This window comes from Flavobacterium sp. IC2-16, assembly GCF_055521455.1.
In genome coordinates this window covers 1,822,501-1,937,843 of sequence record NZ_CM145480.1, presented here as the reverse complement: position 1 = coordinate 1,937,843, position 115,343 = coordinate 1,822,501, and the positions used below count along the sequence as shown (strand labels likewise).

Annotated in this window: 122 protein-coding genes and 1 tRNA gene (2 of these 123 only partly in view); 39 read left to right on the top strand and 84 right to left on the bottom strand. The window is 34.6% G+C overall.

The window, feature by feature from the left end; translation table 11 throughout:
• The 38 genes from ACZ1JT_RS08805 to rpsL form a co-directional block, all read right to left on the bottom strand.
• Positions 1 to 349, bottom strand: the 5' portion of a protein-coding gene (locus ACZ1JT_RS08805) for a YiiX/YebB-like N1pC/P60 family cysteine hydrolase (protein ID WP_465093457.1). Its footprint begins 248 nt before the window's first position; only the first 349 of its 597 coding nucleotides appear in the window; the start codon lies at positions 347 to 349; its stop codon lies off the left edge, out of view.
• Positions 346 to 942 (bottom strand): hypothetical protein, encoded by a 597-nt coding sequence (locus ACZ1JT_RS08800; protein WP_465093456.1) that lies wholly within the window; start codon positions 940 to 942, stop codon positions 346 to 348. The genes ACZ1JT_RS08805 and ACZ1JT_RS08800 overlap by 4 nt, the downstream gene beginning before the upstream one ends.
• Before the next feature lie 11 nt (positions 943 to 953).
• The gene (locus tag ACZ1JT_RS08795; RefSeq protein ID WP_465093455.1) at positions 954 to 1,610 is read right to left on the bottom strand and encodes a hypothetical protein; all 657 of its coding nucleotides are present in this window, start codon (positions 1,608 to 1,610) and stop codon (positions 954 to 956) included.
• Positions 1,611 to 1,756: 146 nt separating this feature from the next.
• On the bottom strand, positions 1,757 to 3,040 hold the full coding sequence (locus tag ACZ1JT_RS08790; RefSeq protein WP_465093454.1) for a citrate synthase: 1,284 nt from the start codon (positions 3,038 to 3,040) through the stop codon (positions 1,757 to 1,759).
• 220 nt (positions 3,041 to 3,260) lie between these two features.
• Complete coding sequence (gene eno, locus ACZ1JT_RS08785) at positions 3,261 to 4,553, bottom strand: phosphopyruvate hydratase (RefSeq protein WP_465093453.1); 1,293 nt, start codon at positions 4,551 to 4,553, stop codon at positions 3,261 to 3,263.
• A gap of 32 nt (positions 4,554 to 4,585) precedes the next feature.
• On the bottom strand, positions 4,586 to 5,695 hold the full coding sequence (gene carA, locus ACZ1JT_RS08780; RefSeq protein WP_465093452.1) for a glutamine-hydrolyzing carbamoyl-phosphate synthase small subunit: 1,110 nt from the start codon (positions 5,693 to 5,695) through the stop codon (positions 4,586 to 4,588).
• A 242-nt stretch (positions 5,696 to 5,937) separates the two neighbouring features.
• Positions 5,938 to 6,441: a 50S ribosomal protein L17 gene (gene rplQ, locus ACZ1JT_RS08775; RefSeq protein WP_465093451.1), complete on the bottom strand. Its 504-nt coding sequence runs from the start codon at positions 6,439 to 6,441 to the stop codon at positions 5,938 to 5,940.
• A gap of 62 nt (positions 6,442 to 6,503) precedes the next feature.
• On the bottom strand, positions 6,504 to 7,496 hold the full coding sequence (locus ACZ1JT_RS08770) for a DNA-directed RNA polymerase subunit alpha (protein WP_465093450.1): 993 nt from the start codon (positions 7,494 to 7,496) through the stop codon (positions 6,504 to 6,506).
• Between the two features lie 25 nt (positions 7,497 to 7,521).
• Positions 7,522 to 8,127 (bottom strand): 30S ribosomal protein S4, encoded by a 606-nt coding sequence (gene rpsD, locus ACZ1JT_RS08765; RefSeq protein ID WP_465093449.1) that lies wholly within the window; start codon positions 8,125 to 8,127, stop codon positions 7,522 to 7,524.
• An 86-nt stretch (positions 8,128 to 8,213) separates the two neighbouring features.
• Entirely contained in the window at positions 8,214 to 8,597 is a 384-nt protein-coding gene (gene rpsK, locus ACZ1JT_RS08760; protein WP_023574076.1) for a 30S ribosomal protein S11, read from the bottom strand.
• 11 nt (positions 8,598 to 8,608) lie between these two features.
• Positions 8,609 to 8,983 (bottom strand): 30S ribosomal protein S13, encoded by a 375-nt coding sequence (gene rpsM, locus ACZ1JT_RS08755; RefSeq protein WP_465093448.1) that lies wholly within the window; start codon positions 8,981 to 8,983, stop codon positions 8,609 to 8,611.
• A gap of 2 nt (positions 8,984 to 8,985) precedes the next feature.
• Entirely contained in the window at positions 8,986 to 9,102 is a 117-nt protein-coding gene (ykgO, locus tag ACZ1JT_RS08750) for a type B 50S ribosomal protein L36 (RefSeq protein ID WP_002987490.1), read from the bottom strand.
• Between the two features lie 10 nt (positions 9,103 to 9,112).
• A complete protein-coding gene (gene infA / locus ACZ1JT_RS08745; protein ID WP_007136545.1) occupies positions 9,113 to 9,328 on the bottom strand; it encodes a translation initiation factor IF-1 in 216 nt (71 codons plus the stop codon).
• Between the two features lie 5 nt (positions 9,329 to 9,333).
• Entirely contained in the window at positions 9,334 to 10,680 is a 1,347-nt protein-coding gene (secY, locus tag ACZ1JT_RS08740; RefSeq protein WP_465093447.1) for a preprotein translocase subunit SecY, read from the bottom strand.
• Positions 10,681 to 10,693: 13 nt separating this feature from the next.
• On the bottom strand, positions 10,694 to 11,146 hold the full coding sequence (gene rplO / locus ACZ1JT_RS08735; RefSeq protein ID WP_465093446.1) for a 50S ribosomal protein L15: 453 nt from the start codon (positions 11,144 to 11,146) through the stop codon (positions 10,694 to 10,696).
• Between the two features lie 14 nt (positions 11,147 to 11,160).
• Positions 11,161 to 11,343, bottom strand: coding sequence for a 50S ribosomal protein L30 (rpmD, locus tag ACZ1JT_RS08730; protein WP_465093445.1), 183 nt, complete (start codon positions 11,341 to 11,343; stop codon positions 11,161 to 11,163).
• Between the two features lie 12 nt (positions 11,344 to 11,355).
• On the bottom strand, positions 11,356 to 11,880 hold the full coding sequence (rpsE, locus tag ACZ1JT_RS08725) for a 30S ribosomal protein S5 (RefSeq protein WP_465093444.1): 525 nt from the start codon (positions 11,878 to 11,880) through the stop codon (positions 11,356 to 11,358).
• Between the two features lie 5 nt (positions 11,881 to 11,885).
• Positions 11,886 to 12,233, bottom strand: a complete 348-nt coding sequence (gene rplR, locus ACZ1JT_RS08720) for a 50S ribosomal protein L18 (protein WP_465093443.1) — start codon at positions 12,231 to 12,233, stop codon at positions 11,886 to 11,888.
• An 11-nt stretch (positions 12,234 to 12,244) separates the two neighbouring features.
• On the bottom strand, positions 12,245 to 12,787 hold the full coding sequence (gene rplF, locus ACZ1JT_RS08715) for a 50S ribosomal protein L6 (protein WP_465093442.1): 543 nt from the start codon (positions 12,785 to 12,787) through the stop codon (positions 12,245 to 12,247).
• 18 nt (positions 12,788 to 12,805) lie between these two features.
• A complete protein-coding gene (gene rpsH / locus ACZ1JT_RS08710; RefSeq protein WP_465093441.1) occupies positions 12,806 to 13,204 on the bottom strand; it encodes a 30S ribosomal protein S8 in 399 nt (132 codons plus the stop codon).
• 143 nt (positions 13,205 to 13,347) lie between these two features.
• Positions 13,348 to 13,617, bottom strand: a complete 270-nt coding sequence (gene rpsN / locus ACZ1JT_RS08705; RefSeq protein ID WP_023574067.1) for a 30S ribosomal protein S14 — start codon at positions 13,615 to 13,617, stop codon at positions 13,348 to 13,350.
• Between the two features lie 3 nt (positions 13,618 to 13,620).
• Positions 13,621 to 14,172, bottom strand: a complete 552-nt coding sequence (rplE, locus tag ACZ1JT_RS08700; protein ID WP_465093440.1) for a 50S ribosomal protein L5 — start codon at positions 14,170 to 14,172, stop codon at positions 13,621 to 13,623.
• Positions 14,173 to 14,174: 2 nt separating this feature from the next.
• Positions 14,175 to 14,489, bottom strand: coding sequence for a 50S ribosomal protein L24 (rplX, locus tag ACZ1JT_RS08695; RefSeq protein WP_465093439.1), 315 nt, complete (start codon positions 14,487 to 14,489; stop codon positions 14,175 to 14,177).
• Positions 14,490 to 14,501: 12 nt separating this feature from the next.
• Entirely contained in the window at positions 14,502 to 14,870 is a 369-nt protein-coding gene (rplN, locus tag ACZ1JT_RS08690; RefSeq protein ID WP_014166275.1) for a 50S ribosomal protein L14, read from the bottom strand.
• 2 nt (positions 14,871 to 14,872) lie between these two features.
• Positions 14,873 to 15,130, bottom strand: a complete 258-nt coding sequence (gene rpsQ, locus ACZ1JT_RS08685; protein ID WP_023570336.1) for a 30S ribosomal protein S17 — start codon at positions 15,128 to 15,130, stop codon at positions 14,873 to 14,875.
• 17 nt (positions 15,131 to 15,147) lie between these two features.
• Entirely contained in the window at positions 15,148 to 15,339 is a 192-nt protein-coding gene (gene rpmC, locus ACZ1JT_RS08680; protein WP_237790052.1) for a 50S ribosomal protein L29, read from the bottom strand.
• A 12-nt stretch (positions 15,340 to 15,351) separates the two neighbouring features.
• On the bottom strand, positions 15,352 to 15,771 hold the full coding sequence (gene rplP, locus ACZ1JT_RS08675; RefSeq protein WP_026981383.1) for a 50S ribosomal protein L16: 420 nt from the start codon (positions 15,769 to 15,771) through the stop codon (positions 15,352 to 15,354).
• A gap of 18 nt (positions 15,772 to 15,789) precedes the next feature.
• The gene (rpsC, locus tag ACZ1JT_RS08670; RefSeq protein WP_465093438.1) at positions 15,790 to 16,524 is read right to left on the bottom strand and encodes a 30S ribosomal protein S3; all 735 of its coding nucleotides are present in this window, start codon (positions 16,522 to 16,524) and stop codon (positions 15,790 to 15,792) included.
• Positions 16,525 to 16,532: 8 nt separating this feature from the next.
• The gene (gene rplV / locus ACZ1JT_RS08665) at positions 16,533 to 16,943 is read right to left on the bottom strand and encodes a 50S ribosomal protein L22 (protein WP_313803653.1); all 411 of its coding nucleotides are present in this window, start codon (positions 16,941 to 16,943) and stop codon (positions 16,533 to 16,535) included.
• A 9-nt stretch (positions 16,944 to 16,952) separates the two neighbouring features.
• Positions 16,953 to 17,231 (bottom strand): 30S ribosomal protein S19, encoded by a 279-nt coding sequence (gene rpsS / locus ACZ1JT_RS08660; protein ID WP_014085019.1) that lies wholly within the window; start codon positions 17,229 to 17,231, stop codon positions 16,953 to 16,955.
• A 10-nt stretch (positions 17,232 to 17,241) separates the two neighbouring features.
• Positions 17,242 to 18,066 (bottom strand): 50S ribosomal protein L2, encoded by an 825-nt coding sequence (rplB, locus tag ACZ1JT_RS08655; RefSeq protein WP_465093437.1) that lies wholly within the window; start codon positions 18,064 to 18,066, stop codon positions 17,242 to 17,244.
• A gap of 6 nt (positions 18,067 to 18,072) precedes the next feature.
• Positions 18,073 to 18,363 (bottom strand): 50S ribosomal protein L23, encoded by a 291-nt coding sequence (gene rplW / locus ACZ1JT_RS08650; protein ID WP_465093436.1) that lies wholly within the window; start codon positions 18,361 to 18,363, stop codon positions 18,073 to 18,075.
• Positions 18,364 to 18,370: 7 nt separating this feature from the next.
• Positions 18,371 to 19,000, bottom strand: a complete 630-nt coding sequence (gene rplD / locus ACZ1JT_RS08645; RefSeq protein ID WP_465093435.1) for a 50S ribosomal protein L4 — start codon at positions 18,998 to 19,000, stop codon at positions 18,371 to 18,373.
• Positions 19,000 to 19,617, bottom strand: coding sequence for a 50S ribosomal protein L3 (gene rplC, locus ACZ1JT_RS08640; protein ID WP_465093434.1), 618 nt, complete (start codon positions 19,615 to 19,617; stop codon positions 19,000 to 19,002). The genes rplD and rplC overlap by 1 nt, the downstream gene beginning before the upstream one ends.
• A gap of 113 nt (positions 19,618 to 19,730) precedes the next feature.
• Complete coding sequence (rpsJ, locus tag ACZ1JT_RS08635; protein WP_023579610.1) at positions 19,731 to 20,036, bottom strand: 30S ribosomal protein S10; 306 nt, start codon at positions 20,034 to 20,036, stop codon at positions 19,731 to 19,733.
• 11 nt (positions 20,037 to 20,047) lie between these two features.
• Positions 20,048 to 22,192 (bottom strand): elongation factor G, encoded by a 2,145-nt coding sequence (gene fusA / locus ACZ1JT_RS08630; RefSeq protein WP_465093433.1) that lies wholly within the window; start codon positions 22,190 to 22,192, stop codon positions 20,048 to 20,050.
• Positions 22,193 to 22,202: 10 nt separating this feature from the next.
• Complete coding sequence (gene rpsG, locus ACZ1JT_RS08625) at positions 22,203 to 22,679, bottom strand: 30S ribosomal protein S7 (RefSeq protein ID WP_465093432.1); 477 nt, start codon at positions 22,677 to 22,679, stop codon at positions 22,203 to 22,205.
• 23 nt (positions 22,680 to 22,702) lie between these two features.
• The gene (gene rpsL, locus ACZ1JT_RS08620) at positions 22,703 to 23,086 is read right to left on the bottom strand and encodes a 30S ribosomal protein S12 (RefSeq protein ID WP_026981392.1); all 384 of its coding nucleotides are present in this window, start codon (positions 23,084 to 23,086) and stop codon (positions 22,703 to 22,705) included.
• Positions 23,087 to 23,267: 181 nt separating this feature from the next.
• On the opposite strand from rpsL, the gene ACZ1JT_RS08615 reads away from it, so the two are divergent.
• A complete protein-coding gene (locus ACZ1JT_RS08615; RefSeq protein WP_465093431.1) occupies positions 23,268 to 24,932 on the top strand; it encodes a BamA/TamA family outer membrane protein in 1,665 nt (554 codons plus the stop codon).
• Positions 24,933 to 25,046: 114 nt separating this feature from the next.
• Complete coding sequence (gene rlmB, locus ACZ1JT_RS08610; protein WP_465093430.1) at positions 25,047 to 25,781, top strand: 23S rRNA (guanosine(2251)-2'-O)-methyltransferase RlmB; 735 nt, start codon at positions 25,047 to 25,049, stop codon at positions 25,779 to 25,781.
• Between the two features lie 126 nt (positions 25,782 to 25,907).
• On the opposite strand, the gene ACZ1JT_RS08605 is transcribed toward rlmB, so the two are convergent.
• Entirely contained in the window at positions 25,908 to 26,720 is an 813-nt protein-coding gene (locus ACZ1JT_RS08605; RefSeq protein ID WP_465093429.1) for a rhomboid family intramembrane serine protease, read from the bottom strand.
• Between the two features lie 96 nt (positions 26,721 to 26,816).
• Between ACZ1JT_RS08605 and ACZ1JT_RS08600 the strand changes: the two genes are divergently transcribed.
• From ACZ1JT_RS08600 to ACZ1JT_RS08590, 3 genes are all read left to right on the top strand, one after another.
• Positions 26,817 to 27,380 (top strand): Crp/Fnr family transcriptional regulator, encoded by a 564-nt coding sequence (locus ACZ1JT_RS08600; RefSeq protein WP_465093428.1) that lies wholly within the window; start codon positions 26,817 to 26,819, stop codon positions 27,378 to 27,380.
• Positions 27,381 to 27,464: 84 nt separating this feature from the next.
• Complete coding sequence (gene yiaA / locus ACZ1JT_RS08595) at positions 27,465 to 27,932, top strand: inner membrane protein YiaA (protein ID WP_465093427.1); 468 nt, start codon at positions 27,465 to 27,467, stop codon at positions 27,930 to 27,932.
• A gap of 88 nt (positions 27,933 to 28,020) precedes the next feature.
• A complete protein-coding gene (locus tag ACZ1JT_RS08590) occupies positions 28,021 to 29,298 on the top strand; it encodes a replication-associated recombination protein A (protein WP_465093426.1) in 1,278 nt (425 codons plus the stop codon).
• 21 nt (positions 29,299 to 29,319) lie between these two features.
• Here ACZ1JT_RS08590 and ACZ1JT_RS08585 read toward each other — a convergent pair whose 3' ends face one another.
• The 6 genes from ACZ1JT_RS08585 to radC form a co-directional block, all read right to left on the bottom strand.
• Positions 29,320 to 30,024 (bottom strand): hypothetical protein, encoded by a 705-nt coding sequence (locus ACZ1JT_RS08585; RefSeq protein ID WP_465093425.1) that lies wholly within the window; start codon positions 30,022 to 30,024, stop codon positions 29,320 to 29,322.
• Positions 30,024 to 30,713, bottom strand: a complete 690-nt coding sequence (locus ACZ1JT_RS08580; protein WP_465093424.1) for a YjjG family noncanonical pyrimidine nucleotidase — start codon at positions 30,711 to 30,713, stop codon at positions 30,024 to 30,026. The genes ACZ1JT_RS08585 and ACZ1JT_RS08580 overlap by 1 nt, the downstream gene beginning before the upstream one ends.
• A gap of 19 nt (positions 30,714 to 30,732) precedes the next feature.
• Positions 30,733 to 31,275, bottom strand: a complete 543-nt coding sequence (locus ACZ1JT_RS08575; RefSeq protein WP_465093423.1) for a hypothetical protein — start codon at positions 31,273 to 31,275, stop codon at positions 30,733 to 30,735.
• Positions 31,268 to 32,524 carry an ABC transporter permease gene (locus tag ACZ1JT_RS08570; protein WP_465093422.1) on the bottom strand — a complete coding sequence of 419 codons (1,257 nt, stop codon included), beginning with the start codon at positions 32,522 to 32,524 and terminating at the stop codon, positions 31,268 to 31,270. Before ACZ1JT_RS08570 ends, ACZ1JT_RS08575 begins: the two co-directional genes overlap by 8 nt.
• The gene (locus tag ACZ1JT_RS08565; protein WP_465093421.1) at positions 32,521 to 33,150 is read right to left on the bottom strand and encodes an ABC transporter ATP-binding protein; all 630 of its coding nucleotides are present in this window, start codon (positions 33,148 to 33,150) and stop codon (positions 32,521 to 32,523) included. The genes ACZ1JT_RS08570 and ACZ1JT_RS08565 overlap by 4 nt, the downstream gene beginning before the upstream one ends.
• Positions 33,151 to 33,224: 74 nt before the next feature.
• A complete protein-coding gene (gene radC / locus ACZ1JT_RS08560; protein ID WP_465093420.1) occupies positions 33,225 to 33,917 on the bottom strand; it encodes a RadC family protein in 693 nt (230 codons plus the stop codon).
• Positions 33,918 to 33,966: 49 nt separating this feature from the next.
• Between radC and ACZ1JT_RS08555 the strand changes: the two genes are divergently transcribed.
• On the top strand, positions 33,967 to 34,554 hold the full coding sequence (locus ACZ1JT_RS08555; RefSeq protein WP_465093419.1) for a DUF1287 domain-containing protein: 588 nt from the start codon (positions 33,967 to 33,969) through the stop codon (positions 34,552 to 34,554).
• On the opposite strand, the gene ACZ1JT_RS08550 is transcribed toward ACZ1JT_RS08555, so the two are convergent.
• The 8 genes from ACZ1JT_RS08550 to ACZ1JT_RS08515 form a co-directional block, all read right to left on the bottom strand.
• Positions 34,547 to 35,902 (bottom strand): UDP-N-acetylmuramate--L-alanine ligase, encoded by a 1,356-nt coding sequence (locus ACZ1JT_RS08550; RefSeq protein ID WP_465093418.1) that lies wholly within the window; start codon positions 35,900 to 35,902, stop codon positions 34,547 to 34,549. The two genes, ACZ1JT_RS08555 and ACZ1JT_RS08550, sit on opposite strands and share 8 nt — an antisense overlap.
• 18 nt (positions 35,903 to 35,920) lie before the next feature.
• Positions 35,921 to 36,604 carry a tetratricopeptide repeat protein gene (locus ACZ1JT_RS08545; protein WP_465093417.1) on the bottom strand — a complete coding sequence of 228 codons (684 nt, stop codon included), beginning with the start codon at positions 36,602 to 36,604 and terminating at the stop codon, positions 35,921 to 35,923.
• Positions 36,605 to 36,785: 181 nt separating this feature from the next.
• Complete coding sequence (locus ACZ1JT_RS08540; protein ID WP_465093416.1) at positions 36,786 to 38,936, bottom strand: S46 family peptidase; 2,151 nt, start codon at positions 38,934 to 38,936, stop codon at positions 36,786 to 36,788.
• A gap of 157 nt (positions 38,937 to 39,093) precedes the next feature.
• Positions 39,094 to 40,362 carry a zinc-dependent metalloprotease gene (locus tag ACZ1JT_RS08535; protein ID WP_465093415.1) on the bottom strand — a complete coding sequence of 423 codons (1,269 nt, stop codon included), beginning with the start codon at positions 40,360 to 40,362 and terminating at the stop codon, positions 39,094 to 39,096.
• A 102-nt stretch (positions 40,363 to 40,464) separates the two neighbouring features.
• Entirely contained in the window at positions 40,465 to 41,475 is a 1,011-nt protein-coding gene (gene obgE, locus ACZ1JT_RS08530) for a GTPase ObgE (protein ID WP_465093414.1), read from the bottom strand.
• A 138-nt stretch (positions 41,476 to 41,613) separates the two neighbouring features.
• Complete coding sequence (locus ACZ1JT_RS08525) at positions 41,614 to 42,849, bottom strand: hemolysin family protein (RefSeq protein ID WP_465093413.1); 1,236 nt, start codon at positions 42,847 to 42,849, stop codon at positions 41,614 to 41,616.
• A 66-nt stretch (positions 42,850 to 42,915) separates the two neighbouring features.
• Complete coding sequence (locus ACZ1JT_RS08520) at positions 42,916 to 43,488, bottom strand: adenylate kinase (protein ID WP_465093412.1); 573 nt, start codon at positions 43,486 to 43,488, stop codon at positions 42,916 to 42,918.
• A 34-nt stretch (positions 43,489 to 43,522) separates the two neighbouring features.
• Entirely contained in the window at positions 43,523 to 44,053 is a 531-nt protein-coding gene (locus ACZ1JT_RS08515; RefSeq protein ID WP_465093411.1) for a phosphoribosyltransferase, read from the bottom strand.
• Between the two features lie 118 nt (positions 44,054 to 44,171).
• Between ACZ1JT_RS08515 and ACZ1JT_RS08510 the strand changes: the two genes are divergently transcribed.
• From ACZ1JT_RS08510 to ACZ1JT_RS08455, 12 genes are all read left to right on the top strand, one after another.
• Positions 44,172 to 44,726 (top strand): hypothetical protein, encoded by a 555-nt coding sequence (locus tag ACZ1JT_RS08510; protein WP_465093410.1) that lies wholly within the window; start codon positions 44,172 to 44,174, stop codon positions 44,724 to 44,726.
• Position 44,727: 1 nt separating this feature from the next.
• Positions 44,728 to 45,843 (top strand): hypothetical protein, encoded by a 1,116-nt coding sequence (locus ACZ1JT_RS08505; RefSeq protein WP_465093409.1) that lies wholly within the window; start codon positions 44,728 to 44,730, stop codon positions 45,841 to 45,843.
• A gap of 96 nt (positions 45,844 to 45,939) precedes the next feature.
• Complete coding sequence (locus ACZ1JT_RS08500; protein ID WP_465093408.1) at positions 45,940 to 47,091, top strand: 5-(carboxyamino)imidazole ribonucleotide synthase; 1,152 nt, start codon at positions 45,940 to 45,942, stop codon at positions 47,089 to 47,091.
• Positions 47,092 to 47,176: 85 nt separating this feature from the next.
• Positions 47,177 to 47,662, top strand: coding sequence for a 5-(carboxyamino)imidazole ribonucleotide mutase (gene purE, locus ACZ1JT_RS08495; protein WP_465093407.1), 486 nt, complete (start codon positions 47,177 to 47,179; stop codon positions 47,660 to 47,662).
• A gap of 176 nt (positions 47,663 to 47,838) precedes the next feature.
• Complete coding sequence (locus ACZ1JT_RS08490; protein WP_465093406.1) at positions 47,839 to 49,866, top strand: M3 family metallopeptidase; 2,028 nt, start codon at positions 47,839 to 47,841, stop codon at positions 49,864 to 49,866.
• A gap of 198 nt (positions 49,867 to 50,064) precedes the next feature.
• Complete coding sequence (locus tag ACZ1JT_RS08485) at positions 50,065 to 50,568, top strand: GbsR/MarR family transcriptional regulator (protein ID WP_465093405.1); 504 nt, start codon at positions 50,065 to 50,067, stop codon at positions 50,566 to 50,568.
• A gap of 64 nt (positions 50,569 to 50,632) precedes the next feature.
• Positions 50,633 to 50,965 carry a hypothetical protein gene (locus ACZ1JT_RS08480; RefSeq protein WP_465093404.1) on the top strand — a complete coding sequence of 111 codons (333 nt, stop codon included), beginning with the start codon at positions 50,633 to 50,635 and terminating at the stop codon, positions 50,963 to 50,965.
• 4 nt (positions 50,966 to 50,969) lie between these two features.
• On the top strand, positions 50,970 to 51,683 hold the full coding sequence (locus tag ACZ1JT_RS08475) for a YqjF family protein (RefSeq protein ID WP_465093403.1): 714 nt from the start codon (positions 50,970 to 50,972) through the stop codon (positions 51,681 to 51,683).
• Entirely contained in the window at positions 51,680 to 52,030 is a 351-nt protein-coding gene (locus ACZ1JT_RS08470; RefSeq protein ID WP_465093402.1) for a hypothetical protein, read from the top strand. Before ACZ1JT_RS08475 ends, ACZ1JT_RS08470 begins: the two co-directional genes overlap by 4 nt.
• Before the next feature lie 11 nt (positions 52,031 to 52,041).
• Complete coding sequence (locus tag ACZ1JT_RS08465; RefSeq protein WP_465093401.1) at positions 52,042 to 52,428, top strand: hypothetical protein; 387 nt, start codon at positions 52,042 to 52,044, stop codon at positions 52,426 to 52,428.
• 63 nt (positions 52,429 to 52,491) lie between these two features.
• A complete protein-coding gene (locus ACZ1JT_RS08460; RefSeq protein ID WP_465093400.1) occupies positions 52,492 to 52,878 on the top strand; it encodes a hypothetical protein in 387 nt (128 codons plus the stop codon).
• Between the two features lie 22 nt (positions 52,879 to 52,900).
• On the top strand, positions 52,901 to 53,356 hold the full coding sequence (locus ACZ1JT_RS08455) for an SRPBCC family protein (RefSeq protein ID WP_465093399.1): 456 nt from the start codon (positions 52,901 to 52,903) through the stop codon (positions 53,354 to 53,356).
• On the opposite strand, the gene ACZ1JT_RS08450 is transcribed toward ACZ1JT_RS08455, so the two are convergent.
• On the bottom strand, positions 53,336 to 54,169 hold the full coding sequence (locus ACZ1JT_RS08450) for a UbiA prenyltransferase family protein (RefSeq protein WP_465093398.1): 834 nt from the start codon (positions 54,167 to 54,169) through the stop codon (positions 53,336 to 53,338). The genes ACZ1JT_RS08455 and ACZ1JT_RS08450 overlap by 21 nt on opposite strands.
• A 163-nt stretch (positions 54,170 to 54,332) precedes the next feature.
• Between ACZ1JT_RS08450 and gcvP the strand changes: the two genes are divergently transcribed.
• The 3 genes from gcvP to ACZ1JT_RS08435 all read left to right on the top strand — a co-directional run bounded on the left by gcvP (position 54,333) and on the right by ACZ1JT_RS08435 (position 59,638).
• Positions 54,333 to 57,182, top strand: coding sequence for an aminomethyl-transferring glycine dehydrogenase (gene gcvP / locus ACZ1JT_RS08445; protein ID WP_465093397.1), 2,850 nt, complete (start codon positions 54,333 to 54,335; stop codon positions 57,180 to 57,182).
• A 269-nt stretch (positions 57,183 to 57,451) separates the two neighbouring features.
• Complete coding sequence (locus tag ACZ1JT_RS08440; RefSeq protein WP_465093396.1) at positions 57,452 to 58,510, top strand: 3-oxoacyl-ACP synthase III family protein; 1,059 nt, start codon at positions 57,452 to 57,454, stop codon at positions 58,508 to 58,510.
• Positions 58,511 to 58,792: 282 nt separating this feature from the next.
• Positions 58,793 to 59,638 carry a hypothetical protein gene (locus ACZ1JT_RS08435; protein ID WP_465093395.1) on the top strand — a complete coding sequence of 282 codons (846 nt, stop codon included), beginning with the start codon at positions 58,793 to 58,795 and terminating at the stop codon, positions 59,636 to 59,638.
• A gap of 135 nt (positions 59,639 to 59,773) precedes the next feature.
• On the opposite strand, the gene ACZ1JT_RS08430 is transcribed toward ACZ1JT_RS08435, so the two are convergent.
• From ACZ1JT_RS08430 to ACZ1JT_RS08420, 3 genes are read right to left on the bottom strand one after another with little or no spacing between them, the layout of a single operon-like run.
• Complete coding sequence (locus ACZ1JT_RS08430; protein WP_465093394.1) at positions 59,774 to 61,240, bottom strand: lipopolysaccharide biosynthesis protein; 1,467 nt, start codon at positions 61,238 to 61,240, stop codon at positions 59,774 to 59,776.
• Between the two features lie 5 nt (positions 61,241 to 61,245).
• Complete coding sequence (locus tag ACZ1JT_RS08425; RefSeq protein WP_465093393.1) at positions 61,246 to 62,010, bottom strand: FkbM family methyltransferase; 765 nt, start codon at positions 62,008 to 62,010, stop codon at positions 61,246 to 61,248.
• Between the two features lie 2 nt (positions 62,011 to 62,012).
• Complete coding sequence (locus ACZ1JT_RS08420; RefSeq protein WP_465093392.1) at positions 62,013 to 63,131, bottom strand: glycosyltransferase family protein; 1,119 nt, start codon at positions 63,129 to 63,131, stop codon at positions 62,013 to 62,015.
• A 59-nt stretch (positions 63,132 to 63,190) separates the two neighbouring features.
• Here ACZ1JT_RS08420 and ACZ1JT_RS08415 point away from each other — a divergent pair, with 59 nt between their 5' ends.
• The 3 genes from ACZ1JT_RS08415 to ACZ1JT_RS08405 all read left to right on the top strand — a co-directional run bounded on the left by ACZ1JT_RS08415 (position 63,191) and on the right by ACZ1JT_RS08405 (position 65,737).
• A complete protein-coding gene (locus ACZ1JT_RS08415) occupies positions 63,191 to 64,039 on the top strand; it encodes a glycosyltransferase family 2 protein (protein WP_465093391.1) in 849 nt (282 codons plus the stop codon).
• Positions 64,040 to 64,221: 182 nt separating this feature from the next.
• Entirely contained in the window at positions 64,222 to 64,965 is a 744-nt protein-coding gene (locus ACZ1JT_RS08410; RefSeq protein ID WP_465093390.1) for an MlaE family ABC transporter permease, read from the top strand.
• A gap of 1 nt (position 64,966) precedes the next feature.
• Positions 64,967 to 65,737, top strand: coding sequence for an ABC transporter ATP-binding protein (locus ACZ1JT_RS08405; protein WP_465093389.1), 771 nt, complete (start codon positions 64,967 to 64,969; stop codon positions 65,735 to 65,737).
• Between the two features lie 28 nt (positions 65,738 to 65,765).
• Here the strand turns inward: ACZ1JT_RS08405 and ACZ1JT_RS08400 are convergent, their stop codons facing one another.
• The 8 genes from ACZ1JT_RS08400 to porU all read right to left on the bottom strand — a co-directional run bounded on the left by ACZ1JT_RS08400 (position 65,766) and on the right by porU (position 76,582).
• Positions 65,766 to 66,830, bottom strand: a complete 1,065-nt coding sequence (locus tag ACZ1JT_RS08400; RefSeq protein ID WP_465093388.1) for a mannose-1-phosphate guanylyltransferase — start codon at positions 66,828 to 66,830, stop codon at positions 65,766 to 65,768.
• Positions 66,831 to 66,870: 40 nt separating this feature from the next.
• Positions 66,871 to 67,470, bottom strand: a complete 600-nt coding sequence (locus tag ACZ1JT_RS08395; RefSeq protein ID WP_465093387.1) for a SprT-like domain-containing protein — start codon at positions 67,468 to 67,470, stop codon at positions 66,871 to 66,873.
• A 3-nt stretch (positions 67,471 to 67,473) separates the two neighbouring features.
• Positions 67,474 to 68,151: an SDR family NAD(P)-dependent oxidoreductase gene (locus ACZ1JT_RS08390; RefSeq protein WP_465093386.1), complete on the bottom strand. Its 678-nt coding sequence runs from the start codon at positions 68,149 to 68,151 to the stop codon at positions 67,474 to 67,476.
• Positions 68,152 to 68,219: 68 nt separating this feature from the next.
• Positions 68,220 to 69,827: a 2-oxo acid dehydrogenase subunit E2 gene (locus ACZ1JT_RS08385; RefSeq protein WP_465093385.1), complete on the bottom strand. Its 1,608-nt coding sequence runs from the start codon at positions 69,825 to 69,827 to the stop codon at positions 68,220 to 68,222.
• 6 nt (positions 69,828 to 69,833) lie between these two features.
• Positions 69,834 to 70,832, bottom strand: coding sequence for a pyruvate dehydrogenase (acetyl-transferring) E1 component subunit alpha (gene pdhA, locus ACZ1JT_RS08380; protein WP_465093384.1), 999 nt, complete (start codon positions 70,830 to 70,832; stop codon positions 69,834 to 69,836).
• Positions 70,833 to 70,928: 96 nt separating this feature from the next.
• On the bottom strand, positions 70,929 to 71,411 hold the full coding sequence (gene cdd, locus ACZ1JT_RS08375) for a cytidine deaminase (protein ID WP_465093383.1): 483 nt from the start codon (positions 71,409 to 71,411) through the stop codon (positions 70,929 to 70,931).
• A gap of 71 nt (positions 71,412 to 71,482) precedes the next feature.
• Entirely contained in the window at positions 71,483 to 72,670 is a 1,188-nt protein-coding gene (gene porV, locus ACZ1JT_RS08370) for a type IX secretion system outer membrane channel protein PorV (protein ID WP_465093382.1), read from the bottom strand.
• Positions 72,671 to 72,709: 39 nt separating this feature from the next.
• On the bottom strand, positions 72,710 to 76,582 hold the full coding sequence (porU, locus tag ACZ1JT_RS08365; RefSeq protein ID WP_465093381.1) for a type IX secretion system sortase PorU: 3,873 nt from the start codon (positions 76,580 to 76,582) through the stop codon (positions 72,710 to 72,712).
• Positions 76,583 to 76,793: 211 nt separating this feature from the next.
• On the opposite strand from porU, the gene gldJ reads away from it, so the two are divergent.
• The 5 genes from gldJ to ACZ1JT_RS08340 all read left to right on the top strand — a co-directional run bounded on the left by gldJ (position 76,794) and on the right by ACZ1JT_RS08340 (position 81,926).
• The gene (gene gldJ, locus ACZ1JT_RS08360; protein ID WP_465093380.1) at positions 76,794 to 78,509 is read left to right on the top strand and encodes a gliding motility lipoprotein GldJ; all 1,716 of its coding nucleotides are present in this window, start codon (positions 76,794 to 76,796) and stop codon (positions 78,507 to 78,509) included.
• Positions 78,510 to 78,577: 68 nt separating this feature from the next.
• Complete coding sequence (locus tag ACZ1JT_RS08355; RefSeq protein ID WP_465093379.1) at positions 78,578 to 79,861, top strand: UDP-N-acetylmuramoyl-tripeptide--D-alanyl-D-alanine ligase; 1,284 nt, start codon at positions 78,578 to 78,580, stop codon at positions 79,859 to 79,861.
• Between the two features lie 109 nt (positions 79,862 to 79,970).
• Positions 79,971 to 80,831: an alpha/beta fold hydrolase gene (locus ACZ1JT_RS08350; RefSeq protein WP_465093378.1), complete on the top strand. Its 861-nt coding sequence runs from the start codon at positions 79,971 to 79,973 to the stop codon at positions 80,829 to 80,831.
• An 11-nt stretch (positions 80,832 to 80,842) separates the two neighbouring features.
• Positions 80,843 to 81,346, top strand: a complete 504-nt coding sequence (locus ACZ1JT_RS08345) for an RNA polymerase sigma factor (RefSeq protein ID WP_465093377.1) — start codon at positions 80,843 to 80,845, stop codon at positions 81,344 to 81,346.
• Positions 81,333 to 81,926 carry a hypothetical protein gene (locus ACZ1JT_RS08340; RefSeq protein ID WP_465093376.1) on the top strand — a complete coding sequence of 198 codons (594 nt, stop codon included), beginning with the start codon at positions 81,333 to 81,335 and terminating at the stop codon, positions 81,924 to 81,926. The genes ACZ1JT_RS08345 and ACZ1JT_RS08340 overlap by 14 nt, the downstream gene beginning before the upstream one ends.
• A gap of 134 nt (positions 81,927 to 82,060) precedes the next feature.
• Here ACZ1JT_RS08340 and ACZ1JT_RS08335 read toward each other — a convergent pair whose 3' ends face one another.
• The 4 genes from ACZ1JT_RS08335 to ACZ1JT_RS08320 all read right to left on the bottom strand — a co-directional run bounded on the left by ACZ1JT_RS08335 (position 82,061) and on the right by ACZ1JT_RS08320 (position 84,069).
• Positions 82,061 to 82,417, bottom strand: a complete 357-nt coding sequence (locus ACZ1JT_RS08335) for a hypothetical protein (RefSeq protein WP_465093375.1) — start codon at positions 82,415 to 82,417, stop codon at positions 82,061 to 82,063.
• Positions 82,418 to 82,479: 62 nt separating this feature from the next.
• Positions 82,480 to 82,893: a surface-adhesin E family protein gene (locus ACZ1JT_RS08330; protein ID WP_465093374.1), complete on the bottom strand. Its 414-nt coding sequence runs from the start codon at positions 82,891 to 82,893 to the stop codon at positions 82,480 to 82,482.
• 12 nt (positions 82,894 to 82,905) lie between these two features.
• Positions 82,906 to 83,382 carry a hypothetical protein gene (locus tag ACZ1JT_RS08325; RefSeq protein ID WP_465093373.1) on the bottom strand — a complete coding sequence of 159 codons (477 nt, stop codon included), beginning with the start codon at positions 83,380 to 83,382 and terminating at the stop codon, positions 82,906 to 82,908.
• Positions 83,383 to 83,391: 9 nt separating this feature from the next.
• Positions 83,392 to 84,069 (bottom strand): hypothetical protein, encoded by a 678-nt coding sequence (locus ACZ1JT_RS08320; protein WP_465093372.1) that lies wholly within the window; start codon positions 84,067 to 84,069, stop codon positions 83,392 to 83,394.
• Between the two features lie 128 nt (positions 84,070 to 84,197).
• Here ACZ1JT_RS08320 and ACZ1JT_RS08315 point away from each other — a divergent pair, with 128 nt between their 5' ends.
• Positions 84,198 to 84,434: a helix-turn-helix domain-containing protein gene (locus ACZ1JT_RS08315; protein WP_465093371.1), complete on the top strand. Its 237-nt coding sequence runs from the start codon at positions 84,198 to 84,200 to the stop codon at positions 84,432 to 84,434.
• 162 nt (positions 84,435 to 84,596) lie between these two features.
• Here the strand turns inward: ACZ1JT_RS08315 and ACZ1JT_RS08310 are convergent, their stop codons facing one another.
• Both ACZ1JT_RS08310 and ACZ1JT_RS08305 read right to left on the bottom strand, forming a co-directional pair.
• Positions 84,597 to 85,031 carry a JAB domain-containing protein gene (locus ACZ1JT_RS08310; RefSeq protein ID WP_465093370.1) on the bottom strand — a complete coding sequence of 145 codons (435 nt, stop codon included), beginning with the start codon at positions 85,029 to 85,031 and terminating at the stop codon, positions 84,597 to 84,599.
• Between the two features lie 76 nt (positions 85,032 to 85,107).
• Positions 85,108 to 85,500, bottom strand: coding sequence for a hypothetical protein (locus ACZ1JT_RS08305; protein ID WP_465093369.1), 393 nt, complete (start codon positions 85,498 to 85,500; stop codon positions 85,108 to 85,110).
• A gap of 48 nt (positions 85,501 to 85,548) precedes the next feature.
• On the opposite strand from ACZ1JT_RS08305, the gene ACZ1JT_RS08300 reads away from it, so the two are divergent.
• The 5 genes from ACZ1JT_RS08300 to ACZ1JT_RS08280 are packed head-to-tail and all read left to right on the top strand — an operon-like array spanning position 85,549 to position 90,667.
• Positions 85,549 to 86,607, top strand: coding sequence for a dsDNA nuclease domain-containing protein (locus ACZ1JT_RS08300; protein WP_465095284.1), 1,059 nt, complete (start codon positions 85,549 to 85,551; stop codon positions 86,605 to 86,607).
• A gap of 44 nt (positions 86,608 to 86,651) precedes the next feature.
• A complete protein-coding gene (locus ACZ1JT_RS08295; RefSeq protein WP_465093368.1) occupies positions 86,652 to 88,373 on the top strand; it encodes a hypothetical protein in 1,722 nt (573 codons plus the stop codon).
• 19 nt (positions 88,374 to 88,392) lie between these two features.
• Positions 88,393 to 89,787: a hypothetical protein gene (locus ACZ1JT_RS08290; RefSeq protein WP_465093367.1), complete on the top strand. Its 1,395-nt coding sequence runs from the start codon at positions 88,393 to 88,395 to the stop codon at positions 89,785 to 89,787.
• Entirely contained in the window at positions 89,780 to 90,109 is a 330-nt protein-coding gene (locus tag ACZ1JT_RS08285; RefSeq protein ID WP_465093366.1) for a DUF4325 domain-containing protein, read from the top strand. The genes ACZ1JT_RS08290 and ACZ1JT_RS08285 overlap by 8 nt, the downstream gene beginning before the upstream one ends.
• 6 nt (positions 90,110 to 90,115) lie before the next feature.
• Positions 90,116 to 90,667 carry a hypothetical protein gene (locus tag ACZ1JT_RS08280; protein ID WP_465093365.1) on the top strand — a complete coding sequence of 184 codons (552 nt, stop codon included), beginning with the start codon at positions 90,116 to 90,118 and terminating at the stop codon, positions 90,665 to 90,667.
• A 54-nt stretch (positions 90,668 to 90,721) separates the two neighbouring features.
• Here ACZ1JT_RS08280 and ACZ1JT_RS08275 read toward each other — a convergent pair whose 3' ends face one another.
• Entirely contained in the window at positions 90,722 to 93,424 is a 2,703-nt protein-coding gene (locus ACZ1JT_RS08275) for a hypothetical protein (protein ID WP_465093364.1), read from the bottom strand.
• An 88-nt stretch (positions 93,425 to 93,512) separates the two neighbouring features.
• Here ACZ1JT_RS08275 and ACZ1JT_RS08270 point away from each other — a divergent pair, with 88 nt between their 5' ends.
• Together ACZ1JT_RS08270 and ACZ1JT_RS08265 are read left to right on the top strand one after the other, a co-directional pair.
• Positions 93,513 to 93,983: a hypothetical protein gene (locus ACZ1JT_RS08270; RefSeq protein WP_465093363.1), complete on the top strand. Its 471-nt coding sequence runs from the start codon at positions 93,513 to 93,515 to the stop codon at positions 93,981 to 93,983.
• A 5-nt stretch (positions 93,984 to 93,988) separates the two neighbouring features.
• A complete protein-coding gene (locus ACZ1JT_RS08265; RefSeq protein WP_465093362.1) occupies positions 93,989 to 94,213 on the top strand; it encodes a hypothetical protein in 225 nt (74 codons plus the stop codon).
• Between the two features lie 40 nt (positions 94,214 to 94,253).
• Here ACZ1JT_RS08265 and ACZ1JT_RS08260 read toward each other — a convergent pair whose 3' ends face one another.
• From ACZ1JT_RS08260 to ACZ1JT_RS08210, 11 genes are all read right to left on the bottom strand, one after another.
• Positions 94,254 to 95,285: a DUF3871 family protein gene (locus tag ACZ1JT_RS08260; protein WP_465093361.1), complete on the bottom strand. Its 1,032-nt coding sequence runs from the start codon at positions 95,283 to 95,285 to the stop codon at positions 94,254 to 94,256.
• A complete protein-coding gene (locus tag ACZ1JT_RS08255) occupies positions 95,266 to 96,129 on the bottom strand; it encodes an AAA family ATPase (protein WP_465093360.1) in 864 nt (287 codons plus the stop codon). Before ACZ1JT_RS08255 ends, ACZ1JT_RS08260 begins: the two co-directional genes overlap by 20 nt.
• A 373-nt stretch (positions 96,130 to 96,502) precedes the next feature.
• The gene (locus tag ACZ1JT_RS08250) at positions 96,503 to 99,010 is read right to left on the bottom strand and encodes a DEAD/DEAH box helicase family protein (protein ID WP_465093359.1); all 2,508 of its coding nucleotides are present in this window, start codon (positions 99,008 to 99,010) and stop codon (positions 96,503 to 96,505) included.
• Positions 99,011 to 99,058: 48 nt separating this feature from the next.
• Positions 99,059 to 100,267, bottom strand: a complete 1,209-nt coding sequence (locus ACZ1JT_RS08245) for a tyrosine-type recombinase/integrase (protein ID WP_465093358.1) — start codon at positions 100,265 to 100,267, stop codon at positions 99,059 to 99,061.
• 224 nt (positions 100,268 to 100,491) lie between these two features.
• Positions 100,492 to 100,566, bottom strand: a tRNA-Val gene (locus tag ACZ1JT_RS08240).
• A 72-nt stretch (positions 100,567 to 100,638) separates the two neighbouring features.
• Positions 100,639 to 101,853, bottom strand: coding sequence for a bifunctional folylpolyglutamate synthase/dihydrofolate synthase (locus tag ACZ1JT_RS08235; RefSeq protein ID WP_465093357.1), 1,215 nt, complete (start codon positions 101,851 to 101,853; stop codon positions 100,639 to 100,641).
• Positions 101,854 to 101,865: 12 nt separating this feature from the next.
• The gene (locus ACZ1JT_RS08230; protein WP_465093356.1) at positions 101,866 to 102,651 is read right to left on the bottom strand and encodes an energy transducer TonB; all 786 of its coding nucleotides are present in this window, start codon (positions 102,649 to 102,651) and stop codon (positions 101,866 to 101,868) included.
• A gap of 6 nt (positions 102,652 to 102,657) precedes the next feature.
• Positions 102,658 to 103,050 (bottom strand): ExbD/TolR family protein, encoded by a 393-nt coding sequence (locus ACZ1JT_RS08225; RefSeq protein ID WP_465093355.1) that lies wholly within the window; start codon positions 103,048 to 103,050, stop codon positions 102,658 to 102,660.
• 1 nt (position 103,051) lies between these two features.
• Positions 103,052 to 103,756 carry a MotA/TolQ/ExbB proton channel family protein gene (locus ACZ1JT_RS08220; protein WP_465093354.1) on the bottom strand — a complete coding sequence of 235 codons (705 nt, stop codon included), beginning with the start codon at positions 103,754 to 103,756 and terminating at the stop codon, positions 103,052 to 103,054.
• Between the two features lie 154 nt (positions 103,757 to 103,910).
• A complete protein-coding gene (locus ACZ1JT_RS08215) occupies positions 103,911 to 105,137 on the bottom strand; it encodes a Glu/Leu/Phe/Val dehydrogenase dimerization domain-containing protein (protein ID WP_465093353.1) in 1,227 nt (408 codons plus the stop codon).
• Between the two features lie 61 nt (positions 105,138 to 105,198).
• A complete protein-coding gene (locus ACZ1JT_RS08210) occupies positions 105,199 to 106,278 on the bottom strand; it encodes an anhydro-N-acetylmuramic acid kinase (RefSeq protein ID WP_465093352.1) in 1,080 nt (359 codons plus the stop codon).
• Between the two features lie 87 nt (positions 106,279 to 106,365).
• Between ACZ1JT_RS08210 and ACZ1JT_RS08205 the strand changes: the two genes are divergently transcribed.
• Positions 106,366 to 107,505: an acyl-CoA dehydrogenase gene (locus tag ACZ1JT_RS08205; protein WP_465093351.1), complete on the top strand. Its 1,140-nt coding sequence runs from the start codon at positions 106,366 to 106,368 to the stop codon at positions 107,503 to 107,505.
• Between the two features lie 65 nt (positions 107,506 to 107,570).
• Here ACZ1JT_RS08205 and ACZ1JT_RS08200 read toward each other — a convergent pair whose 3' ends face one another.
• Positions 107,571 to 113,147 carry an Ig-like domain-containing protein gene (locus ACZ1JT_RS08200; RefSeq protein ID WP_465093350.1) on the bottom strand — a complete coding sequence of 1,859 codons (5,577 nt, stop codon included), beginning with the start codon at positions 113,145 to 113,147 and terminating at the stop codon, positions 107,571 to 107,573.
• Between the two features lie 703 nt (positions 113,148 to 113,850).
• Here ACZ1JT_RS08200 and ACZ1JT_RS08195 point away from each other — a divergent pair.
• Positions 113,851 to 115,343, top strand: partial view of a reprolysin-like metallopeptidase gene (locus ACZ1JT_RS08195; protein WP_465093349.1) — the 5' end (the start) only. It continues 2,002 nt past the right edge of the window; the window shows 1,493 of its 3,495 coding nt (coding positions 1-1,493); the start codon lies at positions 113,851 to 113,853; the stop codon falls past the right edge of the window.

Below are 115,343 nucleotides of genomic sequence, written 5' to 3'. Positions count from 1 at the left end.
CTCTTAGTAATTCCTCCTTTTTATCGAAGTTTTCTATTTCGAGAATTTTTACCGGTTTCTTCTTTTTATCAGAAAAACAAAACTCTTTATAGGTTGATACCTTTATACAATTACCTTGTTTAACATCTAAAGCATGATAAACGACCCACGAATTATTTTGATTCACCAAAAAACCAACATGAGTCACTTGCTTGTTAAAGGCGTTAAACCTCTTGATAAAAAAACCTTCTTTAGATTCTGAATCTCTAAAAATCAGATACACTTTTTGCGAATCAATTTGTCGTTCAAGATTATCGAAATTACTACAGGAAACTACTAATACAATTAGCAATCCGATTAGTTTTTTCACTTCTTAAACAAATTAATCCCGATACCCAATTCGATACCCATTTGATTTTTAATCTTCACATTAGGTATTTCTGATTTTAAACTAGTTGCAAAATCTTGTCCTCCAAACAATGCAATATTCACTTTAAACGTGTTATTAAACATCGAACTATAGCCTAGTTTATAAAAAATCCCAAAGTTGTTTCCGGAATTTTTAAACACAACTTTTTCTTGACTTGCATTATCATAAAAACTCGATTTATATAGATAATTGGCATAAGCCCCGAATTCTGCATAAACAGCTTTATTCGTATTAAAAAAATAGGATCTAAATGAAACCGGTAATCCTGCATAATTGGTTTCAACTGAGGATTGACTTGCGCTCAGAAAAAAGTTTCTAAAATCGAGTCCTGCTAAAATAGAGGACTTATTATTTAGAGCAAATTCTCTTGTAATATTAGCGCCCGTAAAATATCCATTACTTTTTACCTGATCAATTTGTACCGATGCATTTCCATAAAGCAACGCAATTTCAAATTCACGGCTAGGCACTTCTTGTGAATATGCTGAGAACACAAAAAAAAGAACGATACTGACTACTTTACTAAACCTCATAATATGTTAATTTATTTCAAACTAGTTCCAATAATGAGTCCGATTACTCCTCCAACAACACCGCAAGCTGGACCACAAATTGAAGTTCCGATACCTGCACCAAGTAAAACCATAACTGCTGTACATCCTTCACTTGGACATGGAACATTAACATCACCATCTTGAGCAGCTTTACTGAACTCATCAACCATTACATTTGACGTGAGCAACATCGTTTTTTCACCTTCAGGCAATTCTAAGAATTCTTCTTGAACTTCAAGATTTTCAATAAAACCGGTTTCTTTAATCTCAATCAATTTTTCTTTCACATAAGAAGAAGCCTGCAACGAATTGATTTGATCTTCAAAACTTAGTCCTTGACTATCGCTTATTTGACGTACAATTTCATTTACCGTTTCTACCGTTACTTCACCAGATTGAAAACCAGCTGCCACTAGATATTCATCAACCAACTCTTGTGTCAGACCAACATTTTCAAAATCAGGAGTTCTAGCTGTTTCCGATTTCAGACTTTTAAATAAAGAAACTGCTTTTTTGGCATTTACTCGAGCATTTTCGCTTAATTGTTTATTCTCAGAATTTGAATCGGATGGAGAACAACTCACAACTGAAACAAACAAATACAAAATTGACAATGGAACTGAAAACGCTTTTAACTTACTTTTCATGGCTTATAAATTTATTATTACTAGCGCAAAAGTAATATGTAGGAATTTTATATCAAAATATTTTGTAGTATTTTTCTATAATTTTTTATTATGAAAGCAAAAAAAGTCCCGCAATTGCGGGACTTGAATATAAATCATAATGATTCTTATCTCTCATTCATTGCTTTGAAAGCACGTAATGGCTCACCAACATATACTTGACGCGGACGACCGATTGGCTCTTTATTCACACGCATTTCTTTCCATTGTGCAATCCAACCTGGTAAACGACCTATTGCAAACAATACAGTAAACATATCGGTAGGAATTCCTAAAGCACGGTAAATAATACCTGAATAGAAATCTACGTTTGGATACAAGTTTCTTGATTTGAAGTATTCGTCTTGTAAAGCCGATTCTTCTAATTTCTTAGCAATATTTAAAATTGGATCGTTAACTCCTAATTCAGCCAATACTTCATCAGCCGCTTTTTTAATGATTTTTGCTCTTGGATCGAAATTTTTATACACACGGTGACCAAAGCCCATTAAACGGAATGGATCATCTTTATCTTTTGCTTTTGCTAGATATTTATCTGCATCACCACCGTCTTTTTGAATTTCCTCTAACATTTCCAATACAGCTTGGTTAGCTCCCCCGTGAAGTGGCCCCCATAATGCAGAAACACCTGCAGAGATTGAAGCAAATAAACCAGCATGCGAAGAACCTACCATACGTACTGTGGAAGTAGAACAGTTTTGTTCATGATCTGCATGAAGAATAAACAATTTATCTAAAGCATTTACCACTACAGGATTAATTTTGTAAGGCCCTGTTGGCAATTCAAACATTAAACGTAAAAAGTTTTCTACGTATCCTTTTGTATTATCATAATAATTCAATGGAAAACCAGAACTTTTTCTGTACGTCCAAGTAGCTAAAACCAAAAATTTACCCATGGTTTTACAAACAGCCTCGTACATTTCTTTTTCGTTATCCACATTAACTACTTTAGGATTAAAAGCAGTTAACGCACTTGTTAACGAAGACAACACACCCATTGGATGAGCTGTTCTAGGGAATCCGTCAATGATATTTTTCATTTCCTCGTTTACCAAGGTATATCTACGGATATCATTTTCAAATTTTTCTAATTGTTGTTTGGTTGGTAATTCACCAAAAATAACCAGGTATGAAACTTCAAGAAAATCAGCTTTATCAGCTAAATCTTCAATAGCATACCCTCTATAACGAAGAATACCTTCTTCTCCATCAAGAAACGTAATTTCACTTTTGCAAGATCCTGAATTTTTGTACCCTGGGTCTAAGGTAATTGCACCGGTAGCAGCACGTAGCTTCTCAATATCGATAGCAACCTCATTCTCACTTCCCACGATAACTGGAAACTCATATTTGTTGCCATCAATTTCTAATATTGCAGTTTTCGACATGTTTGTATTAGGAATTAAATGTAATTAGTTTTTTGTTCTACGCGAATTTATGAAATTTCATTCGAATTAAAAAGAAAATTCCGAAATCAAATCATTAAATATTGCACCTTATTTACAGATATTTTTACAGTGTTGACAAAGAAATTCCTAGAAATCAAAAATTCCTTAAAAAAACAAATCCGCTTATTACAGCGGATTCATTTATCTATGTTTAAAACTATTATTTCACTTTAAATGCTTTCTCTCTTGGAAAATAAGCTACATCTGCCAATTCTTCCTCAATTCTTAAAAGCTGGTTGTATTTAGCCATACGGTCTGAACGCGAAGCCGAACCTGTTTTAATTTGTCCGCAGTTTAAAGCCACTGCTAAATCGGCGATGGTATTATCTTCGGTTTCTCCTGAACGATGCGACATTACAGAAGTATAACCTGCATTGTGCGCCATGTTTACCGCTGCAATCGTTTCGGTTAACGTACCGATTTGATTTACTTTGATTAGAATTGAATTGGCAATGTTTTCTTGAATACCACGTGACAATCGTTGCACATTCGTTACAAATAAATCATCGCCAACCAATTGTACTTTATCCCCGATTTTTTCAGTCAACAATTTCCAACCGTTCCAGTCGTCTTCATACATACCGTCTTCGATAGAAATAATTGGATATTTAGACGCTAATTCTGCTAAATACGAAGCTTGTTCTTCTGATGTTCTGATTTTACCCGTTTCCCCTTCAAATTTAGTATAGTCGTATTTACCGTTTACGTAAAATTCTGAAGCGGCACAATCTAAAGCAATCATTACATCGTCACCAAAAGTATAGCCAGCATTTTCGACAGCCAATTTGATAGAATCTAAGGCATCTTCTGTGCCTCCAGCTAAATTTGGTGCAAAACCTCCCTCATCTCCTACTGCTGTAGAAAGATTTCTATCGTGTAATACTTTTTTAAGATTGTGGAAAATTTCGGTACCCATTTGCATAGCATGCGTGAAATTTTTAGCCTTTACCGGCATAATCATAAATTCCTGAAATGCAATTGGCGCATCGGAATGCGAACCTCCGTTGATAATGTTCATCATTGGTACCGGAAGTGTATTTGCAGAAACACCACCAATATAGCGATACAATGGCAGTCCTAATTCGTTTGCAGCCGCTTTAGCAACAGCCAGAGAAACTCCTAAAATGGCATTTGCACCCAAGTTGGATTTATTAGGTGTTCCATCCAATTCAATCATCATTTTATCGATAGCATTTTGCTCGAAAACTGACATTCCAACAAGCTCAGAAGCAATAGTTGTGTTTACGTTTTCCACAGCTTTTAAAACGCCTTTCCCCATGAATGCTTTTCCACCATCACGTAATTCAACTGCTTCATGTTCACCTGTAGAAGCTCCAGAAGGAACCGCAGCTCTACCTAGAATACCGTTTTCAGTAACTACATCTACTTCAACAGTAGGATTACCTCTTGAATCTAATATTTGTCTCGCGTGAATTTTAATAATCATGCTCATATTTATAGTAATTTGTCGTTAGTAAATTGTAATTAGTTTTTTGAGGTTTGAATGTTGGCAACGAAATCATCAAACAAATAACGGGCATCGTGTGGTCCAGGACTAGCTTCTGGATGATATTGCACCGAAAATACCGATTTGTTCTTCATTTTCATTCCCGCTACAGTACCATCGTTTAAATGTACATGGGTAATTTCAAAATCCGGGTGTTTTTCCAACTCTTCACGAACAACAGCAAAACCATGGTTTTGTGAGGTAATTTCGCCGCGATTGGTGATTACATTCATAACCGGGTGGTTAATACCTCGATGACCGTTGAACATTTTATATGTGGAAATACCATTTGCTAATCCGATAATTTGATGACCTAAACAAATTCCGAAGACCGGTTTGTTTTCAGCTATGATTTGTCTTGCAACTTCTTGAACCTCTTTTAACGGCTCCGGATCACCAGGTCCGTTAGACAAGAAATATCCATCTGGATTAAAGCGTTTCATTGTTTCCAAATCGGTGTTATATGGAAAAACCTTAATATAACAATCTCTTTCAGCCAAACAACGTAAGATATTGGTTTTAATCCCTAAATCCAAAGCAGCAACCTTGTAAGTTGCATTTTCATCACCGAAGTAATAAGGCTCTTTGGTAGATACCGTTGAAGCCAATTCTAAACCTTTCATATTAGGCACTGCAGCCAATTGTTGTTTTAATTCTTCCAGAGGCGTACCGTCAGTACAGATTACCGCGTTTTGCGCACCATTATCACGGATATAAGCAACTAACGCTCGAGTATCCACATCGGAAATGGCCACTAAATTTACTTTTTCAAAGTATTCTAATAAGCTTTCTTCGGCATCTGGACGAGAATAGTTGAAACTGAAGTTTTTACAAACCAATCCTGCGATTTTAATGCTATCTGAATCGGTTTCATCTTTATGAACTCCGTAATTTCCAATATGTGCATTGGTAGCTACCATAATTTGTCCGTAATAAGACGGATCTGTAAAAATCTCTTGATACCCCGTCATTCCGGTGTTAAAACAAACTTCACCAAACGTTTTCCCTTCAATTCCAATGGATTTACCGTAGAAAACCGTTCCGTCGTTTAACAATAAAATGGCTTGATTTCTGCTTGTGTATTTCATTTCAGTTGTGTGTGTTGTGTTGTAAAAAGTTGTGCAAATTTAGGTTAAAAAATTTCTTTTAAAAAATTTCGATTAAAAGAAGCCAATAGTTATTTAATAGCCCCGATAGTAGCGGCACCGAGTAGAGCGAATAACGGGAATTACATGTAAACAGCTCTATGGTTTTGCTCACAAAAAATCAAAAAAAAAGGACAAACTTAAAAAGTTTATCCTTATTTGTATTGAAAATCAGTGTTTCATGATTATTCTGTAGCTTCAGTATTTTCAGTTGCATCAGCCGCAGGTGCTTCAGGAGTTGCAGCAGGAGCATCAGTAGCTTCAGCTTTTTTAGCTCTACCACGACGAGTAGTTGCTTTTTTAACTTCTTTTTTACCTCCGTTGTACAATTCGTTGAAATCTACTAACTCGATCATTGCCATATCGGCGTTATCCCCAAGACGGTTTCCTAACTTAATGATACGAGTATATCCTCCCGGACGATCTCCAACTTTAGCAGCAACTTCTCTGAACAACTCAGTAACTGCATATTTGTTTCTCAAGTAAGTGAAAACAATACGACGGTTGTGAGTAGTATCTTCTTTTGATTTTGTTACCAATGGCTCAACAAATTGTTTTAAAGCTTTAGCTTTAGCCACAGTAGTATTAATACGTTTGTGCTCGATTAACGAACAAGCCATATTAGCCAACATAGATTTTCTATGTCCAGCTTGTCTGCTTAAATGATTTACTTTTTTTCCGTGTCTCATGACGTAATTTTTTTAACTTCATCTTGCTTCAATCCGCTTTGGAGAGCAAAATATGAAGTAATTTATTCTTTATCTAATTTGTATTTAGCTAAATCCATTCCGAAAGTAAGCCCTTTAACTGCTACTAGTTCATCTAGTTCAGTTAATGATTTCTTACCGAAGTTACGGAACTTCATTAAATCATTCTTGTTGAATGAAACTAAATCTCCAAGTGTATCAACTTCAGCCGCTTTCAAACAGTTTAAAGCTCTTACTGATAAGTCCATATCAACAAGCTTAGTTTTAAGCAATTGTCTCATATGTAACGACTCTTCATCGTAAGATTCCGTTTGTGCAATTTCATCCGCCTCAAGTGTAATTCTTTCATCAGAAAACAACATAAAGTGATGAATCAACGTTTTAGCTGCTTCTGTCAACGCATCTTTTGGATGAATTGAACCGTCAGTGATGATTTCGAAAACTAACTTTTCGTAGTCAGTTTTTTGTTCAACACGGAAGTTTTCAATTGAATATTTTACATTTTTTACTGGAGTGTAAATTGAATCTGTAAAAATAGTACCAATTGGTGCGTTTTGTTTTTTGTTTTCTTCAGCCGGAACATACCCACGACCTTTCTCGATAGTCAATTCCATGTTGATAGTAACCTTGCTATCTAAATTACAGATTACTAATTCTGGATTTAACACTTGGAAACCAGAGATAAATTTTTGGAAATCTCCCGCGGTTAATTGATCTTTTCCAGAGAAAGAGATTGATACAGATTCGTTATCGATATCCTCAATTTGACGTTTGAAACGTACTTGTTTAAGGTTTAAGATAATTTCTGTAACATCTTCAACCACACCGGAGATTGTAGAGAATTCGTGTTCTACTCCTTCTATACGTACCGAAGTGATTGCATATCCTTCTAAAGAAGAAAGCAACACACGTCTTAAAGCGTTACCAACTGTCAATCCGTATCCCGGTTCTAAAGGTCTGAATTCAAATTTACCTTCAAAATCGGTTGAATCGATCATGATAACTTTATCGGGCTTTTGAAAATTGAATAATGCCATATTTGTTTTCGACTGCTGTCAGTTATTATTTGTTGTACAACTCTACGATTAACTGTTCTTTGATGTTTTCTGGAATCTGAAGTCTTTGAGGAACAGAAACGAAAGTTCCTTCTTTAGTATCATTATTCCAAGTAATCCACTCGTAAACAGCACTAGAATTAGATAACGAACGCTCAATAGCTTCTAGAGATTTAGATTTCTCACGAACAGCTATTTTATCACCTGGTTTTAGGTGGTAAGAAGGAATGTTCACTACTTCACCGTTAACCGTGATGTGTCTGTGAGAAACGATTTGGCGAGCAGCACGACGAGAAGGCGCGATACCCATTCTGTAAACCACGTTGTCTAAACGAGCTTCACAAAGTTGTAAAAGGATTTCACCAGTTACCCCTTTAGAGGCAGCTGCTTTTTCGAATAAACCTCTGAATTGACGCTCTAAAATACCATAAGTATATTTTGCTTTTTGCTTTTCCATTAATTGGACAGCATATTCAGATTTTTTACCTCTTTTTTTAGCCAAACCATGTTGACCTGGAGGGTAATTTCTTTTTTCGAAGGCTCTGTCGTCTCCGAAGATTGCTTCCCCGAATTTACGGGCAATTTTTGTTTTTGGACCAGTATATCTTGCCATTGCTAAATAATTAAAAAAGGTAGGGATTATGAATTCAGGTCTTATCCTCCGATAATCTTATATCCTACCTTTGGTTATACTATAAATTAAACTCTTCTTCTCTTTGGAGGACGACATCCGTTGTGTGGCATTGGAGTTACATCGATGATTTCGGTAACTTCAATTCCTCCGTTGTGAATTGATCTGATTGCAGACTCTCTTCCGTTTCCTGGACCTTTAACGTAAACTTTTACTTTTTTAAGTCCAGCTTCTAACGCTACTTTGCTACAATCTTCTGCTGCCATTTGAGCTGCATATGGAGTGTTCTTTTTAGAACCCCTAAAGCCCATTTTACCAGCTGAAGACCAAGAAATAACTTCACCTTTCTTGTTTGTTAACGAGATGATGATGTTGTTAAAAGTTGCATTAATATGAGCTTCGCCTGTTGATTCAACGATCACTTTACGTTTTTTTGTACTTGCCTTAGCCATACTACTACTTATTATTTAGTTGCTTTTTTCTTGTTAGCAACAGTTTTTCTTTTACCTTTTCTAGTTCTAGAGTTGTTTTTCGTTCTCTGACCTCTTAATGGAAGACCAGATCTGTGACGGATTCCTCTGTAACATCCGATATCCATTAAACGTTTGATGTTTAATGAAATTTCAGAACGCAATTCTCCTTCGATTTTGAAGTAAGAAACTGCATCACGGATTGCTCCGATTTCATCGTCGTTCCAATCTTGAACTTTTTTATCTTCGCTAACGTTAGCTTTCTCTAAAATCTCTTTAGCTCTGCTTCTTCCAATTCCGAAGATATAGGTTAAAGCAATAACTCCTCTTTTGTTTTTAGGTATATCTACCCCTGCTATTCTTGCCATAATTATCCTTGTCTTTGTTTAAATCTAGGATTCTTTTTGTTTATAACGTATAATCTTCCTTTTCTACGTACGATAATGCACTCGGCACTTCTTTTTTTAACTGATGCTCTTACTTTCATTTTAATAGCTTTAGTATCTATAAGTAATTCTTGCTTTCGACAAATCGTAAGGACTCATTTCTAGTTTTACTTTGTCACCAGGTAACAATTTAATGTAATGCATTCGCATTTTTCCAGAAATATGAGCAATTACAATATGTCCATTTTCTAATTCTACACGGAACATTGCATTTGATAATGCTTCAATGATTGACCCGTCTTGTTCTATTGCTGATTGTTTTGCCATAAAAATTAAGCTACTGCTTTTCTATTTTTACCACTTTTCATCAATCCGTCATAATGCTTATTCAATAGATAAGAATTTATCTGTTGAATAGTATCAATTGCAACTCCCACCATAATTAACAATGATGTTCCGCCATAAAACATTGCCCATCCTTGTTGTACACCTAGCAAGCTAACGGCAATTGACGGGAACACGGCAATTAATGCTAAGAATAACGAACCAGGAAAGGTTAGTAATGACATAATTCTATCAAGATAATCACCTGTTTCTACACCGGGCTTAATTCCTGGAATAAAACCACTGCTTCTCTTAAGATCGTCAGCCATTTTATTGGTAGGAACGGTAATTGCGGTGTAAAAGTAAGTAAAAATTATGATTAACAAAGCAAAAACTAAATTATACTGCCAACCAAAGATATTTTGGAAGCTCGTTTTAACTGTTTGTGCTGTATCCGATGAGGACAAACCTGATACCGCTGCCGGTATAAACATAATTGCTTGTCCAAAGATGATCGGCATAACACCAGCCGCATTTAGCTTTAAAGGTATCCATTGTCTGTTTCCTCCTGTAGCATCTTGTTCAAAATCCCCTACAGTTGTACGACGTGCATATTGTACTGGAATCTTTCGAACTGCCATAGTCAAAAGAATACAAGCAATAATGATTAATAACCAAATTGTTATCTCCAATACAATTAGCATTGGACCACCATTATTTTCAGTAACACGTGAAGAAAACTCTTGAATAAACGCTTTTGGCATACGTGCAAGAATACCAACCATAATTAACAACGATATACCGTTACCAATTCCTTTATCCGTGATTTTTTCTCCTAACCACATCGCAAAAATAGTTCCTGATGTTAAAATAAACACCGTAGGAATTAAAATTGGAAGTGTGAAATAATCGTCAATAAAAGCATTTTGTGGTAATTGCTTATTCAAGTTAAAGATATAACCTGGACCTTGCAATAAGGTAATACCAATAGTTAACCATCTAGTAATTTGGTTAATTTTCTTTCTTCCGCTTTCTCCGTCTTTTTGTAATTTTTGCAAATAAGGAATTGCTATCCCCATTAATTGAACTACAATCGAAGCCGAGATGTACGGCATGATACCCAATGCAAATACAGATGCTTGCGAAAACGCACCACCTGTAAATACATTGATTAACCATCCTATACCTTGATCAGTTTGAGTCGATAAATTTTGCAATTTAGTTGCATCAATACCTGGAAGCGTTACTTGAGCACCGAAACGATACACAACCAACATTAAAACAGTAAGAACAATTTTATTTCTTAACTCGTCTATTTTCCAAGCATTAACTAACGATTCTATAAACTTCTTCATTTGGTATATTGGATTATAAAGTTACAGCTTCTCCACCTGCAGCTTCAATAGCCGCTTTTGCAGTCGCAGTAAATTTGTGAGCAGTTACTTTTAATTTAGCTTTAAGCTCTCCTCCACCTAAAATCTTTACAAGCTCATTTTTAGTTGCTAAACGATTTTCAACAAATGTTGTAAAATCAACAGTATCAGTAGCCAAACCATTATCAACTAACAATTGTAAAGTTGAAAGATTGATTCCTTGGTACTCCACACGGTTGATGTTTTTGAAACCAAACTTAGGTACACGTCTTTGAAGTGGCATTTGACCTCCTTCAAAACCAATTTTCTTTGAATAACCAGAACGTGATTTTGCTCCTTTGTGTCCACGTGCAGCGGTACCACCTTTACCAGAACCTTCACCTCTACCTAATCTTTTATTTTGGTTATGTGTTGAACCTTCAGCCGGTTGTAAGTTACTTAAATTCATAACGAATATGTTATTTATTTAGTTTCTTCAACAGAAACTAAGTGTTTAACTTTATTTACCATTCCAAGGATAGCAGAATTTGCATCGTGCTCCACAACTTGTCCTAATCTTTTAAGACCTAAAGCCTCTAAAGTTCTCTTTTGAATAAGAGGACAATTGATTTGACTTTTTACTTGTTTTACTAATATTTTTGCCATAATTTCCTTGAATTAACCTTTGAATACTTTTTCTAATGATACTCCTCTTTGTTTTGCAACAGTGTGAGCGCTTCTCATTTGTAATAAAGCATCAAAAGTAGCTTTAACAACATTGTGTGGGTTTGAAGAACCTTGAGATTTTGACAATACGTCATGAATACCTACTGACTCCAATACGGCACGTACTGCACCACCGGCAATAACTCCTGTACCGTGAGACGCTGGCATCAATAATACTCTGGCTCCACCAAATTTACCTTTTTGTTCGTGAGGAACTGATTGACCACTTAATGGGATTCTAACCAAATTCTTTTTAGCATCTTCTACCGCTTTAGCAATAGCTTCAGAAACGTCTTTTGATTTTCCTAATCCGTGACCTACCACTCCATTCTCGTCACCTACTACTACAATAGCAGAAAAGCCAAATGCTCTACCTCCTTTTGTAACTTTGGTTACACGATTTACACTTACCAAACGATCTTTCAATTCAAGACCACTAGGTTTTACTAGTTCTACGTTTTTATAATTGTGATACATAGTTCTTAGAATTTAAGTCCAGCTTCTCTGGCACCGTCTGCTAATGATTTAACTCTTCCGTGATATAAATAACCACCTCTATCAAAAGAAACAGTACTGATTCCTGCTTTTTGAGCTTTTTCGGCAATTAACTTACCTACTACAGCAGCAACTTCAATTTTTGTTCCTTTTGCGCCAGCTTCTCTTGAAGAGGCAGCAGCTAGTGTCACACCGTTCACGTCATCTATGATTTGTGCATAGATTTCTTTATTACTTCTGAAAACAGAAAGTCTTGGATTTGCAGCTGTACCGCTTACAATCTTTCTGATTCTGAACTTTATTCTTTGTCTTCTTTCAGATTTTGTTAATGACATAGTCTTAATTTTTAAGCTGATTTACCTGCTTTTCTTCTTAATTCTTCACCTACGAATTTAACTCCTTTTCCTTTGTATGGCTCAGGCTTACGGAAACCTCTGATTTTCGCAGCTACCTGTCCTAAAAGTTGTTTATCGTGTGAAGTTAACTTAATGATTGGATTTTTACCTTTTTCAGATACAGTCTCCACTTTAACTTCAGGAACCACTTCAAGAACTATGTTATGAGAAAAACCTAAAGCAACATCCAATTTTTGTCCTTGGTTTGCAGCTCTATAACCTACTCCCACTAATTCTAATTCTTTAGTGAAACCTTCGGATACACCAACAATCATATTGTTGATCAAAGCTCTGTATAAACCGTGTTTTGATCTTTGATCTTTGTGATCTGAAGATCTTTCAACGATTACTTGTCCTTCTTCCATTTTAACAGATACATCTGCAAAACTTTGAGAAAGCTCTCCTAATTTTCCTTTAACTGTAACTACAGCATCCTTAACTTCAACAGTTACGCCAGCTGGAATTGCAATTGGACTTTTACCTATTCTTGACATTGTTAAGTCTTTTTAAAATTAGTATACGTAACAAACTACTTCACCACCAACATTCAATTGTTTCGCTTGCTTTCCAGTCATTAAACCTTTTGAAGTTGAAACAATAGCAATACCCAAACCGTTCAAGATTCTAGGCAATTTAGTCGCACCAGCGTATTTACGTAAACCTGGTTTACTGATTCTTTGGATATCTTTAATTACTGACTCTTTAGTGTCTTTATCATACTTAAGAGCGATTTTGATAGTACCTTGAACAGTACTGTCATCGAATTTGTAACTTAAGATATATCCTTGATCGAATAAAATCTTAGTGATTTCTTTTTTCATGTTAGAAGCAGGAATCTCAACCACTTTGTGGTTAGCACGCACTGCATTTCTAATTCTTGTTAAGAAATCTGCAATAGGATCTGTATACATATTTATTAAATTGCGGCAACGGTTTTCAAAAAGACTATCTCTTTGAACCTGAAGCCATTAAACTCTATTTTTAAAGCAGATAATTGCACGTTACCGGCAAAAATCCGGCAAATGTACAATTATCTGCTCAAATAAACAAACTTTTACCAGCTTGCTTTCTTTACCCCTGGAATTAAGCCACTGTTAGCCATTTCACGGAAAGTTACACGTGAAATACCGAACTGACGCATATACCCTCTTGGTCTTCCTGTTAATTTACAACGGTTGTGTAAACGTACCGGAGAAGCATTTTTTGGTAATTTTTGTAAACCTTCATAATCTCCAGCCTCTAATAAAGCTTTTCTTTTTTCAGCATACTTTTCTACCAACGCTTGTCTTTTTACCTCGCGGGCTTTCATTGATTCTTTAGCCATAACTTAATTCTTTTTAAAAGGTAATCCTAATTGTGCTAATAATGACTTTGCTTCTTTGTCTGTGTTTGCAGAAGTTACAAAAGTAATATCGAAACCAGCAATTTTGTTTACTTTATCAATATCAATTTCTGGGAAAATGATTTGCTCAAGTACACCTAAGTTGTAGTTTCCTCTTCCGTCAAAACCTGTAGCTTTGATACCACCGAAATCTCTAACACGTGGTAAAGAAGAAGTGATCAAACGATCTAAGAATTCATACATTCTTTCTCCACGTAACGTTACTTTAGCTCCGATTGGCATACCTTTTCTCAATTTGAAAGACGCAACGTCTTTTTTAGAGATAGTAGCTATTGCTTTCTGACCTGTAATTTTTGTTAACTCTTCTACTGCGTGATCAACTAACTTCTTATCTGATACAGCAGCTCCAACACCACGGCTAATAACGATTTTTTCCAATTTTGGAACCATCATTACATTTTTATAACCGTACTCTTCTGTAAGAGCAGCAATTACTCTGCTCTTATATTCTTCTTTTAGTCTAGGTATATAAGTCATGACTATAATACTTGATTAGATTTTTTAGAAATTCTCACTTTCTTATCTCCTTCAACTTTAACACCTACTCTAGTCGCTGACTTAGTTTTAGGATCAATTAAAGCAATATTAGAAATATGGATAGGAGCTTCTTTTTTAACGATACCACCTTGAGGGTTTTTTGCGCTTGGTTTCGTATGTTTCGATACCATGTTCACACCTTCAACTACCGCTTTATTTTTCTCGCGAAGAACACGTAAAACTTTACCTTCAGCACCTTTATGGTCACCAGCGATAACTTTTACTACGTCTCCAGATTTGATTTTTAGCTTTACCATTGTCTAAACGAATTAAAGCACTTCTGGTGCTAATGATACAATTTTCATGAATTGTTTTTCACGAAGTTCTCTTGCTACCGGACCAAAAACACGAGTTCCTCTCATTTCACCTGCAGCGTTCAACAACACACATGCGTTATCGTCGAAACGGATGTAAGATCCATCAGCTCTTCTCACTTCTTTTTTGGTACGTACAACAACTGCAGTAGATACCGCTCCTTTTTTAACGTTTCCGTTTGGAGTTGCATCTTTAATCGCTACTACAATTTTATCTCCAACAGAGGCATAACGACGTTTCGTTCCTCCTAAAACACGAATAGTCAAAACTTCTTTTGCTCCCGTGTTATCTGCTACTTTTAATCTCGATTCCTGTTGTACCATAATTACTTCGCTCTTTCAATGATTTCAACTAATCTCCAACATTTTGATTTTGATAAAGGTCTTGTTTCCATGATCTTTACTGTATCACCGATGTTGCAATCGTTTGTTTCGTCGTGGGCAACATATTTCTTAGTTTTCAACACGAACTTACCGTATAATGGGTGTTTTACTCTTCTTGTTTCAGAAACAACAATAGATTTTTCCATTTTGTTGCTAGTAACAACACCAATTCTTTCTTTTCTTAAATTTCTTTTTTCCATCTTTCAGCAGAATACAATTATTGTAACTCTCTTTTGCTTAACTCAGTAGCAACTCTAGCGATTGATCTTCTTACAGCTCTTAACTGTAATGGATTTTCAATTGGAGAAATTGCGTGAGCATTTTTTAGGTCGGTATAAGTCTTTCTTAACTGACTAAGTTGTCCTTGTAACTCAGCTGCAGACAGATTTTTTATTTCTGATTGTTTCATAATGTTTTTTTATTATGCTTCGAAATCTCTAGCAACGATAAACTTAGTTTTAACAGGAAGTTTTTGAGCCGCAAGACGTAATGCCTCTTTTGCTACTGCGATTGGCACTCCACCAACCTCAAACATGATTCTTCCTGGTTTTACAACTGCAGCCCAGTATTCAACTGCACCTTTACCTTTACCCATACGTACTTCAAGAGGTTTCTTGGTGATTGGTTTGTCTGGGAAAATTTTAATCCATAATTGACCTTCACGTTTCATGTAACGAGTTGCAGCGATACGAGCCGCCTCAATTTGACGTGAAGTAATGAATGAATAATCTAAAGATTTGATACCAAACATTCCGTTAGAAAGCTCGTGACCTCTTTGAGACACGCCTTTCATCTTACCTTTCTGTACCTTACGGTATTTTGTTCTTTTAGGCTGTAACATTTTTCTTTAGTTTAAAAATTACTTTCTTTTGCGTTGGTTTGGTTTACCATTCCCTTTTGGAGAATTTGAAGATCCTGAAGATTTAGACTGTTTTTTGTCCATACCTACTAACGGAGAAAGATCTCTTTTACCGTAAACTTCACCTTTCATGATCCACACTTTGATACCCATTCTACCATAAGTAGTATGCGCTTCACCTAGTGAGTAATCGATGTCAGCTCTGAAAGTTGATAGAGGAATACGACCTTCTTTGAACATTTCTGAACGTGCCATTTCAGCTCCATTCAAACGACCAGAAATCATCACTTTAATACCTTCTGCATTCATACGCATTGCAGCAGCGATAGCCATTTTAATTGCACGACGGTACGAAATACGACTTTCGATTTGACGAGCAATACTTGTAGCTACTAAATAAGCATCAAGTTCAGGTCTTTTAATTTCAAAGATGTTGATTTGAACCTCTTTGTCAGTAATTTTCTTAAGCTCTTCTTTCAACTTGTCTACCTCTTGACCACCTTTACCGATAATAATACCAGGTCTAGCAGTAGTGATAGTAACGGTTACAAGTTTTAAAGTTCTTTCGATGATTACTTTAGAAACACTAGCTTTAGATAAACGAGCATGGATATACTTACGGATTTTAGCATCTTCTGCCAATTTATCACCGTAGTCATTTCCACCGTACCAGTTTGAGTCCCATCCTCTGATGATCCCAAGGCGATTTCCGATTGGATTTGTCTTTTGTCCCATACTGCTTATTAATTGCTTTGTGTGTTATTAATATCTCCTAACACGATTGTAACGTGGTTAGAGCGTTTTCTGATTCTGTGTGCGCGACCTTGTGGAGCCGGACGAAGTCTTTTCAACATCATACCGCCATCAACACGGATCTCTTTTACGAATAAGCCTGCATCCTCGATGTTTACATCAGCATTTTTTTGCTGATAGTTGTTAATTGCTGATAACAACAATTTTTCCAACTTACGAGAAGCTTCTTTTGAACTAAATCTTAATATGTTAAGAGCTTTTTCTACCTTCTGACCTCTTACTAAATCTGCTACTAAGCGCATTTTTCTAGGTGAAGTTGGGCAGTTATTTAGCTTAGCAACAGCAACCTGTTTCTTAGCTTCTTTAGTCTGCTCGGCTCTTTCTCTTTTACGAACTCCCATAGCTTCTTATTATTTTTTACCTTTATTTTTAGCTCCAGCATGACCTCTAAACGATCTTGTTGGCGAAAACTCTCCTAATTTATGACCTACCATGTTTTCTGTTACGTAAACTGGTACAAATTGACGACCGTTGTGTACTGCGATAGTCTGTCCAACAAAATCCGGAGTAATCATTGAAGCGCGAGACCAAGTCTTAACCACTCCTTTGTTACCTTTTTCGATATTTTCTTGAACTTTCTTATCTAATTTATAGTGTACGAAAGGTCCTTTTTTTAATGAACGTGCCATATCTTACTTATTATTTCTTTCTACGTTCTACGATATACTTATTACTCGGGTTAACTTTAGAACGAGTTCTATAACCTTTAGCAGGTAAACCTTTTCTTGAACGTGGGTGACCTCCAGAAGAGCGTCCTTCACCACCACCCATTGGGTGATCAACAGGGTTCATTGCTACTGGTCTAGTTCTTGGTCTTCTACCTAACCATCTAGATCTACCAGCTTTACCTGATACAACTAATTGGTGGTCTGAGTTAGAAACCGCTCCAATTGTTGCTGAACAAGTCAACAAGATCAATCTTGTTTCACCTGAAGGCATTTTGATTGTAGCATATTTTCCATCTCTTGCCATTAACTGAGCGAAAGTTCCAGCCGAACGAGCGATTACCGCTCCTTGACCTGGTCTTAACTCGATACAAGAAATAACAGTTCCTAGAGGAATTTTACTTAAAGGCAAAGTGTTACCAATTTCTGGAGCCGCTTCAGGACCAGAAACTACAGTTTGTCCAACTTGTAAACCATTTTGAGCGATGATGTACGTTTTAGCACCATCAGCATAAGCGATTAATGAAATAAACGCTGAACGATTTGGATCGTATTCGATAGTTTTAACTGTAGCAGGAACTCCTACTTTAGTTCTTTTAAAATCTACTAAACGATACTTTTGTTTGTGACCACCACCTGTATAGCGCATGGTCATCTTTCCTTGACTATTTCTACCTCCAGAGTTTTTTTTCGGTGCGATCAATGAACGCTCCGGCTTGTCAGTTGTAATAGTGTCAAAGCTATTTACAACTCTAAAACGCTGACCCGGGGTAATAGGTTTTAATTTTCTAACTGACATTTTCTATTAGATATTAGTATAAAAATCTATTGTTTCTCCTTCTTGTACTTGAACTACTGCTTTTTTATAAGCACTTGTCTTTCCACTGATTAAACCACTCTTAGTGTATTTAACCGATCTATCAGCTCTGTAATTCATGGTGTTAACCGAAACCACATTCACTCCAAAAGTAGCCTCAACAGCATTTTTGATTTGAATTTTGTTTGCTTTTTTGTCAACAACAAAACCAAAGCGGTTGAAAGTTTCCCCCTCTTTAGTTATTTTTTCAGTAATGATAGGTTTAATTATGATACTCATAGCCCTATTATTTGCTTAAATTTTCTACAATTCCTTCTACTGAACCTTCTAAAAGTACTAAGCTATTTGCATTTAAAATTGCATAAGTACTTAATTCTGAAGAAGTTACAACATTAGAAGCCTTCAAATTGCGCGATGACAAATATACATTTTTATTTGAATCACCCAACACGAATAACGATTTTTTGTTTTCTAACCCTAAAGCTTTCAATACATTAATGAAATTTTTAGTGTTTGGAGTTTCAAAATTAAAGTCTTCAAGAACTACTAAATTTGATTCTTTCGCTTTTAAAGAGAAAGCCGATTTACGAGCTAATCTTTTTAAAGTTTTGTTTAATTTGAAAGAATAACTTCTTTGTCTTGGACCAAAAACAGTACCTCCACCTCTAAACAAAGGATTCTTAATACTTCCCGCACGAGCCGTACCTGTTCCTTTTTGTTTTTTAATTTTACGAGTACTACCAGCTACTTCATTACGCTCTTTAGCTTTATGAGTTCCTTGTCTTTGATTAGCCAAATATTGCTTCACATCAAGGTAAATAGCATGGTTATTAGGCTCAATTGCGAAAACAGAGTCAGCAAGTTGTACTTTACGACCTGTATCTTTTCCGTTGATATCTAATACTTTTACTTCCATTACTTCTGAATGATTACATAAGAGTTTTTGTGTCCAGGAATTGCTCCTTTAACCACAAGTAGGTTCTTATCAGCCACTACTTTTAAAACTCTAAGGTTTTGAACTGTTACATTTTCTCCTCCTGTTCTTCCAGCCATTCTCATCCCTTTGAATACTCTAGATGGATAAGACGATGCTCCTACAGAACCTGGAGCTCTCAAACGGTTATGTTGACCGTGAGTTGCTTGTCCAACACCACCAAAACCGTGACGTTTTACAACCCCTTGGAAACCTTTACCTTTTGATACTCCTACCACGTCTACGAATTCACCTTCAGCGAAAACATCAACAGTGATAACATCACCTAATTTGTACTCGTTTTCAAACTCTTGGAATTCAACGACTTTCTTTTTAGCAACAGTACCCGCTTTTTTAAAGTGACCTAACTCAGCTTTAGTAGCGTGTTTTTCTGTTTTGTCATCGAAACCAAGTTGCAACGCTTCATACCCGTCAACCTCATTGGTTCTGACTTGGGTAACGACACATGGACCTGCTTCAATTACAGTACAAGGAATGTTTTTCCCGTTCTCATCGAATAAGCTGGTCATGCCGATTTTTCTTCCAATTAACCCAGACATATAAATATTTATTAATAAATTATAAAAATTCTCTTTTTTTGAGTGCGCAAAAGTAGGCATTATGTTTTACATATCAAAACATAATGCCTAAATACTTTAAAATGCGTGATTTATCACACTTTGATCTCTACTTCTACCCCACTTGGCAACTCTAATTTCATTAGAGCGTCAATTGTTTTTGAAGAAGAAGAATAGATATCTAAAAGTCTTTTGTATGAGCTCACTTCAAATTGCTCTCTTGATTTTTTGTTTACGTGCGGAGAACGTAATACAGTGAAAATCTTTTTATGAGTTGGTAATGGAATTGGCCCAGTTACCACTGCTCCTGTACTTTTTACAGTTTTTACAATCTTCTCAGCTGATTTATCAACCAACATGTGATCGTAAGATTTTAATTTTATTCTGATTTTTTGACTCATCTTGATAAAAATTAAGCGTTACCTTTTGCTTTTTTAATTACTTCATCTGAAATATTCGATGGAGTTTGCTCATAGTGTGAGAATTCCATTGTAGAAGTAGCACGACCTGATGACAATGTTCTTAATGTAGTTACATAACCAAACATTTCAGAAAGTGGCACATTTGCTTTAATAGTTTTAGCACCATTTCTATCACCCATATCGTTTACTTGACCTCTACGACGGTTTAAGTCACCTACGATATCACCCATATTTTCTTCTGGAGTAATTACCTCAATTTTCATGATTGGCTCTAAGATTACAGCTCCAGCAGCTTTAGCCACTTCTTTGTAACCCATTTTAGCAGCCAATTCAAATGATAATGCATCCGAATCCACAGGGTGGTATGAACCATCCAATAAAGTAACTTTCAAACTATCCACAACATATCCTGCTAAAGGACCTTGTTTCATAGCTTCTTTGAAACCTTTTTCAACAGCTGGTATATATTCTTTAGGAACGTTACCACCTTTTACCTCATTTACGAATTGTAAACCAACAGTTCCAGCTTCAGCAGGCTCTAAACGGAAAACGATATCCCCGAATTTACCACGTCCACCTGATTGTTTTTTATACACTTCTCTATGTTGAGCAGATTTAGTAAACGCCTCTTTGTATTCTACTTGCGGCTCACCTTGGTTAACCTCAACTTTGAATTCACGTCTCATACGATCTACTAAGATATCTAAGTGAAGCTCACCCATACCTGAAATAATCGTTTGACCTGAAGCCTCATCAGTTCTAACTGTAAACGTTGGATCTTCCTCAGCTAATTTAGCCAAAGCCATACCCATTTTATCTACGTCAGCTTTTGTTTTAGGCTCGATCGCGATACCGATTACCGGATCAGGGAATTTCATAGACTCAAGAATGATTGGGTGTTTTTCATCACACATTGTATCTCCAGTCTTGATATCTTTAAATCCAACAGCCGCTCCAATATCACCTGCCTCGATATATTCGATTGGGTTTTGCTTGTTAGCGTGCATTTGGTAGATACGAGAAATACGCTCTTTGTTTCCTGAACGTGTATTCAAGATATAAGAACCTGCATCTAAACGACCAGAATAAGCACGGAAGAACGCTAAACGACCAACATAAGGGTCAGTAGCAATTTTAAATGCTAAAGCCGCGAAAGGCTCTTTTACATCTGGACGACGTAAGATTTTAGTTTGATCTTCTTCTAACAAATCAGCATCATCAGGATGAATACCTTCGATACCTTCTTTATCTAAAGGAGACGGTAAATATTTACAAACTGCATCTAACATGAACTGAACTCCTTTGTTTTTGAATGAAGATCCACATAACATTGGAATAATAGCCATATCAATTGTAGCAGCACGTAATGCATTGTTGATTTCGTCTTCAGTAATTGAATTTTCATCTTCCATGTACTTATCTAATAAGTTTTCATCGTAAGATGCAATTTCTTCAATTAATTTAGAACGGTATTCCTTAACCTCATCAACCATGTCAGCAGGAATATCGATAATATCGAAAGTAGCCCCTTGTGTTTCATCATGCCATACAATAGCTTGATTTTTCACTAAGTCAACTACACCTTTAAAATCTTGCTCCTCACCAATTGGTAATGTGATTGCCACAGCATTAGATTTTAACATATCTCTTACTTGTTGGCAAACCGCTAAGAAGTTAGAACCTTGACGGTCCATTTTGTTTACGAACCCCATACGAGGAACGCGATACTGATCTGCAAGTCTCCAGTTTGTCTCAGATTGAGGCTCAACACCATCAACTGCAGAGAACAAGAACACTAAACCATCTAATACACGTAACGAACGGTTAACCTCAACTGTAAAGTCAACGTGTCCCGGAGTATCGATAATATTAAAGTGATATGGTTTTGAATCTGGAGTATTTTTACCTTGATCAGTTGGGAAATTCCAGGTACAAGTTGTAGCAGCAGAAGTAATTGTAATACCTCTTTCTTGCTCTTGTGCCATCCAGTCCATTGTTGCAGCACCATCGTGTACCTCACCAATTTTGTGTGACTTTCCAGTATAAAATAAAATACGCTCAGTTGTTGTTGTTTTACCAGCATCAATGTGAGCAGCAATACCTATATTTCTTGTGAATTTTAAATCTCTAGCCATTTCTTACGAATTAAAATCTAAAGTGAGAGAATGCTTTGTTAGCTTCTGCCATTTTATGAGTATCCATTCTTTTCTTAACAGCTGCACCTTCTTCTTTAGCCGCAGCTAAAATTTCAGAAGCTAATTTTGCAGCCATAGATTTCTCATTTCTTTTTCTTGCATAAAGAATCATCCATTTCATAGAATATGAAATTTTTCTATCTGGACGAATTTGCATTGGAATTTGGAATGTAGCTCCACCTACACGACGAGAACGAACTTCTACGTGAGGCATTACATTAGTTAAGGCATCTTTCCAAATTTCTAAAGCAGATTTCTCAGCATCTTGCTTTTTAGCTTCAACGATATCTAATGCATCGTAGAATACTGCAAAAGCAGTCGATTTTTTACCATCCCACATTAAGTTGTTTACAAAACGTGTTACTAACTGATCGTTAAATTTCGGATCTGGTAAAAGAGGTCTTTTTTTGGCCTGTCTTTTTCTCATGTCTTTTTCTTAAAAGTTAAAAATTACTTTTTAGCGTCTTTAGGTCTCTTAGCACCATATTTAGATCTTCTTTGAGTTCTACCGTTAACACCGGCAGTATCCAAAGCACCACGTACAATGTGGTATCTAACACCTGGTAAATCTTTTACCCTTCCGCCTCTAACTAATACTATCGAGTGCTCTTGTAGATTGTGTCCTTCTCCTGGGATGTAAGCATTCACTTCATTACCATTTGTCAAACGTACACGCGCAACTTTACGCATTGCAGAGTTTGGTTTTTTAGGTGTAGTAGTGTAAACACGCGTACAAACCCCTCTTCTTTGAGGACAAGAATCTAAAGCAGCCGATTTACTCTTCTTAGTTACTTGGGCTCTCCCTGTTCTTACTAATTGTTGAATTGTTGGCATAATGTTTAATAAAAATTACTAACGTTATTTAATCCCGACACTTTTCGGGGCTGCAAATGTAGGAATTATTTTTTACAATCCAAACCTTAATTATTTAATTTTCAATACAATTATACATTCCACGAAAAACCCATATTTAAAAACGGATTTTTACGTTATTTTTACCGAAAGATTCAACAACTTGAAAAATTGGTTTCTCATTTTATTTATAATAACGACTTGCTTTTCTGCGAAAGGGCAACAATTTTATTTAAAAATTGAAGGCAGTTCAACCGAAGAAACCAAAATCATCGACAGTATTGGCTACAAAAAAACTCACGAAACCCCGAAATCCATACTTGACGAAAACACATCGCTAAAAAACTCACTGTTGCAAAAAGGATATTTGGAAACTCAATTAGTACTGCAGCAAAAAACAAACGACAGCACCTTTTTGTTTCGGTATGCGGTTGGCAACAAAACAAAATACATACATATATATATAGGTAGGATTTCAGATGAAGAAAAAAAAATATTAGAATTTACTTCAGACACCTTGAAGCTTCTTTCCTCTGAAGTGGAAGGCTTCATGAATCTTAATTTAAACAAACTGGAACAAAAAGGGTATTCCTTGAGTGAACTACAACTCATCAACCACAAAAAAGACAAAGGACGACTTCTAGCTGAGTTAAAAATAAAGACTGAAAAAAAACGAAGTTTAAATGATATTGTTATTGTTGGTTACACAAAATTCCCTGCCGGTATTCGCAAAAACATTACCAAACAATACAAAAAACAAATCTTTAACCAAAAAAATCTAGCACAACTTAATTCGGATTTTGAGTCACTCCCTTTTGTTAATTCTATAAAGGCTCCAGAAATTCTATTCACAAAAGACAGCACTAAAGTGTACTTGTATTTAGAAAAAACAAAGGCAAATCGATTTGATGGTTTTGTTGGTTTTGCCAACGATGAAAATAGTGGAATCCGATTTAATGGCTATTTGGATTTATCATTAATAAACCCTTTAAATACTGGTGAGAAATTTTTCTTATACTGGAAGAGCGATGGAAAAAAACAAACCACTTTCAATATTGGAACCGAACTCCCGTACTTATTCAAAACTCCGCTGGGTATTAAAGCTGATTTAAAAATATTCAAACAGGACAGTACGTTTCAAAACACAACAACCGATTTAAATCTAGGTTATTATTTCCGATATAACTCGAAATTATTTGTCGGTCATCAATCTTCTCAATCTGTAGATATTCAAAAAAGCAACACAAGTACAATCCGAAATTTTTCCAACTCCTTTTGGACTAGCTCTTATGAATACTTCGACTTCAATACTAGCGACTTCTTTTTCCGAGAGCGCACTAGTCTTTTTATAAAATTCGGTCTTGGCACTCGGCAAACAAAAACAGAAACATTAAATCAGTACTTCGGTCAACTTAATGCTCATCACAATTTTTACTTAAACCCCAAGAACAGCATAGCTTTAAAAACACAAAACTTTTACCTTCAAAGCGATGATTACATTATTAATGAATTGTATCGTTTTGGCGGAATCAATTCTATTCGGGGTTTTGTTGAAAACAGTTTACAAGCCAATTTATTTTCCAGCATAATGACCGAATACCGATATCAATTAACACCTGGAATGTACATACACACCATTACTGATTATGGCTATTTTCAAGACAAAACCTCAAACTTGAAAGACAATCTTCTTGGACTTGGTTTCGGTTTTGGGTTATTTACTAAAAATGGTTTATTCAATTTAATATACGCCAACGGAACAACCAGCGAACAAGCGATTAAACTCTCTAACTCTATTGTCCACATCAGTTTTAAAACTAATTTTTAAGAAAGACATTTTAGACAACTCAGACCGTTTAGATGATTAAACCTAAAAAGCCATTCACTTTAGAAATCTAAAAATCCAAGTAGTCTAAATAATCTAAATCACTATCTTTGCCCCATGGAAAAAGAACACCAAATATTTGGAATACGCGCAATTATTGAAGCAATTCATGCCGGAAAGGAGATTGATAAAGTTTTTATTCAAAAAGACGCTCAAGGTGATTTGATGCAGGAATTGATGAAAACGATGAAAAAAAACAACATCAATTTCTCATATGTTCCTGTTGAAAAATTAAACCGATTAACCCACAACAACCATCAAGGCGCAGTAGCAAGTATTGCCCCTATTTCGTTTGTTGCACTAGAAACTATGGTTGAAAACGTAATCGAAAGTGGCACAACTCCTTTGTTTCTAATTTTAGATCAACTATCCGATGCTCGAAATTTTGGTGCTATTATACGTACAGCAGAATGTACTGGAGTAAACGGAATCATTATTCAAAAACAAGGCTCTGCCCCTGTTAATGGAGATACCGTTAAAACCTCTGCGGGAGCTGTTTTCAATGTTCCCATTTGCAAAGTAGACCACATTAAAGATGCCATTTTTTATTTGCAAGGCTCCGGAATTAAAACGGTAGCTGCTACTGAAAAAACCGACTCCAATATTTACGACATCGACTTTAGCCAACCTGTCGCCATTATTATGGGTAGCGAAGATCGTGGTGTGAATCCATCGGTTTTAAAAATTGTAGACGAAAAAGCCAAACTACCAATGTTTGGAACAATCGGATCACTTAATGTATCGGTAGCTTGTGGTGCTTTTTTATATGAAACTGTAAGACAGCGTAGTTAATATACAGCCATAAAATTATAAAGTCCGGAACAGTTAATGCTTCGGACTTTTTTATTTGCAGGATAAAGCTAATGCACTCACATTACTTTATCGTAGTATTTGTTACAGGAAACAGCATTAAGCGCTTTACTCTTTTTCGGAGGTTTCTGTGCTTTCAGAGCTCGTTGGCATTCCATTTGCATCTTCAGATTTTTTTAGCGAATAAAGCACTGGTAAATTGGAAATAAAATACGAAAACTGTTCTTGAATTGGTTCCGACTTTGGTGTTGGCACAAAATTCCCATTTTCGTCAAAATGCTTCATAAATGGATCTTGAGAAGGATCAAAATCAGGCTTTTCCCAATCATATTTTATAGGTTTTTGATAATCTTGAGTTTTAACAAAATACGACAATAAAAACCCAGAAATAAATCCTGCTAAATGTCCTTCCCATGAAATATTTTGCTCTGCACTTGGAAAAACATACCAAACCATTCCTCCATACAAAACCACTATAGTAAGAGATAGTGCAATCAATCGGTAATAGCCCGACTGTACACCTTTAAAAAACATGAAGCTAACCAAAACATAAATCAATCCGCTAGCCCCTATATGGATACTTTCGCGACCAATAAGCCAAGTACCGAAACCAGAAAGTAAAATACCCCAAACCAAGACTTGCAAACTCTGTTCTCTATAAAAATAGCGCAAAGCCATGATAAGAAAAAAAAGAGGGATTGAATTGTTGTATATGTGCTGAATATCGCCATGCAAAAACGGACTAAAAACCACACCTTTCAATCCTGAAAAAGTACGCGGATAAATACCATAATCATACAAACTCACGTTAAAACGAACTTCAAACCAAAATACTGCCCATATTGCTAGTAAAAACAATAACGGCAATACAATAACCGAAAGTGAAAATTTAAACGGATGTTCTTCTATACTTTTATTCATCGTTACTTACTTCTCAAATATAACACCAAAAAAAATTAAGTGCTTTTTTGTCATGTTTTCAATTTGATACTTACTTTTAACCTTTAAAGTTCAGCAATGGAAAAACTTCTAAATGTTTTAAAAGAAAAGGTTGAAATTTCTCAAAACGATTGGAATTTCATCACTTCAAGAATACAAGTTAGAGAACTCAAAAAGAAAGAGTTCCTTACTATCACAAACATGGTTGAACAAAATATCTATTTCATTTTAGAAGGCGTTTTTCGCATTTTTATTGAACTTCCTGAAAAAGACGTAACCTCCGATTTTGGTTTTCCTAATGAATTCATCAGCAGTTATTCTTCGTTTTTAACTCAAACTCCAAGTGTTGCCAGCATTCAAAGTCTAACGAAATCGAAAGTAATTTACATAACCGGACAAGATCTGCAAGAAATATACACCAATACAACTTGTGGAGAATCAATTGGGAGAATTTTTGCTGAAGAATTTTTCAGATATAAATCGAAACGCGAACTCAGTTTCATGAAAGATTCACCAACAGAACGCTACTTAAATCTTTTTAAAGAACAGCAAAATCTTATTCAAAAGATCCCTCAAAAATATCTTGCTTCCTATATAGGTATTACACCACAAGCATTGAGCAGGATTCGTGCAAAATTATAATCACATTCGAATTTGTTAACCGAAGTTCATTGTTTTGCTATTCGCTTCTAACTTTCTTTGATTCTGAAATTAAAAACAACAATTATGGAAACAAATCAATCAAACAGTTCAGAAGTACCATTTTCGAAAACAACAGAGAAAATATTACTATCAAAACCCACAAATGCTTTTATAGGCGCTTCATGGTTCACGCTATTAACCGGCATGATTGCATACTGCATAGGCCTTTGGAATGCGCAAATGCAACTTAACGAAAAAGGATATTATTTTACCATTTTACTTTTCGGACTTTTCTCGGTAATTTCTGTTCAAAAATCGGTGCGAGACAGAGCCGAAGGAATTCCGGTTACCGACATGTATTATGGAATGAGTTGGTTTACCACTATTGCTTCAATTGTACTATTGGTTATTGGTCTATGGAATGCAGATTTAGAATTAAGCGAAAAAGGTTTTTATGGCATGTCGTATTTACTTAGTTTATTTTCAGCTATTGCTGTCCAAAAGAATACACGCGATTTATTGTTAGCGAACAGCACAATGAAAGGCTGTTAATTTTTCGATGAAATAATTAAGAAGGTTTGGAATTAATTTTTCAAACCTTTTCTTTTAGATAGAAATTAAAAAAAGTAATTTTACTGCTATGGAAGCACCTTTAGCCGAACGCATCCGGCCTCAGCATTTATCGGAATATATTAGTCAGTTGCACCTTGTTGGTCCAAGCGGTTCATTAACCCATCAAATTTCACGCGGAATTATCCCATCGCTTATTTTATGGGGGCCTCCAGGAACCGGAAAGACAACATTAGCTCAGATAATGGCACAAGAAAGTAAGCGACCGTTTTACACACTTAGTGCTATTAATTCGGGGGTAAAAGACATCCGTGATGTAATTGACAAAGCAAAACAAAGTGGCGGTTTATTTACGGCAAAAAATCCTATTTTGTTTATTGATGAGATTCACCGTTTCAGTAAATCGCAACAAGATTCATTATTAGCAGCGGTTGAAAAAGGCTGGGTAACTTTAATTGGTGCTACTACCGAAAATCCGAGTTTCGAGGTAATTCCGGCACTATTGTCAAGATGTCAGGTATATATTTTGAATGCTTTTACAAAAGAGGATTTAGAAGCCTTATTACATCGCGCCATTGAAACCGATGCGATTTTAAAAACAAAAGATATTCAATTAAAAGAAACTGAAGCACTATTACGACTTTCTGGCGGCGACGGTCGAAAATTACTTAACATTTTTGAGTTGATTATTAACGCTTCGGAATCGGACGCTATCGAAATCACCAATGACAAAGTAATGCAGTTGGTTCAAAAAAACACGGTACTTTACGACAAAACCGGAGAACAACATTACGATATTGTATCCGCTTTTATCAAATCTATTCGAGGCAGTGACCCCAATGGTGCTGTATATTGGTTAGCTAGAATGATTGAAGGTGGTGAAGATGTTAAATTCATCGCTCGTAGAATGTTGATATTAGCTTCCGAAGATATTGGAAATGCCAATCCAACTGCTTTAATTATGGCAAACAATACTTTTCAAGCCGTTACTACCATTGGATACCCGGAAAGTAGGATTATTTTAAGCCAATGTGCCATTTATTTAGCAACTTCCGCAAAAAGCAATGCAAGTTATATGGCTATTGGTAAAGCACAACAAATAGTAAAACAAACTGGAGACCTACCTGTACCTCTTCATTTGCGAAATGCACCTACAAAACTTATGAAAGAATTAGGTTATGGTGATGAATATCAATATTCGCATGATTTCGCCAACAATTTTGCGCCTCAGGAATACTTGCCTGATGAAATTTCCAACACGGCTTTTTACGACCCGGGAAATAATGCTCGTGAAAAAGAATTACGCCAATTTTTAAAAAATCGTTGGGAAGACAAATATGGATATTAAGTAACGGTAGAAATTGGCCGTTTAAAACTTAATCTCCAACTTTTCAGTGGTAAGTTTATCGTTGGAATAATACTCAAAAAACCATTCGTTATTTTTATTTACAACAACGCCCTGGATTCCTTCTTTTTGACCTATATACACATTACTGGTGGTTGTTTTGTATAACTTCATGATAGTTTTAGGTGTTGTATCAACCAATTGATAACCTGTGCTTGTAGGCTGTGCATAGAGTATTGTTGAAATGGTAGAATTAACTTGAACAGCTGAAACCACTTCTTTCTTTTCTGACGACATTACAACCTCTTTTGGTTGACTTTTAATTAACTGAATTGATTTCCCTACACCGCGAAACGCTTGTATGTATGCTTTTTCAAATTCTTTTTCACGGCTTGTCCCTTGATCGGAAATAAATACAGTTTGATTTTTACAGTCCTTTAATTCTAGCTTAATTTTAGTCAAAAAAAGAGTATTGTTTTCAACCATCTCAGCATATAAAGCATTACAACGATTTTCAGCTACTTCTTGAGGCAAAACATCGTTTTCATAATACACTTCATACCCTTGCTTTTCAAGAACCATTTTAGTCAAGGCATTCAAATTATACTGGTTATCCTTTTTAAGAAAACTGAATTTTGTTGGAACAATTATATACTTATAATCACTCACATGTTGTGAAAAAACAGAACTCACAAATAACAAAACCAAAAGGCTAAAAATTTTTCTCATTATAATATTTCTTTTAATTCTCTTAAATAATGGATTTGGGGAAAATCGTGTTTTAAATTGGTCTTACTTTCATTAAAAAACAAGGCATCTAAGCCAATATTTCTAGCACCTTCCATATCGGCTTCCAAACTATCACCAATCATCAAACTGGTTTCTAGTTCTGCTTTTGCCAAATCCAGTGCAAATTTAAAAATTTTAGGATTTGGTTTCTTTACACCAGCATTTTCTGAATTCGTAACCGTAGAAAAATAATGTTCAATTTTAGAATTTTTTAATTTTCCATCTTGAACAGCTTTAAATCCATTTGTAATAATGTGTAGGTTGTACTTTGGTTTTAAATAATCTAACACCTCAATAGTATCGTCAAACAAATGATTAAATGTCGGGAGATACTTGATGTATTCTTCAGAAATTAAATTTATTGTTTCGTTTTCGATTTTAAACGAAATCATGTCAAAGGTTTCCTTTAATCGAATATAGCGCAATTCAATATGATTGATTTTTTCTTCACGGTATAATGCCCAATATTTTAAGTTGATTGGCACATAATACTTTAGGAAATCATCCAATTTCACTGGAATTAGATGTTTATCGAAAATCATTTCGAAAGTTAATGCGGAGTTACGTTCAAAATCCCACAAGGTATGATCCAGATCAAAAAAAATATCTTTCTTATTGGCAAACTTCATCTATACTAGCACTCAAGTTTTAATTTCCTTTTACAATAACCGCATCTTCAATGTGATAAATCCAATCGTCAACATTGGTATCGTTAAAACGAAAATAGCCTTCAATTGTTACATATTGATCTGTTCTCAATTTTGGTGTATCGCCTTTAAACTTAATTCCGGCTATAGTTTCCGGACCCGATTTACCACAAAAGAAACATGATGCAAAAACGTTTTTACTTAGTGCATACGTTTTATTGTCTATTGGAACAATAAAGCCACTCATAACCACACGCTTTTTTTGTTTGGTTTTAAGTTTCATATTGACTACCGGAAAAAGTACTTCCCCATACACTTTGTCTTTCTTTTTAACAAAATTAATGTCGCCAAGTAATTTCCAAGTTAATGTATCGGAAGCCAAAACCGGAAGAGGTCTTACCATTGTAAAATTAAAACCTGCAGTTTGAAGATTTTGTTCCGATGAGAAATTTGACTTTATACTTTTATCTTTTGGAGAATAGAAAAATTCTAACCCAAGAACCAACATTACTAAAACTACAATGAAAAAATCTTTTTTACGCATTAGCTAAAACTTTAGAAATATTTAAAAAGTAAGCTTTAACAGCTGGAATTACAGCAGCTAAAACACCCACTCCTATTGTTACAATAAAAAGCAAACCTTCTTTTTGCCAAACAAACTCCATTGGATTGAACGCAATTTTAAATTCTTCATCCGACGAGTTCGATATAAATGTCAAGGCTATTCTACCAAGAATCGTTCCAAAAAGGAATCCTAAAACACATAAAATTAAGCTTTCAATAAGAACTAAAGAAAGTAATTGAAGCCTTGTTGCGCCATTAACACGAAGCAAAGCAAATTCATATTGACGCTCTTTTAAGGTATTAAACAGTGCTATAAAAATACTCACTCCCGAAATAAGCATAATCCCATAGGCTAAATAGGTCAAGGCATCCAAACCAATTCCAAATAGTGTAAACAACCTATTAATTTCAATAGCTGGTGAAGCGGCTTGCATTTTTGTGTTTTGCGCTATCATTCTTGGCCACAACACAATTCCCATTTTATTTCTGAATTTAATAAGGACTGAAGTAATTTCTTTATCAACTAAAGTCGAATCTACGCTAGTGGCAATTTCGTCTCCTGCAATGTGACTGTGCTCGGATTCTCCATGAGGATGAACCCCGCCTTCATGGTCGTGAGTTTCATGGATGGCCCATACACTTTGAATGGTACATAAAAACAAATTATCTACTACTTTACCGGTTTTAGAAGCAATTCCAACAACTTTATAAGCCGCTTGTTCATGTTTTTCACCTTCTTTAGCATCACCATGTGACCCATAAAAACTGTCTCCTACTTTTAAACTCAGTTTTCGAGCTACTTCATACCCGGCAACTACATCATAGGTTTGTTTAAAAACTGAACCTTGCTCTAGTTTACCACCAAATTTCGTTAAATACTCTGGTGTTGTTCCTACAATTTTAAATCCCAAATAATTATCCCCATAAGCCAAAGGTATAGCGGACTTTACAAACGGATTTTGCATCCAGGTTTTAGCTTCAGCATAGTCTATATTTCCTGTTGGTGCATCTACTTGATATACTGACGACAGAATCAATTGCAACGGACTCCCTTTTGCACCAAGCACTAAATCGATATCGTCTGCATTACTGGAAAACTGTTCTTCAAATTGTTTTTGAAGCAAAATAAGCACCGTAATAATCGCCACACTAGACATCAATAAAATGATGCTCAATATAGTACTCAGAGGTTTAAACCATGTATTTCTCCATGCTAACTTTGCTATCATAACAATGCAATTTGATTCGAAAATCGTTCTTTTAATCTGGAATCATGTGTTACCACTATTAATGCAGTATTGTATTCTTTCGCAATTTTTTCAAGCAAATCAGCCACTTTCATAGCATTTTCGTCGTCCAAACTAGAAGTTGGCTCATCAGCCAGTACAACTTTAGGTTCATTAATAAGAGCACGAGCAATAGAAACACGTTGTTGCTGCCCAACACTAAGTTGTGAAGGAAGTTTATGCAGATGAGATGACAGATTTAAATGCTCCAGTAATGAAATTGCTTTTTCTTTTTTTGCTTTACCTGTAGCGAGCCAAGATGCCATTTCTACATTTTCCAAAACTGTAAAAGCATCAATAAAATGATTTTCTTGAAGTACTAACCCAATATTTTTTCCTCTAAAGTGATCCAGTTTTTTTTCGCTAAACGACTCTATATTGGTACTATTTATGAGTACTTCACCAGAATCGGTGCGCAATAACCCTCCTAAAATATGCAACAGTGTTGTTTTCCCTTTTCCAGAACCACCAGTAATGAGAAAAGTCTCTCCTTCCTGACAGCTTATATCCGGGAAATTAAAAACTATTTTCGAGTTATACGAAAAAGTGATGTTTTTGGTCTGAATCATTCTAAATTTTACATAAAACTAGAGCCTGCAATTTAGTAAATTGAAAACGAATAAAATCGTAAAGAAGTCTTAATCTATAAAATTCCTTCATCGGCAAAACTGAAATAACATTTTTCTGTAATAATCACATGATCTAGAACCGGAATATCGAGGTGTTTTCCAGCTTCTTTAAGTTTCTGAGTAATTTGTTTATCTGCTTCACTGGCAATTAAAGTCCCAGAAGGATGGTTGTGTATCAATATCAATGAAGTTGCATTATGTTCGAGTGCTATTTTGAATATGATACGTGTATCAACAACGGTCCCAGTAATTCCTCCTTTACTAATTTGCGCTTTGTAAATTACCTTATTCGAGTTGTTCAAATAAAGCACCCAAAACTCTTCATGACCCAATTCTCCAATTAAAGGCTGCATAATCTGAAAAACCATTTTACTGGATGTGATTTTAGACAATTCAATAGCCTCTTCAGACTTTCTTCTTCTCCCAAGTTCGGCAGCTGCAACAATAGAAATAGCTTTTGCTTCTCCAATTCCTTTAAAATGCATTAATTGTTTCACCGATAATTTCCCGAGAACATTCAAATTGTTATCTACAGAAGCTAGGATTCGTTTGGAAAGTTCGACAGCACTTTCATTACGATTACCTGACCCAATTAAAATTGCTATTAATTCTGCATCACTTAACACACCCTTGCCTTTCAACATCAACTTTTCACGGGGTTTATCATCTTCAGCCCAGTATTTTATAGCAAAATTTGTTTTTTCCATGGCGCATACTTAAAATTATAATTTCGGCGTTAATACAAAAAACGAAGATATGAAAGTTTTACAATATTTAGCTTTTTTCTTACTTTTAAGCAGTTACAATACTGTTGAAAATGATTTTTATACTAAGTTATCCAATGCGGCTATCTCTTTAACCAAAGACAAGGTAACTTACGATCCAGCCTATATAGCAATACCTTACCCTAATGGAGATGTTCCTAAAAACAAAGGTGTTTGTACAGATGTAGTAATTCGAGCATACCGAAAATTAGGTATTGATTTACAGAAAGAAGTTCACGAAGACATGAAGGCCAATTTTTCGAAATATCCCAACCTGAAAAAATGGGGTTTGAAAAAAACCGATACAAATATTGATCATCGAAGAGTACCAAATCTTGAAGTATTTTTTAGTCGCAAAGGCACACAATTGTCAATTTCAGAAAACCCAAAAGATTATAAAACTGGGGAAATTGTAACCTGGATGATTGGAGACAAACTGCCTCATATTGGTATTATTACAAACAAAAAATCATCGGACGGAAAACGACCGATGATTGTTCATAATGTTGGTGATGGCCAAGTTTTAGAAGATTGTTTATTCTCTTATAAAATCGTTGGGCATTATAAATATGCTAACTAATTAGATTTTTAACTTCATCAAAATTCAAGCCTCCGTAATTTCCGGAACTCATTAACAGCAAAGCCGAATTTTCCAAATTTCTGTTAAACAAGAAATTTTTAAATTCTTCAGGATTCGTATAAATAACCAAATCGTTTCGCTTAAACGACTGTGCAATTTGTTCGTAGGTTACTTCTTCCAATTGTTTGATTTTTACTGCATCTGGCGAATAAAAAACTACAGCCACATCGGCATTATCTAGAGCGCCTTCATATTCTTTTAAAAATTCAGCATTCAAACTACTATAGGTATGCAATTCCAAACAAGCTACTAAAGTTCGATTTGGATATTGTTCTTTAACCGCTTTCGTAGTAGCAGCTACTTTACTTGGCGAATGCGCAAAGTCTTTATAAGCCACTTTAGTTTTGCTTTCAGCAATTTTCTCTAAACGTTTAGATGCCCCTTTAAAACTGGCAATAGCTTCGTAGAAATCGGCTTCATCAACCCCCATATTTTGGCATATCCACTTGGCTCCTGCTAAATTATTAAGATTATGCGCACCAAACACCTCAATTGGCATAGGACCTTCTGGAGTTTCTAACAACGTCACACCATTTTCAACCGTATATTCCGGAGTATGATAAGCGATTTTACGAATCGGATTTGTTGCTGCTTCTGACACGCGTTTTACTTCCGAATCGTTTTCATTGTATACTAAAATACCTCCATTCGTAATCTTTTGAATAAAAATTTCGAATTGCTCTACATAATTTTCATAGGTCGGAAACACGTTAATATGATCCCACGCAATTCCGCTAATCAAGGCTATATTAGGCTGGTACAAATGGAATTTCGGCCGTCTATCTATTGGCGAAGAAAGATACTCGTCTCCTTCCAATACGATAAAATCGTTTTCCTCCATCAGGTGCACCATGGTGTCGAAACCTTCCAACTGCGCCCCCACCATATAATCTACTTCGATGCCATGGTAGTGCATCACATGCAGAATCATGGACGTGATGGTTGTTTTTCCGTGAGAACCTCCGATTACCACTCGGGTTTTGTTTTTCGATTGCTCGTATAAGAATTCAGGGTACGAATAAATTTTAAGTCCTAATTCCTTTGCTTTTAGCAATTCGGGATTGTCTGCCTTAGCGTGCATCCCTAAAATAATGGCTTCAATATCTGAAGTTATTTTTTCAGGAAACCATCCCATTTCTATGGGCAATAATCCTTTTTTTTCTAATCTTGATTTCGAAGGCTCGAAAATAGCATCATCACTACCTGTAACTTGGTATCCTTTATTGTGTAAGGCCAATGCTAAATTATGCATAGCTGCACCCCCAATAGCTATAAAATGTGTACGCATTTATTAATTCGTATGTTATTATTTATCGAAATCTGCCTTGAGTTTTTTGGCTTTTTCGGCATTTTTTAATTTGTTCAAATATAAATCATAAAGCGTTTCGAAAGTGGTTTTAGACTGACCAATTTCATGTGCTTTTTTTAAATTGATTTCTGCTCGAGCGTATCGTTTGAAATACACATCGATATAGCCTTTTGCCAAATAACCATCAACTTTAGAAAGCTGCAAAAGTTCGTTAGCATAATTTTGTGCTTTCGTTTCACTGCCTCCAACAATTCCAGGTAATTCTATGTAAAACATGACAAGAGCCCATCGGGTATCAATGTGTTTTTTATCGAGTCGTGCTGCGGTTTCGAATGCATCTTTGACATCGTCTATCATTCCTAATGCCTTGAACTTGTTCACAGATTTAGCTTTCATACCTAAAGCTCCTCCATATTTATAGTGGTAATTGGCATTATTTGGAAATTGCAGTTTTAGCTTTTTATAGTATGCAATGGCTTTGTCCCAATTTTTTTGATGTCCTGCAATATCACCCAAATATTCAAGGGCTTTATACTCCTTTTCGTTTTGACTTAAACACTTGTGAAAAGAAATTTGTGCCGCTTCGTACTTTTTTTGATTAAAATAAGATTCACCCATCTCAAAATCGGATTGCGACCACAGCATGAGCGGAAAAAAAAGTAGTATTAGCAAGTACTTCATGATCCAAAAATAAAGAAAAGCTTTCAAACACAAAAGACATTTATCCAATAGCCCCGGGTGAAGCGGCACCGTGTACAGCGAAACACGGGAAAAAGGATTACCAACCAACCAACAATTCGCTCAAAAAAAAAATCCGGATACCTTACGGCATCCGGATTCTTGTATGTTGATGTGTGAAAAATTATTTCACAAGTGTCATTTCGTCTACAACGTGTTTAGCACCTGAGAAATTCTCAATTACCCACAACACATAACGAATATCTACGTTGATTGTTCTTTGTAATTTAGTATCAAAGATTACGTCACCTGCCATAGCTTCGATATTACCGTCGAAAGCCAAACCAATTAACTCTCCTTTTCCGTTTAATACTGGCGAACCTGAGTTTCCTCCTGTTATATCGTTATCTGTCAAGAAGTTTACATGTAATGAACCATCTTTATCGGCATAACGTCCGAAATCTTTGTTTTTGTTCATTTCTAAAACGCGAGCTGGCAAATCGAACTCAGCATCACCTTTTTTGTATTTCTTAACTTGACCAGTTAAAGTAGTGTAATAATTTACTTTTGCATCGTTACGTTTATCCGCTGGCAATGAACGTACTTTTCCGTAAGTTAAACGTAAAGTTGAGTTAGCATCCGGATATTTAATAGTTCCAATTTTCGATTCACGTAATCCTTCTACCAATTTACGGAAAGCAGCACCATAATCGTTTTGTGCTTTTGCAATTTCATCCGATTTTGAAGTATAGTGGTTTAATAAATCGTTTGATAATTTCACTAACGGATCGTTTGTAATTAACGCTTCATTTGGCACTTCCAAGAAAGCCATAATACGCTCTTTAGAAGATAAAATACTTAAATCGAAAGCTGCGTTTGCAAACTTCGTAAAGTCGTTGTTGTTTGCTTTTGCCATTTCAGCAACTGCTGGAGCAATAGCATATCCAGTAGATTTTGTAGCGTATAATTTTAATTCAGCCGCTAAAATATCTTTCTCTGCAGGAATATGAACTTCTTTAAAGAATTCGTTAGCCATTTCTTCGATAGCCGGAGCCATTTGAGCTCTTTTTGCAGCATCCGCTTTAGCGTAATTCTCCAATTGTCTTCCTAAACTTCTTGAAATAGTTCCGTAAGCACTACTTCTAAACAATTGCATTAAATAGTTATCATGACGCGCTTTCTCGTTTGTTAACTTATAGTAATTGTTTATAGTAGCTACAACGTTACCGTATTTCGCTTTGTTTTCTTTTTTATTAGCCCATTTGTTAAATTTAGCCTCTTGAGCCGCTTTCGTTTTAGCGGTACCGAATTTAGTTAAGGCATCAATCATACCTTGACGGTTTTTCCAGTAGTTCGCTACACCAGCATATTTAGACGCATAAACTAAGTTCAAAGCATCACTTTGATCCATGTATTTCTTCATAGCATCCATACCGGTTTTTGAACCTTCAACCCATGCAGGATACGCATATTTCACATTTTGATCGATTCCAGCCGCTGGCATCCAACGGTTTGTTCTACCTGGATATCCTAAAATCATAGCGAAATCGTTTTCTTTTACACCACCAATATTAACTGGTAAATAATGTTTTGGTTGTAACGGCACATTGCTTGTAGAATAATCTGCCGGGTTTCCATTTGCATCAGCATATACACGGAACATAGAGAAATCTGCAGTATGACGTGGCCATTCCCAGTTATCAGTATCACCACCAAATTTACCTAAACTTTCAGGTGGAGTACCTACTAAACGTACGTCTTTGTAATCTTGGTAAACAAAGTAGTAGTATTCATTACCTTGAAAAAATGAACGAACTGAAACTGTGTATTTTCCACCTTCGTTATTTTCTTTTTCAATTTTTGCAATTTCAGCATTGATTGCTTTTTCACGATCTGCTTCAGACATTTGATCGTTTACAACCGATAAAATTCTTTTTGAACAGTCGTCCATACGAACGAAGAAACGAACATATAAACTTGAAGGCTTTAACTCCTCTGCTCTTGAATTAGCCCAAAAACCATTTTTTAGGTAATTTTTTTCTGCAGATGATAATTCAGCAATAGCGTCATATCCACAGTGGTGATTTGTTAAAACCAAACCGTCTTTAGAAATGATTTCAGCAGTACAACCTCCGTTAAACTGAACAACCGCATCTTTCAAACTGTGATGATTGATACTGTAAATTTCATCAGCTGTTAACTGTAATCCCATTTTTTGCATATCTCTGTGATTCAAACGCTCAATGAACATTAAAAACCACATTCCTTCATCGGCTTTCACACTTGCAGGCACAAGCATAATTGCTGCGATTAAAGAAAAAAGTAATTTTTTCATAATAAATTTATTTTTAGTGGTGCGAATATACTTTTTTTCTCGCAAATGGTTGAAAATTACGCTTTGTAAATAATTTGAGTTAAGAAAATTTTAACATATTTCAAATAAAAAAGCCATTCAACAAGTGAATGGCTTTTCCAACTATATCTACTAGTTACTATTGAATAAGCATTTTTTTGGTCACAACTGAATCAGCCGACTTAATGGTAATAAAATAAACTCCCGTTGCAGTAGTACTTAAATTAACAGCTTGTGTTAAATTGCCATCTGCCGAATATTCTTTTTCAAAAACAACACGTCCGGATTGGTCCATTACTTTAATTGAATAATCACTTAACACTTCTTCAAAATGGATAGAGAAACTTCCTTTATTTGGATTCGGATAAATAGAAAAAGTCTCTTTTGCAACAGAATTTGTTCCCAAAGTATTAGGTTTAAACTCACTTGCAATAGTATTCATATAAGCAACGGCTCTAGTCGCCTGACCCTGAGTAAACATATACATACATGGATCATCAACATAGTCCATGTAATTCATCGTTAACGATTTTAATGTTCCACATGCCGCAACAGAACCTGGAGCTGGACAATTATAGGATTCACTAGTAACTCTTGGCGTATCACAAACTCTATCTCCTTCGGTAGCACAATTTGCTCCAGCTGGATTACAACTTGTGGAAGCAAAAGTATGGTCTAAATTAAAGAAGTGACCTAATTCATGAGTTACGGTTCTTCCTATATGAAACGGTGATTGCGGTACATAACCTGTACAACCTGAACCCGTTCCAAAACAAAAAGTATTCATAACCACAGTATCACCAGCAGCTGGCGAACCTGCTAAAGGTGAGTACCCTAAAATACTATTCCCTTCATCACGAACTACAAAGTTCATGTATCCTGCCCAAGTAGCATCATTATCTACACCTCCTAAAAAATCAGTTCCGAAAGTTACAGCCATATCACCGTTAACTAAACCCGTTCCTGCTGGATGGTTTTGAGTAGCAATAACAAATTGTACATTAAGATTCCCTACGACAACTCCTGGGTAAAAAGGACTTGCTGAAGTCCAGTTAGAAATATCTGTATTTGCAGCGTTATAATCAGCATTAATAACATCTATTTGCGATTGCGCCAATGCTCTAAAGCAATTTTTAACCGTCGCATTACTCGCATTTGAAACTGACGGAAAATGAACAGCAACCGGAATTATTATTGTTGCACTAGGATTACGAGATGCATTTGGTCTTGATTGCTCCTCTAAGAGTCTTTGGTATTCCACTTCAAATCGAGCTTGCCTATCAAGATATTTTTGCTTAAACTCAGGGTTTTGCATCATTTTATCCATATGCTCTTGCATGCCACAGTTTCTATGCTGAGCAATCGCCAACTGCGAAACAAAAGCTAATAACAGTAATTTAAATTTCATTTGGTTAGTTTTTTAGTTATTGGGCAAAAATATATTTTTTAACATTTATAACAAAACGCAATCGAAAAGTTAAAATAAAAAAGCGCTCTAAAGAGCGCTTTTTTATTCGGTTGTAACATTTAGCATCTGCCAAAGTTTATCTTTCAATTCGGTAAGTCCTTGTTGGGCGACCGAAGAAATAAACATATATGGAATTCCTTTAAATTCTTTATCCAATTGTTTTTTCATTTCCGATTTCAATTCGTCATCTAACATATCGGATTTCGAAATAACCACCAATCGGTCTTTATCCAACATTTCAGGATTATACCTTCTAAGTTCATCCAACAAAATATCGTATTCATTTTTAATATCCTTTGCATCAGCAGGCACTAAAAACAACAATGTAGAATTTCGCTCAATATGTCGTAAAAAATAATGTCCTAATCCTTTTCCTTCTGCTGCACCTTCGATAATCCCAGGAATATCGGCAATTACAAACGACTGAAAATCACGATAGGCTACAATCCCTAAATTAGGTTTTAAAGTCGTAAACGGATAATCGGCAATTTTGGGTTTTGCTGAAGTTAATACCGACAATAAGGTTGATTTTCCAGCATTCGGAAAACCTACTAAACCAACATCGGCCAACACTTTTAATTCAAGAATTACATCCAATTCTTCAGATGGCATTCCGGGTTGTGAATATCTTGGTGTTTGGTTTGTAGAACTTCTAAAATGCCAGTTCCCTAAACCACCTTTACCTCCTTTAACCAAAATCTTCTTTTCGCCATCTTCCGTGATTTCAAACAAAATTTCATTGGTTTCTTTATCACGAACTACTGTACCTAAGGGCACTTCAATGAATTTATCTTCACCATCGGCACCAGTACTCCTAGCACTACCGCCATCGCCGCCGTGACCTGCTTTAATATGACGTGCAAACTTTAGGTGAAATAAAGTCCAAAGTCCTTTATTACCCACTAAATAAACATGACCGCCACGACCACCATCACCACCATCTGGACCACCTTTTTCAATAAATTTTTCTCTATGTAAATGCGTAGAACCTTTACCTCCTTTACCGGAAGCAACATATATTTTAACGTAATCAACAAAGTTTCCTTCAGTCATTTTACCTTCCCCTTTTCATATTTAATACCAAAAATCGAAATCATAGTGTATTGCTTAAACAACCCAACTTGTATTCTCAAAATTTCAGTCTTTTTTCAGTTTCAAGTCTCTTTACAAAAGACTTAACCTCAACCTATTTTATAATTCGTCATCTTTAAGGACGCGCACTAAAACTTTGTCAATTTTAACACCATCCATATCAATCACTTCAAGCTCCATTTTATTCCAAATCAATTTTTCACCTACTTTAGGAATATAAGACAACTCGGTCATGATTAATCCGCTCACAGTTGTAACATCATAATCATTAATTAAATCATCCATATCAAAGTAAGTAAGGAAATCGTGCAGTGAATAATGTCCGTCTACCAACCAAGTTCCATCTTCACGAGCTATCAATTGAAATTCTTCATCGTAAAAATCAGATGCATCACCAACAAGCGCTTCTAAGATATCATTAAGCGTAATAATCCCTTGCACAACACCATATTCGTCAGTCACTAAAGCATAGTGCACCTTTGTTTTTTTGAAAATTTCAAGAGCTTTATATGCCGATGTATGTTCAATAAAATAAACCGGTTCTTTAGCTATTACTCTTAAATCGAAAGTTCCTTTTTTCTCGAATCCTAAAAACAAATCTTTAAGAAGTACAACTCCAATAACATTATCAAGATTTTCTTCGCATATAGGATATACAGAATGTAGTTCTTCTAAAACCTTTTGTTTGGTTTCTTCAAAACTATCTTCTAACGACAGGTACATTACCGATTTACGGTGCGTCATTAACGAATTCACTTTTCGGTCACCAATGTGAAACACACGTTCCACAATATCTTGTTCAATTTCCTGAACTTCACCAACCTCTGTTCCTTCTTTGATAATAGCTTTAATTTCTTCTTCTGTTACTTTACCGTCGGCAGTAGGTTTTATTTTAAGCACATTCAAAACAAAATCTGTAGAAGTAGTCAACAACCAGATAAATGGAGCTGTTGCCACAGATATCATTTTCATTGGAACTGCTACAGCTTTAGCAATAGTTTCAGGATAATTCAATCCAATACGTTTAGGAAGTAGTTCCCCTAAAACCAACGAAAAATAAGTTAAAATAACAACCACAATCCCAACCGCTAAACTTTGAGAATACGGCTTTAATACTTCGAATTGTTCTAAAAACAACTGAACATTATCCGTTACTTTTTCACCACTGTAGATACCCGTTAAAATACCAATTAAGGTAATTCCGATTTGTACAGTAGACAAGAATTTATTTGGCGAATTTGCCAAATCTAATGCAGTTTTTGCACTCGTGTTACCTTTTTTAGCGGCGGTTTCCAACCTATTCTTTCTTGCTGAGATGAGTGCGATTTCTGACATGGAGAAAACTCCGTTCAATAAAATCAGCAAGAATATTATGACTATTTCCAAATTTTAGAATTTATGTTATAACTTATCTATCACGTTACTTAAACGCTTGGTAATTTCAGCGATAGACCCAATACCATTTACGGCATAAAATTTATTCTGATTTTTATAATAATCCATTAAAGGAGCTGTTTTTTCATTGTATTCCTGATAACGATTACGAATTTTTTCTTCATCCTGATCATCAGCTCTTCCAGAAGTTTTTCCTCTTTCAAGGATTCGTTGTACCAAAATATCATCATTCGCTTCTAATGCAATTGTTGCAGTAACTTCCCAGTTTTTAGTTTTTAGAAAAGCATCCAAAGCATCAGCTTGTGCAATAGTTCTAGGAAAACCGTCAAATAAAAAACCTTTCGATTTTAGGTTTTTCTCCACTTCATCCTGTAACATTTTAATAGTTACACTGTCTGGAACCAGTTCTCCGTTATCAATATATCCTTTTGCTTCTCTTCCTAGAGCAGTGTCATTTTTCATGTTGTAACGAAAAATATCGCCCGTTGAAAGATGTGTTAAATTGTATTTTTCTTTTAAAAATTCTGCTTGAGTTCCTTTACCCGCGCCCGGTTTCCCGAACAAAACAATATTAATCATTTTAAAAAGTTATAGTTATAGTATGTTGTTTATGTTATTTTAACTGATACACTTCCGGCAAGTTTCTACCCAAACCATCATAATCCAATCCGAAACCTACAATAAAACGGTTTTCAATTTCGATACCAATATAATCAATTTTGATATCTTTTTTATATGCCTCAGGTTTTAAAAACAATGTGGCAAATTTTAGTTGTTTTAAGTTTTTATCGGCAAATAATTGCGCTAATTCTTCAACTGTATTTCCAGTATCTACAATATCTTCAATCACCACAACTGTTCTTCCGGTAAGATCTTGATTTAACCCTATAAGCTGTTTTACCTCGTGTGTTGTTTCGAGACCATCATACGATGCCATTTTGATAAAACTAAGTTCACATGGTTTTTTATACTGCTTCATAAAATCGGAAACTACCATGAATGCCCCATTTAAAACCCCTATAAAAACAGGCGTCTCATCACCCATGTCGTTAGCAATTTGAGTAGCCATTTTAACAATTGCCCAATCTAATTCTTCAGCAGAAATAAACGGAACAAATGTTTTATCGTGAAGTTGAATTTCCATGATTACTTATAGAATAATTGGCAAAGATAATTATTTTTAGATATGAGTTATGAATTAAACGTTATGAATTGTCAATCCAACAATTTCTAGTACTTTTAGCTGCATTAAGAAAAGTATAATGAGTTCATCATTCAGCAATCAACTTAGCACTATTAACGCCAGTACCGAAAACAGAAACCGAATGCGCGATTTTGTGCTTCAACAACCGGAACTTCTGAAAGAACTGATTGTTTTCGCCACCGACCTTAACAATAAAAATCATCATAAAGGCGTTTGGATTATCGAAATGCTAGCCGAACACAAAACCGACATATTATTCCCGTTTGTTGACAACATCTGTCATACGATTTCCAAATACAAAAACGATTCAGCCATTAGAGGTATGTCGCGTGTGGCGTATTTTTTAGGCACTTCCAACAAAATAAAACTAACCGAAAACCAACATGAAAAACTGGTAGAAATCTGTCTGGATTGGTTAATTAGAGATGAGCGAGTAGCTTGTAAAACATATGCTATGAAAACTTTGCATCATTTCGGCAAAAAAGAACCTTGGATTGCAGAGGAAGTTAAAGAAATTGTTAGCCGGGATTACCCCTATCAATCGGCAGGATATAAGGCTGCTGCCAGAGAAATTTTAACAAAAAAAAAAAAAAAAAATAACCCCATAACTTAAAATGACTACAAACATTATTCAAAATCAAACCAACTGGTTCTCTAAATTTTTTATTTCTTTTTTAGCTCTTTTTGGTTTCGGAAATTCACTTTTAACCTTCATTCCTCTAATCCCGGATACCGTTGAAAAAGAAGTCATCCCATTAGTAGTTGCAATTGTTTTTTTAGTCTTTCTGACAGCATCTATAGCATTTTCAGTGTATTGGCATAAAAAAGAAAAAACACAAACCATCGATTCTGAAAAATGCAAAGCGTGGCTAATTGCTCTTTTACGCTATTGGATTGCTTTCCAAATGACAAGTTTTGCTTTTTCGAAATTCTTTGAAGTTCAGTTTGGGATTTCCTATATTCATAAAGACACGCCGTTAAGCATGTTGTCCGGAAACGAACTGACTTGGTCCTACTTTGGCTACTCTTATCTATTGTCTTTTATAATAGGTATTATGCAACTTGGCGGTGGTGTTTTACTGTTGTTCCGACGCACACTATTGCTGGGCATCACTATACTTTTTCCGGTAATGATTAACATCCTATTAATTAACTTCTTTTACCTTAACGGAGTTGGTGCCTACATTACCGCTGTTTTAACCAATCTTGGTTTATGTTATTTGCTTTTTTTGCATAAAAACGAAATCATATCTTTCTTTAAAACTTTCAAAAACACTATCCCAACAATTGGAAATTCCACCTTAAAAACATTTGGAAAAATAATGAGTATCACCTCTGCCGCGATATTTGTAACGTATTTTAGTTTTTTTCATGTAAAAGCTCCGAAACAACTTCTAGGAAAATGGCAAGTGGCTTCAATGGTTCGCAATGGAAAAGCTGTAGACGAATTCGCTTGGATTAAAGACACTACCGCATGGAAAAATGTATATTTCGAAGAGCGAAACCAATTATTGTATTGCCCTAATCCATACGTTTATATCGACAGTGTTTCTGTTTTTATGAAATACGATTATGACCAAGAAAAAAACAGTATGAACGTAATTTCATATGACAGTGAAGTTCCCGACACTATTCCGGTTGATTTCAAGCAAATTAATGATCAGATTTCCTGGAAAATGGTACTTCACAAAGACACTATTCAGATGGAACTAAAAAAAGTTAAAATATAAAAACCTTCTCTTAACCCGACAGCAGCAAACCTGTCGGGTTAATTTTTTACTTTTTTTCAAAAACACTATCTTTGCGCCTTACACAACACATCTACAATGAATTATTTTTCTTCCGATTTCAAATTAGGAATCCTTGGCGGAGGACAATTAGGCAAAATGCTATTGGCCGAAACCCGCAAATTCGACATTCAAACTTATGTTTTAGATCCGAGCAGCGAAGCGCCTTGCCAATTTGGTGCTACAAAATTTTATCGTGGTAATTTAATGGATTTTGAAACCGTTTACCAATTCGGAAAACTGGTTGACCTTCTAACCATTGAAATCGAAAACGTAAACTTAGATGCTTTGGATGCTTTGGAAGCAGAAGGATTACGAGTGTACCCATCTCCTAAAACCCTTCGAATGATTCAAAACAAAGGGCGTCAGAAAGATTTTTATGTTGAAAACGAAATTCCTACCTCAGCCCACCAGCGTTTTGTAGATTTAAACGATTTAAAATCGGCACTAGAAAAAGAGGCTTTAGACTTTCCTTTCGTATGGAAATGTGCACAATTCGGTTATGACGGCAACGGTGTAAAAATAGTTCGTTCTACTATGGATTTGATAGACCTGCCTGAAGTGGAATGTATCGCCGAACAAATGGTCCCTTTTAAAAACGAATTAGCTGTTATTGTTTCCCGAAGCGTTTCCGGGGAAATTAAAACCTATCCGGTGGTCGAAATGGAATTTCATCCAGAAGCCAATCAGGTAGAATATGTAATTTGTCCAGCTCGTATCGATGCTAATGTTGCTAAAAAAGCACAGAACGTTGCCTTAAAAGTCTCCGAAGCTTTTAACCATATTGGTCTTTTGGCTGTGGAAATGTTTCAAACCGAAAACGATGAAATTCTGGTAAACGAAGTAGCCCCACGCCCGCACAATTCGGGACACTATAGTATAGAAGCGAGTTACACGTCGCAATTTGAACAACATATTCGCGCTATTCTGGACTTACCTTTAGGAAACACTAGCAGTAAAGTCGCCGGAATTATGGTAAATTTGGTAGGAGAAGAAGGTTTTTCCGGACCGGTAATTTATGAGAATATTGAAAAAATAATGGCAATTGACGGGGTAACACCACACATTTACGGAAAAAGAGAAACCCGTCCGTTTCGAAAAATGGGCCACGTTACCATTGTCAACGAAAACATGGCAGAAGCCAGAAGAATTGCAGAAGAAGTTAAAAACAGCATTAGAGTAATAAGTTAAAAGTTATTATAAATGATGAATTATAAATTTTGAATGAAAAAGTAAAATCATTTATAATTTATAATTTACAATTCAAAATAGAACCATGAGTAAAGTAGCCATCGTAATGGGAAGTGTTTCTGATATGCCAGTCATGCAAGAAGCGATAGACATCTTAAAAAATTTCGGAATTGAAACCGAAGTAGACATTGTTTCTGCACATAGAACACCAGAAAAACTGTTCGATTTCAGTAAAAATGCCCACAACAGAGGAATAACCGTAATTATTGCGGGAGCTGGTGGCGCTGCACATTTACCTGGTATGGTCGCTTCTATGAGTCCACTACCGGTAATAGGAGTTCCGGTAAAATCAAGCAATTCTATTGACGGATGGGATTCGGTACTTTCAATTTTACAGATGCCTGGTGGTGTTCCCGTAGCAACTGTAGCATTAAACGGAGCCAAAAATGCAGGAATTTTAGCTGCTCAAATTATTGGCAGTCATGATAAGACTGTTTTAGATAAAATGATCGACTATAAAGAAGGATTAAAACAAGCCGTTCTGAATGCATCAGAAAACTTAAAGAAATAAAAAAAGAAAAAGCGCTTTGTGGCTAGCGCTTTTTCGGGGTCCACAAAACTAATGGGTTACTATTAGTTAAATGTGTATTGTAAATGTTATTTGGGTCAAAAAGGCGACTAAGTAAATTGATTTTCACAAACTTACTCGTCAAAAATATATTTTTTACCGATAAACTACAAATAAAAATGAATATTTTAACAAAAAAATTCACCACGAAATACGACACTGCGCCATTTTCTTCAATAAAGATTGAGGATTACGCGCCATCTATTGCAGAAGGAATTGCAAAAACTAAAATGGAAATTAACGCTATTGTTTCCAATACTGAAGCTCCAAACTACTCAAATACCATTGAAGCTTTAGAATTTTCCGGACAAACTTTAGATCGAATTACCAGCATTTTTTTCAATTTAAATTCGGCTGAAACCAGTGACGAAATGCAAAAAATTGCTCAAGAAGTATCGCCATTGTTAACCGAATTGAGCAACGACATAACCTTAAATCAAGAGCTATTCGAAAGAATAAAAACTGTTTACAATCAAAAGGATTCACTAAACCTAACTACGGAACAAGCCACACTCTTAGACAAAAAATACAAAGGTTTTACCCGAAATGGCGCGCTATTGTCTGATGACAAAAAAGCTCGACTACGTGAAATCGATACGGAATTAGCTAAGCTAAAATTAACTTTTGGTGAAAATGTGTTAGCCGAAACCAATGCTTATCAGCTTCACATCACCAATGAAGCAGACTTAAAAGGCTTACCCGAAGGAGCAATTGAAGCCGCACATGCATTAGCCAAGAGCAACAACAAAGAAGGATGGATTTTTACATTAGATTTTCCTAGCTATCAACCTTTTGTAACCTATGCAGACAATCGTGAATTACGAAAAGAATTAGCGATTGCCTATGGTAAAAAAGCGTTTCAATCCAACCAATACGACAACCAAAACAATGTTATTCGCATTGCAAATTTAAGACACGAAAGAGCCAATTTGTTAGGCTATAAAACCCACGCCGACTTTGTTTTGGAAGAACGCATGGCACAAACTCCTGAAAAAGTAAAATCGTTTTTAAACGACTTACTAACCAAAGCCAAACCGGCAGCTCAAAGAGAATTTTCACAGTTATCAAGTTTCGCAGAGAAATTAAACGGTATTACTGAGTTGGAAAAATGGGACGGCCCATACTATTCTGAAAAACTACGTCAAGAATTATTCAATTTGGACGATGAAAAACTAAAACCTTATTTCAAACTACAAAACGTTCAGAATGGTGCATTTGAAGTTGCTAAAAAGCTATACGGATTAACGTTTACCGAAGTTTTCGATATCGACAAATACCATGAAGATGTTCACACTTTCGAAGTTACTGACGAAAAAGGAGAATTGGTTGCTATTTTTTACTCCGATTTCTTTCCAAGAAAAGGAAAACGCAACGGAGCCTGGATGACTTCTTTCAAACCACAATATAAAAAAGACGGCATAAACGAAAGACCACATGTGTCTATCGTTTGTAATTTCACTAAACCAACCGCAACAAAACCTTCATTATTAACTTTCAATGAAGTAACAACTTTATTCCATGAGTTTGGGCATGCATTGCACGGTATGCTAGCCAACACGACCTACCCTAGTTTATCAGGAACATCGGTATATTGGGATTTTGTGGAATTACCAAGTCAAGTAATGGAAAACTGGTGTTACGAAGCCGAAGCCTTGGCTTTATTTGCACATCATTATGAGACCGGAGAAATAATCCCTCAAGAATATGTAGAAAAAATAAAAGAAAGTGCAAGTTTCCTAGAAGGCATGGCTACATTACGTCAATTGAGTTTCGGACTTTTAGATATGGATTTCCACGGTTTCGACCCGAGCGGGATTACCAACGTTAAGGAGTTTGAGAAAAAGTCGATGGAAAACACAGCTTTATATCCGGATGTTGCCGAAAACTGCATGAGTGTTTCTTTCTCGCACATTTTCCAAGGCGGATACTCTTCGGGATATTACAGTTATAAATGGGCTGAAGTTCTCGACGCAGATGCTTTTGCCTATTTTCAGGAAAAAGGAATTTTCAATAAAGAAGTGGCAACTCAATTTAAAGACAATGTACTTTCGCAAGGAGGAACTGATCAACCAATGACCTTATACAAAAAATTTAGAGGTCAAGAGCCACAACCAGAAGCACTGTTAAAACGAGCAGGATTGATTTAAAGAGAAGTAGACTTTCATAGTCGATTAGACTTCTTAGATTTTAAAAAGAAACCGAAGTAAAATTATCACTTCGGTTTCTTTTTAAAATAAAGTTTCATTTTTTTTTGAAACTTTAAAAAGTTTATATATCTTTGGGGTATAACAATGAGCATTGTAATGCGATTTGCATTTGACCCAAAAAAACAATATAAGCTGCAAATGGAATTCAAAGAAGCTAAAAATAAATTCGTTCAAACCTGGGGTGCTTTAGGCTCGCAATGGGGCATCAACAAAACAATGGCACAAATACATGCTTTGTTAATGGTGTCTAACGAACCGGTTTCTATGGAAGACATAATGGAAGAGCTTCAAATTTCACGAGGTAATGCCAGCATGAATTTAAGGGCTTTAATGGATTGGGGCATCGTATACAAAGAATTCAAAGCCGGAGAGCGACGTGAATTTTTTACTGCTGAAAAGGATTTAGATGAATTGGCCGTAAAAATATCCCGCGAACGAAGCAAAAGAGAAATAAAACCCGCATTGAAAGTTCTAAAAGAAGTTTCTTCAATTGATGCAAATACTTCAGAAGAAGAAAAACATTTTGTAGAACAAACTCAAAAATTATACGATTTTGTCTTAAAAGCGGATAATGTTTTGGATAAAATCACGGAATACAAAGACAATTGGCTGGCTCAGTTGCTGGTAAAATTTATGAAGTAGCCCTTCATATATTTTTTAATCAAAACTTTCATTTTTTTCTGAAAGTTTAATAAATATAAATAGTATGAAAATCGTAATTTACTTAAATCTTTTCGCCATTGGTTTACCAATTACTTTAGGGTTATTGGGATTCATCGATAGAGACTTTTATTTTCAGGCTTTAATTTCGACAGCATTCACTGGATTTATTCAAATACTAATTGGCTTTGGGATGTTCATTCAAAATCCTAAAAACAAGTACATTCATATATATCTAATGGGTGTCATCCTGTATTTCTCAATTCTATCATTTAACATCGATTACCTGAATCCCTTAATAATAGAAATCATAAAATATACAATTCCACCAATACTTGCATTATACCTTACTGTACTAATTCACAAAACTAAAGCCTAGAACCATGACATTTTTAACAGCACGCTGGAAAAACCTGATTATGGCAAACTACATAATCAATCCTGAATATCTTAAAAAATACCTACCCGCAGGAACTGAATTAGACTTATGGAATGGAAACTGTTATGTGAGTATAGTTGGTTTTCTTTTCAACGACACCAAAGTTTTAGGTATAAGGATTCCAAAACACATCAATTTTGAAGAAGTAAATCTGCGATTCTATGTTAAACGTTTCGAAAATGGAAACTGGAAACGAGGTGTGGTTTTCATCAAAGAAATAGTTCCGAAAAGCGCAATCACATTCGTAGCCAATACTTTTTACAAAGAAAATTATGAAACGCAATTGATGGCACACAAAAACAATTTGCATTCTGAAATTCTAAACGTTGCCTATCAATGGAAAAATCAGGAAAATACAAATTCCATTGAAGTAAATGCATTTGACTTCATCACAGATATTGACATTGAAAGTGAAGCAGAATTTATCATGGAGCATTACTACGGATATACCAAATTTAACGAAAATACCACCTATGAATACGAGGTACAGCATCCAAAATGGAAACAGTATTTTGTCAAAAATCATAACATTAAGATTGATTTTACAAAGGCATACGGAAATGACTTTTCATTCATGAATGCATTACAACCAGCTTCAGTATTTCTAGCAGAAGGCTCTGAAATTACCGTAAAAAACAAACGAAAACTAAAATTATGAATTACAACATCATTGGATATTTTATTTTTCTCTTCATCATCGCTTTCATCATTATCAAAGTAGGAAAGATTTGTTATGACAACGGAAATAAATTTGTAGCAGAGCTACTTCCTGGAAATACCGAATTATGCCTGCAGATAAATAGAATATTACTAGTTGCATACTATCTGGTAAATATAGGGTACAGCGCAATGACGCTTATTCAGTGGAAAAAAATAAATTCTCCGGAAATATTGGTGGAAACCATTGCCATAAAAACCGCCATCATTGTTTGCTTATTGGCAGCCCTTCATTACCTCAACATTTTTATAATAACCAATTACATTCAGAAAATAATTAAACATTAAATATCATAATTATGGAAACTTCAAAAATTCTTATCGCGTATGCTATTTATTTACCAGTCGCTTTATTTTTAACATATTATGTTTCTAAAACTTTATTTAAAAACGGAAAAATTTACATGCTAGACATTTTTAACGGTCGGGAAGAAATCGCTTTGGCCACCAACAAACTTTTTGAAACCGGCTTTTATCTAATGAATATTGGTTTTGCCTTAATAATTCTGAAAATGAACATTTACGACAACACCTATCAAAGTATGATTGAAGAATTGAGCTATCAAATTGGCGGATTTGCAATGTATCTTGGTGTGATGCTTTTCTTTAACTTGTACTTGTTTTTCAGAGGAAAACGTAAAGCAAGAGAAAATCAGGCCACTAAAAACTTCGTTGTAAACGCTTAATTAGATGAATAACCATCACGACTGTTAGGAAAACCATGACAGTCGTGTTTAATTTTATATCTTATGAAATATATTCTCAAAGTCTGGTTTTTCACAGTATTAATGGCACCACTTCTTTTGTTAACATTAGGAATTATGACATACTCACCAAAATTGAATGAGATTTGGGAATCGTGGCCAATACTTCTATGTATGATTGCTTACGGACTGGTTTTATCAGCCCCTGCAATGGTGCTATTTTGGCTACTCCATAGAAAACTTATTAAAACTCAAAAGACGAATAGCACCAAACTGATTTTAAGTAGTTATGCTTTTGCTTCGGTTTGGATCACCTTTTATATTTTTGACAGTTCATTTTTGGAAGATGGCTTTCCTCAATTATCCTGGGTTTTAATTTATTCTTTAACAATAACAGCAGCTGTTTGGTTGTTCCGATTGCACAAAATATAGACTATAAAAAACAACATTCCCAATGACAACTCTCAACCTAATCACTAAAATAAACGCCGATAAACAAACCGTTTTCGATTTAAGTCGGAATATCGATTTGCATCAAACTTCGATGAAACAGTCTAATGAAAAAGCAGTGGCCGGAAAAACATCCGGACTAATTGAATTGGATGAAACAGTCACTTTTAGCGGAAAACATTTTGGATTCACACTCACGCATCAAAGCAAGATTACTGAAATGGAACTTTATGATTTTTTTACGGATGAGATGATTCATGGTGCTTTCAAATCCTTTCATCATAAACATCTATTCGGCGAAGAAAACGGTAAAACAATTATGATAGACGAATTGCATTATGAAGTTCCTTTGGGATTTTTGGGAGCCATTTTCAATCGATTGTATCTTAAAAAATACATGGGGTATTTACTTGAAAAAAGGAATGCATTTATAAAGAAATCAGCCGAAAATCAACACTAAAATCCACCAAAAAACCGGAATGCTTTCCACCCAAAAATAGGTGTAATATTCCGAACGCTTCGGACTGGCAAAAATGGTAAACAATGCAATTACAACTATCAAGACCAGATTAATCCAAAGCTGAACGATTTGAAAATCGGATTTTAAAAACTCCAACCCATAAAATGGAAGCAACAAAAACAAATTGAGCATTTTCGTTTTCCGAATTCCTAATTGCTGCGGAACCGTTTGCAACGACAAATCATCTTCTTTTAAATCGATTATTTCAAAAATCAGAATTAAAATTATCACGAGTAAAAAACGCTGACAAAACTTCAACCAAACATCGTGTGAAAGCGGTAATCCCGCATTAACAATAGGAAGAAAAAGCGTTATCCCTGCCCAACAGAAAGCTACAATATAAATTTTCATTCCTGCCCAATTACGAGCATTACCAATTTTAGGAAAAACAGGTAACGTATACAACATGGTTAATCCTAAAAAAGCAACAGCAACCAATTGCGTTTGACGTTCCAACCTAAAAAAACAATACGCTGCTGCTAAAAACGACAGAAAACTCAAAGCGACTATAGCTTTGCGTTCGTTATTCATTTTAAGCTTTTTAGCACGCACCAATTCATCATATTTCACAAAATTATAACCTACTATGGTACCAAAAAAAGCAAACAAGGCCATAGGCTCATCATAGTCGATATGAAAAAAGTGAAATGTCATGCGAACTAAAGCATAAACCGCTAAAGCCACATGTATACTTCCGTGAAGATAAAAGTCGAATATGCGTTTGAGTAGTTGCATCCTTACAAAAGTACGCATTCTAAAAACAACTATCTTTTTATGTGAAAAATTCCTCCAAAAATTGGCATTAAAAAACAAGATTATTAGCCAATTAATAATTATTTTTGTTCGCTTTTTAAACACAACTTAAACTGGTTTGAGGTTCTGCCCCAAACACTTAAACAAACAGTAGAGAAAACTGATGAAAACAGATGCATTTGCTTTAAGACACATCGGTCCGAGAGAATCAGACCTTCAACACATGTTCAATACTATTGGCGTAAAGGACATGACCCAATTGCTTTACGAAACATTCCCTGACGGAATTCGTTTAAAACAAAATTTAGAGCTTGATCCTGCCATGACGGAATATGAGTATTTAACTCATGTTACCCAATTAGGCGCAAAAAATAAAGTATTCAAATCCTACATTGGTTTAGGATATCATCCAGCAATAGTTCCGCCGGTAATCCAAAGAAACATTTTCGAAAATCCGGGATGGTACACTGCTTATACGCCATATCAGGCTGAAATCGCACAAGGTCGTTTAGAGGCATTGTTAAACTTCCAGACTACAATTATCGAATTAACCGGAATGGAAATCGCAAACGCTTCCTTGTTAGATGAAGGTACGGCTGCTGCTGAAGCAATGACCTTGCTTTTTGATGTAAGAACGCGCGATCAAAAGAAAAATAACGTTAGCAAATTCTTTGTTTCTGAAGAAATTTTACCGCAAACCTTATCAATTTTACAAACCCGTTCTACGCCACTAAACATTGAATTAGTAGTAGGAAATCATGAAAACTTCGACTTTAGTTCAGATTTCTTCGGTGCTATTTTACAATATCCAGGTAAATTTGGTCAAGTTCACGACTATTCTCAATTTATTGCTAAAGCAGCTGAAAACGAAATAAAAGTAGCTGTTGCTGCCGATATTTTATCGTTAGTAAAATTAACTTCCCCGGGAGAATTAGGAGCCGCTGTTGTAGTAGGAACAACGCAACGTTTTGGTATTCCAATGGGATTTGGTGGACCTCACGCTGGGTTCTTCGCAACCAAAGAAGAATACAAACGTTCGATGCCGGGACGTATCATTGGAGTTTCTATCGATGCTAACGGAAACCGCGCTTTACGTATGGCATTAGGTACTCGTGAGCAACACATCAAACGTGAAAAAGCGACTTCCAACATCTGTACGGCTCAGGTATTGTTAGCTGTTATGGCAGGTATGTATGCCGTTTACCACGGTCCGAAAGGATTACAATACATCGCTAATAAAGTACACGCATCGGCTGTAACAACGGCTAAAGCTTTATCCATTATCGGCGTAAACCAAGTGAACTCTGCTTTCTTCGATACGATCTTAGTAAAAGCAGATGCCGCTAAAGTAAGAGCGATTGCTGAGAAAAACGAAGTAAACTTCTTTTATCCGAACAACGAAAGCGTTTCAATTTCTTTTAATGAGACCACTTCAATTTCCGATATCAACACGATTGTGGCTATTTTCGCAGAAGCGGTTGGCAAATCGGCTGTTCATGTTTCGGAATTAGCTTCAGAAAATAATATTCAGAATAATTTAGTACGAACCTCATCGTTCTTGCAACACGAGGTATTCAACAACCATCACTCTGAAAGTCAGTTGATGCGTTATATTAAAAAATTAGAGCGCAAAGATTTATCCTTAAATCACTCGATGATTTCTTTAGGTTCTTGTACCATGAAACTGAATGCGGCTGCAGAAATGCTACCACTTTCAATGCCTAACTGGAACAGCATCCACCCGTTTGCTCCAGCAGATCAAGTACAAGGTTACTTAACTATGCTTAAAAAATTAGAGCAACAGTTAAATGTAGTTACAGGCTTTAAAGGCACTTCATTACAACCTAACTCGGGAGCACAAGGAGAATATGCTGGTTTGATGGCTATCCGCGCGTACCACATCTCTCGTGGCGAAGGACACCGTAACGTATGTTTGATTCCTTCATCGGCTCACGGAACCAACCCGGCTTCAGCAGCGATGGCAGGTATGAAAATCATCGTTACAAAAACCACTCCGGAAGGAAACATCGATGTAGAAGATTTGAGAGCAAGAGCAATTGAGCACGCAGCTAATTTATCTTGTTTGATGGTAACCTACCCTTCTACGCACGGGGTTTACGAATCTTCAATTATTGAAATTACACAATTAATCCACGATAACGGCGGATTAGTATATATGGACGGTGCCAACATGAACGCACAAGTAGGATTAACCAATCCTGCTACTATTGGTGCTGATGTTTGTCACTTGAACTTACACAAAACGTTTGCTATCCCTCATGGTGGTGGTGGACCAGGAGTTGGACCAATCTGTGTGAACGAGAAATTGGTTGACTTCTTACCAACCAACCCGGTAGTAGCAACTGGCGGTAAAGACGCTATCTCTGCCATCTCTGCTGCGCCTTACGGTTCTGCTTTGGTATGTTTGATTTCTTACGGATACATTTGTATGTTAGGGGCTGAAGGCTTACGTTCGGCTACGGAGCACGCTATCTTAAACGCTAACTACATGAAAGCGCGTTTCGAAGGTCACTACCCTATTCTTTACTCAGGAGAAATGGGACGTGCAGCGCACGAAATGATCTTGGATTGTCGTGAATTCAAACAAAACGGAATTGAAGTTACCGATATCGCCAAACGTTTAATGGATTATGGTTTCCACGCACCAACCGTGTCTTTCCCGGTAGCTGGAACCTTAATGGTTGAACCAACTGAATCGGAAGATTTAGCAGAGTTAGACCGTTTCTGTGACGCCCTAATTTCTATACGAAAAGAAATTGCTGAGGCTACTGCAGATGACACCAACAACCCATTAAAAAATGCGCCGCATACTTTAGCTATGTTAACGGCAGATCAATGGAATTTCCCTTACTCAAGAGAGAAAGCGGCATATCCGTTGGAATACATCGCAGACAACAAATTTTGGCCTACTGTTCGTCGTGTAGACGATGCGTTTGGAGACCGAAATTTAGTTTGTTCTTGCGCTCCAATTGAAGCATATATTGAAAGTTAGTCATTCGCTTTTGGTAAAATAAAAAAAACCTTTCGGAAACGGAAGGTTTTTTTGTTTGAGCAATTGATTTATACTTTATATTCGGAAAGTAGCTGACCTAAAACAACTCATGCAACGAACTCTACTTCTTTCGAAAATCAGAAAATAAAAACAGATTTAATAATTTTATTGACTTTCCCATAACGTTTTCGTAAAAATAAATCAGAAATTCATTTTTTAGCTTGTTGCCTTGATAGTTTTACTACCTTAGTAACTTTGAATACTACGTCATGTCTATAAAAATAACGGGGTCAGGCAGTTACATCCCTACACAAATTGTTACCAATACTGATTTCGCAAGACATCAATTTCTCAATGAAGACGGATCAACTTATGCTGTTCCAAACGAAATAATTGCTGAAAAATTTCAAGATATTACCGGTATCGAAGAACGTCGTTATGTAGAAAACAACTTCAACACTTCGGATATTGCATTTTTTGCCGCTGAGAAAGCTATAGCAAATGCAAAAGTAGATCCTGAAACCCTAGATTATATAATCATGGCACATAATTTTGGTGATGTTCGCCACGGTGCCATTCAAAGTGATACGGTACCCAGCGTTGCCTCTCGGGTTAAAAACAAATTAAAGATTAAAAACCCTAAATGTGTTGCCTACGATGTGATGTTTGGTTGCCCTGGCTGGATTGAAGGCATGATTCAGGCACAAGCATTTATTAAAGCCGGTATGGCAAAAAAATGTTTGGTCATTGGTGCCGAAACTTTATCTCGCGTTGTCGATATGCACGACCGCGACAGTATGATTTATTCGGATGGAGCCGGTGCAACGGTTTTAGAATTAACGAATCAAGAAGGCGGATTTCTTTCGCATGAAACAGCTTCTTTTACTGAAGATGAAGCTAATTTTTTATTCTTTGGAAAATCATACAACATCGATCACGATCCAAATGTGCGTTATCTTAAAATGCACGGCCGAAAAATATATGAATTTGCGTTAACTCAGGTGCCACTAGCCATGAAAGCTTGTTTGGATGCCAGTGGACATTCGATAACCGACCTTAAAAAAATACTGATTCATCAGGCGAATGAAAAAATGGATGAAGCTATAGTACAGCGTTTCTTTAAATTGTACAAACACACGCCTCCCGAAAATGTTATGCCCATGAACATCAAAAAACTAGGCAACAGTAGTGTAGCCACCATTCCTACTTTATACGATTTGATTTTAAAAGGTGAGATTGAGAATCAGGAACTCCATACCGGTGATGTGATTTTATTTGCGTCGGTTGGAGCCGGAATGAATATTAATGCATTTGTGTATAAGGTTTAAAATCTGATAAAATTCAAAATAATAAGAGGCAGTATTCAAGTTTAAATACTGTCTTTTTTTATTGCTGAAAATCTGATGTTTTTTTACTCGGCTTTCCTCGGACTATATACGGCTTTGGTACGGCTTAAGTAGGGAGTATCTACGAGGCAAATTTCAAGCAAAGATTTTTTTTTGAAATATCACCAAATTTGGTGATTGTACAAGTTATTTTTTATAGGTAGGTTTGATAACTTTTGATTTAATTAAAAAAAGACAAGATTATAGCCCCATCAAACTAAAATTATGAAAAAAATCATTTTAGTCATAACCTTAATCTATTCTATCAATTTTTTCGGTCAAGAGAAACTCGTTTTTGATAAGCGTTTTGTTCAAAGTGAAGACAAATGGGTAGCTTTTTTACCAGATAGTACAAAAACCTATTCCTATGGCTTTATCTATATAGATGCTCAGGCTGGCCTTACTCTAAATTATGAAGGAACCTTTACCATTGATGAAAAAGGAAAATTCAATCCTAAAAAAAGAGAAACAGAAGGTTTTACGAAAGTACGACTGCAACCAAATAATGTTAAGGTGGCTTTTATTCCTGAATCTAAATTTGGGGAATTAAAAATTGCCAAAACTCCTGATTGGCTTAAAAGTTATAAGACCGGTGAAAACTCAATAGAACGACTTTACAATTGGGGCTATATGTATAATGGCTGGAATGAATGTGAAAAAGCTTTAGAATTTCTAGAAAAAGCAGACAAAATAAATCCAGATTATAAAGGATTGGGTGTTGAATTAGCGTTTTCATACAATTGCTTACAACAATATCAAAACGCCATTACTGTTTTGAAAAAAGCATTAAAAAAAGAACCTTTAGAGGCTTATACCAACAAAGAATTAATTTATGCCCAAGCCAAACTTGGCAAGCTTGATGAGGCAGAAAAAAGCTATAAATACGCTTTTAAAAACTGCCTAGATAAAACATACAATGCTGAAAACGCCTATAACATACTACATGGTTATTATCTTATAAAAGATATTAAAAAATTCAACAGCTGGTTAACAGAGACCGAATCTATTTTATCCAGTAATCCTCAAATAAAAAATATAGTTGAGCAAATGAAAATAAAACTAAGAGGTTAAATGAATATAAAGGGTAAGTTTAGATCTAAACTTACCTTTTTTATTTGCTTAAATTCATCTTTTTTCATTCGACTTTACTCGAACTATATATTTTTTCAGTGATGTTAGTTATTTTTTTGTGGAGTTTAAACAAAATCACTTAAACAACGATTTTGGCATCACCTCCTTAATCGGAATAATCTTGAAGATTGTATTCCCAAGTACAAAGATTAGGAAGGCTACAATAGGTTTGTAGCAAAGCGATATAAATGTATTGTCGAAATCCGGCAAGAAATACCCAACGATTAAAACCACTATCAAAAGTCCTAAAACATAAAGGTATTTTGTACTGAACGGATGCACACCGAACTTACGGTAATTAAAACCTATTTTAATGAGATTGTACACCGTTAAGGAAATAGAAGTGGCAATCGCAACTCCAACAATGCCCATTTTAAACACCAACAAGAAAATCAGGTTGTTCACGATGGTAAGTAGCGCCAACGCAATCGTGGTTGTATTGTTGAATTTGTAGTATTTGGAATTGGTAATAATGTAACCATTGAAACCGGTTGCCAAATCGAACAATAAGGCAAAGCCTAAAATATAGACTACCGGCAAGCCTTTGGCCAATTCACTGCCGTTTTGCATCAGGAAGAACAAATTTTCAATTCCTGAAGCGACTAACCCGAACAAAACGGCTCCCATCGTAAACAAATACAAGGACGTTTTGTGGTGTAGTTCTTTCAAATCGCCCATAGCATTATCCTCGATATATTTTGCGATAATCGGAGCCGAAATGGTATACACACCCAAAGCCGGAACAGTAATCATGCGCACTAAATTGGCCGATGTATTGTAAATGGCGAGTTGCGAAAAATCGTCGATGAATTCCCCAATCATAAAGGCATCAATATTTAGCGCTACGATAGAGCCCAAACTTCCGAAAAAAGTATAGAAAGAATACTGCATCAATTCCTTCTGAAAATTATCTTCTTTTAAAAAGGCGAAGGAAGTCTTTCCTGTAAATCGATCCAATCGCTGCACATACAAAAACATCCCGATAAGCGCCAACACAAAAAACAGTACGACAATCCAGATTGCGACAGTAGCGTCTACTTTTAAAAAGAAATACGCTCCGAACGCGAAAATCAAGCCCAGTTTCGGAAAAACGTTTTCAAAAATATTAGGAACAACGATTCGTTTTTTAATCGAAATAAAGCGCGAAAACAACTGAATGAGCGCCAAGCAGAACATCACCGGAAAAATATATTCGGCAAAAGCATAGAATTGGGTTGCCTGAAGTTGCTCACTAAAAAACGATAAAGCCCAGAACAAAACCGCAACAATCGCAAAGTTTCTAAGGATGAACCAAATGGAATATTTCAACAAATTGTGCTGGTTTTGCGACAGTTCCATTTTTGGATAAAACCGAACATTGGCATGCATAATCCCAAATGTAACCAGCGGTAAGACTAACATCGCCGTTGGCATAATGTATTGTATCTTCCCGGCAAAGTCTAAATCGTTCGGATATAAGAACACGGTTGACAGGATGCCTATCAACGTACTGAAATACCCTACGATGCTGTATTTTAAACTTTGTCTGGCAACTACGCTCATTTTAATTATTTAGCAATAAAAATAAAGTTGTTAATATAACGATTAAAATCGTTCAGGTAATCGTCTTTCTGAAACTCTCCCATTTGGTTATAATCAAACGCAACAGTTTTCAGAGATTTTCTATCGAAGTAAAACACCTCATAACCGAAATTGGTGATGAAATCGAAAATCTCATGAATAGGATAATGTGCGTGACGCAATTCGATTTCGATGATGAAAATCGGTTTAATCGTTTTCAGAATGTTTTCACAACCTTTGACAGTATCGAATTCATGCCCTTCCACATCAATTTTTACCACATCAATTTTCGACCAGTTTTTTTCTTTGGCAAATTCGTCCAAAACCACCATTTGGATTTCCACTTTTTCCACATCCTCGCCCATTGCCTCCAAAGAAGCACGCGTGTCTTGTAACCCATTTCCTTTTTTCGGGATATTCAAAACTGCCGTACCTGAAGTTGAAGAAACTGCAAACGGATAAATTTCTGCTTTAGGAAACAAAGGCTGGATATAATTCACCAGGCTTTTGTTCGGCTCAAAACCGATGACTTTACCGGTTGTAATGACTTTCTCCGCCTGATACAGATAAATTCCTTTATTGGCTCCGATATCGATAAACACCGAATCTGATTGCAAAACCTGTTGTACATACAACAACTCCGGTTCGCACTTGTAATTGCCGGTTGATAGTGATTCCAACGTTTTATAGTAACGTTTTTTGTATAACGAAGGCCAATACTGATAGGCCAATTTGATTAAGAATTTCAGCATTTTTATGAGTTTGCCAATTGTAGCAATTGGTTTTCGAGATTAGTTTTTACGCTTTCAAAAGTATACTGACTTAAGTAGGGTTGCAAATTATTGTATTCTGATGAAAGTTGTTCCGTTGTTAGCGTATTCAAAATAACTTCTAAATCAGACGCATTTTTATAATATAAGTTATGCCAGTTCATTTTGGGATAGGATGTTGGAAACAATCCAATTTTACCGTTATGAATACAATCGGCTTCACTACCGCTTACTTTGGTTTTTCCGTACACCTCATCTACTAAATAAAAAGAGGTTTCGTTTTTAATCGGACACAACAGCAAATGTGCTTTTTGAATAACTCTGCTGTATTCTTCCCACGGAATAAACTGTTGGTAATGCGTGATTTCGATTTGAGCCGAACAATTTTGCTTTACATTTTCCAGCTGTTGCAAGACCGCATCGGATTCCGGTTTCCCTAAAAAAGTAAAATGCAGTTTTGATTTCGGATTGAGTTTTGGCAAGATCTCAAACAACATTTGGATGTCTTTACGTTTACCCGATACATTTCCAGGCATCACAATTTGAAGCACATCCGAAGATGCAAAAGGAAAGTCTTCACAGTAATTCAACTGAATGAGTTTCGTTTTTACGCCAAAAGCACTTCTACTGTTTACCCCATCGTAAAGGCTTTGCGACAAAACACCGAAAAGTTTCGCTTTTAAAATCCCCTTTCTGCGGGCGTTGATTTTCTCGGCAAAATAGAGTTTTAAAAAATAGGTCAGTCGCGCTCTTTCCGTCCAAATGTTCTTCCAGTGTACCGATTGAAAAAACAGACTGAAATTAAGATTATGCACAAGCACCAAACTTTTCTTTTCCTCGAAAATGGTTTGGTACTGTTCAAAATTCCTGTGAAAGGTATTAACCACCACCGCATCAAAACCAGCAAGTTCTTTTTCGATTGCTTTGGCATTGTTCACCAACATCATGGAATCGGCAGGTATGGCTGTGATTTTGCTATGGACTTTTGGACTTACAAAAAAGAAAAAATCCATCGATTGCATTTCCTTCAGCAACAAATACCATTGCTCCAGTAATGCGGAATGGGTTTCGAGTTCGATAAACGCTATTTTTTTCTTTTCCAAGTCGGCAATTTTTCGGGTTAGACAAAAATAACGATATTATGCACTACTTTTGTACAATCATGAAATATTACATCGTCATTCCGTCGCATAACGAAGAAAAGTTTATTGCCTTGACTCTGGAGTCGCTGGCAAAGCAAACTGTTTTACCGACTAAAGTAGTGGTGGTAAATGATAATTCTACGGACAGCACCGAGGAGATTGTGAAAAGTTTCTCTGAAAAATATCCGTGGATTACCTTGATTAACAAAACATCGGAAGCCATTCATTTACCCGGAAGCAAAGTCATTCAGGCATTCCAAAAAGGATTGGAAACATTAGACGACCAATACGACGTTCTTGTAAAAGCGGATGCCGATTTGATTTTTCCCGACAATTATTTTGAAACGATTATCCATCATTTTAAAAGTGATGAGCGCATTGGAATGGCGGGCGGATTTGCTTACATCGAGAAAAACGGCGATTGGATTTTAGAGAATTTAACCGACAAAGACCACATTCGCGGCGCCTTTAAAGCCTACCGAAAAACGTGTTTTGAACAGATTGGCGGATTGAAGCCAGCCATGGGTTGGGACACCGTAGACGAGTTGCTTTGCAAGTTCTACAACTGGAAAGTGGTAACCGACGAATCATTAAAAGTAAAACACTTAAAGCCTACAGGAGCTAATTACAACCAAGCGTCCCGCTACAAACAAGGAGAAGCATTCTATACGTTGGGTTATGGCTTTTTTATTACCGCCATAGCTTCTATAAAACTGGCAATGCGTAAAGGCAAACCACTTTTGTTTTTGGATTACTTAAAAGGCTTCTGGAAAGCAAAATCAGAAAACAAAACAATGTTGGTAACCCCAGAGCAGGCTAAGTTTGTGCGTAAGTACCGTTGGAAGAAGATGAAGGAGAAACTTTCTTAATTTTCAGTCTCAATCACAGTTTTCAATGTTTTACAAAACGGCTAAAAACGTCTTCTAAAAAAAACAGCAGAAAACAAAAACTCACAACACATACCACATAACTACTTCGTCAATTCAAAAAATAAAGCTTTATTTTTCTCGGGTCATAACTAATCCTTATTTTAGCGAATATTTTTATACGCATGATTCGATATTTATCCCAGATAGGAAAATACTTTTTGATGTTGAAGGAAGTCTTCAACAAACCCACCAAATGGTCGATGATGAAACAACTCATCATGAAAGAAGTTGATGATTTGGTAATTGGTTCCCTTGGAATTGTAGCCTTTATTTCGTTCTTCGTGGGTGGGGTTGTAGCTATTCAAACGGCTTTAAACTTAACCAATCCGCTTATTCCAAAATATTTAATTGGATTTGCAACCCGCCAATCGGTAATCTTGGAGTTTGCTCCTACGTTTATTTCGATTATCATGGCCGGAAAAGTGGGTTCGTTTATCACTTCAAGTATTGGTACCATGCGCGTAACAGAACAAATTGACGCTTTAGAAGTAATGGGTGTTAACTCGCTTAACTATTTGGTTTTTCCAAAAATCGTAGCCATGATGTTGTATCCATTTGTTATTGGCTTGAGTATGTTTTTAGGTATTCTTGGTGGTTGGATGGCCGGTGTATATGGTGGTTTTGCAACAAGTTCCGAATTTCAAACCGGTTTACAAGTGGAATTCATTCCGTTTCATGTAACTTATGCTTTTATTAAAACCGTTTGTTTTGCATTTTTATTGGCAACTATTCCTTCTTTTCACGGCTATTTCATGAAAGGTGGTGCCTTAGAAGTAGGTAAAGCCAGTACAACATCGTTCGTATGGACATCGGTAGCGATAATTTTAATGAATTATATTTTAACACAACTCCTGTTAAGCAAATAAGATGATTGAGGTAAAAAATGTAGAAAAATCGTTTGGAGAGCAAAAAGTTTTAAAAGGAATCACGACTACTTTTGAGACCGGGAAAACTAATTTAATTATCGGACAATCTGGTTCGGGTAAAACCGTTTTACTTAAGAGCTTACTAGGGATTCACAATATCGATATAGGAACCATTTCTTTTGATGGCAGAATTTATTCGGATATGTCTGATGATGAAAAAAGAAATCTGAGAACCGAAATCGGCATGGTATTCCAAGGAAGTGCGTTATTTGACTCAATGACTGTGGAAGAAAACATAGGATTTCCCCTAAAAATGTTCACTAACAAATCGGCTCGTGAAATTAAAGAGCGTGTAGATTTTGTTATTGATCGCGTTAAACTAATTAATGCGCACACCAAAAAGCCATCTGAAATTTCTGGAGGTATGCAAAAACGTGTGGCCATTGCGCGTGCGATTGTAAACAATCCGCGATATCTTTTTTGTGACGAACCCAACTCGGGATTAGATCCTAAAACGGCGGTGGTGATTGACAATCTGATTCAGGAAATTACTCAGGAATACAATATTACAACTGTGGTAAACACACACGACATGAACTCAGTAATGGAAATTGGCGAAAAGATTATTTTCTTGAAAGAAGGAATTCTCGCTTGGGAAGGTACCAAAAAAGAAATTTTTAAAACCGATAACGAAGCAATTGTAGACTTTGTATATTCCTCGGAATTATTCAAAAAAGTACGAAAAGCTCAGAATAGAGCAGATAAATTATAAAAAAAGGAGTCTTGAAGACTCCTTTTTTTTATTTCAATTCATTCGCCATTGCCGTTATTCTCTTAATCTCCTGCTCCTTCCCTTTCGGATAAATTAGCAACACATCGTCTTTATCGACAATGATAAAATCTTTTAACCCATCTACAACCACCAATTTTTTTCCTTCGGTGCGAATAATATTGTTGGATGAATTTTCCAATATAACAGTCGCATTTACCACAGCATTGTCTTGTTCGTCTTTTGGTAATTTATCGTACAACGAACCCCATGTTCCTAAATCATTCCAATCGAAAGTGGCCGGCAATACAAACACATTTTGTGCTTTTTCCAGAATAGCATAATCGACAGAAATGTTTTCGGCCTGAGGATAATGTTCTTTAATAAATGTAGCTTCATTAGTAGTATTTAAGCTGTCATATCCTTTTTCAAACAAAGAATACATTACCGGCTGAAACTCATTAAACGCTTTTAAAACGCTATTCACACTCCACACAAAAATTCCGGCGTTCCAAAGAAAATTTCGGCTTTGGATAAACTTTCTCGCGGTAGCATAATCCGGTTTTTCGCGGAATTGTTTTACTTTTTTAATTGGTCGTGAATCTAATTTATCAAATTCGATATAACCGTAACCTGTATTAGGGAAAGTGGGTAAAATTCCTAATGTCATTAAGTTCTCATCACGCTCACAAAAGTCGAATGCATGTTGCAAGTTCGCACAAAACTGTACTTCATCTTCAATCCAATGATCGCTGGGCGCCACTACCATTACGGCATTGGGATTTAGCTTTTGAATTTTCATGGAAGCATACAAGATACAAGGTGCGGTATTACGCATGGCAGGTTCCAACACAATTTGTTCCTGCTTCACCATTGGCAACTGCTCCAGAACAATATCATTGTATACCTCATTGGTTAGGATTAAAATATTTTCCTTCGGAATGAGTTGAGACAAGCGACTAAACGTTTTCTGAATTAAGGTTTCTCCAGTTCCCAACATATCGTGAAACTGCTTAGGAAATTCGGTTGTACTTACCGGCCAAAAACGAGAACCAACTCCTCCGGCCATGATGATGGCGTAATAATTTTTATTCATTTGTATCTGTTGCTAAGTAACCTAGTTACTGAGTTTGTTTTTAATTTGGTAATAACTCTACTTCGGCGTTGGGATTGAACAGATAAATTCTTCCGGAACTTACTTCTATACATTCATATCGCTTGGTTCGAAGTGCTATTTTTTTAAATATTTTTCCGTTATGAATTCGGAATACACTTCCGTACGGAATCTCAAAGATATAATTTTTATCACTAACCGGGTCGAATTGCTTCAAAGCCAATGATAATGTTGCGTCGGTATCGCTACTGGCTTTGGGATTCCTGAAATGTCTGGCCAACAATGGCAATAACTGATTGGGAAAAATTTCCGGTCGGATGAACGGCACCATTAATTTCTGAAAGGTAAGTTTCCATTCGTCGCCATGTGGTTTGATCATTCTTCCGTATTTCTCAAAAGCAACCAAATGAGCAATTTCATGGATAAGAGTAATTAGAAATCGGTATTTATTCAAACTGGCATTCACCGTAATTTGATGAAACCCATCGGGATGTCTTCGATAATCGCCATGACGGGTAATGCGTTCGTTGACAATCTTCAAATGCACGTTATTGGCTTTGATGAGTTCAAAACAATTAGGGACCGCGTGTTCGGGCAAATATTTCAGAAGGACATCACTCATTTGTTATGGTGTTGTAGATGACACTTGCAATACCTTTCCGTTATAATATTTATTGCCGGTTAAAGCAAAATTAAAAATATAATCGGCCATTTCTTTTGGTTTAATTGGTGCTTCATAACCAGGAAACGCTTCTTCCAACATTTCGGTTTGAACAGCGCCTAACGCTAACACATTGAAAGCGATGCCTCGTTCTTTGTATTCTTCCGCTAACAATTCCGACAAGGTTATCACAGCTCCTTTACTTGACGAATAGGCTGCCAATCCCGGGAATTTCATGCTGCCTTGAATACCGCCCATCGAACTGATTGTAACCACATGGCTGCCTTTTTGAAGATACGGCAAACAGATACGCGTTAAATTCGCTACACCAAAAACATTCACTTTATATACGTTTTCGAATTCTTCAGCAGAAATTTCACCGAAAGGTTTGTTTAAAAGTGAACCCGCATTATGAATAATGATATCGACTTTCTTCCAAGTGGATTCTATAAAATCAACAACTTGATTCAAATCTTCTTCCAAAGACAAATCTACCGAAAGACACGTAATGTTGGTATTCCCCAGTAATCCTTGAGGAATTTTACGCGAAACTGCCAAAACATGATGCCCGGCTGCGGCAAATTGCAATGCCAACTCATAACCTATTCCTCTCGAAGTTCCTGTGATGATGATATTCTTCATAAAACTAAAATACTAAAAATCCCGTTCTGAAGTTCAAAACGGGATTTAATTTATTAAGAACAACGGGCTTACGCCAACATTGTTACTGGATTTTCTAAATATTGACGTAACGTCTGTAAGAATTGTGCTCCTGTTGCACCATCTACAGTTCTGTGGTCGCAAGCCAGTGTAACTGTCATGGTATTACCCACTACAATTTGTCCGTTTCTTACCACTGGTTTTTCTTCAATCGCTCCAACAGATAAAATTGCTGAATTCGGTTGGTTGATAATTGACGTAAATGATTGGATTCCGAACATTCCTAAATTGGAAACCGTGAACGTACTTCCGTCCATTTCAGCTGGAGTCAGTTTTTTGTTTTTAGCTTTACCTGCCAAGTCTTTTACAGCAGCGCCAATTTGAGTCAAACTCATTTGGTCCGTAAAATTCAGTACCGGCACTACTAATCCGTCTTCTACTGCTACTGCCACACCAATATTCACATGGTGGTTGATGATCATTGCATCTTCTCTCCATTGTGAGTTTACTTGTGGGTGTTTTTTCAAAGCCATAGCACATGCTTTCACCACCATATCGTTGAACGATACTTTGGTATCGGGCACTGTATTGATAACCGCTCTCGATTTCATTGCCTCATCCATTGCCACTTCAATAGTCAAGTAGTAATGAGGCGCAGTGAATTTCGATTCTGCTAAACGACGTGCAATCGTTTTACGCATTTGCGAATTTTTGATTTCTTCTTGGAATTTCTCTCCAGCAGGAACAAATGGTTTTACTGATGAAGCAACACTTACAGGTGCCGATGCGGAAACTGTTTGTGTTGCTGCTTGCGGTGTAAAGCCTTCTACATCATTTTTTACGATTCTTCCGTTTTCTCCGGAACCTTTTACTTGCGACAAGTCAATTCCTTTGTCTTGCGCTATTTTTTTTGCCAACGGAGAAGCAAATACTCTTCCGCCTGAAGCTGTATTTTGTACTGGTGCTGCTGCTTCAACTTTTGCTTGAGCCACGGTTTCCGCCTTTGGTGCTTCAACAGTTGCTCCTGCTTTATAATTAGCCGCAATTCCGGAAACGTCTGTCCCTGCAGGGCCAATGATAGCCAAAATACTATCAACTGGAGCCGTTTGACCTTCATTTACCCCAATGTATAACAATGTTCCTGCGTTAAACGATTCGAATTCCATTGTTGCTTTGTCGGTTTCGATTTCAGCAAGAATATCACCTTCTTTTACTGTATCACCCACTTTTTTCAACCAAGTCGCTACAGTACCATCAGTCATCGTATCACTTAAACGTGGCATCGTTACAACTTTTACTCCTGCAGGAATTTCAACAGCTGCTGCTACTGGAGCTTCCGCTTTAACTTCAGCTGCTGGAGCGGTTTCTACTGCTGGAGCTGGCACACTTCCACCACTTAACAACGCAGAAATATCTTCTCCTGGTTTTCCTATGATTGCTAAAAGTGAATCAACCGGAGCCGATTCGCCTTCTTGAATTCCAATATGCAAAAGTGTTCCTGCATTAAAAGATTCGAATTCCATTGTTGCTTTATCAGTTTCGATTTCAGCAAGGATATCCCCTTCTTTTACTACGTCACCAACTTTTTTTAACCAAGTTGCCACAACGCCTTCGGTCATGGTGTCGCTCAAACGCGGCATGGTAATTACTACTGCCATAATCGATTATAATTTATGTGGTAAAAATGGATAGTTTTCTTGTTCGTACACTACATCATACAATTGTGCAATTTCCGGATACGGAGACTCTTCTGCGAATTTTTCACATTCATCTACCAAATCCTTCACACGTTGATCGATTGCTTCGATTTCAGCATCGGTAGCATAGTTGTTTTCTTTGATGATATCCAAAACCTGAGTGATTGGGTCTATTTTTCTATACTCATCCACTTCTTCTTTGGTTCTGTAATGCTGTGCATCCGACATTGAGTGCCCTCTGTAACGGTACGTTTTCATTTCTAAAAATGTTGGTCCGTCACCGCGACGCGCTCTATCAATAGCTTCATGCATTGCTTCTGCCACTTTAATTGGATTCATGGCATCTACAGGTCCGCATGGCATTTCGTACCCTAAACCTAATTTCCAGATATCGGTATGATTTGCTGTTCTTTCTACAGAAGTACCCATAGCATAACCATTGTTTTCCACAATAAATACAACTGGAAGTTTCCATAACATAGCCATATTAAATGCCTCATGCAAAGAACCTTGACGTGCTGCTCCATCTCCAAAATAAGTTAACGTAACACCACCAGTATTAAAATACTTATCTGCAAAAGCGATACCTGCACCAACTGGGATTTGCGCTCCAACAATTCCGTGACCACCGTAAAAACCGTGTTCTTTATCGAAAATATGCATCGATCCGCCCATACCTTTTGAAGTACCTGTAACTTTTCCTAACAATTCAGCCATTACACGCTTTGGGTCTGTTCCCATTCCGATAGGCTGAACGTGGTTACGGTATGCAGTAATCATTTTATCTTTAGATAAATCCATAGCATGTAGCGCTCCAGCCAAAACAGCCTCTTGGCCATTATATAAATGCAAGAACCCTCTAACTTTTTGTTGGATGTATAATGCAGCCAGTTTGTCTTCAAACTTTCTCCAGAACTGCATATCTTCGTACCATTTCAGGTAAACTTCTTTTGTAATTGGTTTCATTATTACGCTTTTAAGCTATTTTACACAATTTTGCGAACGGCAAAAATAACACTTCCCTTTAAGAAGTGAAAATTTAAACGCGTTAAATTACGTTGTTTATAAAAAGTTTTTGTCAAAAATTAATGGTAATAAATTTTTAAGTGAATCCGACTTATACACTTTACCAACAGCACCCATAAAATAAATTTCTATAGCACTATCTTGGCGAAATTCGTATTCAGCAATAGATTGACGACAAGCTCCACAAGGCGGAATTGGCTCTGAAACTTCTTTATCATCGCCAGTTGCCGAAATAGCCATCGTTACAATTTTTGCCTCGGGGTAAATAGCCCCAGCCTGAAATATTGCAACGCGCTCGGCGCATAGTCCCGAAGGATACGCTGCATTTTCCTGATTAGAACCAACAACCACTTTCCCATTATCTAACAAGATAGCCGCCCCAACACGAAATTTAGAATATGGCGCATAGGCTTTCTTTCGTATTTCGATTGCTTTAGACATTAAATCTTTCACTTCGCCATTCAATTCATCTTGTGAATCATAAACCGAAAATGTTGATGTTACAGTAATATTCTTCATTTAATCAAATTATTAGAGACAAAAAATCCAAATTCAAATGAATTTGGATATGTTTTCATGTTTTCTATTTATTACAAATCGTTGTATGAATCTCCGAAGTTAAACGTTAACGAGAATCGCAATGTGTTTTCCAACGGGTTTTTCACTTTAGAAGTAGAGAACAAATATGATACATCTACTTTAACTATGTTGTATTTAAATCCAGCTCCAATGGTTGCAAATTTTCTTGCTCCTTTTTGAACACTTTCATTAAAATATCCCGCACGGAAAGCAAAGGAATCCTGATACCAATACTCAGTTCCTAAAGCCCAAGTAAACTCTTTAAGTTCTTCACTAAATCCATCTGGTGCATCGCCAAACGATTTGAAAATTCCAGATACCCAACCTATATTTCTATAGGCTTGATTTGCTTCAGCATAAGCGGTATTAATTTCATTTGAATCGATAACACCATCATCATTTAAATCTTTTGGCACAACTTTTTGAGGCGTTGGAACCAAAAGCTTATTCACTTCCCCTAACACGGTTACTTTATTATACTCATCGAAAATAAAATCAAAACCTGCACCTAATTTCATATTTGAAGGCAAAAAGTTCGAACTTCTTTCTACATCACCATCGTATGAAATTTTAGGTCCTAAGTTTTGCAAATTAAAACCAGCACGCCATCTTCCGTTAAAGTCACTAAATGCTTTTTCTTCCGACTGATAAAACGCTGCAATATCTACGGCAAAAGAATTTGCTGCAGACGCATCTACATTATCTGTTGCGATTTTTAAGTTAGAACGGATAAAGCGACCTGCTACCCCCATTGAAAATTCTTCACTCAATTTCAAAGAATACGACAAATCTAAAGCGAACTCATTCGGACTAACTGTATTAAGTTCTTGACCTTGATTATCTGTTAAGGTAATATCCCCTAAACCAAAATAACGCAAACTCCCTGCAAAAGCACTTCGCTCATTAAAACGATCGTAAAAAGTAACCTGACTTAATGATATATCGTTTGCTATACTTGTTAAATACGGCGTATAACTTACTGAAAAGCCATACTTATAAGGTGAAAACGCGTATTTTGCTGGATTATATTGCTGTGAAAAAACATCGGCTGAACTCGCCACACCCATATCTCCCATTCCCGCTGCACGAGCATCTGCTGAAATTAACAAAAAGGGAACTCCTGTTGTAATCACCCTGTCTTGCGCTGTAACCATTTGACACACAGATAAAAACAGAGTTAATATGGCAATTTTTTTCATTTTTTATTTAAAAGTTAATTTGACAAATATACTATTTTCCTAAAGGATTACAAGTTTCTCGACTTTTTCAGCCGTTTTTCCTGTAGTTGATGATTTTACAGTTAATTTATACACATATACTCCTTTTCCAATTTTATCACCAAAATCATCACGCCCATCCCATTTAATACTTCTTGATAAAAAACCTTCGGTTGTAACCGACTGATTAATGGTTTTTACCAATTTACCGGCAATGGTTAGAATTTGAACTTGCACATCTAAAGGCTCATAAGGTTTGTTATGTGAAAACCAAAACTCGGTATAACTCACAAACGGGTTTGGATAGTTCAACACGTTTGACAATGAAATTTCGCCGTCATCTGCCACAATAAATTGAATTTCTGCAGAAGCAAAATTATTATACACATCCCAACATTTAAGGGTTAACGTATGCAGTCCTTTTGCTAAATTTCGGAATGGGAATCTAAGTTTCCCTTTGGTGTAATCGTTAGGTTCGGTCTCATAATAGTCATTTAGAATATACGGACTCGTTTCATTGCCATCTAAAATAGCAACAATATCATGACCGATCCCACTTGCAGTATTTATCCCATTTTCATCTTCCAAGAAAGCCAACAAATAAGGCGAAGCATTTGTAATTCCTCCAGACACAAACGTTTCATCATTCATATACAAACGAATTCTTGGGGGTTGGTTATCTGCCGTAGCATTGGTATTAATACCCCCTACTTTTATAGTCGCATCGTAACCTCTGTTATCATACAACGGACTCGTATTCATTGCATAAAAACTTATCCTTCCATCACCCACTGGGATTCTGATATCGCGAGGCACAACAAAACCAAATTCGAACATACCATTATTTACTGAAGCATTTCCTCTAAAAATTGTCTCCCCGAGCGTTTCAAAATTCATAATCCATAATTGAGACCCGTTCATGACACCATCGTTGCCCAGTGTGGTTCTACTCATGTTTTTATCAAAAATTTGAACCGCAAGACTACCATTATAATTAGACTGCAACACATCATTATCGTCTACAACTTCACCGGATAACTTAATATAACTTAAAGCCTTTAAGGTATCGGTTGGTTGCGAAATGGGCACATCGTTAATTTTAGTCAATCTTACTTTTGGCTTTGGAATTGCCAGCTTAAGTGCTGGATCACCAATATAAAATGCTACACGAATATCGCCAGAAGCCGTTTGATTTTTAGCTTGTGCAAAAGCATCGGCTATGGAAGGATAATCTTCGGAACCAAAAGCAAACAAGGTTGCCGCCAATTTATCATTCAAGGTTTTTCCTGTAGACTGACCAATTTCTCTAGTAGTTGCCACCATAGAAACCGCTCCACCTGCTCTATTCCAATACATAAATTCGCCACCGCTTTGACGTTGAGGATTGTCAAAACGTGTAAACTCACAAGTTATGGTAATAAACAACGGGTAACGGTATCGGTTGGTTAAATTTTGCGCATCTAATTTTTCAAATATTCGTTCTTGAGCCAGTCCTTCTTCGCCACCATGACCAAAATAATTAACCACCAAAGCACCTTGACCAAATTCATTCAAAATATCTTCATTCACTTTTGGGTATCGATTCCCTCCGGCAGAAGTAACTTGTACATACGAATCGGAGTGAATTTTTTTAACATTGATAAAAGGCTTTTGTTGATGAATCACATTAGCCAAATTATCCAAATCTTGCTCTAAAGAAGCATCGGAAATCCTATCAACATCATCAGATATAAACAAACAATTATTTCTCCAGCGACCATACGATTGAACATCATGATACTCTATTACCTTATTAACCATCGCTTCTGCTTGAGAAACGCTACTAACCAACATTCTTCCTACAGCAACATCTATCTTTTCATTACTATTTGTTAACCCTTCCGTATCGTCCATCAACCCATAAAAATCATCCGTCATATACGAAATATGTTCCGAAAAATTATAGGTAAAACTTGTTCCAGGACTATTTTGCCCTAATAAACGATACAAAGCATGAAAAACAGGAACTATGTTTGTATTGTTGGAAATTCTGTTTTTATAATCGTAAGAGGCGTCTCCAAAAAGATTGACATATTTTATCCTATTTACGATTCTTGGATCATCATTTCTATAAATATAGTAAACCAGATTTCGAATCGCACCCACATCCTGTTTACCAGACGAAAACTCTTGATAAATTTTTGGCAATTCCACAACTTTAACTTTAAGTCCTGAATTGTTTCTATGAAAATTAGCCAACCGCTCCGCTTGATTCTTTAAAAAAGTTGGCGTAACAATTAAATAATCAACATCTTGAAAATTACCTTGATCGTCTGTAAAAATTGTTCCTTTAATATCTTGATTAGCAATTTTAGCATTTGAATCTGCTGACGGAAAATAAACATCGGCTAAATCTAGCGCAACATATTTTCTCGCTTCGCCCAAATTTGTTTTAAACGAATACGAAGCTTGTCCTGCATTTTCATATTTAGTGACATTATTAATATCTGTAATATCCCAAACTTGAGAAATATTACCAGAATTTGAGAACTGGTATTGTCCAACCCCAATATTACTTCCGGCTAACTTATTACTAAATTGAAATTGTTTGCCATAACCTTGCAAATTACACGACGCAACCAATGCTATGTAATCTAAATATCCGTTTGACGAAGGAACACCTCCATTATCATATTCCATTTGAATTGAAACACTAGGCGATGAAGCAGAAAAATCTGCCACCAACATATTTTCATCGGCAACAACATCCAAACTTGTAGACAATGTTAAAAAAGGAATTGTCCCTAATGCTGTCCCATTTGCTTTAACCTTAAAGGAACTAGCACCATAAGAAGCCGAAACTGCATTTAAACGCAAAGAAACCGGTGTTGAAGAATTTATATTTGGAAAATTAAACGTAAATGTTTGAATATTGTCGATATTAAAATTGTCCCCAACCCATTTACGACTCAATTTACCAACATTGTTTTTATCAACTTCATAATATTGATAATTTTCAAAAGTCGAGAAAACAAAATCAGGATTAGTTGTAGGCTCAACATTTAAAGGAATACGCTTTCCATTTCCTCCAACAACAGTAACATAATAATAGGACTTGGAATCAAACAAATTAACACTGGTTAAACTTTCATTATTCCAGACATCCACACCTTCAGCATAAAAGAGGATATAATCATTACTATCAAAACTTCCATCATCCTCTCCAATAACTTGAATTGCGTTTTCTTCTAAATCCTTTGGATAATAAGTACTATTTAATAATGGAATCATCCTACCACCATTTCCATAAATTTTTATACGACGAGGATCTACATTGGTATTCATACCCAATTGCTGTAAAAAACTTTTGGTAATTTTATATACTCCAGATTTTTCAACATAAAATTTATACCAATCTCCAGTTGCCAAAACAGAATTAGAAACCACAAAAGAACTTCTATTAGTTAATCTCGAAGATGAATTGGAATACGAATAAGAAAAACTTTTAACTCGTTTAACAACATTGCCTTCTTTAAAAATTGGAAAAAAAGACAACGTGGCATAATATTCGTTTCGCGCAATAGAATTTAGAAATTCCGCTTGAATGGAATTTGGCAAATTAACATACGAAATATCTTTAAGAGCATCTTTAGCTACAACTTCGGTAACAAGATTTTCAATTATCAATGATTTCTCATTAATAGCTACTGAAGTTTTGATTAATTTACGAAACGAAATTACTTTGCTAGCAGAATTAAAATTGAAATTTTCATCTTGGAATTTAGGAAGCGTATATTGAATAGTATCAACAAAATAAGCAGTAGGCTCATTCCAGTTTAGCACTATTTGTTCTTTTTGCTGAGAAAAGCCTAAAAAAGCATTTATAAAAAGTAAAAATAAAATAATTTTCTTCATCGTTAATAAAACGTAATAATTGAAAAGTTATTACAAATAGAAAAAATATTTTTGGTATTAACTAATTTAGCACAATATAAGTGCTTGAACTGCGTTATAGCCTTGAAGTTTTAACACAATTTTATATTTTTTTTTAATTTTGAAAAAAAGTTGTTGCAGTTTAATGGTTAATTACTATATTGCGGCACTAAATTTATTACCTACTGAAAGTATGAAAATTAGAAGAATCATGACTTTACAGATGATGGCAGCGTTGGCTCTAGCCATATCTTTTACTAGCTGTAGTAAAAAAGGGTCGTCAAAAGGTGGCTCACAAGCTACAGGTTGGAAAATCAACGACAAAAAAGGTGGTTTCCAATACAACGACAAGTACAAAAAACAAGAAACCCCACCAGGAATGGTTGCTGTTGAAGGTGGAACTTTCACAATGGGTAAAGTGGAAGATGACGTAATGCACGATTGGAATAACACTCCAAATCAGCAGCACGTACAGTCATTCTATATGGATGAAACTGAAGTAACCAATATGATGTACGCAGAGTACTTATTCTGGTTGAAAAAAGTTTTCCCTCCGGATGACGAAAACTACAAAAACATTTACACAGGTGCTTTACCAGATACTTTGGTATGGAGAAATCGTTTGGGTTATAACGAAACGATGACTAACAACTACCTAAGACATCCAGCTTACGGACAATATCCTGTAGTTGGTGTGAACTGGATTCAAGCTGTTGAATTCTCTAAATGGAGAACAGACCGTGTTAATGAGGCTATCTTAGAGCGTGAGCAATATTTGAAAAAAGATGCTAAAATCAACGATGTTGATGCTCAAAACACATTTAGCACTGAAGCATATTTAGCTAGCCCATCTACTTCATTTGGTGGAAACGAAGAAATCGTCTTCAGAGGTAAAAAAGGTGCAAAAGGTAAAAATGCAAAACCACAAACTACAAAAGATGGTAAAACTATCGAACCTAAAAACGTTTTCGCACAACGTTCTTCAGGTATCATTTTACCAGAATATCGTTTACCAACTGAAGCTGAGTGGGAATATGCTGCAACTGCTTTAAACGGTATCCGTGAATACAATATCTATAGAGGTAAGAAAAAATATCCTTGGAAAGGACAATACACTCGTTCTGGAAAAAGAAAATTAAGAGGTGACCAATTGGCTAACTTCAAACAAGGAAAAGGAGATTACGGCGGTATTGCTGGATGGTCTGATGACGGTGCAGATATCACTAACAAAGTAAAATCTTATCCACCAAACGATTTTGGTTTATATGATATGTCAGGTAACGTTGCAGAATGGGTACAAGACGTATACAGACCAATGGTAGATGACGAAGCGAATGACTTCAACTACTTCCGTGGAAACGTTTATACTAAAAACAAAATTGGTGAAGACGGAAAAGTGGAAATGGTAACATCTGAAAGCATCAAATACGACACTTTGAGTAATGGTAAAATCATGGCAAGAAATTTCCCTGGTCAAATCGCTCAAGTTCCAGTTGATGAAAATGAAACGTATTTACGTTACAACTTCTCTACTTCTGACAACAGAAACTATAGAGATGGTGATAAACAATCAACGCGTTACTTTAAATTCGCTAGCTCTGAAGAAGAAGAAGGTGGTGAAGCAAAAGAAAACGATGCTAAAAGAATGTACGATTCTCCAAAACACCAAATATCTGTTGACAGTTTAGGTGTAATGAAGAGACAATATGACAAGTCTTCAAAAAGAACAACTTTAGTTAACGACGATTCAAGAGTTTACAAAGGAGGTTCATGGAGAGACAGAGCATACTGGTTAGATCCTGCGTCAAGAAGATACTACCCACAAGATATGGCAACAGACTATATTGGTTTCCGTTGCGCAATGTCTAAAGTAGGACCTAAAGACAACAAGAAAAAACCAAGAGGTTAATAAAATAAATTTTCATACTATTCCATAAAAGCCCTATTTTAGGGCTTTTATTTTTATACCTATTCAATATGAAAGTTGAAGAATTATACGAGCATTTTTTACTCTGTAAAACAGTAACAACAGACACTCGAAAAATCACCCCAAATTCTATATTCTTTGCCTTAAAAGGAGAGAACTTCGACGCTAATGAATTTGCACAAGAAGCTCTAAACAAGGGAGCAGCTTTTGCTATTATTGACAATAAAAAATTTCTAACCGACAACGAAAAATTAATTCTGGTTCCTGATACCCTAAAAATGTTACAGGATTTAGCCAATTATCACCGTCGTGCTTTAGGATTACCCATTATTGCTCTAACAGGAAGTAACGGAAAAACCACAACGAAAGAACTCATAAACTGTGTACTTCAAAAAAAATACAAAACAATAGCTACTGTTGGCAACCTAAACAATCACATTGGAGTTCCTTTAACACTCTTATCATTGGAAGAAGACACCGATATTGGTATTGTTGAAATGGGCGCAAACCATCAAAAAGAAATTGAATTTTTATGTAAAATAGCCGAACCTGATTTTGGCTATATCACCAATTTTGGGAAAGCACACCTAGAAGGCTTTGGTGGAGTTGAGGGTGTTATCAGAGGAAAAAGTGAACTATATGATTATTTAAGAGAAAACCACAAGACTGTTTTTGTTAATCTTGATGACACCATTCAAAAGGAGAAATCAGCTGGAATAATCAAATACACTTTTTCACAAAACGAAAAGGCTGATGTAATAATCTCATCCGTAACAGCAAACCCGATGGTTAAAGTTGTTTTCAACGAACAAACTATCAACTCACATCTAATTGGAATATATAACGCGAACAATATTAATGCGGCTATAACTATTGGTTGTTATTTCAACATACCTTCTTCTGAGATAAAAGAGGCAATTGAAAATTATATTCCGAGTAACAATCGGTCTCAATTACTCGAAAAAAATAGCAATAAAATTATTCTGGATGCTTATAATGCAAATCCAAGTAGTATGCATGCCGCCATTACAAATTTTATTCAGCTTGACGGAACAACCAAAACTGCTATTTTAGGCGACATGTTTGAATTAGGAGAAGAAAGTCTTTTAGAACACAAAAAAATAGTTGATTTATGTTGTAACAATACTACCATTAAGACTTATTTTGTTGGGAAAGATTTTTTTGCAAACAGATCAGAATCTAGTCATCTGTATTTTTATGACACTTTTGAAAGTTTAAAAGCGGCTATAGAAAAAACAAACCCTACCAATAGCACAATACTCATAAAAGGCTCAAGAGGAATGGCTCTTGAACGAATTTTAGATATATTATAAATCCAAACCGCTACATGCGGTTTTTTTTATTTTAAAAAAATTTAATCTTTTTTGTAACAAAACACTAAGACATGCATCCAAAGAGAAATTAATATAAAAAACGACTACCATGAAAAAAATGATCTTCTCTTTATTTGTAATCTTCACAACCTTACATGTATTTGCTCAACAAAACCACCCTTCTTTTGAAGTAAAAGTGATTGGAAAAGGAAAACCGGCACTTCTTATCCCTGGATATTCATGCAGTAGTGAGGTATGGAATGAAACTGTTGAACATCTTAAGAATGATTATCAACTTCATGTTTTAACACTTGCTGGCTTTGGTGGTGCAAAACCAATACAAAACGATGAAATTCTCAAAACAGTTCGCGATGAAATCATTCAATACGTAAAAGACAACAATTTGAAAAAACCGATTGTAATCGGACATAGCTTGGGAGCCTTTATGACCTTATGGCTACACAGCACTGAACCCAATATGTTTGGAAAAAGTATCTGTGTAGATGGACTTCCGTTTGTTTCGGCAGTTGGAAAGCCTGAAGCAAAAGCTGAAGAACTAAAAACACAACCACAATACAACAAAGAAGCGGTTATTACCAACTTTAAAGCAATTCCTGAAGACGGATATATTAAAAACATGACACAAGCTATGCTAATGCAAGTAAACGATACAGTCCGTGCAAAACAAATTGCCACATGGAGCTACAAAAGCGACAGAGCAACTTTAGGAAGCACAATAGTTGAAATGGCCACTACCGATTTAAGAAACGATATTGCAAACATTAAAGCACCTATCTTAGTAATGGCAAGTAAGTGGGGTACAAAAGAGGCTAGCGAAAAAGAATACAATCTTCAATACACTAATTTAAAAAACAAGACAATTAAAGTGGCTGACTCTAAACATTTCATCATGTATGATCAACCTGCATGGTTTTACAATGAAATTGACACTTTTTTAAACGCCAATTAAAAACAGAAAACGTGACACAAGAACAACAAGGAGATAAGCAGTTTAAAGCGCTTTACGATAGTTACTCCCAAAAAATTCATCGAATGTGTATGGGATATACTGGAGACACGATGCTTGCAGATGACTTACTACAAGAGATTTTTATTAAGATTTGGACTAATCTATCCAAGTTTCGAAACGAATCGCAAATAAGCACTTGGATTTACCGTATCGCCATGAATACCTGCTTACAACATATTCGATCGGATAAAACCAAAAACAATGTAGGCCTTGATAAAAGTGTAATCAAAATAGATGATGAAACAAATGAAAAAGAACAACAAATACAACTTTTATACACATGCATCAGCGAACTTAATGAAACAGACCGATTAATCATCACACTATTACTCGAAGAAGTTTCCTATTCTGAAATCGCAGAAGTTACTTCGATATCTGAAGGAAATCTAAGAGTCAAAGTCCATAGAATCAAACAACAATTAAGCACTTTATATGCAAAATATGAAAGAATTTGAAAATCTTCAAGACATTTGGAAGCAACAAAAAAGTACTTCCTTACCAGATGCAAAAACAATATTAGAGAAAGGAAAAAAAGAAAAGCAAATTTTCATTAGAAAAATTTTATTTCAAATAAGCACGCTTTTAGCTTCAATGGCAGTTGTAACCTGGGTAGTAACTTCTGTAAATTTTAAAATGGCTACCACTTATATCGGCATAGGTTTGATGTTTTTGTGTCTGTTTGGCTTCTCGGCAATTCGCTTATACCAAGTCTTAACTCTTAATAAAATTGATTTAACCCAGTCACCAACAAAAACATTAGCACAACTGGAAAGATTTTACACCTTTCAAAAGTTTGTTGGGACAAAAATTACACTAGCCTACTTTATTCTTCTAAATATTGCTTTTGGCTTGTATTTTATAGAAGTAATGCAACCTATGAGTACAACTGCAAAAACAATTAGCTTAAGCCTGTATATCGCTTGGATGCTATTTGCCTATTTTTATTTGGGGAAAAAGCAGAAAGAAAAAGAATATAATCGAACAAAGCAGATTATTGATTCGATAAAAGAAATGGAAAGCAATTTCCATCAATAAAAAAAGCACTCATTAAGAGTGCTTTTTTGTGGGCGATGAGGGCCCCTCCACTTATTAAATACTACACTAAATATCAGTACTTTAACTGCGTATTAAAAATTACACATACCTAAAAGCATGCCTTTTTATCATTTTTACCCCAATAAAGACTTAAATATTTCCTTCTTGATTTTGGATTTTGAAATAATAAAAAACAAACTTCCTATTACTCCTACCTCAACAATTAGAATATTATTGCCTTGTGCATATTCAGATAATTTCCTTCTATGACTTGAAGATTCATATTTGAATTTAATAATTACTGCAACTAGAATATCATAACTGAAAATTAGTTCAGTTTCATCTGTAGAAAAATTCAGAATATTATTAAACTCATTTCCTATGTATCTGTAACTATCATATCTCTCCAACCTATCTGGTAAAATCTCCAAATCAAATTCCCAATTCTCATACTCCATTCCTATTTTGAAGGGTATGTCTGGATATTTCATTTTATTTGATTTAAAATAAAAACCACCTTACTTTAGGTGGCTTATATTATTAGTAAAGTATGTCATTCTTTATACATACATGAAACTTCAACTATTTTCCAACCTACTGTATTAGGAACTACATTTGTAAATGGGTCATAATCATTAAAAGTAGAACTCTTAAGAACATCACCATTACTATCATAAGTTACCATATCTAAAAGCTTGTATTGATTACCATAACAATTAACAATAACCTTATTCATTGAATGCACATTAGAATACTTTTTGTCATTTACAATTTGGTCTTTCTTATAAACAATTTTTAACCAACACTCAATGTAAGTATTATTTACATCTCCTTGTATTGATCTTCTTACTGTATTTTTTATTAAGTAGTATGTACTTTCTGCTGTTGAACCAATTTTAACTTCATTCTCTTGTGCAATTAGACAAGTGGTTGATAAAAATGCAATTAATAAAAGTAGTTTTTTCATAAAATTAAATTCTTAAGTTGATTTTATATAAATCTTCTGAAACCTTCTAAAAGAGTCAAATGACTTATCTTCTATTTTTAATATAAATACCTTGTATGGTTCAGAAGTTTCCTTGACACTAATGATAGCTTCCAAGTTGTCTTTAAGAAAAAGAGACTGATATTTACTCCTCCATTCCAACAAAGCAATCCCATATTTATTTATATGTCTATACTCTTCTAAAGCTACTTTATAAAGTTTTAAAGTTTCTTCTAAGCATAATAGTTTATAGTATGTCTCAATGAATATACAGTCTTGCTCTCTTATTGGACAAACACATGGGAATATAAATGTGTTTTTATCATTTAACCATTTACTCCATTTTCTGCATTTAGATTCACTAATTAAAAACTTGAAATAATCCTCATGCTTAACCAACCAAGACCTAACACATTTAATATCTAAGGACTTAGATTTCAACTCTAAATCATTTATTAAGAACTCAACCATGAATTAACCTTACCTTTTTATCAAATAAACTAAGCCTACAACCATAACAATTCCAATTACATATGGATACTTAATAATGAAAGGGAGTATAACAAAAAACAATGCTACTGCACCCCAAACAGATGCAAATGAAAATGAGCTTTCTTTAACATCTTTTTTTTCTACTAACTGTTTTGGAACTTCCAAATTAAGATGTGGTACTAATTTTGGAACTTCATAAATAATATCATGGAGTTCTTTAATAACTTTCTCAATTTTTATATGCTTTAAATAGTCATAAACCCTGTCAGCATAAAGGTTCTGTTCATTTTTTTTTCTATACTCAACTTGTTCACATATGAAATTCATTTTCTCTATATAATTATCCTTCTCAGATAATTCATAATCCTCCCAATTCGTATAAAGTTGGTGATATAGCATTTCATAATTTGTTACATCTACATCAGAAATTTTTAAAATTTCAACCATAGCCATATACTCATCTTGAATATAAGAACAGTGAACAGCAACACAATTCTCATCTTGATTAGAATATAATTCCATAAAATAATTCATGTAGTCCTCAAACAATGGATTTTTCCCTAACCTATTTATTAATGTTTGTTTCATTTCACCAACTACATCAATAGCCATATGGTGATAAGGACTATTTCTATCCAATTGCCTGAATACTTCTCTTCTTGACATCAATTTTCAAAAATAAATTTCACAAAACTCCTGCTTTTAATTACCATTCTAAATTTTAAATAGTTGCCATATATGGCATTAATATACACAAATATAACCAGTTGATTTGACTTGCCAAATATGTCAACATGGAAAAATCAGAATTACTAAAAACTGTAGGGAAAAGAATTCAGGATATACGAGTTAGTAAAGGTTTATCCCAAGTTGATTTAGTTGGGAAAATAGAAGGTAATATTGACACAACTAATATTTCAAGAATTGAATCAGGCAGAACTAATCCAACAGTATTTACACTTTACAGAATTGCTGAAGCTTTAGAAGTACCCCTTACTGAATTAGTTGTAACAGAGACATTGAAAAAATAAAATTTAGCTATATTATATATATGGTTTGTTAGACCAAAGGCTAGAGAAATTCCTTCTAGCTCCATTAATATGTCACCTGTGAGCTTACAAAGAATTTCAATTTTATACAAACCTTACAACTTGGCATATTATACATATGATGTAATTACCAATTTGTAAGGTCTAAAGTACTCCTGAATCACTGAAACTATAGTAACTCTCCTTCGTAATGATTAAATGATCTAAAAGTGTTAGATCAAGTACTTCACAAGCATTCTTTAATTTCTTTGTAATTACTTTATCCTGTTCACTTGGATTTAAATTACCACTTGGATGATTATGTATTAACACTATACTAGTAGCATTACATTTTAAAGCTACAGCTAGAATAATTCTATTATCCACAATGCTCCCACTTATACCCCCTTTAGACATTTCATATATCCCAATAACTATATTAGCTCTATTCAGTAAAATTACCTTTACCTCCTCTTGAAGTTCAATAATATCTAAATTCCATTGCCTAATAATAAGCTCAAATAAGATTTGGCTATTTGTTACTTTAATCCTGTCAGGATTATGATTTGTGTACGAAACTTTAATTTCTGATACTTCCATAAACTTAGAAAAATAAAAATACGTCCAAAAATTGTGAGCATATATTATATACAAACAAAAAATGGACGTACTAAAATTACATTACTTGCTGTTCCAACTGAATTTCATTTCGAGATAATTGCAATTCATCCCCAAATAGTTTCTGAATAGCTTTATCCTCTTTAGAAATAGCTCCTTCCTCTGGAGTATATTGATAATTATGACTCAAAGTGAATATTTCCCCAGTTTCTCTATTAGTGTACTCGTAAGGTTCACAATCTACTTTAACAATACTTCCAGGCATTTCAGTTCCAACTAAGGCTTTACAAGTTACTTCATCAAATGTAGATGACACATAAGCCTTTTTAGCTGTAGCATAATACTTTTGAGTACTTTGGCTTAATACCATTTCAATACCTCCTTGAACTTCTAAAACAAAGAAATCTTTCTCCTCTGTTTGTCTTTTTAAATAGTTTACAATTCTTACCATTTTGTTTGATTTTTGAGTTGACAAAACCTAAAAGAAAAGTTAAAATCTATAAAGCCAAGAGAAAATGCTGGTTCAATTGCATCAAACAGATTTGATTTTCAAAAAAATTGGGCAATTTGCAAATTAATTGAACTAGCCAAAAACAATGAGGACTTTATAATTGCTTTCGAGTTTCATGAAGACATCATAGTTTTTGATTCTTCAACTGATCCAAATCTTGTAGATTTTTACCAAATAAAAACAAAAGACAAAGGTAATTACACAATTACCCAGTTATTGAATCTAAAAAAAGACAAAGAAGGCAATGGAAATTCTATTTTAGGAAAATTATTTCAAAATAAAATAAACTTCTTTGATGAAACCAAAACATTGAATCTTGTTTCAAATACAAACTTTAGTTTTCAAAAATTAAAAGAAAAGGAATTTGTTTGCTGTAATGAATTAACAGAAAAAGAAATAGCTAAAATTTCAAATTCAATTGAAAGTGAACTTAAAATAAAATGGGACAAAAATTATGTTGACAGTCTTTTTTTTAATTCAACTGAATTAACCATTCAACACCATAATGAAATAACTAAGAATAAGCTGAATATTTTTATTGAGAACAAATTCACATCAGATATTAAGTACAATCCTTCATTAGCTTATAGAACAATTTTTGATGAGATAAACAGAAGAAACAATAATGAAAAATCTCCAGAATCATTTGAGGAATTAATAAAACACAAAGCTGTTACTAAAAATGATTTTGAAAACATGCTACAAATAGTTGTTACTGCACCCAATAAATTGGAAGAACTTAAGAAGACAATTTTTAATGCTCTGGACAGTTCAAACATTAAAATTACTGAAAGAAAACAGCTATCATCTGCTTGGGAAGACATCAAGATTGAATCTTTAAAAATAAACAACACATTCTTTAATCAATGTAGAAATATTATCAAAAAAAATATACATGAGAACATTGACAACTTAGATAAAAACATATTGGATTCAGTTGAGCTAATTCTAAATATTATACAAAAAAATGACACTATAAAAACCCAAAAGATTTACTCCAATAGTTTTTTGAAATTATTAATTCTAATAGAAATATATAATGAATAAAGGCAGCTTCAAATTATTGATTAGAAATTTAAGAACTAACAAGTATGAAAAGATTAGTTTTCGAGGAAATTCAAATATTATCACAGAGAGAGAAAAAGGCAATAAAAATAAAATTCAACCCAAAGAGGACAATAATAAAGGGGAGTAATCAAATAGGAAAGTCAAGTTTAATTAAAAGCATTTACTACACTCTTGGGGCAAACCCAGCAGTTATAAATGAAAATTGGACTAGTTCTGAACCAATTACATACTTGAAATTTAGAATCAATGAAGAAAAATATTCTGTATTAAGATATGATAAAAAAAGATTCATTGTTATTGACAAAAACAATGAATTGTCAACTCATTCATTCAAAACTCTTTCATTGTTTTTGAATAACCTTTTTGACTTTAATTTTATCATTAACAACAGAAGTGGTGCTCCTGAAGTCCCACCTCCTACATACTTATTTTTACCTTTTTATATTGATCAAGATAAGAGTTGGAATGCAAATTGGAATTCTTTTGCAAATTTATCGCAATATAACAATTGGAAAAAACCTCTATTAGATTATCATTCAGGTATAAAAGGTAATAACTATTATAAAGCTAAATCAGAATTTGATGTTGTAAAAATTGAGATTGAAAACACTAAAAATGAAATTGACACTTTAATTAAAATACTAAGAAGTATTAATAACAAATTAAACAGTGAAGATTTAAATATTAATCTTGATGACTTTAGTCAGGAAATTTCTGAACTGCTTGCAGAATGTGAAAAACTAAAGACAGAACAAAATAAGTTAAAACATAAATTAACAGAATTATATAATCAAAAATCTATAATTGTCTCAAGGATAAGCATTGTTGAAACCTCTATCAACGAATCAAAAAAAGATTATAAATATGCATTGAATTACATTGAGGACAATATTGATTGTCCAATGTGTGGTACACATTTCGAAAACAATTTTAGCGAGAGATTTTCAATAGCTGAAGATGAAGAAAATTTTGAAGAATTATTAAGTGACCTAAAGTCAGAATTATTAAAAATTGATGACGAAATCAAATCATATGATAAATCATTTATAGAAAAAAAACTTGATTTTGAAAAAATTCAAGAAATTTTAAATCAAAAGAAATCTGAAATTAAGTTGGCAGATATTATTGAAAACGAAGGAAAAAAAAGAGTTAAAGAAATTTTTCTAAATGAAAAAAATGATATTTATAAAAAAATTGGGGAAGCCAAAATTAGGCATGATGCTCTTGAAATTGAATTAAAAAGAATAAATAAAGAAGGGGAAGACAAAAAACAAACAATAATGAATTTTTATAGGTCAGAATTAAAATCTAGCCTGAAAAAATTAAACATTGACACTGAAAAAATTTCTAAAAGTATTTTTGAAAAAATGGACTCTGTTATTAAAGAACAAGGCAGTAGTCTGCCTAGAGCTTTACTAGCATATTATTTTACATTTTTACAAGTAATGAACAAATACTCAACAGCAACTTTTTGCCCTATAATTATTGATTCTCCCAACCAACAAGAACAGGATATTGATAATTTAAAATCAATACTAAATTTTATTGATAAAAATCAGCCTAACCAATCTCAGCTAATTTTAAGTTTAGTAGATGATATTGACACTACTTTTGATGAAGATGAAACAATAACATTAAAAAATGACAAATATTCATTACTTAAAAAAGAATATTATGATGAAGTTTTCATGGAAATTTCACCTATAATTAATCAGGGAATTTACAATGATGAACTCCCTTTTTAAAAATTAAAACTTAAATATTTTGAAAAACATATCAATTATTTTAAATATAGCCCAAAAGAGATATAACAGAAAACTTAAAAGTAAACTTAAAAAAAGGAATAAAAGAAGAAAATATTCTTCAATTTATTTGACTATTAGAGAAGAGCTAAATAGGGATTTCAGCTATGAAAATCAGATAAACACTTGGCTACCATACAATATTTCCTATATTCTCAATCATGAAAAGACTACTTTTTTTGATAATGTTAATGCTAATCAAACTTATTTTGAGGATTACATAATAGAAGTGCCTGAAAAATTCTGTCTAATTAGTGCTCCAAGACAATCATATAAATTTATTAAAGAACTAACATTTGTAATTCTATCAGATAAATATAGGTCAGTTGAAATCGATTATAAAAAATGCAAATTAATTGATTTATCTGCCCAAATATACTTAGACATCATCTTACAAGATTTACACAAGTTCTTAAGAAAAAGGAACTCACACATTAAAACAAGCGCTTATTTAAAAAATATTAAAGGAAGCAATATTACTAACACTGATATTCAAAAAATATTATTTTCTGTTGGCTCTCCAGCAGTCATAAATAAAAGAACTCATCATTTCAATGACATTGTTACATATAAATTATGCACACACAACAAAGCTTCAAATAGACTTGAAAATGCGAAAAGAAAAGAAATTGACACTACTGAACTAGTTGAATATGTTATCGAATCTCTTCAGACATTAAACAAAACATTATCAGGTGACAGTATCGAGGACTTAAGCACTGTAATTGGTGAAATATTAATCAATGCAGAAGAACACTCAACAAATAATTATAGATTTTCAACTGGTTATTTTCAAAAAATAAAAAACCCTGAATTAGAAAGTGCTTATGGCATATTTCATCTAGTAATTATGAATTTTGGAGAATCTATATACGAAAAATTTCAATCCCCTTTATGTACAAATACTGACATATTAAGTAGGATGAAGACCTTATCAAACCAGTATACTCAAATGAACTGGTTTTCTAAGTCATTTGAAGAGGAGAGCTTATGGTCATTATACGCATTACAAGAAGGAATAACTTCTGTCTCAATAGACAGATATAAACGTGGCAATGGTTCAATTAGATTCATTGAAAGTTTCTTCAATTTAAAAACAAACAACAATGATGATGATAAAATATCGAGATTATCAATTATTTCTGGGAATACAAATATTATCTTTGATGGAAAATATAAAATAAACGAAAAGATAAATGGAACTGACATTTTTAAAGTCATGACATTTAACAAAAGTGGGAATATTGAAGACAAACCAGACAAGAAATATGTAAAACATACTTCAAATTATTTCCCTGGCACTCTTATTACAGCGAAAATTTTGATAACAAAAGATGATTTAGAAAAATATGAATGAGAATGTAATCGATTTAGAAGTGTTCAGAACACCAAGATCAAAAATATTTACAGGTAGGGATAGAGGTGAACAAGTTAGAAATGATTCTAAGATTGATAAAATTTATAAGCTACATGATAAAATTGAGATAATTATTCCAGATAACTTATTCTCTATTAATCCATCTTTTTTTGAGGAGCTTTTTGTCAATGTTGTTAAAGACTTAGGAGAAGAAAAGTTTTATGAAAAATTTACTTTTACCAACAGAGGTAGTTATTCTTATGAAAAACCTTTAAAAGAAGCTATTAGTAGAATTTTAAGAGAGAACACTGCTCTTGATTAAGTCATTATGGATATAGATTTTGTTTTAAATAAAATTGTCTCGAATGGAGACGAAGCTGGTATACTTGACACTGTAGATAAAATAGCTAACATTGTTATAGCTTTATTTACTGTATTTTTTTCCATTTACATATATTACGTAACAAAAAAAAGAGAAGACAATAAAGACAGTGAAAGTAGGAAAAGGGAATTATTCAAAACTCTTATTTTAGATCAAAATCTAAATCGCTTTTATTTATTTTTTGATAAGCTAGTTCTTCACTCCAATGAATTATTGACACGTCCTCTTACTGATCCTGAAAAAATGATAATCAACGAATTATATTTAGACGAACTCACTAGTTATAGATTGAATTTTTATGAGCTACTTAATGCAATAAACGATGACTTATATAATGATATTAAAAATAAATCAGATGATTTAATTGATGAATTAACAAACCATCTTTCTAATCCAAATTTAAACTTAAATATCCCATCTGTCTATCAAGACAATATTATTGCTACAATTTCAAAATTCAAGACTGAATCAATAAAAATTTTATTCAATTACAAATAAAAAAAATAACATTTTTTAAATTAGAATCTTTTCTATTATTACAATAAGTATAAATCAACAATAAACATCAAAATAAATTTTTGACACACCTTGTATATATTCTTTTTTCAAAGCTTTTTTCAAAGCTACTTTTAATTTGTCAGACTTTTTAAAAGCCTTAAAATAGTACTTTGTTTCATATTCCATAACCCAATAATGATTAAATTTAGAATAATCAAACCCATCCAAATCCATTAACCACTGATAATAATCATTTTTTAATGAATAATTGCAAAGCTTTTTAATTTCATCTGAAAACCCAACATCATATTTGTAAACTAGATTGATTACCTGACCCAATCTAAAATTTTCATCTTGATGAAAAAATCTTTTCAAAGCTGGATCTCTTTTTGTCAAATCTGGGACACTTTCAATAAATTTTCCTAACAACTCTTCTTCATAATCAATTAAATCAAAAATTGCTGATAAATAATAATAATCAGGTTTAAAATCTACCTTCAACTTTTCACAAATACTCCTTTTAATCTCATCTCTAATATTTGAATCTAAAAAGGAAACAGCGTAACCTAATGTTTCGAATTTATTATCATCTGAAAATAATGCAGTCACATTAAAATCATTCACTTCTAGAAGTTCAAGAATAAAACTCTTAATATCTGAAGCATTAGATCTCTCTGAATAATATTTAACTGCGTAGCTAAAAGCTGAAGTTTTTTGATAATTATGTTTCTTTAAAAGAAAAGCAACTCTTCTGGCATTATCACCACTAATATTTTTTTGATGAGATAACAATTGTGTAAATGCCTCATTTGGGACATAATTCCTCTTATCTATTTTCTCAACAACTAAAATTAGTTTACTTACCAAATTATTCAACTGATCCTTCTTAAATTTAATCCTTGAAAAAATCAAGACTAGATTACTCAAAATCAACTTTATGTTCTCATAAAGAACTTCATTACCACTTTCGCTAATATTTGTAACTGATTCTCCTAGGTTATCTAAATACCCACTAAAATGTTTATATATTCCATTTTTGCTTTCAACTTCTATCTTACTAATATCATATTTAAACAACAAATGTCTTGCATCTTCAAATTTCACATTAAACAACCACATTTTTAATACTGTCAGAGATATTTTCTCATACTTAGTAGCATATTGATTTTTAATTGTATGCAATGCAAAAACACCCTCTAATACTTTTTTAGTCAATTGCTTGTATTCACTGAATCTATTATAGATAATTAAATTAAACTCCAAAAAATAATATAATCTCAAAAAACTGGTGAGCAAATTTTCCTGAAAGTTATTCGAATGGTATGCTCCTAATTTATCATTAAAAGACATCCTTTTTATTTCATCCAATTTATAATCAATACTCCAAAATGCTCTTTCAAAAAAATTATCATCTTTTATCCATTTATATAAATCAAAAAAGTGTGGTGCATTAATTTTTATATCTGCCTCCTTAACCTCTATATTCTCAACACTTAATAACTCAAGCAATTTTGATCTATCTTCTTCAAAATAAACACTAGAAATCATTCTTCTTAACTGAATCAAATTATATTTTGCTATCGTAGAAAAAATGATCTTTTTATTAGAGTTAGCTTCTTTATCTACCTCTTGAAAAATACTAACTGCTTCTCCAAATCTACCCATTGAAGAACTTGTATAACCTCTCCTTAATTTTTCATGCAGACTATAATTCTTTGAACTATCATTCAACATTTTTATAGCATGTGAAAAATTTAACTTATCATAATTACATCTCTCACAGTTGCAATCTTTTGACAAGTGTAAATCATGTATACAAATCCTGAAATTTTCTTTCTTTCCTTTTCCTGACCAACTTACATGCTCAATACAATTAACTCTTAAAAAATTTATTACCCTTTCCAATTTTTCTGAAACAACTTCATTATAGTCTTGTCCTGAAACTAAAAGCCTTTCATTTTCCTTTTTTATTTTACTGAGCAAATCAAAAAAATCTTCATTATCAGTTTTAAGATGTGAATCCCAAATATTTGTATGATATGGAGTGCCTAAAAATGGATACAATTGTGAGATTATATTTGTTGGTATTACATTCATACCTTCAAATAAATCAATGGTATAAATAACCTTATCTATTATGTCTTTATCTTTAACTTCATCCTTAATAAAGCTGTAATCAGCTTTAACTTCAAACATCATATTGTGTTTATGATGCTGTGTCTGTCTAGATAATTGAACCTCTTTTATGAAAATTCCAAAATTGTCTTTATTGATTATATTTTCAGAAGGGATGTATATTTGTATCGTAGGTTTACTTTTTTTCTTTTTTTGAGTTTTTAACTCATTTTCTTTGAAAGTAATTCTTTCTGGTAGTGATCCATCAAGTTGTATTGAATACCAATATGTTGTATCTGAAACAATATCTGTATAGAAAAAGATAAGAGCTTCAGTCAATTCATAGTAATATTGTTTAACATGTCTTAACTCTAACTGAAAAGATATCTTTCCATAATCCTTATGATTTCTCGTAGCTATTGCTTTTATTGGAGTATTCGTACCTTTATTTTGGCTTTCAAAAAAAAGGATTTGGTTTTGATTTTCTCTATTATAAACATGACAATAATAATCTATACCCTTTTCTTTTTTTTGTTCTGACTCATGCTGTTTATATTCAAATCCATTGTCTTTAAATAAATCAATTAATTTAAGCTCCAATTTATTATCAGCTGCTATTTGAATTTCATCATTTTTCTTCATATTCTTCTCAAGACAATTAGTCTAAATTTATTTAAAAACATTATTTTAGACAAACAATATGCCTATTCCAAAAGTAAGAAACTGCTGAATGAAAAACATTATAAATGAATCAACTTTTGAAAAACATATTAGAGAAGATATTTTAGCTAATATCCTTTCTAAAAATGAAAGTTATAGACTTTTCAATTTCAAAAAAGCTGTTGATGTATTAATTGCCAAAAATGGATTGAATCCTGAACTATATTTCATTGAGATTAAGTACCATAAAAAAAGTCATGGAAGATTAGGTTTTGGACATGGCAAAGGAGGTGGATTCCAACCTGAAGTTTTAGAAAACAATACTGATTACTTTGAAAACAACCTGATGTGGATTCTTGGACATGAGGATAGTGAGGAATACTGGTTTGTTGACAACAATCTTTTAAGAAAATACTTGAATGGTGATACTGTTGGTGAAAAATATAATGGTATTAAAATAAAATTTTTTAAAGAGCAGCAATCCATAGCAAAAGAAGAACTAGAAATTCAAATAAAAAAATGGCTAAAAATTAAATACTAATGATTATGAAAAAAACTAATTACAGATTAGTAGAGTACACAGAAGGCTCATCATTTAAAAAAGGATTATTTCACAAATGGTTAGGTAATAACCCTGAAAATGTATCTGCTATAATTGAAAACATAGAAAATGGCAAAGTTTTAATTGTTGGAATGAGTGCCTTAAAATTCTTAAGTGAAAGTGAATCTGAAAAATTTTGGTCAGATGAGCAAAACAAAAAGATGTATTAAACTTTTTAAACCCAACTCCAATTAAGAAGTTGGGTTTTTTTCAACTCAAAAACCAATGGTAATCATTATCACCATTTAGTGCTTTTAACAATCCATTTGAAAACTCAAATGCATTCAAATTCCTATCAAGGAAAGTATCAATATAACTGGATTTATTAGCCTGTGTGAATAGATTAAAAACATTCCACAGATTTATATCTCCATTTTCATTTCTACAGAAGCTACTATCCAAATAATAATCTTTTGCTATAGAGTTTAAATGCCCATCATTGAATTGCAAAATTGGAATTTCAGCTTTTTCTTTTTTAGGTAAATAATGATACAATCTGGACTTACCCAATAGCTGTGCAAACTGATGTTCAGTAAGATTATATTGGGTTAGAAGCTTCATATCATGGATATGCTTTTCTGCATTGTAATTCTGCATTACATTTAGAATTTGGGATTGTAATTCCTGAATACTACCAACACGCATTTCTTCAACAAAACCATCTGAACTTACACAAAGATTGCAACACACCTTGTTTTGAAACCCTATAAAGAATTTAAATTTTTCAAATGACTTCTTATTGTATAAATTCTCTTGATTATATGCTCTTACTCCTCCTATAGTCAAAGCTATTTCATTCCCATTAATTGTATCTTTAATACTTGGAATCCTGACAATAAAAGCCATTCTTTCGTAGTAAATAGTTTTTTCATGTTCTAAAAGGTCTTTTACATTCTTATAAATTGCATCAGGAGTTCTGCCTTTAATCTGATGAGAAACTCTTATCTCTGGTGAATCAACAACATGATGATTAAACACTTTTAAAGCACAATCCAAGACTATATCTATAAATTCTTGGTGAGCTATGGTTTTCTCATTATCCTTGCTAAAAACAGGTATAATACAGTCATTCTTTAAGTGATGTAAATCCACCTCAGCAGTATTAGCTTCTATAAATGGTTTTGGAATGTAAACAGGCTTAGATTTCACAGTTCCTTCTACCACTGTAGAAGATACTATTCTGTTTTGATTTACTGGCAATAATTGCAAATCAGGGGTTCTTTCAATGAGTTGTAGTTCCATTGGTGCTAAAGTTTTTAGGGTTCAACAAAATTTCCTTCGAATTGATAGTGTCCTTCTGAAGTTTAAAATCATACTCTAATAATTCCCTCCAGTTACTATAATGCTCGTATAGTCCTTTTAATTCCTCTATTGTAGTGGTAGCTTTAATTTTCTCACGTGCATCTTGTAAATTAGTTCCAGAATTACACCATTCTAAAATCTTTCTGCCAGTAGAAGAATTAATAATAAATTCAGGTTTACCCATAAACAAGCCAGTTCTATCTTTAGAAGAAACTGCGAAATGTTTAATATCTACATCAAACACAATTGTAAATTCATAATCCAAACCATCTTTTTGCACTGCTTTTAACCCCACTTTTTCAGGAATGAATTTCCCATCTTTTTGATTTAACACATAATCCTGTTTAGTACGCATAGTTGCAATAACATGAGCATCAACTTGAAGAATCCTATCTACAAAAGCTTTTTGCATAGGAGTGATTTTAGCCCAATTAGTAAATGAATTTCCTGCTAAACTGGAATGATAGTCCAATAAGTAATCCCAACAATGCGAAGTACTATCAATAATAATTACTTCCATACCTGCTTTTTCGCAGACATCAATAGCTTTAATATAGTTTTCAGGTGTAAAAGGAGGTGTTAATGTTAACACATTATACTGTCCTAGATGGGCATATAAATCTGCACTCCCATTTTCTGTATCTATAATGGCTATTTTAGAAAAATCTCCATTAGTTAAACCTTGTGCTAGTAATAAACTAGAATAAGTTTTTCCTGCTCCAGCAGGAGCTTGTAAAGCCATTTTTATCTTGGCTTTTTTTCTTTCTGAATGTCTTAACTGCATAATTTTAGTATTTAAAAAAGTTAATATTTTAATGAAAGGGCAAAAAAAATAGCCAAATCACAATTTGGCTATTAGCATAAAAATTTTCTGAGATAGGCTAAAACAGTAGTATCTTAAATTTGAAACCCTTAACTTTGTGTATACTACAAAAGCTAAGTCCTTAGCAGGCTTCCTCCTCCAAGTTCGTGCGTTGTTAAATCAAAGATTTTCAAGATGGGGAAGATTTTAAAAGAAACCCCTATGAGTTGTAAAATTCCTTCTGCCCTTTGAAAAGGAATAATGGGAGTATTGAAATATATAAATAAACACGTCCATTTTTCGAGACTGTATATATAATATTCCCAAAAAATGGACGTGACAAAATTAATTTTATTTAGTCTTGGAGTATTTGGTATAGTTGTTTAATTACCTCATCATACTTTGCTTCATTTTCTGTTGTAAGCTCAAAATCCAAATAGCTTAAAGGCTGTAGAAGGTTAATCACGTTATTATTGGAAGGTATAGACTTAACATCAATTATTCTCTTTATATTTTCCCTTCTTCCAGTAGGAATTTTATCAGGTTCAACTATAAAAAAATCATCCATTAATTTTGTATATAGTTGTTTTAACCCTAAGTCTCTTTTAAACTCAAAAACTTCATTATTTAGCAACTCATCATATTGAATTAGAGATATTAATTCCATTAGCAGTCTTTGGTCTTCTTCATTAAAAAAGTCCCTTGGTGGCTTATTATTAAAATACTCATAATTTAGAGTAGAAGAACTATAAGTCTTTTTATTACTCAGAAGCTTATTCCTAAAATGATTGATAATTTGAAATAGTTTGAGTTTCTTTCTTTCTTTTTCACTTAAAACCTCCTCAGTAACATTTTCAGCACATTTTATAGAATCCAAGAAGTAAGTTCCTCTAGAATACTCTTCATCTTTACTTCTACTATTTGTAAATTCACTATTATAAAAATACTCTGTAGAATAATACTTAAATGCTATAAATCTCAGAAGTTGTATTTCAAATGGTCTAGAAGAAAAAGGAGATATTTTTACCCATTTAGTTGAATTACTTTTCTTAAATCTTATGGAAAAATTCGAAAACAATTCATTTCTAAAATCATTGTAAGCCATATTAAAATCTGACTTATCTATAAGGCTATAGAGGTAATCTTCTTTAAAAAATTGATCAAAATACCTATTCAGTCCTTTCTGAATTTTATTCTCCTCAAAAAACAAATCTGTCTTGTAATTTACCTTAACTAAATTACAGTTTACAAATTGATTTGTAAATGCACAATATGTTACATAAGCTGATAAATCTTCCCCAAAAAACTTAATTGTGTTAGCAAGATATTCCTCTCCTCTATCTAATTTAAAAATTGAATAGGGTGGAAAATCTAATCTATTTAATCCATTTCTATTAGAAGAATTCACATAATCAATTTCATCTTTCACATTCTCTTCTAAAACACTATAGTAAAAGTCTTTTAACAATAAATCTTGTAGTATTAAAGGGTAATACTTTACAATTTCTGAATCATCATAATGTTTTACCTGTTCATAAATCCTTTTAAAAGCTTCAATCTGCATCTCATTCATCCCAGTATGAACTAATGAGGAATAATCAAACACATCAGGTCTAGGTAAAATAATATGAATCTCCCCTTTTTTCCTTTGTCTTGCTATTGCTTGTATTACTGAATTTATCCCATCAGAAAAAATACCTGACTTATTTCTAAACCATAATCTTGTTGCTCTAGGAGGTAATATGATTATAAATGCGTGATTACTTTTTCTAATACTTACACCAGTCTTAAAATTCGTACCAATATTACATTTACTTTCATCATACCTATTTTTAGGAGCTTCATTTTGAGTTCTTTGATTTGAAACTAATTCAGAAGTACAATCATTTAATCTTCCAAACTTATCAGTCAACAATTTACCAACCCCTTTCTTATCCTTGACTATATCTTTAACAAGTGATTTTGAGTAGCATAAAATATCAATATTCTTGTCTCTTTCAACCAAATCATTTATTACTCTCACTATCTCATTAGTTGTTTCTGAAAAGTTATGCTCAGAACTATAATGCAAGTACAATTCACTTTGCTTTTTTGGAAATCTTTTTCTTTGGGATTCAATAATTTGAATTTTTCTATCTGTTAATTCAGCTAGATACTCTATTACAACCTTAGAAGCTTCATTAAAAGTAGCACTTATTATAAAGTTCTTATGCACTACATTTTTCCACTTTAGAAGATTAAAAAACAATTCCTCTTTAAAATTTTGGATAGCATCATGTATCTCATCAAATACAAAAACAACCTTTATTTGATTTAATTTACAGTGTGTTATTAATCCATTAAGATACTCCCTCTTTACATCTGAATTTTTGAATCCATCTTCACCAGGATTCCCAAGTAATGTATTTACTGTTACTACTTGAACAGACTTATTTATATAACTGATATTTGTATTCCTGCCTAAATTCAAGTAGTTATAAATTTCATTTTCTGGAATACCTCCATCCTTGTGAATATCATTAACATACTGTTCAACTAAACTCACAAAAGGGGTAGCTACAACAATTAAATATTTTTCTTTAGAGTCATAAAATCTTTTAATAGTCTTAATAATTGCATGAGACTTTCCACTTCCAACTGATGCATTTATAACTACTGTATTTTTCTCTTCTAAGAGAATTTCAGGTTGTAAAACTTCATTTATGAATCCTTTTTCATTTGGCTCTATTATGGTTTTATCTTTATTCTTGATTTGAAATGTAGCTAAGGATTTATCTAAAACATTAGAAGTCTTAAAATCAATTGGATTTATCTCTTTAAACTCTATGGGAAAATCTTGAAAATGAATATTTGGTAGTTCCATAAAACAATAATTAGCTGTAATGTAAATTTAAACATCACAGCTAATTCTCTAACCTTTTTTATCCAGTTTTTTACTTAACTTCTTCATATGCTCACTAACTTTAGTCTTAACAACCTTTCCATAATGAGCCTGAGTTATACTCATTTCTGAATGACCTAGTAACTCAGATACTATTTCCATAGGTATATCATTGTAAAGTAAAACTGTAGTTGCAAATGTCTTACGAGCCAAGTGATGTGTTAAGTTCTTTTCAATTCCCACTATTTCAGCTATCTCTTTGAGATATGAATTAAATTTTTGGTTTGAAATTACTGGCAACAATATATCAGATTCATTTTCATACTTAGCAAGTATTTCTTTTGCCTTAGTTAGTATTGGAATTGACACTTCTTTGTTAGTCTTTTTTCTAACAATTTTAATCCATTCAAACCCATCAAAACCAACCTCAACATGCTTCTTTTCTAATGAACTCATTTCATTATAAGCTAATCCAGTATAACAACAGAAAACAAACATATCCCTTACATTCTCCAATCTCTTTTGAAAAAATGTATGATTAGCTAATGTTTCTAATTCTTTTGGACTCAAAAACACAACTTCTTTTTTAGGCTTTGGATTCTTATGAAGCATAAAAGGGTCTTTAAAAATATAATCTTTTGCCACAGCAAACTTTACAATTTGTCTAAACCTCTGAATAGTTTTGTATACAGTATGTTGTTTAAACTTCTTTTCTGCTTTCAAATAGAATTCAAATTCTGTTATAAAATTTGCCTTTAATTGCTTTAACATGTAATCATTCTTTTTGAATTTATACCAAATGAAAGATTGCAAATGATTCTTGGTTTGATAAAACTTTGCAACAGAAACTTTAGTGGTTTCTATACCTATCAACTTTTCCTGGTTTTTTATATGTTCATTAAAAGCATCCAAAATTGACTTATCAATATTAAGTTTAACACCTGCATATTGATTATATACATCATGAACTGTAAACTCATTACCCTGAACTTGTAGAAATAAAAAAGCCTGATTAATTTTATTCTTAATCAGGCTTAACTCACCATTTACAAATACACTCTCTTGTATTGTTGGTTTACATTTTTGGGTTTTACCATCCCAATACTTTGAACTTACAAACAAACCAGTGGCAAAGGGTTTTCTTTTCCCTAAATATGTAATCCTACATTCTATTGGGCATTCATTATTTTTATTTTTTTTACTCTTCTTCAATAAGAAAAGAATGTTGATTTTTGTCATAATTATTCTCGTTAAAAAAGTGGGACACCTATTATTTTTTTGGGACACCAAATGGGACACCTAGCAGTAAAAAAACTGGGACACCTAAATTTGATTTTTTAGGAGGTTTTTTGAAGGTTTTTAATAAAAACAGGGTGGTAAAAATGAAGTACAGAAAACTCTGTGAAGCCCAGTAAAACTGGCATAAAATAAAAAAACTCCTTAATTTCTTAAGGAGTTTTTTGTGGGCGATGAGGGGTTCGAACCCCCGACCCCCTCGGTGTAAACGAGGTGCTCTGAACCAGCTGAGCTAATCGCCCGTAATCATTATCTGATTGCGAGTGCAAATATAAAACAGTTTTTGATACTTCCAAACAAAAAAATAAAAAAAATCAAATTACTTCAGCAACTACAAACGTGCTACCACCAATGTAAATAAAATCAGTAGTCGAAGCACTTTTTAAAGCCGCTTCGTAAGCAGTTGTTACTGAATCGAATACTTGACCTTCTAAGCCATATTGCCTAGCTTTTTGCTGCAAAACATGAGCATCCAAACCTCGTGGCACATTTGGTTTACAAAAGAAATACTTTGCATTTTTAGGAAACAAGACTAAAATATCATCCAAATCTTTATCATTAACAACGCCTAAAACAAAAAAAAGAGCATCAAACGCATATTTATTAATCTGATTAAGAACTATTTTTAATCCGTGACTATTATGAGCCGTATCACATACTACAACAGGATTTTCATGAAGTTGTTGCCATCTCCCCAATAAACCAGTATTTTCCACCACATTCAACAAACCTTTTTTAACCTCATCTTCTCCAATATCAAAATGATTTTTTAAAATGTTTATTGTTTGTATAACGGTTTTCTTATTATGAATCTGATAATCTCCAAGCAAACCACAAGGGAAATCGTCGTGTATTATATCGGATGCAAAATAAATATCAGCATTACACAACTTCGCCTTTTCAACAAAAACAGGTTTAGTTTCCGGAGTATATTCACCAACCACCACCGGAATCTTTGTTTTTATTATCCCAGCTTTTTCTGCAGCAATAGCTTCAAGAGTATTTCCTAAAAACTGTGTGTGATCAAACCCAATATTAGTGATAACCGACACTAAAGGTGTAATAATATTGGTAGAATCTAAACGACCGCCCATTCCAACTTCAATAACAGCAACATCAACATTTTCTTTTACAAAATAATCAAATGCCAATCCAACAGTCATTTCAAAAAAACTCAATGAATTTACCTCAAAAAAAGATTTATTTTGACGTATAAAATCGACCACAAAATCTTCATCAATTTTCTGACCGTTAATTTTAATGCGTTCCCTAAAATCTTTTAAATGCGGGGAAGTATATAAACCTACCTTATATCCAGCTTCTTGAAGTATCGAAGCAATCATGGAAGAAGTAGACCCTTTACCGTTGGTACCTGCTACATGAATACTCTTAAACTTTCGCTCAGGATTACCCAAGTGCGAGGCCAACAAAATAGTATTGGATAAATCACTTTTATATGCAGAAGCCCCCTGATGTTGATACATAGGCAGCTGTGCAAACATCCAATCTAAAGTTTCCTGATACGTCATAAAACCTTAGCGTTATTCTCCTAATTTAAAATTGATTACAATAAATCCGATTTGTGTTTCAGGTGCATCACTATCCGGTTGCCATTTAAACTTTCTAGCAGCAGATAATGCAGGATTAATTAAACACGGATTTGTATTGGTAGTACCTTTAGTATATTTTGCTGCAATAACATTTCCGCTTCGATTTACGGTAACTTGCACTACAACCCTTCCCTCTTCATTACAGTCCTGAACCTCTTTAGCCGGAACACTTAACTTTCTTCCTGCCAAGCCCCAACTTGTTCCATTTCCAGAACCGGTTCCACCTCCACTGCCATAAAAACTATTAGCATAACGATCTCCATTTGGATCACCTTTATCACCTGGCACACCATCGTTACCATGACCACCTTCTGCTCCATCGGATTTTGGCCCGTTAATCAAGCTCTCTAAGGCACTGGTGGTATTTTTACTAGGCTTTGGTTTTGGTTTTACTACTTCCTTAACTTCTTTTACAGGCTCTTTAACTTCATTTTTTTTAATTACAGGCGCCTCTACAGCATCTTGAGTAGCAATATCTTCTTCAACAGCTTTTTGTGGCTCAGCTTCTTCAGGTTGTGGTGCCGATTTAATAGGTTCCATAGGCTGTACTTCTCCTTGACCTACATCGGAAGTACCAAAATTAATGGCGATACCATTTTCTGGTGGCGGATCCATATATGTTAATCCGAAGAAAAAAAACAATAAAAAGAGTATCACAAAAATAATTGATGTGATGGTAAACGATTTTTTTTCTTCTGGTGTTTCTAAATACTTCATAACGATTTATTTAGGTCGGACTGCTAACACGATTTTTATCTGATTTCGGTTCGCTATATCCATTACATACACTGCTTTTTCAATTGGCACTCCTTCTTCAGCTCTTAAAATAACAGCTTTACTTTTATCACTTGCAAGCATCGAAAGTAATTTCGATTCTATTTCTGTTTCAGCTACTTCCGTTTTATCAATATAAAATTTCAAATCTTTATCAATACTTACCGAAATGTTCTTATTACTATCTGTTTTTCCTTTTGCTTTTGGCAACACTAAGTCTAACGCATTGGTTGTAACCATAGTAGATGTAAGCATAAAGAAAATTAATAGTAAGAATACAATATCCGTCATAGACGACATATTGAATTCGGGACTAACCTTATTTCTTCCTCTAATATTCATACTATACTGGTTCGTTCAATAAATCTAGAAACTCTACTGCATTGGCCTCCATTTGATGAACAATCTTATCCGTTTTAACTACCAAGTGATTATATCCGATGTAAGCAATTAAACCTACAACCAAACCTACAACAGTAGTTGTCATCGCTGTATAAATTCCTTCTGCCAAAGCACCAACTTCAATTTGACCACCGCCGCTTGCCATTTTATGAAATGCAAGAACCATACCAACTACAGTTCCTAAGAATCCAGTCATTGGACCCGCTCCAGCAATTGTAGCCAACATACTTACGTTTTTCTCTAAATTGTAAATCTCAAGTTTACCTGCATTTTCGATAGCTGTATTAATATCTTCTAATGGTTTACCAATTCTAGAAATTCCTTTTTGAATTAAACGAGAAACTGGTGAATTTGTAGAAGCACATAACATTTTTGCCGAATCAATTCGCCCATGAGAAATATGATCTTTAATTTGATTCATGAAGTTAGAATCGATTTTCGAAGCCGCTTTAATAGCCATCAAACGCTCAAAATAAAGATACAATGCAAAAAAGAGCATTAAAAATAAAGCTATCATGATTATTTGACCCGCTAAACCTCCTGAGGTCAATAACGACCATATCGATAATGTTTTCTCAACTGGAGCTGGATCTGCTAACACTTCATTAGCTACTGCAAGTGAATCGGCTTGAAGAAATAAACTCATAAAAAAATTTGTTTTCAGGTTTTATAAATATAACGACAATGAAGTCTAAAAATTGTTGTGTAAATATATCTTTAATTGGTATCAAAACAAAAAATTCCTTCAACGAATCGAAGGAATTTAAGAGTATTTTATAAAATTAAGTGAACTTTGAAAATTACACCAATTGTTTTAAAGCAATTTCAAAAGCTCTAGCGCTAATATTTTTCTTGTCGGAACTCAAATCATACGTTTTTTGAATCGCTTTTTTAATGATATCATAAGTATCACTAAAAATCGCTTCGTCAGTCATAGCAACTTTTTTCTCCATGAAATAAGCAAATACACGAGCCATTCCACAGTTTGAAATAAAGTCAGGAATCAAACTTACTTTAGAATCTACTTCTTCCATGATAGGTCCGAAGAAAATTTCTTTATCGGCAAATGGAACGTTAGCACCACATGAAATTACTTCTAATCCAGCAGCAACCATACTATCAACTTGTGCTTTAGTTACCAATCTCGAAGCCGCGCATGGTGCAAAAATTTCGGCACCAATTGACCAAATTTTATCGTTAATTTCAGCAAAAGGAATCATGTTCTCTGCCACCAAAGTATTTCCGTTTTTATTGCGGAATAATGTTGTGATTTCTTCGAAAGTAAATCCGTTTTCATTAATCACACCACCATCTCTATCGATAATACCCACCACTTTAGCTCCCATTTCAGCTAAATAGAAAGCTGCTGCAGAACCTACATTTCCAAAACCTTGTACAATAGCTCTTTTTCCTTGAACATTCCCACCATAAATATCATAAAAATGACGAACGGCTTGTGCAACACCATACCCCGTAATCATATCGGCTACGGTATATTTTTTTGAAAGATCTGGAGAAAACGTAGTGTTTTCTATAACTTTCACTACTCCTTGACGCAATTGTCCGATACGGTTAATTTTATCGGCTTCGGTTGGTTTAAAGTGTCCATTAAAAACTCCTTCCTGAGGATGCCAAACCCCACAAGCTTCTGTCATTGGAATTACTTCATGAATCTCATCAACATTTAAATCACCACCCGTTCCATAATAGCTTTTCAACAGAGGAGAAACTGCTTTATACCAACGTTGCAACACATCTTTTTTACGCGGATCGTTAGGATCAAAATTAATTCCTGATTTCGCTCCGCCAATTGCAGGACCAGAAACCGAAAATTTAACTTCCATCGTTTTCGCTAACGAAAGTACTTCATTCATATCCAAACCTTTACGCATACGAGTTCCCCCACCTGCAGCACCACCGCGTAATGAATTTATAACCGTCCATCCTTCCGCATCAGTTTCTGCATCTTTCCAATGGAATACTACTTCAGGCTCTTTATTTTCGAATTTTTTAAGTAAATCTTTCATTATAATATATTGTATTGTTTGTTAAAAAGTGGCACAAATATACTTTGATTCTGTAAAAAACTCAAAGATTTTTAGGTTTATCATAAATTACTCCAGAACTGTGATTTTGAGTTGCTCCAGTTACACTAGCCAACACATTCACTTCGCCTCTAAGCTTTAAAACGCCTAACAGTGCAAAAATGAGTGCTTCTTTGAATTCGATGGTTTTTTTATCTGGGATTACCAACTCCATTTCAGGGAGATAAAAACGCATGCGTTCAATTAGAAAATCATTATAGGCTCCACCCCCCGTCACTAACAATTTCCCTTTTTTAGACTCTAATGCTGCTGCAATTTGAAATGCCACATGTTCTGTGAATGTTCGCAAAACATCTTGAATGGAAATTTCATTTTTTTCGAGTAAAGGAAGAATAATTTCTTTCACAAATTCATAACCAAGTGATTTCGGATGTTTTTCTTGATAAAATGGCAACTGATTAAGTTCTAAAAGCAATTCGGGTGAAATTTTCCCACTTTTTGCAAGCTGCCCTTTGTCATCATAATTCAGTCCTAATTTATTGGCATAAAAATTCAGAACCGTATTTACCGGAGAAATATCAAATGCAATTCGCACCTCATTTTCCTCAAAAGAAACATTTGAAAACCCTCCTAAATTCAAACAATAATCAAAGTCAGAAAACAAAATTCGATCACCAATTGGAACTAATGGTGCGCCTTGACCGCCCAACTTCACATCTTGAACACGAAAATCACATATTACTTTTTCATTTATAACTTCAGCAATTTCAGGCAAATTACCTATTTGCAATGTAAATCCGTTTTGAGGTTGATGTAGAATCGTATGTCCGTGAGAACAAACTGCATCTAAATTTTGAATTTTATATTCGGCTATAAATTCACGAATAATTTTACCCAAAAGCAGCGTATACTCTTTGTTAAGCTGCAGCAATTCAAAATCAGAAAAACCGACAGCTTCTTTCAATCGTTTTACCCAATCGTCTGAATATGCAACAGTCTTAGATTCAGCAATTGAGAACTGCCATTTTGCTTGATGTACCGAAAATTGAATGTGTGCTAAATCCACTCCATCTAAGGAAGTTCCAGACATTACTCCAATAACATTATATGTAGTATTTTGCATGGGTTAAAAATAGTCAATCTAATTGAAAACTAGGAGAATTATAGCTATATTTGGGCACTAAAAATTCACATACAAAACGATATAACAATGAACTTTAACTTATCTGAAGAACATTTAATGATTCAGCAAGCAGCTAGAGATTTTGCTCAGACTGAATTATTGCCGGGTGTAATCGAAAGAGATGAACATTCGATATTCCCAACTGAACAAGTAAAGAAAATGGCTGAACTTGGTTTCTTAGGAATGATGGTTGATCCAAAATACGGTGGTGCAGGTTTAGACAGCATTTCGTATGTTTTAGCTATGGAAGAAATTGCTAAAGTGGATGCTTCTGCTGCTGTTATCATGTCTGTAAACAACTCTTTGGTTTGTGCCGGTTTAGAAAAATATGGTTCGGAAGAACAAAAAATAAAATACTTAACACCGCTTGCTAAAGGAGAAGTAATCGGTGCGTTCTGTTTATCGGAGCCCGAAGCAGGTTCGGATGCGACTTCACAAAGAACAACGGCTATAGATATGGGTGACCATTATTTAGTAAACGGAACTAAAAACTGGATTACCAATGGAGGAACAGCATCTACCTATTTAGTAATCGCTCAAACTGATGCTTCCAAAGGTCACAAAGGAATCAATGTTCTTATTGTTGAAAAAGGAATGCCAGGTTTTGAAGTTGGTCCGAAAGAAAAGAAAATGGGAATCAGAGGTTCTGACACGCATACTTTATTATTTAATGATGTAAAAGTTCCTAAAGAAAATAGAATTGGAGCCGATGGTTTTGGTTTTGCTTTCGCAATGTCAACATTAAATGGTGGCCGTATCGGAATTGCATCACAAGCTTTAGGAATTGCGCAAGGTTCTTATGAATTAGCTTTAAAATATGCTCAGGAACGTGTAGCGTTTGGAAAACCAATTTTCAATCACCAAGCAATTGCTTTCAAATTAGCAGATATGCACGTGAAAACTACTGCAGCTAGATTGTTAATTCACAAAGCGGCTTCTGAAAAAGATCAAGGATTAGATATTGCTCATTCTGGCGCGATGGCTAAATTATATGCTTCTGAAATTGCTTTAGAAGTGGCTAATGATGCTGTACAGATTCACGGAGGTAACGGATACGTAAGCGAATACCATGTTGAGCGTATGATGCGTGACTCGAAAATCACTCAGATTTACGAAGGAACATCTGAAATTCAAAGAATTGTAATTTCAAGAGGATTAGTAAAATAACTCATCCCAATAAAAGTAAAAAAGGCTGGTTAAACCAGCCTTTTCTTTTTAATACTACAAGTTAATTATTTACTGGAAATTATTTTTTTCATACTTACACCACGATCGGTTATTACTTTAACAAAGAACATTTGACCTTCACCTTTGTTAAAGTTAGGATTCAATACTATTTCTTTATTAGGATAAGCATTGTTATCATCATAAGTCATAACTAATAATCCTTTGTAATCGAAAATTTGAATTCGAGCTTTTGATTGATAATCGAAATCGTATCGGATGGTCAAACTTTCTTTAAACGGAACCGGATAAGCAGTAAACATTGCCTCTACATTATTTAGAGTCGTATTTTCAGTTATAGCAGTACTAGGACAATCGCCTGGTAGTGGTGTATCGTCATGACAACCTGAAACGGCATCTATACTACCTATACTTGTAGGAACCAAAACTGGAGCATCTGCACCAACTTTAGTGTAACTGCTAAATGTATATGTACTGATTAAATCAGCTCCTGAATATACCCCACCAATCAATGATTTTACATCGTATTTAACGGAAACCACATAGGTATTACCCGGTACAGCACCAGTTATAACATAATGAGCATCAGATCCATTTACGATAGTTCCTCTAAAAGCAACAGTTTCACAATTATCAGTATACAAACGAATTTGTCTAGAATTTTGAACTGCAAAATATTTATTCAAATCACCATCATTGGTTTGTTTAACATCTATTATAAAACTTGAACTCGGAGCAACAATATTGGTATAATAGAAGAACACCCCAGGTATTGCATTGGCCACTATATTGCCTTTAACTGTTGTACAAACATTTAATAAATTATATGCTGTTCCTGAAATATAATGACAACATGCTGTTTGAGTTGGAAAAATATGACCTTCGGGACATGGTATCAACTCTACATCAACTTTATCATTTTTAGTACAACCATTTGCATCCATAATGCCAATATCATGATTACCAGTGTTTAAACCTGTAAAATCATGAGGAGAGTCAAATGCTTCATAACCACTACCATCTATACTTATTTGATATGGTGGAGTTCCTCCTGAGAAAGTTACAGTTACACTACCTGTTGCAGTACCCGCACAGTTTTCTGGAAGAGATGATAAAGACAACTCTAAAGCTGTTGGTTCACCAACCATTTCACTACCGTCATAGGTACAACCATGTGCATCTTTAACTGTCCAGTTGTAGGTACCTGCTGCCAAATTATCGTAAACCACACCCGAAACTTGTGAAGCATAGCCACCACCGTTGAAGTTTACCATATAAGGACCAGTTCCACCACTAAAATTCAAAGTTATCGATCCGGTTGAATCACCATGACAAAGTACATCAGTATGAGAATCACTAGCTTCTAAAGCGTCCGGTTGTGTAACCGTAGCATCACAAGCTGTTGCATCATCTAATGTTTGTACTCCATCGGTAATTAATACCGTATAACTTCCTGCCGGTAAATCAGAGAAAGTAGCTTCTCCTGGTTCTGTATTCACTCCTAAAACACTGGCTAATTGTGTAGTTAAGTCGGATGTATATAAATAGAAATTATAAGGAGGGAACCCACCAGAACCTCTAGCTAAAATTGACCCTGTGGAATCACCGTTACACGCTACTGGTGTTGGTGTTGTTAAACAGGCTATAGCACAATTGTTACTTACCGTAAACGAAGCTATAACCACATCGGTATGGTTACATGCATCAGTAATAGTCCAAGTAACTTGAGTACTTCCACCTGTGAACAATGGCGCAACAGGATTTAGAGGATCCATGGTTATTGAATTTGGAAGTGTACCTCCATTAACTACAACTACCCCGGAAGCAATCCAAGCATTGAAAGCATCGTTGATTTGACTTTGTGCAGCATCCGGACTAATTCCGCAAGGCGTAGAAGCAAATCCAGGATCTTTTGTAATGTCTGGTAAAACTAAAGATGGTTCGTTAACCATTTCACTACCGCTATAAACACAATTGTGAGCGTCTTTTACAGACCAATTGTAAGTTCCTGCAGCCAAATTATCGTAAACCACACCTGAAACTTGTGTAGCATAACCACCACCATTAAAGCTCACCATATAAGGACCAGTTCCACCACTAAAATTCAATGTTACCGAACCCGTTGCTGCACCATTACAAGCAATATCTGTATGAGAATCGCTAGCTTCTAGAGCATCTGGTTCTCCTACCATTTCACTACCGTTATAAATACAATTGTGAGCATCTTTAACAGTCCAATTGTATGTACCTGAGGCCAAATTATCATAAACTATACCCGAAACTTGTGTTGCATAGCCGCCACCGTTGAAGTTTACCATATATGGACCAGTTCCACCACTAAAATTCAAAGTTACCGATCCGGTTGAATCGCCATGACAAAGCACATCGGTGTGAGAATCACTAGCTTCTAAAGCGTCTGGTTCTCCAACCATTTCACTGCCATTATAAACACAATTATTTGCATCTTTAACAGTCCAATTGTAAGTACCTGTAGCTAAATTATCGTAAACCACTCCCGAAACTTGTGTCACATAGCCACCTCCGTTAAAGTTTACCATATACGGAGCAGTACCACCACTAAAGTTTACGGTTACTGATCCAGTTGAATCGCCGTGACAAAGTACATCGGTATGAGAATCACTAGCTTCCAAAGCATCTGGTTCGCCAACCATTTCACTACCGTTATAAACACAATTGTGAGCATCTTTAACAGTCCAGTTGTATGTTCCTGCTGCCAAATTATCATAAACTATACCCGAAACTTGTGTTGCATAGCCACCACCGTTGAAGTTTACCATATACGGAGCAGTTCCCTCACTAAAGTTTACGGTTACCGATCCAGTTGAATCGCCATGACAAAGTACATCGGTATGAGAATCGCTAGCTTCTAGAGCATCTGGTTCTCCAACCATTTCACTGCCATTATAAACACAATTATTTGCATCTTTAACAGTCCAGTTGTATGTACCTGCAGCCAAATTATCGTAAACCACTCCCGAAACTTGTGTCGCATAGCCACCTCCGTTAAAGTTTACCATATACGGAGCAGTTCCTCCACTAAAGTTTACGGTTACCGATCCGGTTGAATCGCCATGACAAAGCACATCGGTATGAGAATCGCTAGCTTCTAGAGCGTCTGGTTCTCCAACCATTTCACTGCCATTATAAACACAATTATTTGCATCTTTTACTGTCCAGTTGTAAGTACCTGCAGCTAAATTATTGTAAACCACTCCCGTAACTTGTGTCGCATAGCCACCTCCGTTAAAGTTTACCATATACGGAGCAGTTCCTCCACTAAAGTTTACGGTTACTGATCCAGTTGAATCGCCGTGACAAAGTACATCGGTATGAGAATCACTAGCTTCCAAAGCATCTGGTTCACCAACCATTTCACTACCGTCATAGGTACAACCATGTGCATCTTTAACTGTCCAGTTGTAGGTACCTGCTGCCAAATTATCGTAAACCACACCCGAAACTTGTGAAGCATAGCCACCACCGTTGAAGTTTACCATATAAGGACCAGTTCCACCACTAAAATTCAAAGTTATCGATCCGGTTGAATCACCATGACAAAGTACATCAGTATGAGAATCACTAGCTTCTAAAGCGTCCGGTTGTGTAACCGTAGCATCACAAGCTGTTGCAACATCTAATGTTTGTACTCCATCGGTAATTAATACCGTATAACTTCCTGCCGGTAAATCAGAGAAAGTAGCTTCTCCTGGTTCTGTATTCACTCCTAAAACACTGGCTAATTGTGTAGTTAAGTCGGATGTATATAAATAGAAATTATAAGGAGGGAACCCACCAGAACCTCTGGCTAAAATTGACCCTGTGGAATCACCGTTACACGCTACTGGTGTTGGTGTTGTTAAACAGGCTATAGCACAATTGTTACTTACCGTAAACGAAGCTATAACCACATCGGTATGGTTACATGCATCAGTAATAGTCCAAGTAACTTGAGTACTTCCACCTGTGAACAATGGCGCAACAGGATTTAGAGGATCCATGGTTATTGAATTTGGAAGTGTACCCCCATTAACTACAACTACCCCAGAAGCAATCCAAGCATTGAAAGCATCGTTGATTTGACTTTGTGCAGCATCCGGACTAATTCCGCAAGGCGTAGAAGCAAATCCAGGATCTTTTGTAATGTCTGGTAAAACTAGAGGAGGCTGAGTTATAGTTACTTCGGTATTTCCCGAACATCCTTTAGAATCGGTTATAACCACGCTATAGGTTCCCGCAATCAATCCAGACAAATCTTCTTGATTGGCTTGACCACTAGGAATCTGACCACCGTTTGAAGCAGTCCATGCAAATGTATAAGATGGAGTGCCCCCTGAAGGTGTTAAATTAATGGCTCCCGTTGCAGCACCATTACAACTAATATTTGTTGGTGTTATAATACCTGACGGCAATGGATTGATAAAAATATTTATTGGAACCCGATCACTTTCACAATTCAATTCTGTGTTGTAACAACTGACATAATATGTAGTATTCTGAGTTACATTTGAAGTATCCGGCGCACCTGGTAATGGATTACCACCTTCTGCTGCCATATACCATCGTGTTACCAACCCTTGACCTGAGCAACTTACACTTAAGTTAACAGAACCTGGTCCGCATCGAGAAACATCTGATACACTAGGATTTGCAGGTTTAGCATGGAATTCGTTGGCCACAAAATCTTGAAGAGAAGCATCAACCGATTGTGAATTTCTTGTTTCCAACAAAAAGCTGGTAAAACAATGGTCTGGAAGTTCTAAATCACCTAAATCAATATATCCTTCAAAAAAAGCACCTGGTAGATATTGATTAGGTAATGGAGTTGTCGACCCTAATTTTTTCCCTTGATAAGTCCATGCCGCTACTGTGTTTGGAGCTGCTAATGTTGCAGGTGTGAACTCTAATCCTGAATTTACCATGGCATTATCATAGGCCCCTTCATAATGAAGCGCTCCATTCATCCATTGATAAACTCGTATTTGCACCATTCCACCTCCATTGGTGAAATTACTAAGAACCAGTAAATCACCATTAACATGTGTCCCACTAAACGTACCCCCATTAACCGGAGCTACTCCACCTAAGAAAAACCAAAAACCAATTTGAGCATCACCATTAATAGCAGTTCTATCCCCAGCAAAATATAATTTATTATTGATTATTGCTGCGGCCGCATTGGAGATATCCCCTTTATCATTGGTATTCCCAAATGACCAACCCCACTCAGGGATTAAATCTGGATCTTGTGAACCATTTGTAAATTGACTATCATTGGTGTCATTAGCATCTCGAACATGTACTTTTACAATAACAGAAGAAGCACTACCTAATACACCACCCCAATCACTAGTATGACCATCTATGGTGATATTTTGAGAAAAAAGATTCCCAGTGGTTAATAGCCCCACCAATACACTGTACAACAAAATTTGTTTTACAAAACTATTACGACTATTATTAAAAGTATTGTTTCTATTACTATATAATTCCTTGTTTAAACATAGAACATTAAAACACCAATTTCTAAATGCCATCACTAGTAAACTACAGGAGCTACTAACTTTGGAGGCATTTTCACTAAAAAATAATATAATTTTTTTCATATAATACGGTTTTAAACCATATTATTAGAGGAAGCACATGTCAGAAAAGGGAAACATAAAAATTAACGCCTTTTCAATCTGAAATTGAAATTTTAAGATTATTTCAAAGAAGTAAAAGAGAAAAATGTCAATTTGATTTATGCGGAGGTATTATTGCATTTGGCAATCACAATTAACCATAAAACCGTCAAACAACCCTATAAAGTTTATTCACACAAATTTAACACTATTTTTAGTAGTAGTACAAACAATAAAACAAATTAGTAAGACTTTAACTTTTTTAACAAAAATTTGATTACCAACTAGTTACAATCAAAAACGATTCGTATCAACTAATTTAAAAAAAATAGAAAATGGTTATAAAAACAACTAAAAGTTCATTAGAAAAAGAAAAAATATGACCTTAAACTAAACTTTTATTTCGACAAAAAATGAAAATGAAAATTGTTAGATTTTCAACTTAAGAAACACAAAATTTTGAATAAAACAATCGAAACGAATTGAAAAACATTTTTACAAACAATTGAAAATCAGAATATTAAAGAATATTACTATCAAAAAAAACAAAAATTTTTAACATCTTTATGGCTAAAATCTTATGAATTTATAAAAAACATGCATTTCGTCGATTTTTTTGTTAATTTCATCGATTTATTTATTTTAACTACTTAATTTTGAAGCAGTTAACAATAAACAATCAATCATGAAAAAATTAATTTGTGCCGCCCTATTATTTACATACACCTACGGAATTGCTCAAAGCAAAAATGATTTATGGAAAAAAGGTAGTTCAAACGAAACTTCTGAGAAAATTGCAAAATCGAAATTACCCCTAAATAATATTTTCGATTTAGATTTACCAACAATGAAAAACGTATTGGCTAAATCTCCAAAAAGAAATCAAAACAAAACAAATTCAAATACAATAATTGCCTTACCTAATGGAGATGGTAAAACAGAAAACTTTAAAGTTTATGAAAACTCTATTATGGAAGCAGAATTGGCTGCTAAATATCCAGAAATCAAAACGTATATAGCTATTAGCCAAGAAAACCCAACTACATACGCATATATTAGCTGTACTCCGTTAGGATTTAAATCGATGACTGTAGCACCAAATAAAGAGACTGTATTCATCGAACCAATTAATGCTACACATACAACGTATAGTGTTTACAAAAAATCAGATCGTAAATCTGCCTTAGATAAATTCGAATGTGGTGTACTTGATGCAGCAACTGAGGCATACAATCAACCTACAACTACAGCTAGAGGTGCAGATGATGGTAAACTACGTACGTTCAGATTAGCATTATCTTGCACTGGAGAATATGCGAGCTATTTTGGAGGAACAAAAGCTTTAGCTTTAGCCGGAATGGTTAACACATTAACCCGTGTAAATGGAATTTTCGAAAGAGATTTTGGAGTACGTTTACTATTAATTGGAAACAATGATAGTGTTATATACACAAATGCATCAACAGATCCTTATTCAACAAAAGCTTACTGGGCAAATGAATTGCAAACAAACTTAACTTCTACAATCGGAGATGCAAATTATGATATCGGACATCTATTTGATGCTGTTCTTGGTGGTGGTGATGCTGGTTGTACAGGATGTGTAGGTGTAAATGGATACAAAGGCCGTGGATATACTTCTACTTTATCTGTTCCTGAAGGTGATGCTTTCGATATTCAATATGCATCTCACGAATTAGCTCATCAGTTAGGAGCCAATCACACATTTACTTACAAAACAGAAAGTGGAAACTCAGCACAAATGGAGCCAGGAAGTGCTTCAACTATTATGGGTTATGCTGGCGTTACAATAAAAGATATCCAACAACAAGCTGACGACTATTTCCATGCTATCAGTATTCAACAAGTTACCGATAACGTTAAAACCAAAACATGTGCTTCAATCACACTAACCAATAATGCAACACCAATTGTAAATGCAGGAGCTGATTACACGATCCCAAAAGGAACGCCTTTTATGTTGACAGGATCGGCTACCGATGCAAATACGAGTGATGTTTTAACTTACACTTGGGAAGAAATGGATTTGGGTAATGCAACTACAACAGTTCCAAATGCTACTGCAACTACAGGACCAATTTTCAGATCTTACGCTCCAAGTAATACCCCTATTCGTTATTTCCCAAATATGAATACCATATTAGCAGGATTGACAAC

What these genes read in the sequence shown, in the direction of transcription:
- ACZ1JT_RS08535 (WP_465093415.1), bottom strand. Translation starts at nt 40,362, where the DNA reads ATGAAATTTAAATTACTGTTATTAGCTTTTGTTTCGCAGTTGGCGATT.
- ACZ1JT_RS08320 (WP_465093372.1), bottom strand. Translation starts at nt 84,069, where the DNA reads ATGTCAAGAAGAGAAGTATTCAGGCAATTGGATAGAAATAGTCCTTAT.
- rplR (WP_465093443.1), bottom strand. Translation starts at nt 12,233, where the DNA reads ATGTCATTAACAAAATCTGAAAGAAGACAAAGAATAAAGTTCAGAATC.
- rpsN (WP_023574067.1), bottom strand. Translation starts at nt 13,617, where the DNA reads ATGGCTAAAGAATCAATGAAAGCCCGCGAGGTAAAAAGACAAGCGTTG.
- ACZ1JT_RS08435 (WP_465093395.1), top strand. Translation starts at nt 58,793, where the DNA reads ATGAAAAAAATCATTTTAGTCATAACCTTAATCTATTCTATCAATTTT.
- ACZ1JT_RS08430 (WP_465093394.1), bottom strand. Translation starts at nt 61,240, where the DNA reads ATGAGCGTAGTTGCCAGACAAAGTTTAAAATACAGCATCGTAGGGTAT.
- ACZ1JT_RS08555 (WP_465093419.1), top strand. Translation starts at nt 33,967, where the DNA reads ATGAAAGTTTTACAATATTTAGCTTTTTTCTTACTTTTAAGCAGTTAC.
- ACZ1JT_RS08255 (WP_465093360.1), bottom strand. Translation starts at nt 96,129, where the DNA reads ATGCAGTTAAGACATTCAGAAAGAAAAAAAGCCAAGATAAAAATGGCT.
- radC (WP_465093420.1), bottom strand. Translation starts at nt 33,917, where the DNA reads ATGGAAAAAACAAATTTTGCTATAAAATACTGGGCTGAAGATGATAAA.
- ACZ1JT_RS08295 (WP_465093368.1), top strand. Translation starts at nt 86,652, where the DNA reads ATGAAAAGATTAGTTTTCGAGGAAATTCAAATATTATCACAGAGAGAG.
- rplW (WP_465093436.1), bottom strand. Translation starts at nt 18,363, where the DNA reads ATGAGTATCATAATTAAACCTATCATTACTGAAAAAATAACTAAAGAG.
- ACZ1JT_RS08475 (WP_465093403.1), top strand. Translation starts at nt 50,970, where the DNA reads ATGACATTTTTAACAGCACGCTGGAAAAACCTGATTATGGCAAACTAC.
- ACZ1JT_RS08490 (WP_465093406.1), top strand. Translation starts at nt 47,839, where the DNA reads ATGAATATTTTAACAAAAAAATTCACCACGAAATACGACACTGCGCCA.
- ACZ1JT_RS08390 (WP_465093386.1), bottom strand. Translation starts at nt 68,151, where the DNA reads ATGAAGAATATCATCATCACAGGAACTTCGAGAGGAATAGGTTATGAG.
- gcvP (WP_465093397.1), top strand. Translation starts at nt 54,333, where the DNA reads ATGAAAACAGATGCATTTGCTTTAAGACACATCGGTCCGAGAGAATCA.
- rplE (WP_465093440.1), bottom strand. Translation starts at nt 14,172, where the DNA reads ATGACTTATATACCTAGACTAAAAGAAGAATATAAGAGCAGAGTAATT.
- ACZ1JT_RS08205 (WP_465093351.1), top strand. Translation starts at nt 106,366, where the DNA reads ATGAACTTTAACTTATCTGAAGAACATTTAATGATTCAGCAAGCAGCT.
- ACZ1JT_RS08275 (WP_465093364.1), bottom strand. Translation starts at nt 93,424, where the DNA reads ATGAAGAAAAATGATGAAATTCAAATAGCAGCTGATAATAAATTGGAG.
- rlmB (WP_465093430.1), top strand. Translation starts at nt 25,047, where the DNA reads ATGGAAAAAGAACACCAAATATTTGGAATACGCGCAATTATTGAAGCA.
- rpmC (WP_237790052.1), bottom strand. Translation starts at nt 15,339, where the DNA reads ATGAAACAATCAGAAATAAAAAATCTGTCTGCAGCTGAGTTACAAGGA.
- ACZ1JT_RS08285 (WP_465093366.1), top strand. Translation starts at nt 89,780, where the DNA reads ATGAATGAGAATGTAATCGATTTAGAAGTGTTCAGAACACCAAGATCA.
- rplB (WP_465093437.1), bottom strand. Translation starts at nt 18,066, where the DNA reads ATGTCAGTTAGAAAATTAAAACCTATTACCCCGGGTCAGCGTTTTAGA.
- ACZ1JT_RS08520 (WP_465093412.1), bottom strand. Translation starts at nt 43,488, where the DNA reads ATGATTAATATTGTTTTGTTCGGGAAACCGGGCGCGGGTAAAGGAACT.
- ACZ1JT_RS08795 (WP_465093455.1), bottom strand. Translation starts at nt 1,610, where the DNA reads ATGAAAAGTAAGTTAAAAGCGTTTTCAGTTCCATTGTCAATTTTGTAT.
- ACZ1JT_RS08250 (WP_465093359.1), bottom strand. Translation starts at nt 99,010, where the DNA reads ATGGAACTACCAAATATTCATTTTCAAGATTTTCCCATAGAGTTTAAA.
- ACZ1JT_RS08580 (WP_465093424.1), bottom strand. Translation starts at nt 30,713, where the DNA reads ATGAAGTTTGCCAATAAGAAAGATATTTTTTTTGATCTGGATCATACC.
- rpsG (WP_465093432.1), bottom strand. Translation starts at nt 22,679, where the DNA reads ATGAGAAAAAGACAGGCCAAAAAAAGACCTCTTTTACCAGATCCGAAA.
- ACZ1JT_RS08210 (WP_465093352.1), bottom strand. Translation starts at nt 106,278, where the DNA reads ATGCAAAATACTACATATAATGTTATTGGAGTAATGTCTGGAACTTCC.
- ACZ1JT_RS08425 (WP_465093393.1), bottom strand. Translation starts at nt 62,010, where the DNA reads ATGCTGAAATTCTTAATCAAATTGGCCTATCAGTATTGGCCTTCGTTA.
- rplC (WP_465093434.1), bottom strand. Translation starts at nt 19,617, where the DNA reads ATGTCTGGGTTAATTGGAAGAAAAATCGGCATGACCAGCTTATTCGAT.
- ACZ1JT_RS08500 (WP_465093408.1), top strand. Translation starts at nt 45,940, where the DNA reads ATGAATTATTTTTCTTCCGATTTCAAATTAGGAATCCTTGGCGGAGGA.
- ykgO (WP_002987490.1), bottom strand. Translation starts at nt 9,102, where the DNA reads ATGAAAGTAAGAGCATCAGTTAAAAAAAGAAGTGCCGAGTGCATTATC.
- rplF (WP_465093442.1), bottom strand. Translation starts at nt 12,787, where the DNA reads ATGTCAAGAATAGGTAAAAGTCCAATTGCAATTCCAGCTGGCGTAACT.
- ACZ1JT_RS08385 (WP_465093385.1), bottom strand. Translation starts at nt 69,827, where the DNA reads ATGGCAGTAGTAATTACCATGCCGCGTTTGAGCGACACCATGACCGAA.
- cdd (WP_465093383.1), bottom strand. Translation starts at nt 71,411, where the DNA reads ATGAAGAATATTACTGTAACATCAACATTTTCGGTTTATGATTCACAA.
- ACZ1JT_RS08450 (WP_465093398.1), bottom strand. Translation starts at nt 54,169, where the DNA reads ATGCGTACTTTTGTAAGGATGCAACTACTCAAACGCATATTCGACTTT.
- ACZ1JT_RS08395 (WP_465093387.1), bottom strand. Translation starts at nt 67,470, where the DNA reads ATGAGTGATGTCCTTCTGAAATATTTGCCCGAACACGCGGTCCCTAAT.
- ACZ1JT_RS08265 (WP_465093362.1), top strand. Translation starts at nt 93,989, where the DNA reads ATGAAAAAAACTAATTACAGATTAGTAGAGTACACAGAAGGCTCATCA.
- ACZ1JT_RS08310 (WP_465093370.1), bottom strand. Translation starts at nt 85,031, where the DNA reads ATGGAAGTATCAGAAATTAAAGTTTCGTACACAAATCATAATCCTGAC.
- carA (WP_465093452.1), bottom strand. Translation starts at nt 5,695, where the DNA reads ATGAAATACACAAGCAGAAATCAAGCCATTTTATTGTTAAACGACGGA.
- infA (WP_007136545.1), bottom strand. Translation starts at nt 9,328, where the DNA reads ATGGCAAAACAATCAGCAATAGAACAAGACGGGTCAATCATTGAAGCA.
- ACZ1JT_RS08335 (WP_465093375.1), bottom strand. Translation starts at nt 82,417, where the DNA reads ATGAAATATCCAGACATACCCTTCAAAATAGGAATGGAGTATGAGAAT.
- rpsC (WP_465093438.1), bottom strand. Translation starts at nt 16,524, where the DNA reads ATGGGACAAAAGACAAATCCAATCGGAAATCGCCTTGGGATCATCAGA.
- ACZ1JT_RS08325 (WP_465093373.1), bottom strand. Translation starts at nt 83,382, where the DNA reads ATGGTTGAGTTCTTAATAAATGATTTAGAGTTGAAATCTAAGTCCTTA.
- ACZ1JT_RS08600 (WP_465093428.1), top strand. Translation starts at nt 26,817, where the DNA reads ATGGAAAAACTTCTAAATGTTTTAAAAGAAAAGGTTGAAATTTCTCAA.
- ACZ1JT_RS08770 (WP_465093450.1), bottom strand. Translation starts at nt 7,496, where the DNA reads ATGGCATTATTCAATTTTCAAAAGCCCGATAAAGTTATCATGATCGAT.
- ACZ1JT_RS08315 (WP_465093371.1), top strand. Translation starts at nt 84,198, where the DNA reads ATGGAAAAATCAGAATTACTAAAAACTGTAGGGAAAAGAATTCAGGAT.
- ACZ1JT_RS08480 (WP_465093404.1), top strand. Translation starts at nt 50,633, where the DNA reads ATGAAAATCGTAATTTACTTAAATCTTTTCGCCATTGGTTTACCAATT.
- rpsD (WP_465093449.1), bottom strand. Translation starts at nt 8,127, where the DNA reads ATGGCAAGATATACTGGTCCAAAAACAAAAATTGCCCGTAAATTCGGG.
- ACZ1JT_RS08485 (WP_465093405.1), top strand. Translation starts at nt 50,065, where the DNA reads ATGGAATTCAAAGAAGCTAAAAATAAATTCGTTCAAACCTGGGGTGCT.
- ACZ1JT_RS08340 (WP_465093376.1), top strand. Translation starts at nt 81,333, where the DNA reads ATGAAAGAATTTGAAAATCTTCAAGACATTTGGAAGCAACAAAAAAGT.
- ACZ1JT_RS08410 (WP_465093390.1), top strand. Translation starts at nt 64,222, where the DNA reads ATGATTCGATATTTATCCCAGATAGGAAAATACTTTTTGATGTTGAAG.
- ACZ1JT_RS08515 (WP_465093411.1), bottom strand. Translation starts at nt 44,053, where the DNA reads ATGGAAATTCAACTTCACGATAAAACATTTGTTCCGTTTATTTCTGCT.
- rpsQ (WP_023570336.1), bottom strand. Translation starts at nt 15,130, where the DNA reads ATGGAAAAAAGAAATTTAAGAAAAGAAAGAATTGGTGTTGTTACTAGC.
- ACZ1JT_RS08510 (WP_465093410.1), top strand. Translation starts at nt 44,172, where the DNA reads ATGAGTTCATCATTCAGCAATCAACTTAGCACTATTAACGCCAGTACC.
- ACZ1JT_RS08590 (WP_465093426.1), top strand. Translation starts at nt 28,021, where the DNA reads ATGGAAGCACCTTTAGCCGAACGCATCCGGCCTCAGCATTTATCGGAA.
- rplO (WP_465093446.1), bottom strand. Translation starts at nt 11,146, where the DNA reads ATGAATTTAAGTAACTTACAACCGGCTGAAGGTTCAACACATAACCAA.
- rpsJ (WP_023579610.1), bottom strand. Translation starts at nt 20,036, where the DNA reads ATGAGTCAAAAAATCAGAATAAAATTAAAATCTTACGATCACATGTTG.
- ACZ1JT_RS08790 (WP_465093454.1), bottom strand. Translation starts at nt 3,040, where the DNA reads ATGTCGAAAACTGCAATATTAGAAATTGATGGCAACAAATATGAGTTT.
- ACZ1JT_RS08540 (WP_465093416.1), bottom strand. Translation starts at nt 38,936, where the DNA reads ATGAAAAAATTACTTTTTTCTTTAATCGCAGCAATTATGCTTGTGCCT.
- rplD (WP_465093435.1), bottom strand. Translation starts at nt 19,000, where the DNA reads ATGGAAGTAAAAGTATTAGATATCAACGGAAAAGATACAGGTCGTAAA.
- ACZ1JT_RS08225 (WP_465093355.1), bottom strand. Translation starts at nt 103,050, where the DNA reads ATGAATATTAGAGGAAGAAATAAGGTTAGTCCCGAATTCAATATGTCG.
- ACZ1JT_RS08270 (WP_465093363.1), top strand. Translation starts at nt 93,513, where the DNA reads ATGAAAAACATTATAAATGAATCAACTTTTGAAAAACATATTAGAGAA.
- ACZ1JT_RS08260 (WP_465093361.1), bottom strand. Translation starts at nt 95,285, where the DNA reads ATGGAACTACAACTCATTGAAAGAACCCCTGATTTGCAATTATTGCCA.
- ACZ1JT_RS08350 (WP_465093378.1), top strand. Translation starts at nt 79,971, where the DNA reads ATGAAAAAAATGATCTTCTCTTTATTTGTAATCTTCACAACCTTACAT.
- ACZ1JT_RS08415 (WP_465093391.1), top strand. Translation starts at nt 63,191, where the DNA reads ATGAAATATTACATCGTCATTCCGTCGCATAACGAAGAAAAGTTTATT.
- ACZ1JT_RS08465 (WP_465093401.1), top strand. Translation starts at nt 52,042, where the DNA reads ATGGAAACTTCAAAAATTCTTATCGCGTATGCTATTTATTTACCAGTC.
- rpsE (WP_465093444.1), bottom strand. Translation starts at nt 11,880, where the DNA reads ATGTATCACAATTATAAAAACGTAGAACTAGTAAAACCTAGTGGTCTT.
- ACZ1JT_RS08565 (WP_465093421.1), bottom strand. Translation starts at nt 33,150, where the DNA reads ATGATTCAGACCAAAAACATCACTTTTTCGTATAACTCGAAAATAGTT.
- rplP (WP_026981383.1), bottom strand. Translation starts at nt 15,771, where the DNA reads ATGTTACAGCCTAAAAGAACAAAATACCGTAAGGTACAGAAAGGTAAG.
- obgE (WP_465093414.1), bottom strand. Translation starts at nt 41,475, where the DNA reads ATGACTGAAGGAAACTTTGTTGATTACGTTAAAATATATGTTGCTTCC.
- porU (WP_465093381.1), bottom strand. Translation starts at nt 76,582, where the DNA reads ATGAAGAAAATTATTTTATTTTTACTTTTTATAAATGCTTTTTTAGGC.
- ACZ1JT_RS08470 (WP_465093402.1), top strand. Translation starts at nt 51,680, where the DNA reads ATGAATTACAACATCATTGGATATTTTATTTTTCTCTTCATCATCGCT.
- ACZ1JT_RS08220 (WP_465093354.1), bottom strand. Translation starts at nt 103,756, where the DNA reads ATGAGTTTATTTCTTCAAGCCGATTCACTTGCAGTAGCTAATGAAGTG.
- ACZ1JT_RS08305 (WP_465093369.1), bottom strand. Translation starts at nt 85,500, where the DNA reads ATGGTAAGAATTGTAAACTATTTAAAAAGACAAACAGAGGAGAAAGAT.
- yiaA (WP_465093427.1), top strand. Translation starts at nt 27,465, where the DNA reads ATGGAAACAAATCAATCAAACAGTTCAGAAGTACCATTTTCGAAAACA.
- rplQ (WP_465093451.1), bottom strand. Translation starts at nt 6,441, where the DNA reads ATGAGACACGGAAAAAAAGTAAATCATTTAAGCAGACAAGCTGGACAT.
- ACZ1JT_RS08235 (WP_465093357.1), bottom strand. Translation starts at nt 101,853, where the DNA reads ATGACGTATCAGGAAACTTTAGATTGGATGTTTGCACAGCTGCCTATG.
- rpsL (WP_026981392.1), bottom strand. Translation starts at nt 23,086, where the DNA reads ATGCCAACAATTCAACAATTAGTAAGAACAGGGAGAGCCCAAGTAACT.
- rpsM (WP_465093448.1), bottom strand. Translation starts at nt 8,983, where the DNA reads ATGGCAAGAATAGCAGGGGTAGATATACCTAAAAACAAAAGAGGAGTT.
- ACZ1JT_RS08405 (WP_465093389.1), top strand. Translation starts at nt 64,967, where the DNA reads ATGATTGAGGTAAAAAATGTAGAAAAATCGTTTGGAGAGCAAAAAGTT.
- ACZ1JT_RS08245 (WP_465093358.1), bottom strand. Translation starts at nt 100,267, where the DNA reads ATGACAAAAATCAACATTCTTTTCTTATTGAAGAAGAGTAAAAAAAAT.
- rpsH (WP_465093441.1), bottom strand. Translation starts at nt 13,204, where the DNA reads ATGTATACAGATCCTATTGCAGATTTCTTAACAAGAATTAGAAATGCA.
- ACZ1JT_RS08605 (WP_465093429.1), bottom strand. Translation starts at nt 26,720, where the DNA reads ATGAATAAAAGTATAGAAGAACATCCGTTTAAATTTTCACTTTCGGTT.
- purE (WP_465093407.1), top strand. Translation starts at nt 47,177, where the DNA reads ATGAGTAAAGTAGCCATCGTAATGGGAAGTGTTTCTGATATGCCAGTC.
- porV (WP_465093382.1), bottom strand. Translation starts at nt 72,670, where the DNA reads ATGAAAAAAATTGCCATATTAACTCTGTTTTTATCTGTGTGTCAAATG.
- rpsK (WP_023574076.1), bottom strand. Translation starts at nt 8,597, where the DNA reads ATGGCTAAGGCAAGTACAAAAAAACGTAAAGTGATCGTTGAATCAACA.
- rplV (WP_313803653.1), bottom strand. Translation starts at nt 16,943, where the DNA reads ATGGGAGTTCGTAAAAGAGAAAGAGCCGAGCAGACTAAAGAAGCTAAG.
- ACZ1JT_RS08505 (WP_465093409.1), top strand. Translation starts at nt 44,728, where the DNA reads ATGACTACAAACATTATTCAAAATCAAACCAACTGGTTCTCTAAATTT.
- rpsS (WP_014085019.1), bottom strand. Translation starts at nt 17,231, where the DNA reads ATGGCACGTTCATTAAAAAAAGGACCTTTCGTACACTATAAATTAGAT.
- ACZ1JT_RS08570 (WP_465093422.1), bottom strand. Translation starts at nt 32,524, where the DNA reads ATGATAGCAAAGTTAGCATGGAGAAATACATGGTTTAAACCTCTGAGT.
- ACZ1JT_RS08200 (WP_465093350.1), bottom strand. Translation starts at nt 113,147, where the DNA reads ATGAAAAAAATTATATTATTTTTTAGTGAAAATGCCTCCAAAGTTAGT.
- ACZ1JT_RS08460 (WP_465093400.1), top strand. Translation starts at nt 52,492, where the DNA reads ATGAAATATATTCTCAAAGTCTGGTTTTTCACAGTATTAATGGCACCA.
- secY (WP_465093447.1), bottom strand. Translation starts at nt 10,680, where the DNA reads ATGAAGAAGTTTATAGAATCGTTAGTTAATGCTTGGAAAATAGACGAG.
- ACZ1JT_RS08545 (WP_465093417.1), bottom strand. Translation starts at nt 36,604, where the DNA reads ATGAAGTACTTGCTAATACTACTTTTTTTTCCGCTCATGCTGTGGTCG.
- ACZ1JT_RS08400 (WP_465093388.1), bottom strand. Translation starts at nt 66,830, where the DNA reads ATGAATAAAAATTATTACGCCATCATCATGGCCGGAGGAGTTGGTTCT.
- ACZ1JT_RS08330 (WP_465093374.1), bottom strand. Translation starts at nt 82,893, where the DNA reads ATGAAAAAACTACTTTTATTAATTGCATTTTTATCAACCACTTGTCTA.
- gldJ (WP_465093380.1), top strand. Translation starts at nt 76,794, where the DNA reads ATGAAAATTAGAAGAATCATGACTTTACAGATGATGGCAGCGTTGGCT.
- ACZ1JT_RS08550 (WP_465093418.1), bottom strand. Translation starts at nt 35,902, where the DNA reads ATGCGTACACATTTTATAGCTATTGGGGGTGCAGCTATGCATAATTTA.
- pdhA (WP_465093384.1), bottom strand. Translation starts at nt 70,832, where the DNA reads ATGAAACCAATTACAAAAGAAGTTTACCTGAAATGGTACGAAGATATG.
- ACZ1JT_RS08440 (WP_465093396.1), top strand. Translation starts at nt 57,452, where the DNA reads ATGTCTATAAAAATAACGGGGTCAGGCAGTTACATCCCTACACAAATT.
- eno (WP_465093453.1), bottom strand. Translation starts at nt 4,553, where the DNA reads ATGAGCATGATTATTAAAATTCACGCGAGACAAATATTAGATTCAAGA.
- ACZ1JT_RS08525 (WP_465093413.1), bottom strand. Translation starts at nt 42,849, where the DNA reads ATGTCAGAAATCGCACTCATCTCAGCAAGAAAGAATAGGTTGGAAACC.
- ACZ1JT_RS08575 (WP_465093423.1), bottom strand. Translation starts at nt 31,275, where the DNA reads ATGCGTAAAAAAGATTTTTTCATTGTAGTTTTAGTAATGTTGGTTCTT.
- fusA (WP_465093433.1), bottom strand. Translation starts at nt 22,192, where the DNA reads ATGGCTAGAGATTTAAAATTCACAAGAAATATAGGTATTGCTGCTCAC.
- ACZ1JT_RS08230 (WP_465093356.1), bottom strand. Translation starts at nt 102,651, where the DNA reads ATGAAGTATTTAGAAACACCAGAAGAAAAAAAATCGTTTACCATCACA.
- rplN (WP_014166275.1), bottom strand. Translation starts at nt 14,870, where the DNA reads ATGGTACAACAGGAATCGAGATTAAAAGTAGCAGATAACACGGGAGCA.
- ACZ1JT_RS08455 (WP_465093399.1), top strand. Translation starts at nt 52,901, where the DNA reads ATGACAACTCTCAACCTAATCACTAAAATAAACGCCGATAAACAAACC.
- rpmD (WP_465093445.1), bottom strand. Translation starts at nt 11,343, where the DNA reads ATGGCAAAAATATTAGTAAAACAAGTAAAAAGTCAAATCAATTGTCCT.
- ACZ1JT_RS08585 (WP_465093425.1), bottom strand. Translation starts at nt 30,024, where the DNA reads ATGAGAAAAATTTTTAGCCTTTTGGTTTTGTTATTTGTGAGTTCTGTT.
- rplX (WP_465093439.1), bottom strand. Translation starts at nt 14,489, where the DNA reads ATGGTAAAGCTAAAAATCAAATCTGGAGACGTAGTAAAAGTTATCGCT.
- ACZ1JT_RS08355 (WP_465093379.1), top strand. Translation starts at nt 78,578, where the DNA reads ATGAAAGTTGAAGAATTATACGAGCATTTTTTACTCTGTAAAACAGTA.
- ACZ1JT_RS08215 (WP_465093353.1), bottom strand. Translation starts at nt 105,137, where the DNA reads ATGAAAGATTTACTTAAAAAATTCGAAAATAAAGAGCCTGAAGTAGTA.
- ACZ1JT_RS08280 (WP_465093365.1), top strand. Translation starts at nt 90,116, where the DNA reads ATGGATATAGATTTTGTTTTAAATAAAATTGTCTCGAATGGAGACGAA.
- ACZ1JT_RS08800 (WP_465093456.1), bottom strand. Translation starts at nt 942, where the DNA reads ATGAGGTTTAGTAAAGTAGTCAGTATCGTTCTTTTTTTTGTGTTCTCA.